This is a genomic window from Lagierella massiliensis (assembly GCF_001407835.1).
GTDB classification, from domain to species: Bacteria; Bacillota; Clostridia; order Tissierellales; family Peptoniphilaceae; genus Mediannikoviicoccus; species Mediannikoviicoccus massiliensis.
In genome coordinates, this window is the sequence record NZ_CYUO01000005.1 from 576,715 (window position 1) to 692,057 (window position 115,343).

The window sequence follows — 115,343 nt, forward strand, 5'->3', positions numbered from 1 at the left end:
ATACTGTAACAAGTTTTCGCAAGAAGCTTTGAGGATGGGCTGTATCAACACAGCTATTTGGGATGGAGAAGATATTGTAGGATATAACACCGACTACTATGGCTGCATGGAGATGCTCAAGGAGATTGACTTAGAGATAGAGGGAAGCATTGTTGCCATATTAGGTGATGGTTCAACATCAAAAACTGTAAGAGTTGCCCTTGAGGACTTGGGAGCAAAGGAGATTTTAAATATCTCAAGAAGAGGAGAAATTAAATTTGATGACATGGAAAAGTACAACCATGTGGAAGTTATAGTAAATGCTACCCCGGTGGGAATGTATCCTAACAATTTGGAGTCACTTTTAAATTTAAAAGACTTTCCAAAATTAAAAGCAGTTGCAGATGTTGTATATAATCCCCTTCGAACAAAACTAATTTTAGATGCCAAAAGACTTGGAATTAGAACTTCAACAGGACTTAAAATGTTGGTGTATCAAGGAATAAAGGCGAACGAACTATTCTTTGACAGAAAAATTGAACAAGAGGAAGCTAAAAAAATATATAGCTATATCTACAGAGATGTATCAAACATAGTAATAATAGGAATGCCTGGGTCTGGAAAAACATCTATTGGTCGTTCATTAGCTAAAAAAATAGATAGAGGATTTGTTGACTTAGATAGAGAGATTGAAAAGATAGATGGAATTAGCGTGCAACAAATATTTGAAAATTATGGGGAAGATGGATTTAGAGAGTTTGAAAATGCTGCGTGTATTAAATATGGAAAAGAGACTGGAATTATTATTTCAACTGGTGGAGGAGTTGTTTTAGACAAACAAAATTTCAATCCACTTAAGCAAAATGGAATAATTGTTCAAATTGATAGAAAATTAAATAAGCTTGCTACTAAGGGACGACCTTTATCAAAGGGAGGCTTTGAGAACTTGGTAAAATTACAAATCGAAAGAACTAAAAAATATCAAGACTTTGCAGACTTTAAAGTTGTAAATATTTATCACCCTGACTGCGTGGAGGATATAATAAATGAGTTTAATGAAATTACTGGTTGTTAACGGACCAAATATAAATATGCTGGGTGTAAGAGAACCAGAAGTTTATGGAGACGGAACATATATCGACCTTTGTAATCTCGTGGACAACTATTGTAGAGAAAAAAATATTGAAGTGGAGTTTTTTCAGTCAAACTACGAAGGAGAAATTGTAGACATAATTCAAAATGCCTATGGTAGCTTTGATGGAATAATAATTAATCCAGCTGCCTACACCCACACTTCAATAGCAATACTTGATTCATTAAAAGCTGTAGGCATACCTACGGTTGAAGTTCATATTTCAGATGTGAGCAAGAGGGAGGACTTTAGACAGGTTTCATATATAAGGCAGTACTGCAAAAAATCTATTATTGGATTTGGATTTAAAGGATATTTAATGGCAGTTGACTATTTAGTAGAATTAATAAAAAAATAAGGTTCACATCAAGTGAACCTTTATTTTATGGTATTTGAATAGGATTACTTTGTCTAAAGTCATCCACAAGACCATCCTTGGTCATGCGAATTTCAGATTTTAAGTCTTGACTTCCTATAGTCTTATCATCTTTCGAATATTCTATTGTGTATGAAGCTTCATAGTATTCGAATTCATCGGAAGTTTTTTCTTTTTTTAATTCATTAATATTTATGTCCTTGAGGGTTATTTCCAAACCTTCTTCGCTATGTGCATTACCTAACCATATTAATGGATTCACACCTGCAAAGTTTTGGTAGCCTGTTTCTGTCATAAGTGGTTTAAACATATCTTCTAAATACTTATCCAACTCAGTTTTTTCATTTGCATCTTCATCTACACCTTCGCCAAGAGCTTGGTGGTTTGAAGAAGAAAACACTTCGCTATTTTCTGGCTCTGGTATGTAAGCTTTTTTTATAAAGTTATCAACCTTATCCACGTTAGAACTGCCTTGACTACAGCTCACAAATAAACTCAAAGATAAAATCAGAGCCATAATAAAAATGTTTTTCTTAAAATTAGATTTCATAAAATCCTCCTTTAGATACTTATTTATATTTTAGCACAATTCAAAAAAAAAACAATACAAGGAGGCTATTAGCTCTTTGTAATAAAGTCGTTGCCACAGTTTTTGCAATGTATTTTTATTTTTCCCTTACCTCTTGGAACTTTCATTTCAGTTTTGCAATTTGGACATTTTAAATATTTATATTCTTTTAAGTTTTTCATTTTATTTTTCTTTTTGCTGAAAAAACCTAAAAATTTTCTTCTAAGCAAAAGGTAATCTTGGTTTTCTTTAGCCCTTTGAACTTTGTTTCTTGAAAATATAATAAAATTAGAATAAAACACACAGGCAAGTCCAAAAAACAGAATAAAATTCCCGAAAATATTTTGTTTAAGGAACATTGATATGATTAATAAGATCATCCCAAGAGTTGATAAAAATCTCGAAAAGTGATTTACTCCATTGCGACCCTGCATAAACTTATAAAACCAATTTTTCATTTTTACTCCTTTCATATATAATTGTATTAATGTTATTATCTCAAGTGGAAGTTAATTATTCCTTAAAATTATTTTGGGAGGCTTAGCTTAATTAAATAAAGAAAATAATTATGTAATTGAAATAGAGAAAAGTTTGACATTTAAATTGGTTTATTGTACAATATCATGGTGTTAAAAAAGACTGTCCCGGTCCTTTTTAACAATATACAAAAATCGCCAGGTGGCCAAGGGTGCGATTCATAAATGCTTGGTGGGAAAATAATCGCTATTTGACAGCGATGTCGAAATAGTCAAAATATTGTAAAGAGGAAGGAAGACAGAATGAAAAGCTATAATGTAAGAGCGAAAGACATACAAAGAAAATGGTATGTTGTTGACGCTACAGACAAAGTTCTTGGAAGACTTGCAAGTGAAGTTGCAGCTATTCTAAGAGGAAAAAATAAGCCTATATTCACTCCTAATCTTGACACCGGGGACTATGTAATAGTTATCAATGCGGACAAGGTTAGAGTAACAGGAGACAAGAACAAAAAGAAAATCTATAAGAGACATACAGGATACCCTGGTGGTTTAAGAACTACTACTTTCGAAGAACTTTTGGAAAGAAAACCAGAAAGAGCAATTGAACTTGCAGTAAAGGGTATGTTACCTAAGAACAGATTAGGTAGAGATATGTACAGAAAGCTTAGGGTTTATGCCGGAGAAGATCACGGACATGAAGCTCAACAACCTGAATCTATAGATTTAGCATAGGAGGAGAATAGATGGCTGATATACAATATTTAGGAACAGGCAGAAGAAAGACTTCTGTTGCAAGAGTAAGACTTGTTCCTGGAAATGGTAATTTTATTGTAAACAAAAAACCAATTGATGAATATTTCAATTATGAAACATTAAGGGTTATTGCAAGAGAACCTCTAACATTAACTGAAAACTTAGACTCATATGATGTTTATGTAAATGTTAAGGGTGGCGGATACACTGGTCAAGCAGGAGCAATTCGTCATGGAGTTTCAAGAGCACTTCTTAAGGTTGATGAAGAATTGAGACCAACTTTAAAGAGGGCTGGATTCTTAACAAGAGACCCAAGAAAAGTTGAACGTAAAAAATACGGTCAAAAGAAAGCTCGTAAGAGCCCACAATTCTCAAAGAGATAATATTTCAAGCCTTGGACTTATGTCTGAGGCTTTTATATTTATGCCATAGAATTTTAAAAAATATTTATAAAATGATACAATAAAATTAGTATCAAAAAAATTTGTTAATTTAGGAGATAGAATTTATTTTTTGATTTTTTATTATATTTTGGAGGATTAAATGAAAGCATTGGTTGTTGGTGCAGGAAAGCTTGGTTTCAAACTGGCTTCTGCATTGGTTGATGAAAATTGTGATGTCACAGTTGTTGATAATGATGAAAAAGTAATTGATAATATTTTAAACACTTTGGATGTACTTACCATAAATGCAAATGCTCTTGATATTGAAATTTTAGAAGAACTGGATATTTCAACATATGATGTTGTGTTGGCAACTACGACCAATGATGAGGCAAATGTAATTCTTAGTACAATTTCAAAAAAACTTGGTGCAAAATATGCCATTGCAAGAGTTCGTGATCCTGAGTACAGAATGCACATAGAATTTATAAGTAAGGAATTGAATATCGACAAGATAATAAATCCCGACGATGCAACTGCAAAGAATATTGAAAAATATTTATTGAAGCAATATAAACTCTACTCTGACAGTTTTGCAGACGGAAAGATAAAACTTGTAGAATTTAATATTGGCGTTGATGAAGACTTTGTAGGCAAGAAGGTAATGAATATAGAGGCGTTTAAAAATTTGCTTATAACTGCAGTATCAAGAAAAGGTGTTGCAATTGTACCAAATGGAAATACTTTGCTTTGTGAAAATGATGTAATACTACTTGGGGGCAAAGCGGAGGATATTGAAAAGTTTGATAGGGATCATTCTGGTGTTAAAAAGGCTAAAAGCATCAAGAAAGTGGTAATTATTGGCGCAGGCAAGACGGGGTTTTACCTTGCACAAAATCTTTTGAATGATGGAGTAGATGTAACTATTGTTGAAATAGACAGACAAAAATGCTATGAAATTAAAGAGAAGCTTCCAAGTGCTCAGATTATAAATGGAGATGGGACAGATTTAAATCTACTTGAAGAGGAAATGATTAAAACCTTTGATGCATTTGTTGCGACAACGGGAATAGATGAAGCGAATTTACTTATAGCTTTGGTCGTAAAACAATTTGGTATCTATAAATCAGTTGCCAAAGTATCAAGGACAAATTACGATTCAATACTGGATAGGCTTGAAGTTGATGCAGTATTTAACACATCATATATTGTAGCTTCTGAGATATTAAAACATCTTAGAGGCGGACATGCAATTTCAGTAAATCTTTTGTTAAATGGTCAAGTAGAAGCTACAGAACTCATCGTGGAGTCTGGAGTATTGGCTTGTGGAAAAAAATTGAAAGAACTTAATCTACCAGAAGGAATACTTATAGTGGCGGTAATAAAAAACGATAAGATTGTTATACCAAATGGGGAAACTATTTTGTCCGCTGGAGATAGAGTAGTAGTTTTTAACGCCCATAGCAAACTTTCTGATATGAAAAAATATTTTCACACCGAGAATAGGAGTAAGTCCATATTTGAGAAGATTAGATTTATAAAGTAGGTAATTCTATGAATAAAAAACTGATAGTTAAAATTTTAGGAATAATACTTTTGATAGAAGCAGCCTTTATGCTTCCATCACTTATAATTTCATTTTACATGAAAGACTCATCAAACAAGGGATTTTTAGTTGCAATGTCAATACTTATTGTTTTATTTTTAGCAACTCGCTTCATAAAGATTAAAGACTATACCCTTGCACCACTTGATGGACTTTTTATTGTTGGATTTTCTTGGATATTGGTTTCAATATTTGGAGCCATACCTTTATATATAAATACAGAACTTGATTTTATTTCTTCATTTTTTGAAATAGTTTCAGGTTTTACTACAACAGGGGCATCGGTTATAGGAAATATAGAATCTTATCCAAAGTCTGTTGTGTTTTGGAGAAGCATAACTCACTGGATAGGTGGAATGGGAATATTGGTTTTCACTGTTTCAATACTTCCACGCCTTGGAGTAGGTGGTTTCCAAATATATAAGGCTGAGTCTCCCGGACCTGTTGCTGGAAAGATACAGTCCACAACTGCTCGTTCAGGAAAAATACTTTATAGAATATATTTACTTATAACACTTATAATATTTTTGGCTCTCATAGCGACAAAGATGTCTGTTTTTGATGCGGCAATTCATACATTTGGAGTAACTGGTACAGGAGGTTTTTCTTCTCACAACGACTCTTTAACAAGGTATGGAACTCCAACTATAGTGGTGTTAAGTATTGCTATGTTTATCTGTGCAACTAATTTCAATGTATATTTTTTGATTTACAAAAGAAAGTTCAAAGAGATATTAAACAATGACGAACTTAAAATGTGGTTTTTATTTATAGGCATAGCAGTTTTAAGTATTGCAATATGTCTATTTAATAATGGATATGGAAGTTTTTCTCTCTCACTTAGAGACTCAGCTCTTCAGGTAACATCCGTATCATCAACATCGGGATTTGCCAATACTGATTTTGATCTATGGCCAAGTTTTGCAAAGACACTTCTCTTCTTGCTTTACTTTATGGGAGGTTGTGCTGGATCAACAGCAGGTGGGCTAAAAGTTGTTAGAATAACGGTGCTATATAAGCTCGTTAAAAGAGAGATAAAAAAGACAATTCACCCTAAGGCAGTAGTTCCTATTCGACTTAATGGAAAGAATTTAAGTGAACAGGTAGTACTTGGAATTTGTGCTTTTACTGCAGTTTATTTTTTTGTGTTTTGCATTTCAACTGCCATAATAACATTAGACGGACACGACATTAGAACAAGTATGTCAGCTGTTGCAACATTTCTATCGAATGTAGGTCCTGGATTTTCTAAAGTTGGACCAACGAAAAATTTTGCATTTTTTAGCAGTGGGTATAAACTTTACTTTAGTTTTTTAATGCTTTTAGGTAGACTCGAATTTTTTACTTTAATAGCACTTATCTCGCCAAGTAATCCAAAAAAAGAATTGATTAAAATATAAAAAATTGATTAGAATTAAGAAATAAAACAGTAAATCACATGGGTTTTCTGTTTTATTTTTTTGAATGAGTTAAAAAGAAAAAAGAATGAGATGGGGCTAACATCTCATTCTTTTAGAAAGGGTATGTGTTGAAGTAACACTTGTACATGATTTGATATTAATAGGATTGTTTTAATATCTATTACAGTATACAATATTATTTTAAAAATTGCAACATTATTTAAAAATTTTTTGTGTTTGTGTGATAAAATTATATTATCATCGTTTGACAGGAGAGTTAGAATGAAAATTACAGTTATAGGCTGTGGGAGATGGGGTTCTTGCATAGCTTGGTATTTAGATAAAATTGGAAAAGATGTAACCTTATATGGAAGAGAGACTTCGAAGAATTTTCAAAGATTTTTACAGACAAGAGAAAATGAATTTTTAAAACTTCCAGAGAGTTTAAAACTTTCTTCAAACATTGAAGAGGTTTTAAAATCAGAAGTAATTGTTATATCTGTTGGAGCTCAAAACTTTAGAAATCTACTAAAAGAGTTAAATGACTTACAATTAAAAGACAAGAATATTGTGCTTTGTATGAAGGGAATTGAAATAGAGAGCAAAAAGAGATTGTCAGAAGTGGCAAAGGAAGAAATTGACTCTTCAAACAAAGTGGCTGTATGGATTGGACCTGGTCATGTGCAAGAATTTTATAGAGGAGTTCCAAACTGTATGGTGATAGACAGTGAAGATGAGGAACTAAAAAAATATTTAGTTGAAGAATTTTCATCACCTCTAATAAGATTTTATTATGGAACTGACTTGATTGGAAATGAAATTGGAGCGGCACTTAAAAATGTGATTGGAATTGCCGCAGGAGCATTGGATGGCCTCGATTTAAGTTCTTTAAAGGGAGCTTTGATGAGCAGAGGGACAAGAGAAGTGTCAAGGCTTATTGAATCCATGGGAGGTAATCCATTTTCTGCATATGGGCTATGTCATCTTGGAGACTATGAAGCTACGGTGTTCTCTGAATATTCAAATAATAGAAAATTTGGTGAAAGCTTAGCAAGAGGTGAAGAATTTTCAAAACTTGCAGAAGGATATTATACTGTGAAAGCAGTTATGGATTTAAAAGAAGAGTATGATGTAGATATGCCAATAAGTACAGCGGTTTATAATATATGCTACGAGAACAAGAGCGCAGAAAAAGAAATAGAAAATCTATTTTTGAGATCACTAAAAGATGAATTTATAAAGGGAGAGTTGAATGAACAATAAATTTATACCGATAATACTTGGTACTGATATAAATGCCTATGGAGTTGCAAGGTCATTTCATGAAGCATATAAAGTTAAGTCTATAGCGCTTGGAATGAAGCATCTGCCATTTACAGCAAATTCAGACATTGTGGAAGTTAAAACTTTTGAAAATTTTGATACAAATGAAGTTTTTAAAAGAGAGATGGAAAAATTTGGAAGGGAGATGGAAGGTAACACTTTACTTTTAATTTCCTGTTCAGATGGATACACTTCCCTTTTAACTGAAAATTCAGAAATGTTAAAGAAATATTTTAAGTTTAATTACATCTCTAAAGACTTGCAGAAAAAACTTGAAAACAAAAAGGATTTTTATGAAATTTGTGAAGAGTATAATTTAAATTATCCCAATACTTATATTATAGATAAAGAAAAAAAAGATTCTTTTAAGATTCCATTTGACTATCCAGTTGCGGTAAAGGCGAATGACAGCATTGAATTTTTACATTTGAAATTTCCAGGAAAGAAAAAAGCGTATAAGGCAAATGATTTAAACGAATTGAATCAGATTATCCAAGACGTATATATGGCTGGCTATACAGGAGAGATGATAGTTCAAGATTTTATTCCAGGAGACCACTCAACTATGGGAGTCTTAAATGCCTATGTTAATAGCAATGGAGAAGTTAAGATGATGTGCTTTGGCAAATGTCTGCTTGATGAGTGTTTGCCAGAAGGTATAGGTAATTACAATGCCCTTGTAACAGAAGATAATGAAGAGCTTTATAAAATGGTGAAGAACTTTTTAGAAAAGATAAACTATAGAGGCTTTGCAAACTTTGACTTCAAATATGATAGAAGAGACGGAAAATATAAAGTCTTTGAAATAAATATAAGACAAGGTAGATCAAGTTATTACATGACTGCAGGTGGTTGTAATTTTGTAACATTTTTAGTTGATGATTTAATTGATAATGCAAACAAACCACTCTATAAACATGTAAATGAAGGGCTATGGTTATATGTAGATCCATTTGTATTAAAGAATTACTGTAACAAAAAAGACCTTCCAAGAGTTAAGGAACTTTTGAAGAAGGGATTTGGCTTTACAATGTGGTATAAAGAAGATAAAAACTTTAAGAGATTTTTAAATTATTGGAGAAGGCGTCTTGCAACAATAAAATATTATCCTAAGTTTCAACCTGAGAGAGAAGAAATATAAGTCTGAAATCTCAGGCTTTTTAGTATTGGATTTAAAAAATCAATTAGGACTAATTTATTCAGAATGTTAATTAAGGAGAATAAAATTTTAAGATTAAAAAATAATTGGAGGTAAGCCATGTGGTTAATTCTTGGAATAGGAGCAATAATTTTTGCATTATTAAATGTAATTTTTGCAATCAAAAATAAAAGTTCAAAATGGTATAGATTTTGTAGTTTATCATTAACAGCTTTAACAGTTTGTGCATTTTATTCAGAAGCAGCTTCGCGTGTTGTCAAAGAAGACTGGGCTGGTCTGATGGATACAATGCCTACTTTAAAAAAAGCCTTATGGGTTTTGGTGATACTATCTATTGCGATTAATTCCATCTCTCTATTTAAAGGAAATGATTAGATAGATGAAGAATAAGTTTAAGAAAATTAAAGTGAATAAAATTAAAAGAAGGCAAGATAGAACACTCTATCCTGCCTTTATTTTTTGTTTTACTGATCACCTAACACATTAACTGAATTCATTAATGGCGCATCTACAGGAATTGTTACTTCTGAAGGCCAAATTCCATAGTCAGCAGTAAAACTAATTGCAATGTGTTTGTTATCATATGAAGTTAGATTATCAGGAAGTCCAACTGTCTTCCCTTAATTTGTTGTTCCAATTAAATTTCTAAACTCTCCATCTATAATATTCGTTAAGTTTTCGATTTTCTTTCTATCTGCTATGTCGGTAAAGTCTATTTTGAAAGAATTATCTTCAGTCATACTATCTACTAAACCTTCCCAAATAACTTCTGATTGAAGTTCTAAATTATCATTTTCAATTGATGTTGTGATTTTTTCTTTTGTTGCGACGCCTGTTCCTGCTGAGATACTTGTATATAATAATGCATCACGATTTTCGCTTTGCGTTATGTCTGCTCTAAAGCCTCCTGCGCTTGCAACACCAATGGTATAAATTTCATCAGTTGTAATCTCTTTTGTAAAATCGTCATTTGGAGAGAAAATTTTAATATTAGCTAATTCATAGTCTGTGTTTTGAGCAACTAAAAGTTGAGGAATATCTGAAGAATTTGTATTTACTAACTCATAAGAATAGGTTACTTTTCCTTCTTCACCATATTCAGTAAAGGTATATGAATCTATATTATCTAAAACCTTGTTGTATAAGTCTGCAATCTTTTTGTTGTTTTCGCTTGGATCAATTTGTTTTTCTTCTGTGGCTTCTGTAGTTTCTTTTTGTATTGCAACGGAAACTTCACTTGAGATTTTATTTGCTTTTTCTGTGCAAGATGTAAAAGTCAAAAACATACACAGAGTAATAGGGATTATTTTTACTAATTTTTTATTCATTTTTTCTCCTTTTAAGTTAATGATAATATTATGTATTATTATATGAATTTTATCTTATCTTACTTATTTTTACAATGGAATTAGGGCATATAATTGTGTAAATTTAACTAATAATACATTTAGCGTTGCAAATGGTGTAGAATTAAAGAAAAGGTACTTTAACCATGAAAAGAATTATTTGAAGTCAGATGTTAGACTAAAAAGTCTGGAGGAAGATATGTACGATCAAAATCATTTTATTTGGGAAAAATTTTATACTGAGTTTGCTTTAAAGCTATTGGAGTACAAAGACAAAAGAAGTGAACTTATTGAAAAGGTAAAGGCGATTTACGATATTACCGATATTAATATGCCAAAACTTGAAGAAAATTATAATCTTGTTGATATTGATCCTTTTACTGTATTCGGCCTTTTTAACAAAGGGATTACAGAAGAGAATCGTAGAAAGATATTAAAAGTAATAAAAAAACTATTTGATATTAAGACAGAAGTTCCAACATCTTTTAGTGGCTTGCCAGTTCTAAATCTTTTAAATTCTAATTATTATAGATTTATTGATGAACGTGGAGAAAATGATATTGATGATTTATGGGGACTTTTTGAATCTGCCTTTGTATATAATAATTCAAATACTTCAGAAAATAGAGAAATATTTTCGAAATATTTTGACTTGGCGATTAATAAAAAAAGTAATGGGACTAGTAAAATCACCATGGGATTATTTTGGATCTTACCAAATACTTTTTTAAACTTGGATAGTCGTAATAAATGGTATATTTATGAATCGGGAAAAATACCAGAAAATGTTGTAAAAAAACTTCCAAAGCTTAAAGGCAAGATTTCTGCTAAAGAGTACTTTGGAGTTTTAGACAATTTAAAAGATTATATAGACAGTGAAGAAAGTGACCTAAAAGATTTTAAAGACCTTTCCTATAGTGCATGGAACTATTCAGAGGAAGTTAATCAGCAAAAAAAGGAACAAGAAAAGTACAAAACTTCAAAAGCATCTTTCCTTAGATGGTTTGCTCCACTAATTAAAGCTCTTCGTGATTTAGGAGGTTCTGCCACTCCACCTGAAGCAAGAGAAAAAATAATTGAAAATGAAAAATTGTCGGAAGAGGAACTTAGTGTTACAAGAGGCAAAAATAAAGTTAATAAATTTGAAAATGAAGTTGCTTTTGCTCGTAGTTATCTTGCAAGCGCAGGATACATTGATAAAAGTGTTTACGGAGTATGGACTTTAACTGATGTAGGGATGTCCGTTAATATGACGGATGAATTGGCTTCAGAGATTTACAGGGAGGTTTTATTAACCAATCAAAACAAGTCTGTTAATGAATCATCTGCTTTTGCGGATGAAGACGTTCATACTATTAGGTACTGGATATATTCTCCAGGAGAAAATGCATGCATGTGGGATGAATTTTATAATGCCGGAATTATGGCAATTGGTTGGGGAGAAATTGGTAACCTAAAAGCTTTTGACAGCAAGGATGAAATGAAAGATAAGATGAAGGAAGTTTTTGATGAGAATCTTTCTTTTAAAAACTCTGCCCATGCTGCATGGCAATTTGCAAATGAAATGAAAATTGGAGATATAGTCTTTGTAAAAAAAGGCATGAACAAGATCATTGGTCGTGGTGTTGTTATGTCAGATTATGAATTTGACAGTTATAGAGAAGACTCTTTTAAAAATATTCGCCAAGTGGATTGGACCCATAATGGAGAGTGGGAATATCCTGGACAAGCCGCAATGAAAACTCTTACTGATATTACTCCATATACTGAATACGTTGAAAAATTAACCACATTATTTGACGAAGACTCTGAAGAGGTTGAAGAAATTGGAAAAGTGTATCCAGTTTATACAAAGGATGATTTTTTATCTGAAGTTTATATGGCTGAGGAAGATTATGAAAGATTGAAGGGAGTACTTCGTGTAAAGAAAAATATTGTCTTACAGGGAGCTCCAGGAGTTGGGAAGACTTTTGTTGCAAGAAGATTAGCCTTTTCTATGATGGGTGTTAAAGATATAGAAAGGGTTATGATGCTTCAGTTCCATCAAAGTTATTCCTATGAAGATTTCATTATGGGATTTAGGCCTTCGGAAAAAGGTTTTGAACTTAGAAGAGGAGCATTCTATAATTTCTGTAAAAAATCAGAAGTGGATGAAGACAATGATTATTTCTTTATAATTGATGAAATCAACAGAGGAAATTTAAGTAAAATATTTGGTGAGCTTTTTATGCTTATTGAAAATGACAAGAGAGGTCTCTCTTTACAACTATTGTACTCTGATGAAAAATTTTCTGTACCAAAGAATCTTTATATCATTGGTATGATGAACACAGCGGACAGAAGTTTAGCAATGCTTGACTATGCGCTTAGAAGAAGATTTGCCTTTTTCAATATTAAACCAGGTTTTAGAACTGATGGGTTTATAAAATATAAAAATAGTTTGGAAAACGAAAAGTTCGAAAGGCTAATCTCTTGTATTGAAAGTTTGAACGAAGTCATTTTAAACGATGAATCATTAGGAGAGGGTTTTTGTATAGGGCATAGCTATTTTTGTAACTTATCTCAATCTGCCATAGATGATGGAATGCTTTATGGGATTGTTGAGTATGAACTGATTCCACTTTTGAATGAGTATTGGTTTGATGAACCAGCAAAATTAAATGATTGGATTAACAATTTAAGGAGCGCTATTAAGTGATACCAATTAAAAATATTTACTATATGCTGTCCTATGCATTTAAAGTTCTTAATCAGCAAGGATATAAGCGAATAGCCACTGAAGAATTTGATAATACTGCAGAACTTATGGCGTCTATATTAGAAAAGGGTATTGCTGTTCAGTTGAAAAGAGGACTAATAAGGGAGTATATTCCACAAGGGGATGAATTATCTTCAATAAGAGGAAAAATTGATATTACGAAATCTATAAAGACACAGAGTATGCAAAGGAAGAAACTAGTATGTTCATTTGATGATTTTTCTGAAGATAATATAAAGAATCAAATTATTAAATCAACTGTTGAGCTTCTTTTGAAGTCAGATATATCAAAAAGCAGAAAAAAAGAGTTGCGAAAATTGATGATGTACTTTTCAAATGTAAAAGTTATTGATTTAGATAGGGTTAATTGGAACCAACAATATAATCGTAACAATCAGACCTACCAGATGTTGATTTCAATATGTTACTTGGTAGTAAAGGGACTGCTTCAGACCAATACTAATGGAACGAAAAAAATAATGGACTTTCTTGATGAGCAGAGAATGAGCCGACTATATGAAAAATTTATTTTGGAATATTATAAAAAACATTATCCAAAAATTTCCGTTAGTTCATCACAGATACCATGGTCATTGGACGATGGAGTTGGAGATATGCTTCCAGTAATGCAAAGCGATATACATCTTCAAATGGGAAACACAGTATTAATTATTGATGCTAAATACTATGCAAGTACAACACAGTCGCAGTTTAATAAAAACACAATACATTCTAGTAACTTATACCAGATATTTACTTATGTAAAAAATCGTGAATATCAATTTGGAGATATAAATAACAAAGTGTCTGGAATGCTTTTATATGCAAAAACCGATGAGGTAATTCAACCTAACAATGTGTATCAGATGCATGGAAATAGAATAAGTGTTAAAACTTTAGACTTAAATAAGCCTTTCGAAAAGATAGCAAGTCAAATGGATGATATAGTGTGCAGTCATTTTGGTAAATTAGGTAAAGTAAGCTCTATATAAATGAAAAAATGAATTGAACTGAAATTTTTAAAATAGTTTAAAAAAAGGAAAAAAATATCAACAAAGTGTTGACTTATGACTGATGGTCCCTTATAATATTAAAGGTCAATGTAATAGGTTGACAGTCAAGAGGTTATAAATGGAAAAATTAGTTGAAGTAGGAATATTATTTGACTACTATGGTAGCCTTCTTTCTGAAAGGCAGAGGTCTATGGTAGACAAATATTATAACGAAGATCTATCTTTAAATGAAATTGGTGACCTATATGGTATTTCAAAGCAAGCTGTTTCTGAAAATATAAAAAGGGCAGAGAAGAGACTCTACTCTTTTGAAGATAAGCTTCATCTCAAAAAGAGATCAGATAACACAACAAAGTTTCTTGAGTTTATAAAAAAAGAGTTAAAAAATTCTAAATCTTTTGAAACTAAAGAAACGGATGCTTTATTAAAAAAGATAGATGATTTCATGAAGGAGGATATGGGAGAGCTATGATATTTGAAAATTTATCGGATAAGTTACAAAACGCCCTGTCCGCACTTACAGGTAAGGGAAAGATTTCTGAAAAAGACTTAGACTTAGCTTTGAGAGAAGTAAAACTTGCCCTGTTGGAAGCAGATGTTAACTTTAAAGTAGTAAAAGACTTTATAAAGACTGTAAAGGAAAGAGCTCTTGGAGCAGAAGTTATGGAATCACTAACTCCAGGACAACAGGTTATTAAGATAGTTAATGAAGAGCTTACAGCATTGATGGGTGAAGAAGAATCTAAGATAAATTTCTCTTCTAAACCGCCTACTGTTATTATGTTATGTGGACTTCAAGGAGCTGGTAAGACTACCCATGGAGGTAAGCTTGCATTACACTTTAAGAAAAAAGGTAAGAGACCTCTTCTTGTTGCGTGTGATGTTTACAGACCTGCAGCTATTAAACAACTTCAAGTAGTAGGAAACTCTGTAGAGGTTCCTGTGTTTTCCATGGGAGATAAAATAAGTCCTGTGGAAATTGCAAAAAAAGGTGTTGAAGAAGCAAAGGCAAATGGAAACGACCTTGTTATTATAGATACCGCTGGACGTCTTCATATTGACAACGAGCTTATGCAAGAACTTCAAGATATAAAGATTGAAATAAGTCCTGAAGAGATTTTACTTGTTGTAGACTCAATGACTGGACAAGATGCGGTAAATGTAGCTAAGACATTTAATGATAGACTTGATATAACGGGAATTATACTTACAAAACTTGACGGTGATGCAAGAGGTGGAGCTGCTCTATCCATTAGAAGAGTTGCTGAAAAGCCTATAAAGTTTATAGGTGTAGGCGAAAAACTTGATCAATTGGAACCTTTCTATCCTTCAAGGATGGCTTCAAGAATTCTTGGGATGGGAGATGTATTATCTCTTATAGAAAAGGCGGAAGCAGCCATTGACGAAAAGAAAGCAAAGGAACTTGAGCAAAAAATTCGTTCTTCTAAATACTCTTTTAATGACTTTTTGGATCAACTGGAACAGATTAGAAGTATGGGACCTTTGGAAGATCTATTAGGAATGATTCCAGGAGTTAATTCTAAAGCCCTAAAGGGTCTGTCACTTGATGGAAAGGAAATAGGCAAGGTTGAAGCTATGATTAAGTCTATGACCTTGGAGGAAAGAGAGAATCCCGAAATTATTGATTCTTCAAGAAGAAAGAGAATTGCTAAGGGATCTGGGGTTACGGTTTCTGAATTGAATAAATTATTAAAACAATTTAAAGAAACTAGAAAGATGATGAAACAATTTGGAAATATGAGCAAAGGTATGAAAAAGAGAGGTAAATTCAAAATGCCTTTCTTTAGATAAAATTGGAGGTATTTAAATGGCAGTAAAAATAAGATTAAAGAGAATGGGTTCAAAAAAGAATCCTTTTTACAGAATTGTAGTGGCAGATATCAGATCACCAAGAGATGGTAAGTTTATCGAAGAAATAGGTTATTACAATCCATTAACTGAACCAAAAATTGTTAAAGTAGATGCAGAAAAAGTTAATAAATGGATTAAGAATGGTGCAAAACCAACTGACACAGTTCACAGACTATTCAAAGAAAATGGTGTATACGAAGAAAAAGCACAAGAAAATGAAAAAGTAGAAGAAGTGAAAAAAGAAGAAAAAGAAGAAAAAGAAGAAGAATCTTCACAAGAGGTAACTGAGTAATCCTTTAGGGGGTATTATGTTAGAATTAGTTGAACTAATTACTAAGGAGCTGGTTACTAAACCTGAAGAGGTTGTTGTTACCAGCAGACAAGAAGGAAACACCTTTGTAATTGAGATAAGAGCTGACAAGGATGATCTTGGAAGAATTATAGGAAAAGAAGGGCGTATAGCCAAGGCTATAAGAACAGTAGTAAAGGCTTCTGCTATCAAAGATGGTATAAAGGTAGCGGTTGACATTCTTCAATAAAAATGGAATTTATAAAAGTTGGATATATAACTAATACTCATGGCATTAAAGGCGATATAAAAGTTTATCCATTAACCGATTTTCCAGAAAGGTTTAAAGAAAACATAGATTTTTATATTGATGAAAAGATAAAAGTAAATATTAACAAGGTAAGATATTATAGAGGGTTGGTGTATATAAGTCTTAAAGGTTACGATAATATAAATCAAGTTTTACGATTTAAAGATAAGTATATCTATGTTAAAAAAGATGATTTGATTGAGTTACCTAAGGACACATATTTTATCCACGACTTAGAGGGAATGGATGTTATTGACAAAGGTAAATTAGTTGGACAAGTTAAAGAAGTATTATTTAACTCAACCAATGATATTTACAGATGTGTTTCAAAAGACGGTAAAGAATTTATGATTCCTGCGGTAAAGGTCTTCGTTAAAGAAGTAGATGTGGAAAATAAAAAACTCTATGTAGAATTAATTGAAGGAATGTTGGAATGAAATTTAATATACTCACACTCTTCCCAGGATTTTTCAACTTGCTTGATGACTATGGAGTTATCGGAAGGGCAATCGAAAAAAAAGTTATTGAAATTAACAAGATAAATATTAGAGACTTCTCTACAGACAAGCATAAAAGAGTAGATGATGAGCTATATGGTGGTGGTGCAGGTATGTTAATGACACCTCAACCCCTTTATGACAGTATTAAATCTGTTAAGAAGGAAGGCGTTCCAGTGATATATCTTTCTCCACAAGGACGTGTGCTAAATCAAAAACTATGTAATGAATTGTCAAAGCTTGATGAAATGACATTATTATGTGGCCATTACGAGGGAATCGACTCTCGTATAACCGATGAATTTGTCGATATGGAAATATCCATAGGAGATTATTGTCTGTCAGGTGGAGAAATAGGAGCTCTTGTACTTATCGATTCTGTTTCAAGACTTGTTAAGGGAGTTTTGGGAAATGAAGAAAGTCCGATCACGGACTCTCATTATAACTTTTTATTACAACATAATATTTACACAAGGCCAAGAGAATTTATGGGTTATAAAGTGCCAGAGGTTTTATTTAGTGGAAATCATAAACTTATTGAAGAGTGGAAAGAAGAGTCGGCCTTAGAAAACACTAAGAAGAAAAGACCAGATATATATAAAATTTATTTAGAAAAACATGGTCCTAATAAGGGATTTTAGGAGGATAGAATGGATATAATTAAACAAATAGAAGATGAACAATTAAGAAAAGAAAATTTCGATTTTCGTGTTGGAGATACCGTAGTTCTTGATTATAGAATAAGAGAAGGTGGAAAAGAAAGACTTCAAAAATTTGAAGGAACAGTTATTAAGATTCAAGGAAGTGGACTTAGAAGAACATTTACTGTAAGAAGAGTTGCTTATGGTACAGGAATTGAGAGAACTTTCTATGTTCATTCACCAAGAATTGAATCTTTAAAAGTAACAAGAAGAGGTAGAGCAAGAAGAGCAAGATTATACTACTTAAGAGATAGAGTAGGTAAGGCTGCAAAGGTAAAAGAAAAGAAAAACTAATTTCAAGCACTCACTTTTGAGTGCTTGCTTAAGTTAAGGAGGACTACATGACGAACTTAAATATTAACTGGTACCCAGGCCATATGAAAAAGACCATGGACAATATAAAATCTTCCTTAAAACTTGTGGATGTTGTCTTAGAAATAGTTGATGCGAGGATTCCTATAGCTTCAAGAAATCCGTTACTTGATGAAGTAGTTGGAGATAAACCAAGGGTTGTTTTATTAAACAAAATGGACTTGGGCGATGAAAATAAAAATAAAGAATGGCTATATTATTTTAAAAGTAAGGGATATGAGGCACTGTTAATAGATTCAGTAAAAGGAACTAACTTAAATAAGATAGAGAACATTTCAAGACAGTTATTAACGGAAAAATTTAAAAAACTTGAAGAGAAGAACTTGGATTTAAAAAGAGTTAGAGCTATGATAGTTGGAATACCAAATGTAGGTAAGTCGACTTTAATTAATAGGATTGCAAAGAGAAAGTCTGCAAAAGTTGGAAACAGACCTGGTGTTACAAGACAAAATCAATGGATAAAAACTGGAAAAGATTTTGAACTCTTAGATACGCCTGGAGTTTTGTGGCCAAAGTTTGAAAGTGAAGAAATTGGATTAGATCTTGCCTTCACGGGGGCTATTAAAGACGAGATAATGGATGTTGAAACACTTGCCTTTAAACTAATTGAAAAGCTAAACCACATCGATAAAGATATAATTGAAAATAGGTACAAAATAGAGACTACAGGACTTTCGACCCTTGAAATCATGGAATTAATAGGTAAAAAGAGAGGCTGCTTAATTAAAGGTGGAGACTTCGACTATGAAAAGATTTCAAATATAGTACTTGATGAGTTTAGAAAGGGTGTCTTAGGAAGGATAACTCTTGAAGGACCAGATGATTATAATGGATAATGATATACTAAAAAAATATTCGGGTAAATTAATCTGCGGAGTAGACGAAGTAGGAAGAGGGCCATTAGCTGGTCCTGTTGTAGCCTGTGCAGTTATTATGGGAAACGAAAAAATAGATGGAGTTAAAGACTCAAAACAACTTTCTGCAAAGAAGAGGGAAGCTCTTAATAAGGAGATTATCGAAAAGGCGAAGGCAATAGGCATTGGAGTAGTAGACGAAAAGGTCATTGATGAAATAAATATAAAACAAGCAACAAGACTTGCCATGAGGATTGCTGTTGCAGATTTAAAAGATAAATCTGGAAATATTGTTAGACCAGATGTTGTCATGATTGATGCAGAGAACATAGATATGGATATAGAACAGGTTTCAATAATAAAGGGCGATGAACTCATTTATGAAATATCATGTGCATCAATTGTGGCAAAGGTTTTAAGAGATTCCTATTTTATTGAGCTTGATGAAAAATACCCTGGATATGATTTTTTAAATAATAAAGGATATGGAACGAAGAAACATAGAGAAGCTCTACTTGAAATGGGACCAACTCCAATTCATAGAAAAACTTTTTTAAAGAAGATTCTTGGAGGAAAAAGTGACAACTAAAGACATTGGTAATAGAGGTGAGACCATAGCAAAAGAATATCTGGAAAAAAAGGGATATAATTTTGTTGAAAGAAACTACTCATGGGGTCTTGGTGAAATTGATTTGATTATGCAGGTAGAAGATTTTTTAGTTTTTGTAGAAGTCAAGCTTAGAAAAAATGATGACTATGGAAGACCCAGAGACTTTGTAACGTTAAGTAAGCAAGATAAAATAATAAAAACTGCACAAAATTATATTGAATCAAATGAATTATATAATTATCAGCCGAGATTTGATGTGGTTGAAATATTAACGGAAGATAATTATATTGAACATATTGAAAATGCATTTCCATAAGGGGGAATTATGTTTAAAGTAGGAATTTTAACAATATCAGATAAAGCCTCTAAGAATGAAAGAGTAGACGAAAGTGGGAAAGTAATAAAAGAAATTGTAGAAAGTGTCGGCTATGACGTAAACTACTACAATATTATTCCTGATGAAATAGAAGACATAAAGGCTGAGTTGATAAAATGTTCTGATGAACTAAAATGTGATTTGCTTTTAACTACTGGAGGAACCGGGTTTTCAAAAAGGGATGTAACACCTGAAGCAACTCTTCAAGTTATGACGAGAAACGCCTTTGGCATAAGTGAAGCTATAAGAGCCTATTCAATGACAATAACAAAAAGAGCTATGCTTTCAAGAGCTGTTTCTGTGATTAGAAATGATACACTTATTATAAACTTACCAGGAAGTCCAAAGGCAGTTAAAGAGTCACTTGAATATATAATTAATGAACTTGATCACGGTCTAAAAATACTAAAAGGTTTAGACTCAGAATGTGCAAGAAAATAATAATTTATATTTAATTGTACCTATTCTGTTAAGGTGTTATAATAATAATAGAATTTAAAAACGGGAGGAATATTTATGATTTCAGCTGGAGATTTTAGAAAGGGAACAACTTTTGAAATGGACGGTGACGTTTGGCAAATAGTTGACTTTCAACACGTAAAACCGGGTAAAGGGGCAGCATTTGTTAGAGCGAAGATTAGATCCGTCATGACCGGCGCTAACAAAGATACGACTTTTAACCCGTCAGAAAAATTCCAGGAAGCCAGAATTGAAACAAAAGAAATGCAATATCTATACAATGACGGCAACCTATACTATTTTATGGATTCAGAAACATATGAACAAATTCCTATTGAAAAGAGTGCGGTGGAAGATGCAATGCAATACATTAAAGAAAATGACAATGCAACCATCAAATTCTATCAAGGGAAACCTTTTAACGTTGCACCACCTAACTTTGTAGAATTAGTTGTAACAGAAACTGAACCTGGAGTTAGAGGGGATACCGCAACAGGAGCAAACAAACCTGCAACTGTTGAAACCGGTGCGACTGTACAAGTGCCTTTATTCATCAACGAAGGTGATGTTATAAAGATAGATACAAGAAGCAACGAGTACTTATCAAGAGTATAGGGAGGTAGAATATGAGAGATCTATATGAAAATATTGCTTACTTAAGAGGACTTGCTGAAGGAATTTCAGTAGAAGAGGAATCTAAAGAGGGAAAATTATTAGTTGGTATTATCGATGTTTTAGAAGACTTAACTGCTGAAGTTGAGGATTTATGTTATGACTTCGATGATGTGGAAGAGTATTTAACCTTCCTGGATGATGATTTAACTGACGTTGAAGAAATTGTTTTTGATTTTGATGAAGATGATTTCGATTTTGATGACGACTTTGATTATGAAGAATTTTTAGAAGACGAAGATTTGGAATACGAAGACGAAGAAGACGAAGAATAATATTAAATTAAAATCTCCCGAGAAAGCGGGAGATTTTAATTTAATGATATAAGGCTAAAAATAGCAGTTTTAATTGACACGGCATATAAATTATGGTAAAGTATTTGGGTATGGATATTCCATAAATCTAACATGGAGGTGTGGTTATGAGAGATTCTGTAATTTTGGAATGTACTGAATGCAAAAACAGAAACTATACAACTTCAAAGAACAAGAAAAATACTACTGATAGAATTGAACTTAAAAAGTATTGTAAATTCTGTAAGAAACATACTCCGCATAAGGAAACAAGATAAGTCAGTATTGGAGGGTTTAAATGGCTCAAAAAAATATGGGTAAAAAGACATTTACAAAGGGTGTAATGGCTGAATGGAAAAAAATTATATGGCCAACACCAAAGGAAGTTTTAAACTATGCAATTGTAGTGGTTCTTATATCACTTGCAGTGGCGCTTATAGTTTTCGGTCTTGACTCACTTTTCCATTTTCTATTTAGTTTGTTTATTAAGTAGTTGAATACGAAAGGGGAGACTGGAAATGACCGATGAAAACAGAACCTTTAGCGAGAGGGAAAAAGACGCTAAATGGTATGTTGTACACACTTATTCAGGACATGAAAACAAAGTAAAGGTAAATATTGAAAAGATGGTTGAAAACAGAGGATATATTGATGATATCTTTCAGGTAATAGTACCTACGGAAGAATATATATCCAAAGTTGGCGGCGTTTCAAAGACAAAAGAGAGAAAACTCTTCCCAGGATATGTTTTTGTTAAGATGATAATCAATGATGTTTCTTGGTATTTAGTTAGAAATACAAGAGGTGTTACGGGATTTGTAGGCCCAGGTTCAAAGCCTGTACCTTTAACTAAAAATGAAATGAGAGCTTTCGGCGTCGGATCTGCTCCAGTAGTGGATATAGATGTTGAAGTAGGAGATAGTATAAGAATTATTTCCGATGCATTTGAAGGTGTTATTGGTACTGTTGAAGAAGTAAATAAGGAAAAGAAAAAGGTCAAAGCCTTGGTTTCTATATTTGGCAGAGACACTTCAGTAGAAGTTAACTTTTCCGATATTGAAAAAATTTAATTTGAATATTATGATTTAATCGTTTTTATATATTCCAGTGGGAGGGAAATACCCGCCAAAACCACATTAGTTAATTTAGGAGGACTAAAATGGCAAAAAAAGTACAAGCAATTGTTAAATTACAAATTCCAGCCGGTAAAGCAACTCCGGCACCACCAGTAGGTACTGCACTTGGACCTCATGGTGTTAATATAATGCAGTTTACTAAAGAGTTTAATGCTAAAACTCAAGATCAAATGGGAATGATTATTCCAGTTGTTTTGACTGTATACCAAGACAGATCATTCACTTTTATTACAAAGACTCCACCAGTTCCAGTTTTAATAAAGAAGGAATTAGGATTAAATAAGGCATCAGGAGTGCCAAATAAGGATAAGGTTGGGACTTTGACAAAAGAACAACTTGCTAAGATAGCTGAGATAAAAAAACCTGATATCAATGCTGCATCATTAGAAGCTGCAATGAGTATGGTTGCAGGAACAGCAAGAAGTATGGGTATCACCGTAGAAGAATAGTGGGAGAAAAAATTCGTTAATACCACAAGGAGGTTTATTATGGCAAAAAGAGGTAAAAGATATCAAGAAGTATCTAAATTAGTAGATAAGACTAAAATATATGATGCTTCAGAAGGAATAGAATTATTATTAGATACTGCAAAGGCAAAATTTGATGAAACTGTTGAGCTTCACGTTAAGCTTGGTGTTGACTCAAGACATGCAGATCAACAAGTTAGAGGAGCGATTGTTCTTCCTCATGGTACAGGTAAAGAAGTTAAGGTTTTAGTTTTTGCAAAGGGAGCTAAGGCTGAAGAAGCTGAAGCAGCTGGAGCAGATTATGTTGGTGGAGATGAACTTGCTGACAAGATTAAAAACGAAAACTGGTTAGACTTTGATGTTGCTGTTGCAACACCTGATATGATGGGAGTTGTAGGTAAGATTGGTAGAATCCTTGGACCTAAGGGACTTATGCCAAACCCTAAATCAGGAACAGTTACATTTGATGTAGAAGCTGCTATAAAAGATATTAAAGCAGGTAAGGTTGAGTATAGAACAGAAAAAGCTAATATTGTTCATACACCTATTGGAAAAGTATCTTTTGGTAAAGAAAAGATAGAAGACAACTTAGACGCTTTAATGGATGCTATTATAAAGGCTAAGCCAGCTTCATCAAAAGGTAAATACCTAAGATCTGTATCTATTTCATCTACAATGGGACCTGGAATTTTCCTAAATCCAGCTAACTTTATTAACAAGAGCAAATAGATGATGAAACCCTTAATATTTGATTGTAAAAGTTAATTTAATTAACTATATCGAATATTGAGGGTTTTTAATATTGAATTAAAATTGGAGATAGGTATGTTTATTACATTTGAAGGTCCTGATGGATGTGGAAAGTCAACGATATTGGAAGAAGTTTATAAAAATTTAATGAATTTAGATGTTCCTGTTATCAAGACAAGAGAGCCTGGAGGGACAAGAATTTCTGAAAAACTTCGTAATATTATCTTAGATGAAGATAATAAAGAACTTACAGCTGTCACTGAAAGTTTACTCATGGCGGCTTCCAGAAGTCAGCATGTGGAGGAGCTAATTATACCTGCTATTAACGAGAAAAAAATAGTTTTATGTGATAGATTTGTAATTTCCAGCCTTGTATATCAAGGATACGCCAGGGATTTAGGAATAGATAAAATTCTTAAACTCAATGAGTTTGCAACTTTGGGCATTAAACCTGATATGATTTTATTTTTTGACGTTTCAGAAAAAAACCTTTTAGATAGAAGAAAAAAAAGAAACACATCAGATAGATTAGAAAAAGAAAAAGTTGACTTTCACAAAAGGGTTTATAAAGGGTATAATTATATTAAGGAGAAATTTCAAGAAGATGACAATTTTCATATAGTCGATGCAAATAAGGGAATTTCAGAAATTACATCATATTGTATTTCAATTATTTTAGATAATTATAGGAGGAAAAAATGAAACTTATAGTGGCAATTGTGCAAGATCAAGATCTTTATTTACTTAGAGAGGACTTAGCAAAAAAAGATTTCAGAATGACAAAATTATCTTCTTCAGGTGGTTTCTTAAAGATAGGAAACTCAACTCTTTTAATTGGTGTGGAAGATGAACGACTTGAAGAATGCTTACAAATCATAGAGGAAGATTGCAAATCAAGACAGGCGGACTCCTCATTACTAAATATTTCAGCTCCTGTAGATTCATATATACCATATCCAGTGGAAGTAACTATAGGTGGAGCAACAGTATTTGTGTTAGATGTTGATAAGTATCATAGATTTTAGGTGATTTAATGAAACTCATGATTGCAATTGTAGAAGATGACATTGCCCATGATATTATAAAAATGTTAGCAATAAACAAAGTAAGATGTACAGAACTGCCATCTACAGGTGGACTTCTTAGAAAGGGGAACACCACTTTGATGATAGGTTATGACGAAGAGATTGAAGATGAAATTTTAAATATTATGGAAGATATGAGTAAGAACAGACTCAGAGATCCAGATGATGATTCTTCTTACAACATAAATGTATTTGTTTTAAATTTAGAAGACATGGAAAGAGTTTAGCCTTGTTAAATAGAGTATTAAATGCACAAATTCAAAATAAGAATTTAAGTCATGCTTATATTTTTCAATCTTATGATGAAGAGTTGTTACAAAAAAACACTCTGGAATTTATTAAGGAGATTTTTAAAGACAAATCTAAAGATAAATTTTTAGAAGACTATTATAATCCAGATTTGTTAAAGATAAAGCCAGAAAGAAATTTTATTAAAATAGCATCTATTAGGGATGCGATTAAGTTTTCAAGCACTGCACCTACAGTAAAAGATCATAAGATTATTTTAATACAGGAAGCTCATAAGTTTAATAAAGAATCAGCAAATGCGCTACTTAAAGTGTTGGAAGAACCACCGAGTTATGTTATTTTTATTCTTCAAACAAATAATGAAATGGCAATAATAGAAACGCTATATTCAAGATGTCAAATTATAAATTTCTTTTTTGACGAAGTTGAAAAGATAGATTCATGGAAAGAAATAAATAACATATTAATTAGGTGTTTTAAAAGAGATTTATTAGTAATGTTTGATGAAAAGGAATATCTAAATACTTTAAAGACTGAGACTGACAGATTTTATAACTATATGTATAGCTTTTTCTATGATTTATATTTGCATGAAGTGGGTAATGGACAAAATGTAAATTTAATAATTCCAAATAATATTTCTATATACAAGAAAGTTTCTAACTTTAGCAAGGAAAATATATACTTGATTCTTAATAAAATTGTAGAAATTTGGGATAATTTAAAAATTAATGCTAATTTTCAGCTTTCATATGAGAAGCTTTTATTATATATAATGGAGGAACAAGATGGTTAAGGTCGTTGGCATACGATTTAAAAAAGCCGGAAAAGTTTATTATTTCGACCCTAACGGTTATGAAATAAAACTAAACGATCCGGTTATTGTAGAAACAGCAAGAGGAATAGAATATGGTCATTGTGTAATTGAAACAAAAGAAGTTACTAATGATGAAATAATTTCAGATTTGAAGCCAGTTTTAAGATTAGCAGATGAAACCGATAAATATATTAATAGAGAAAATCTAAAAAAAGTTAAAGATGCTATGGACATTTGCAAAGAAAAAATTAAGGAGCATAATCTTGATATGAAACTTGTAGATTGTGAATATACTTTTGACAACAACAAGGTTATTTTCTATTTTACATCTGATGATAGAGTTGACTTTAGGGAACTTGTAAGAGATTTGGCAGCCATATTTAGAATGAGGATTGAACTTAGACAAATTGGAGTTAGGGATCATGCTAAGATTGTATCTGGGCTTGCAACTTGTGGGCAGGAGTGTTGTTGTGCAAGATTTTTGTCAGAATTTGCTCCGGTATCTATAAAAATGGCTAAAGATCAAAATATATCTCTTAATCCTTCAAAAATATCTGGGATGTGTGGGAGACTAATGTGTTGTTTAAGATATGAACAAGAAGGCTATGAAGAAAAACTTAAGAGAATGCCGAAAATTGGTTACCATGTAAATACAAATCTTGGATCAGGTGAAGTTATTGATACCAATACTCTTACAGAGTTTGTAAAAGTTAAGATAAAAATTGATGAAGAGACTGAGGAGATACTACCATTTCATGTTGATGAAATAGAATTTAATAAATCAAATTCGCATTATAAAAAGATTGAGGAAAATTCTTGATTTTATCATAAATGTATGTAATAATAATGATAAAGATATTACAAAGGGGGTAATACAATGGCACATTTTATAACTGACGCTTGCATAGCATGTGGTTCATGTCAACCTGAATGTCCTGTAGATTGTATTTCTGAAGGAGACATTTACGTAATTGACGCTGATGAATGTACTGATTGTGGAGCTTGCGCTGACGTTTGTCCTACAGGCGCTATTGAAGCTAAATAGTTTGGTACATAAAGTATATTAAGAGAGGAGCCTAAAGGCTCCTTTTTAATATTTAAAGTGAGTTATTAATCAAAATAAAAAAGTTTTATTGGGGGGAATATGGGAAAAGATAATGTTTTGTTAATTAATGATTGGCCAGGATATAGTAGGGTTGCCCTTTCATCTATGAATCCTATTATGTACTATATGGGTTATTCTGTTTTAAGTCTACCAACTATGGTTATTTCAAACACTTTGGACTATGGAAAGTTTTCAATACTTGATACTACCGGATACATGGAAAACTCATTAAGAGTTTGGGATGAGCTTGGATTTAATATCTCTGCAATGGGCATAGGCTACACTACAAACTATAAACAGATTGAAATCTGTGAAGAGGTTATTAAAAAACAAAACAATCCATATGTTATGGTTGATCCTATTATGGGGGACAATGGTTCTTTATATAATGGTATAGAAAAGGACAGAATTGCAATTATGAGAGAGTTAATTTCCCTTGCGGACCTTTCAATACCAAATATTACAGAAAGCTATCTTCTCCTTGATGAAAAATTTAATTGTATCGATGTTGATAGTGATGTGAAACTGAAAGAACTTATTAATGGCATTAGAGATATAGGGTCGAAGTCTGTTATAATCACATCTGTTTGCGACAACGATAAAAATTATTTTATTGCAGGCTATGACGAAAAAAATAACGAATACTTTAAAGTTCCATATAAAAAAATTGATGTAAATTATCCAGGAACAGGGGATATTTTTTCAGCGATTATATTGTCTTACACATTAAAGGGTTACTCTTTAAATGACTCTTCTATTATTGCAAGAGACTTTATATATCATGCCATTGTTGAATCTGAAAAGAGGGACTACATCGATAGGACAGAAGGAATAAGTATTGAAAAATATTTGCATATTTTAAAAAATGATTAAGGAAGCTTGGCTTTCTTTTTTTTATGTATTTTTATATTATAATGTAATAGGGTGATTAAATGCTTACGAAAAATTATATTCCAGGAACAAATTTAGATATATATTCTGACAAATCAAAATTTTCATTTGGCATTGATGCCATATTAATTTCATCTTTTTGTAAATTCAAAAAAACAGATATTATTTTGGAAATAGGATCAGGAACAGGGATAATTTCTTTAAGAGTTCAAGCTATTTATAAACCCTCAAAGATATATGCAGTTGAAATTCAAGAAGATAATTTTGAAATATTGAAGAAAAATATTGAAGAGAATAAACTTTTAAACTCCATACAAGCAGTACATAGGGATATTAATGACTGTTATGAAATTATTAAAGATAACAGTCTTGATGGAATTTTAACAAATCCACCCTACTTTAAATATGGTTGTGGCATAGATAACAAAAGTGAAAATCATTTGATATCCAGATACGAAAAGTGTTTAAAGCTTGAAGATATCTTTAGATTTTCAAAGGATAAATTAAAAGAAAAAGGAAAACTCTATATGATAAATAAGCCGGAAAGACTTGTTGATATGATGCACTTGGGAAGAAAATATGAAATAGAACCAAAGCGAATGATTCCAGTCATGTCGAGAGAAAATGAAAAGCCAAGGTTTATATTAATGGAGTTTATAAAGAAGGCCGGGGAGTTTTTTACTTATGAGAAGCCTCTTGTTATATATGATGGTGAAGGATATAGAAAGGAAATATTAGAGATTTATGATGGAAAGCAAGTTATATGTGATACCAACACCAATAGGTAATCTAAAAGATATAACCTTAAGAGCTTTAGAAGTGTTAAAAGCTTCAGATATAATCTATTGTGAAGACAGTAGGAATACAATAAAACTTTTAAATCATTTTGAAATAGAAGGAAATCTCGTTTCATATCATGAACATAATGAGAAAAGCAGGGTTTGCGAAATTGTAGAAAATTTACGAAGTGGTAAAGTTCTATCTTTGGTTTCTGATGCGGGTATGCCAGGCATATCAGACCCTGGACATGTTATTATAAAAGAACTTATTAAAGAAAACCTTCCCTTCGAAGTGCTTCCAGGGCCAAGCGCTACTGTTACAGCTCTTGTTCTTTCAGGGCTTCCAAATGACAGCTTCAGCTTTTTAGGATTTTTTCCAAGAAAAAAAGGTGAAAGAGATTTATTTTTGAAAAATCTTGAAGATAGAGAGGAGACATCTATTATATACGAGTCCGTTCATAGAATTTTAGAATGTCTTGAAGTATTATCAGATACTTTTCCAGATAGAAAAGTTGCTGTTATTCGTGAAATGACAAAGGTTTATGAAGAAATTACTCGTGGAACTTTAAAGGAAGTCTATGAAAAATATTGTAATAAGGACAATATTAAGGGAGAATTTGTAATAGTCTTGGAGGGCTCGTCAGAAAAAGAATCTTACGACATTACAGAACTTTTAAAAATAGAAATTGGAAAGGGACTAAGCAAGAAGATGGCTGTAAAAGAGGTTTCTAAGAAGTATAACCTGAGAAAGAATGAAGTGTATCAAGCAAGTTTGGAATTAGAGGAATAGCATGGAAGATAAAATTATATCTAAACTAAAGACACTAAATGAAGAGTTGAATAGGAAATATTTTCTATTGGACTCTTTTACTGTATTTGAAAAAAAGAAAATATTAAAAAATTTTGGTTCCTTTAAAAAAACTGATACTATGACTAAGGAAAAGCTTGAAGAACTTAAAAAAGCTGGAGGAGTTTATGCGGTTGATGGTTCAACAAATAGATATGGAGGAGCTTTTCCACATTACATTCAAATCTTTAGGGGACTTGCAATTAAGGATATTAAAGATGCCAAAGAAGCGGTAGAGGTTTACTGTCCACTGCTTGAAGATATAGATATATATGAAGAGAATAAAACTTTGGATAAACTCTTGGCAGATGTTGAACTTGAAGCTGCTATTGAAGCAATAGAGGATAATCCATCTGTAATAATGATGGATGGATCACTAATAAGATATAGAATATTAAGTGAAGATAAATGGGAAGAATTAAAGAAAAAGGCAATAGAAAAAAATATTTTTATTGTTGGAATAATTGAGGATATAAAGACAAATATAGTTTATGAGAATATAAAAGATGATTATAATACAGATTTCTTCTATGATAGAGAATTTTTGTTCAACTGTCTTGATTATAAAGAGGCTTTTGTTCCTAATGAAAGAGAGTCTGGAAAGGATAGTTATAAAATAAGATCGTCATTTTTGAGATCATCCTTTGATCCAACGGTAATTGCTGTTGATATGGTAGAAGAACAGTTTTCAAAGATAGAAGATGTATTGAGTCTTGTTCTTTCCCTTACGGATAAGAAAAGTAGAGGAATACCATATATACTTGATATAGTGGATATGAAAGCAAGAGTAACCAATAAAAAAATGAAGTATCTATCTGAAAGTTATATCACAAAGAATAGATTTGAATTATTATTTCATAGCCAAAGAGATAAGAGGAGCATGTAATGGATATAAAGATAATTGGAATGACGGACCAACAGGAAGCATATGTTGGTTCAAATGATAGAAAATTTAGAATTAATGAATTTTTAATAATTGAAGACCCATTAGAGGATATACTTGGAGAAGTTGTAGAAGTCCACACCTATAATCGCTATATTACTATGCCTAAAGAGGGAGAAATGTTAAATCAAGAACTGATTGAAAATCTTGTTTCCCTTGGTTTCAATCTTGAAGAAGATACAATTTACCTTGGCAAGATAAGGCTTTTAGAAGAAAATAACTACCCAATAGAGACAGGATCATCTTGTAGGGTACCATTTTTTGAAGAAGTAAAAAAATATTTTATGACAGAGACATTAAATAAAACTTTGAATATTGGTGTGATAAGAAATACTGATGATATTTTTAAAACCTGTCCTTTTGAATATAAAAAATTATGCTTAACTTTAGAAGATGGAGAGTTTAAAGAACAAAGAGAACTGCCATATCTATTGAATTTATATGGTATGCATCAATATCCGCACATAGGTATTTTTGGTGGCTCTGGCTCGGGTAAGTCATATGGACTTAGGGTTCTAATAGAAGAGCTAATGCAAAAAAATGTTCCAGGAATAATTTTAGACCCTCATTATGAAATGGATTTTACATTAAGGTCTAAAGACGGATATGGTCCCGACTATAGTGCAAACTTTTCAAAGTTTGTCATTGGAGATAACACGGGAATAAGATTTACAGATATAAATACAAGGCAGTTAAAAGCGTTAATTGGGACATCATCAAAACTTACTGAAGGGATGGAGTCTGTTATAGAAAATCTCCACAAGCCAAATGATTCTCTTCAAAGTTTTTCGAATCGATTGCAGCGTTTAATTGACGGACAAAAGATTGGAAACTCTCAAAAAATTTTAGAAATGATTAACTTTGCCGAAGGTGAAGAGAGAAAGAACTTAGAAGAGATGTTAAAAGTATATAATACATTCAATGACAAATGTCCGCCAAGTTCTGTTTTTGGGGTGAGTTGGAGATTTAATAGACTATTAAAGCTAAAGATTTTCGAACATGACTCAAAACTTGTATATGACTGCATTAAAATGGGAAAGATCGCAGTTATACAAGGTTCTGTAAAGATAATTCAAGTGTACTCCACGTATATAATTAATAGCCTATACGATCTTAGAAGGGATTATAAAGATAGCATTATAAATGAAAAAAGTATAGATTACTTTCCACCATTTTTTATAATCACCGACGAGGCACACAACTTTGCACCACAGAGTTTTGATGGAAATGGAGATTTGAGTTCAAAGTACGTCTTGAGAGAAATAGCCCAAGAGGGTAGAAAATACGGAGTATTTTTAGTATTGGCTACTCAAAGACCATCACTGTTAGATAATACCATTACTGCGCAGTTAAATACAAAGTTTATATACAGAACAACAAGGTCAACAGATATTCAAACTATAAAAGAAGAAACTGATCTTTCTATAGAACAAACAAATAGACTTCCATACCTAAAGACAGGAGATGTATTTTTATCAGAGTCTGCCATAGGAAGAACTATGTATGTGAGAGTCAGAGCTTCCCACACACTTACTCCCCATGGAGAAAATCCTTTTGATGAGCTTTATAATAGACAAGAACAATCCATTTCTGATATGATAGATATGATTAAAGATTTTTTACCTGTTAATGAATTAAATTTGATGTCTGTATGTAAAGACATACAAGAAAACAAAGGTAAGGTTTACACAGTAGATCAACTTAAAAATATTTTAGAAGATTTAACTGACAAAGGGTATCTTATCAAAGAAAGGGGACTTTTGGTTAAATATATTCTGAATGAAGAAAATTAATAGAGATTTAAATTTTAACAATTTGAAAAAATAATATTTTGGGAGAGTAATATGAAAAGAATAATTTCATTTATAATGGCAATTACTATTTTTTTAACAACAATAACTGTAACTGTAAGCAAGGGAAATAATAAGACAATTTCAGATTCACTTTTAAATAAGATTGAAAGTGAAAAAGAACTTGATGTATTAATTACTTTTGAAGACGAAAAAAATAATGAAACTAAAGTTGATCTTTCAGGTTCTAAATCAAACCAAGTTAGCCAAAGAAAAGCTTATATTAAAGAGTTAAAGGAAAATGCAAGCCTATCTCAAAAGAAAGCTTTTGAAATTATTGAAGAAAATAGCGATAGAGTTAAAGAGGTAGAATCTTTTTATATTACTAATTCTATAAGACTTAAAGGTGATACTTCTTTAATAAAAGAAGTTATAAAGTTAGATAATATTGTAGAAGTTGTTGAAAATGGAAATGTAGAACTTAAAGACTTTGACAAGGAAAATCAAAACCATGTATCAGGCGACAAAAATTGGGATTTAAAAAATACCAATGTTTTAGATGTTAGAGATAAGTATAAACTTTTTGGTACAGATATAGTAATAGGTTTTTTGGATAGTGGAGTGGATTTAGAAGGTTCCATGTATAAAAATGATGAGATTTATGATAACTGGAGAGGTCATACAGAAGGTATATCCACATCATGGTATGATGTTTTTGGGGAATCTGAAAAACCAATATCTTCTGGTTCTGGGCATGGGACTGCAGTTGTATCATTAGCTGTAGGTAAAAATATAGGTGTTGCCCCTAAAGCGAAATGGATATCAGCGAGAGCATTTAAGGGTAAGACAACAAATAATAGCAATATCTTGAAAGCAGCGCAATGGTTTTTAGCTCCTGGTGGAAGAGCAGAACTTGCTCCAAATATAATCAATAACTCATGGGGGAAAAATACTTTAGAAAAGTGGTTTGATCCAATGATTGACGCTTGGATAAACGCAGGTATTATACCTATTTTTGCATCTGGTAACAAGGAACAAAATAACAAACTTGGAACAATAGACTATCCAGCTTCAAACTTAAAGACAATTTCCGTTGGGGCTGTGGACAGAAATAATAACTTAGCATATTTTTCAAAACGTGGTCCATCACCACTTGATGATTCAAGATCAATAATAAAGCCTGAACTTGTAGCTCCTGGGGTTGATGTATATGCATCAGATTCAGAGAACACCTACTCATTGTGGAAGGGAACTTCCCTTGCAACACCAAATGTAACAGGTATAATGGCTCTAATATTGGAAGCTAATAGAAATATAGACAATGCTCAAATGAAAAATATTTTAACTTTAACAGCAAAGCCACTTACAGATAGTAAATTCCAAACCAGTCCTAACATGGGTTACGGGTATGGACTTGTGGATGCACTCAAAGCTGTAGAGTTGTCATTGAAATACAATAAGTTTTCAGGAGAACAAAGGATAAGTGGGAAAAATAGATCTGAGACTTCATTAGAAATTGCAAATAAATTTTATGATACATCAGAATATGTTTATGTAACTAATCAAAATTCATTTTCAGATGGTCTTAGTATGGGATCTTTAACTAAATTTGAAAATGGACCACTATTGTTAATACCTGATCATAACTTAAGTGTAAATACTAAAGTTACTTTAAACAAACTTCAACCTAAGAAGATTATCATCATAGGCGGAGTATCAACAATTGGTAAATCTCTTGAAGAAGAATTAAAATCATATGCTGAAGTAGAAAGGGTTTCAGGTAAAAATAGAATAGAAACGTCACTGGAGATAGCAAGAAGAACCGATATTTCAAATAAGAAAGAGGTCTTTTTGGTAAATGGATATATTGAAGCGGACTCTATAAATATAGTGTCTGTATCATCAAGAGATGGAATACCTGTAATCTTTACAGCTAAAGATTCCATAAGCTCTTCAACAAAGAATATGTTGAAGTCATATGGCATAGAAAAAGTAACAATTGTTGGAGGAGATTCCACAGTATCTTTATCAGTAGAAAATGAATTAAATTCAATTGGGATAAAAGAAGTAAAGAGAATTAGTGGAACTGACAGATTTTTAACTGGAACTAAGGTTAACGAAAACTATTATGAAGAATATAATCCAATATTTTTTGCAAATGGATATAATGTAGCAGATGCACTTGCAATAGGACCTGTGCTTGGAAAATTATCTGCACCGCTGCAAATTGTTCCTCAAGATTATTTAACCGATGGAGTAATCTCATTCTACAGTAAAAAGAATATTACCGATTTTTATATACTTGGTGGAACAAGTTCTGTTACAGTAAAAAACTTATACAATATTTTTGATATGATAACCAGTTTGGAGTAGGAAATGACAAAAGAAATTTTAGGAAATGAACAATTTCACATAAAACTAAAAAAAGGGGATGTGGGAAGATATGTACTTCTTCCCGGAGACCCTAAAAGAGCAAAGTTAATATCAAACTATTTTGACAATCCAGTAGAAGTTTCATACAACAGAGAATATGCAATCTATAATGGATATTTAGATGAAGAACTTGTCACAGTATGCTCTACTGGAATAGGTGGACCATCTACAGCAATTGCGGTGGAAGAACTTGCAAATATTGGAGCAGACACTTTTATAAGAGTTGGAACCTGTGGGGGAATGGACTTAGATGTAGAGTCTGGAGATTTGGTTATTGCGACAGGTTCTATAAGAATGGACGGTACTTCAAGGGAGTATGCACCAATAGAATTTCCAGCTATATCAAACTTTGAAGTTTGTAGTTCAATAATAGAAGCGGCGAAGAATTTAAAATTAAAACACCATGTTGGAGTTGTTCAAAGTAAGGATTCATTTTATGGACAACATAGTCCAGAGACAAAACCAGTTTACTTTGAACTTGAAAATAAATGGAATGCATGGTTAAGACTTGGCTCTTTAGCTTCCGAAATGGAATCATCAACGCTTTTTACAGTGGCATCTTATAGAAAAGTTAAAGCAGGAGCACTCTTTCTATGTATAAACAACCAAGAAAGACAAAAACAAGGTATGACAAATGAACTTTTTGAAGATATTGACAGAGTAATAAAAGCATCTATCGAAGCGCTAAAGATTCAAATTAGAAAAGATAAGTGTGATTAAGTCACACTTTTTTTATATAATATTAAAATGAAAAGCACAGAATAAAAGCTCAATTAATATGAATTTTGTAAGAAATTTGTAATAATTTAAAATTTAATTTTATGTTAATATAATTAGAGGTGAAATATGAAAAAAGGTTTTAAATTTGTCTTTATGACAATATTGGTCATTGCTTTAATGTTAGGCTCATTCTTTTTAGGAAATAAGATTGCAATAACTTCTGGCGACAAAATTATTTTAAATAAAAATGATTTTAACATATACTCTAAGACCGATCAAATGAAGGCAGTGATAGACAAGTACTTTCTATTTGACATAGATGAAAGAAAACTTGAAGATGAAGTTTACAAAGGGCTTTTTAAAGGACTTAACGATCCATATTCCGAGTATTTAACCAAAGAGGAGTTTAGTTCTTTTAAAGAATCTACATCAGGGGAATACAAAGGTGTAGGAATTTTTATAACCGTGACGGAGGACAATCTAATAAAAGTTGTGTCCCCAATTAAAGACTCTCCAGCTTTTAAAGCAGGTATAAAGCCTGATGATATTATCTATTCTATAAATGGAGAAGCATATCCAGGAGATAAACTTAATGAAGCGACGGCAATAATGAAAGGAAAAGATGGAGATGATGTAAAGCTTGTAATAAAAAGAAAAAACGCAAGTGGTGCATATGATAGTATCGACGTGGATATAAAAATTGAGAAGATTAAACTTTTAACAGTTGAATCTAAAGTTATAGATGACTTGGGTTATTTACACATATCACAATTTGGAGAGCATACTTTTGAGGAATTTACAGAAAATTATGAAAAGTTAAAGGATCAAAATGTAAAGGGAATTATTTTAGACCTTAGAAATAATCCAGGAGGACTTAAAGATAGTTGTGTTAAGATAGCAGATTATCTACTTCCAGAAGGACCTATAGTAAAGACTGTCGATAAAAATAAAAAAGAGGAAGTCGATATGTCAGATGCGAAGGAAGAGAATATACCTATGGTTGTTCTGACAAACGGAGGTTCCGCATCTGCTTCAGAGATATTGACAGGAGCCATTAAAGATTATGAAAAAGCTACTATAGTTGGAGAAAATACTTATGGAAAGGGTATTGTTCAAACAATTGCTCCAGCAAAGAGCTTTGGAATTAATGATGAAGGGGCAATAAAACTTACTGTTCAAGAGTATTTCACTCCAAAGGATAAAAAAATTCATAAAATTGGTGTTAAGCCAGATGTAGAAGTCAAATTGCCAGATGATGTAATAAATTTTGGGCCTGATTTCATAGACACAGATACTCAATTGAAAAAAGCTATTGAAATATTACAAAAAGATTAGGAGATGATTAGTTGAATAAACTAAAAGGAATAATAATTGGATTGTCAATCGTACTTTTAGCTTTAGTTGTTGGAATATTTATTAAAGAGCAAAAATCTTTTTCAAAAAGAGATGCAGAGATTAAAAAGGTAGCTATTGAAAAAAAACAATCCAAGAAAGAAAAGGCAACTGAAAATAAAAAACCTTCTGAAACTGTACCAACAGAACCTAAGGTAAAAGATCCATATAAGGATGCTATATACGACGCGGGAGAAGTTAGCGACATAATAAGAAAACAAAAAGAGTATACTGGAGAAAAAGTTGTTTTTTTAACCTTTGATGATGGACCAGATACTTCATCTTCACTGAGAATTTTGCAAATACTAAATGATAACAAAGTTCCTGGTACATTTTTCCTACAAGGTCAGTATATAAATGACAACACAAAAGATATAGTTAAGAAGATGTACGATGATGGTCATACTGTGGCGGCACATAGCTATGGACATGACTATAGTTATCTATATCCAGGAAGAGTAGGGAACAAAGATAATATTATTTCAGATTTTGATAAAATAGATCAAGTGGCAAAAAAATATTTAGGTAATGACTTTAATTTTGGGACATGGAGATATCCAGGTGGACATATGTCATGGAACAATTTAGAAGAAGCAGATGCAGCTTTGAAGGCAAAAGGCGTTGAGTGGGTGGATTGGAACAATATGACAGGTGATGCAGAACCTAAGTCAAGAAGACCTTCCACAGCAGAAGGAATGTTCACTATGGTTAAGCAGTTAACAGAGGGTTCAACAACCAATATGCAAGTAATACTTATGCATGACAATGCTTCAAAAGAGCTTACTATACAGGCACTTCCTCAAATAATAGCCTACTATAAAGACTTGGGTTACAAGTTTGGAAAATTTAAATAAAATAAATAGCTAATACTAAACCAGCAATTGTATTTATTTTCAATTGTTGGTTTTTGTTTTTTAGTAAAAAAATTTCCACAAGAATAATTTGTTAAAACTTTTTTATGTGAATATTTACTCATTACACATGGCTATATGTTAGGACATGTGTAAATATTATTCAAAGGTAGTGCATAGTTGCAACAACTATATATAGTGCTGTCTACATTTAGTGGTTGCTATATATGGACATATCTTATAGAATTATAGCAGGTGATTAAAATGAAAGTAAAAAAGAGAGATGGAAATTTAGTTGAGTTTGATAAAAATAAAATAGTTGTTGCGATTGAAAAGGCAATGAATTCAAGTACAGGAGTTTTTGAAGAAGGACTTGCAGAAAAAATAGCTTCTGAAATAGAAGATTTTGCAAAGACCACTGGAAGAACTATGTCTATTTTTGATATTGAAGACCAAGTTTATTATAAACTTCTTCAAAATAACAATCCTGCTACTGCAAGATCTTATGAAAACTATAAAGCAGTTCAAACTTATAAAAGAGAGAGAAATACTACAGACGACAGTATTATAGGGTTACTTGAAACTGAAAATGATGAGTTGATGAAGGAGAATTCAAACAAGAATGCATACATCGCTTCAACTCAAAGAGATTTAATTGCTGGGGAAGTTTCTAAAGATATAGCAAGAAGAAAGATTATCCCTGTAGAACTAATTCAAGCCCATGATGAAGGTGCAATACATATTCACGATATGGATTATATTGTGCAACCTATGTTTAACTGTTGTTTAGTCAACATGAAGGATATGCTTGACAATGGAACTGTGGTTAATGGCAAGATGATTGAATCTCCAAAGTCATTTCAAGTTGCATGTAATGTAATGACCCAAATTATTGCACAGATTGCTTCAAATCAATATGGTGGTCAAAGTATTGACATCAAGTGTTTAGGAAAGTATTTAAGAAGATCTTATGAAAAGAATTTAAATCTTGCGCTTAGTGTTATGAAGGACCTTACTTTAGCTGAAAAAATGGCTGAAGAGATGACTCAAAAGGACTTAGAGTCAGGTATTCAAACTATTCAATATCAAATAAATACCCTAATGACAAGTAATGGACAAGCTCCATTCGTTACACTATTTATGCATATTGAAGACGGTAGCGAATATGAAGAAGAAGTTGCAAGAATAATTGAGGAAATTTTAAAACAAAGAATTGAAGGTATAAAAAACGAAGTTGGTGTATATGTAACACCAGCATTCCCTAAATTGATATATGTATTGGATGAAAATAACATCCATAAGGACAGTAAGTACTACTACTTAACAGCACTTTCTATAAGATGTACTGCAAAGAGAATGTACCCTGATTACATCTCAGCTAAGAAGATGAGAGAAAACTATGAAGGAAATGTATTTTCACCAATGGGATGTAGAGCATTCCTTTCTCCGTGGAAAGATGATAAGGGAAATTACAAATTTGACGGAAGATTCAACATGGGTGTTGTTACAATAAATCTTCCACAAATTGGTATACTTGCTGAAGGTAGTGAAGAAAAATTCTTCCATATCTTAGAAAAGAGACTTGAACTTTGTAAAAAAGTCTGCATGTTAAGATATGAATTGTTACAAAGAGCAAATTCCGATTCAAGTCCAATCCACTGGCAACATGGTGCCATAGCAAGACTTGGAAAACATGAATCTATTCAGGAACTATTAATTAATGGTTATGCAACTGTAACCCTTGGCTATATTGGAATTTACGAAGCTACTTTATTAACTAAGGGAGTAAGCCATACTGACCCTAAGGGAACAGAGTTTGCTTTAAAAGTTATGAAGAAGTTAAATGAAAAGGTAAATGAGTGGAAAAAAGAAACAGGCCTGGGCTTTGCGCTTTATGGCACACCTGCAGAGTCTCTTACTCATAGATTCAATTCCATTGATAGAAAGAGATTTGGAGTTATAAAGGACGTTACAGATAAGGGATACTATATAAACTCATTCCATGTTGATGTTAGAGAAAAAATTGATGTGTTCTCAAAGTTTGAGTTTGAAGCACAATTCCAAGATCTATCAAGAGGAGGATGTATCTCATACGCTGAAATTCCAAATATGTCACACAACTTAGAAGCTCTTGAAACTATGGTTTCATATATTTATGATCACATTCAATATGCAGAGTTTAATACAAAATCTGACTACTGCCAAGTTTGTGGATATGACGGAGAAATAGTTCTTGATGAAAATAATAACTGGACCTGCCCACAATGTCATAACCAAGACACTTCAAAGATGAATGTAACAAGAAGAACTTGTGGTTACCTTGGAGAAAATTTCTGGAACGAGGGAAGGACTAAGGAAATAAAAGAAAGGGTTCTTCACATCTAATGAGATTTGCTCAGATTAGAGATTATGATGTGGCAAATGGGCCAGGTATAAGGACTACAATATTTGTAACAGGATGCACCATTGGATGCAAAAATTGTTTTAACCCTGAGTATCAAGACTTTGAGTTTGGAAATGTGTGGACAGATGAAGTTACGGAAAAAATTTTGAAAAATCTTTCTAAAGAAGAAGTTGAAGGTCTTACTATACTTGGAGGAGAACCGTTTGACAATGCACATGAGCTTTGTGAAAAGGTAGAATATATAAGAGCTAACACCGATAAAAACATTTGGATTTTTTCTGGATACGTCTATGAAAAACTAATTAAAGATATGGACTCTAAAAAGATTTTAGAAAACTGTGATGTATTGGTTGATGGTCCATTTGTTGAAGATTTAAAAGATTTGAAATTAAAATTTAGGGGTTCTTCAAACCAAAGAATAATCGACTTAAAAAAAACTTTGAAATTGAATGAAGTTATAGAGATTAAAATTTAGAGATGGTTTTCCATCTCTCAGACTGTTGACAAAGTGGGTGCATTTGCACCTGCTTTTTTAATTAAGGAATTTAGTCTGTTGAGTTCGCTTGCGAACGAAATAATAAACTCCCCGCCGCTATGCGGGTAGGCGTTGTTAGGTTAAACCAAAAAAATCACCAAGTATTATAGTAGAGTTGTTCAGACCTAATATAATAAGAGGTGATTTTGTGCCAAATAAAACTAATTCATTATCTCACACAAAATGGATGTGCAAGTATCACATAGTCTTCACCCCAAAGTATAGACGAAAAGTGATATTTAATCAATATAGAGAAAGTCTCATAGAAATATTCAAATTACTTTGCAAATACAAAGGAGTAGAAATAATAGAAGGGCATATGATGCCGGACCATGTACACATGTTAGTAAGTATTCCACCTAAAATATCAGTATCAAGTTTTATGGGATATTTAAAAGGAAAAAGTGCCTTGATGATGTTTGACAGACATGCGAATTTAAAATACAAATTTGGCAATCGTCATTTTTGGGCAGAAGGATATTATGTGAGCACAGTGGGATTGAATGAAAAGACAATAGCAAAATATATAAGAGAGCAAGAGCAACACGATATAGCACTTGATAAATTGAGTGTAAAAGAATATACAGATCCATTTGGGAAATAGAAATTAAAAATCCCTTTCAGGGATAGGCTAAAGTGGCAAAAACAGTTAGGTTTGAACAGAGTGAAAACCAGCGCCTTGAGACGCTGGTTGGTATCACTCGGGCTTATAGCCCTTGAACAAACCACCCGTTTTACGGTGGTCATGATTTTACAATTTCGTCTATGCAATAAAATTGAAACAAGTGAAACAGTTACATTTCATAATGAGGCTATGGATGGGAAAAATAATATGAGTAGTTGTTGAGTTTGAAAAACTATGAAAAATTATATATAATAGTTCTTGTAAATATGTGATTGATTGGTGTGATAACTTAAAAATACAAGATAAAAGAAAAAATTGCTATTTATATTTGGAAAAATAATGGTTTCACATATTTATAGATAGCAACTTGGTACAATTGAAACCATAAGTGAGGCTATGAAAAGATATACTTCTTGATAAAAACAAGTAAGAAAATGTGTATAATAGGACAAATATGTTTGATTTTTGAATTTATAGTTTTGTGGTTTGTATGTAGTTTGGTATTAGAAACTTATTTTAATGTTGTTGTAGATCAAATTCTTTGAAGGAAGGGTGGAGTTACATGATCAGATATATCTATCGTCGAATATTATATTCAATACCATTAATTGTCATGGTGATGGTGTTTTCTTTTTTTGTGATTCATATCATGCCGGGTGATCCAGTAAGGACGATGTTAGGTGACAGAGCTACGATAGAGCAAATTCAAAGGGTAGAAGAACGTTTGAATCTTGATAAACCAGTAATAGAACAGTTTGTAATTTGGCTCAAAGGTGTTGTTCATTTGGATTTTGGAGAATCCCTTAGGTTGACAGAACCTGTTTTAGATATTATTTTAAAAAGTATTGAACCGACTTTTTTACTGGCAATAATTGGTACAATCATTAGCATACTTTTGGGAATTCCATTAGGGGTACTATCTGCTATAAAAAAAGGGAAGTTTACAGAAAAAGGATTGTATATTTTGTCTTTGATATCAATATCAATTCCAGCATTCTGGATTGCAATTATTATGATACAGGTATTTGCTGTGAAACTACATATCTTTCCAGTGGCAGGATATAACAACATTGCAAGTTCAGGCTTGAAAAAGGCGTTATCAGATTTGAGGCTTCCAGGAATCATCTTAGGTATTATGTATAGTGGACAGATTGGACGAATGACAAAGAGTACAATGTTGGAGATTTTAGAACAAGATTACTTGAGAACAGCTAGAGCCGCGGGGATTAAAGAATATATTGTAGTGTATTATTATGCATTAAAAAATGCATTAGCGTCAGTTGCAGTAGTAATTGGATTTTGTTTTGCAGGCCTATTAGCAGGAGCTGTAGTTATTGAGCAAATTTTTAATATTCCAGGAATTGGGAGTTTGGCAATTACCTCTATTCTAAATAGAGATTATCCATTAATCCAAGGAATATTACTATTTATATCTATGGTATTTATCGTAGTAAATATGTTAACAGATGTGTTATGTGCGATATTAGATCCAAAAGTAAGGTACGAAAATGAGTAAAATTTTGAAAATCAGAAAAAATTTCAATTCATATTTTGTTTTGGGAATCATATTGATGTGTATACCTATTATTGTAAGTATTGTTGGAGGTTTCAAAGTTCAGCATGATCCATTAGTGACTGATCCGCTAATTCGTTTACAAGCACCAGGAGCGGAACATTTGATGGGTACGGATGATGTAGGGCGAGATGTATTTGCACGAGTTATTATAGGAATTCGCGTTTCATTATTTATAGGTTTATTAGTTGCCATAATTAGTGGAATTGTAGGAGTCATGGCTGGAGTAATAGCAGCATATTATCCAAAGACATCAAAGTTTATTATGAGATTTGTAGATGGGATTATGGCATTTCCAACAATTATTCTTGCAATTACGTTAGCAGGAATTTTAGGTGCAGGTACAAAAAATATTGTAATTGCGTTATCCATTTCCTACTTTCCAGCTATTGCACGTGTTTCAAGGAATGTCACTTTACAGGTATTAGGTAAAGAGTATGTAAAATCAGCAATTGTACTTGGTAAGACAGATTCATATATAATCATGAAATATATATTGCCAAATATTGCATCGCAGGTATTGGTCCAGATTACGTATACTTTTGCAATGGCAATTTTACATGAGTCAATATTAAGTTTCCTTGGAGTAGGCATTAAAGTACCCACACCTAGTTTGGGAGGCATGGTTAATGATGGACGTAATTATATTAGCACAGGTCCTTGGATAATTACTTTTCCTGGATTAATTATTGCATGGATTGTTCTTGCATTAAATATGCTTGGAGATGGTATGCAGGATATTCTTAATCCAAGACGTAAAAACAGAGGTTAGTTATGGAATGTTTATTAAAACTGGAAAATGTATCAATAGAGGCAGAGAGTAATACTAAAAACTTGAGAATTACTGATAATGTATCGGTTTTAGTCAATAAAGGACAAACAGTAGGAATTATAGGTGAATCAGGATGTGGTAAAAGCATTACGGCTTTAAGCATACTTGGCTTAACAAATTCAAATATTAAAGTTAGAGAAGGAAATATTTTTTTTGGAGACGTATGTTTAAATAAGCTTCCACCAAAAGAATTGAGAAGCATTTGCGGAAAGAAAATTGGAATGGTTTTTCAGGAACCTAGCACTGCATTAAATCCAGTATTTACAATAGAACAGCAATTGTCAGCTCCGATGAAGAATAATTTGCATATGTCAAAAGAAGAGATTAAGGCCAGATGTCTGGAACTTTTGAAAGATGTAGGTATCAAAGAACCAGAGAGAGTATTAAAGTGTTACCCACATCAGTTATCTGGTGGGATGTGCCAGAGAGTTGTCATTGCGTTGTCTATTTCCTGTAATCCACAATTACTGATAGCTGATGAACCAACAACTGCGTTAGATGTGACAATCCAATTACAGATACTCCATATTATTAAAAGGCTTGTTCGTGAAAATAATATGTCATTATTAATCATTTCTCACGATATGGGAGTTATTTCCATGCTTTCTGAGCGAATTTGCGTAATGTATGGAGGAGAGATTCTGGAAGAAGATTCGCGAGAAAATATTATGAATAGTCCAATGCATCCGTATAGCAAAATGTTAATTACTGCAGCGAAAGAATTAAATGATGGATGTAAAGAGTTATCAATTTTATCTGGTAATGTTCCAAGACCAGAAGATGAAATTAAAGGCTGTAAATTTGCACAAAGATGCGAATTTTGTCATGATAGATGTTTACAGGAAAGACCACCATTAATAAAAAAAGAATGTGGTGAAGGCTATGTGAAGTGTTGGAATTATGTAAAGGATTAAACGTAAGATGTTAGATAATCAAATTATTTTAAAAACAGAACATTTGAATAAGGAGTTTGTTTCCAAAAAGCAAAGAACTAAAGCTGTAAATAATCTTTCTTTTCAATTACGAAGAGGAGAAACTTACGGACTAGTTGGTGAATCAGGCTGTGGGAAAACAACAACTGGAAGATTAATCATTAAATTGCTACAGGCAGATTCGGGGAAGATATTTTTTAATAACATAGATATATCTGACATGTCTACAAAAGAGTTTCGTAAAATGCGTTCTTCTATACAAATGATTTTTCAGGATCCTTTTGCATCATTGAATCCACGAATGAAAATAAGAAAGCTATTAGAAGAAGCGGTTGCTTCACGTAAGCATATAGAAGAAAAAGTAGAAGATATTATTGAAGAATTAATTATAAGTGTAGGACTTGATGTGAAAGACCTAGACAAATATCCACATGAATTTTCCGGAGGACAAAGACAGAGAATTGTTATTGCAAGAGCGATTGCTACACAACCAGAATTGATTATTTGTGACGAGCCAGTGTCTGCACTTGATTTACTTGTACAAGGACAAATATTAAAATTATTAAAAGATTTACAGAAGAAATATAATTTTACATATATTTTTATTTCTCATAATTTATCTGTAGTTCGCTATATGAGTGATAGAATTGCTGTTATGTGTATGGGTAAGATTGTAGAAGAAGGAACTACAGAAGAAATATTTGCCAATCCTTCGCATATATATACCAAATTATTGTTGGAGTCGATTCCAACTATTAATGAGGGAAATGAAGGAAGGGAATATGAGAAATCTTATTATGATAATAAGTATAATGAGGCAATAGAAAATGTGCGTCTCAAATCTGATAAACGTATATATTTGTCTGAAACACATTATACACTACAGAATATTTAACATAAACAATTATTTTAGGAGGAAAAAGAATGAGCAAAATTAAAAGACTTATTTCCATTATGCTTGTAGCAGTTATGGTTCTTAGCACCCTTGCAGGATGTGGAAGTAAAAAAGGAACTAAAGGTGGAAAAGAAGCTTCTCAAGAAACATCTGCGGGCGATAAGTTTGGTGGAGAAATCACAATTGCTTTAGCAAATGCTCCATCAAGTCTTGACCAAGATCAGGGAACTACTTGGGAAACAACAGCAGTAACAAACCATATTTATGAAGGATTATTTGAATTTGATGCAAGTGGAGAACCAAAACCTTACCTTGCAGAATCTTATGAAACAGATGATACAGGATTAGTGTATACAATTAAACTTCGTAAAGGTGTCTTATTCTCTGACGGGGAAGAAATGGTAGCTGAAGACGTTAAAGCGTCTATTGAAAGATGGCTTTTAGTAAATGCTGCTGGTATTTCAATCGCGGATAAAGTTAAAAGTGTTGAAATTGTAAACGATTATGAAGTTGTAATTACATTAAATGAAGTATATGCTCCATTTATTAGTACAATTGCATCTCCTGTATCTAGTCAGAAGCTTGTAGTTAGAAAGAAAGAAATTGTAGATCAGTTTGGTACTGATGTAATTACAAAACATATTGGTACAGGGCCATATATAGTTGAAGAACTTGCGTTAGATCAGAAAGTTGTATTAGCAAGAAATGAAAACTATACTCCAGCAGAAGGAGAACTTTCTGGCCTTGCAGGTGAAAGAACAGCATATCTTGACAGAATCATTATCGAATTCGTACCTGAAGAAAGTGTACGTATCGCAGGGCTTGAAAGTGGATTATATGCATTTGCAGATGAAATATCTACGGATAGATATGAAGAAATTGAAAACTATAAAGGCGTTTCACCAGTTACCTGTGCAAATGGTACAATTAATGTAATTGCTTTTAACTGTGGGATAGCTCCATTTGATAGTAAATTACTTAGACAAGCAGTTGCTTATTCAGTAGATAACGAAGCATTAGCAAAAGCACAGGTTGGAGATGAAGCATTCTGGTATGTACAGGATGGTTCTTGGTTCACTAAAGGAAGTATTTGGTATGATGCTACTGCAGGCGAAGGAATTTACAACGCAAAAGATGTTGAAAAAGCAAAAGAACTTGTGGCAGAATCTGGATATAATGGGGAAAAAATAGTAATCATGTCTGACAAAGGAGACCTTTATACAAGTAATGGTGCATTAGTACTTCAGGATCAGTTGAAGGCTATAGGAATCAATTCAGAAGTTGAATTATATGATACAGCTACTTTCCAGGATTACAGATCTGCAGGAAAATGGAATATAGTATTATCTAGATGGAGTGATATGAATCCAGATCCACAGGTCTTTGAACCTTGGACAGGAACAAATGGATGGATAACAGCTTGGGATGATGAAGAATCTGCAGAAATGGATGCTATTTTTGAAAAAATGTCTATAGAGATAGATCAAGACGCAAGATACGAACTTGTAAAAGAGTTTTATGCTAAATTTTGGGATTGTTGTCCATACCTTAAGAGCTTCAATGATATCAGACTTCATGCGATTAGTGATAATTTACAGGGATTCCAGGCATATGGACAGTCTTACTTTTGGAGTACATGGCTTGCTGATAAAAAATAGGAGTTTTTATGAAAGACAATAATGTGATTCGGATAACGTTGGCACTTGCTCTTAAACATCATATTATGTGTGGAATTACTAGATTTTAAGGAATGTTATGATGAAAGAGATGTAGCAAAAGCAGAAAAACCAGGTTCCTTTTTTGCTCATGTGAGAAATGTCATTGATGGGGATTATTATAAGATAAAAGAAATTGCGATTATGCGAGAGAGGCCATATGGATAGAAAAACTTGGTATGACTATGATATAAGGAAAAAGCTTTGAATATTCTGGTTTGTGTAAGTCAACAATAATTACAAAAGATATTGGAAAAACAATGAAACATAACGACAAGATATCTATGGAATTAAGGTGGGACCTTTAGTAGAAACTGACAGTGTAAATATTGTAATTATTGCCGAATTTGCAGAAGTAATTATGAGAGTAATGCAGACCTATGCATATCAATATGGCTCACGATAGAATCTTTCATTTTACGAAAACTAGGCGATGTGTTCGAAAATGGTTTCAAAGATATACAATAATATTGGTAAAAATATTTATTTAATTTGTAAAGGTACAAGAATTATGGACTTTTTGATAAATATGAGTTGTCTATATATATCTAAATTCATATGTATGATTCTATGGAGATATGATTGTAATGATAATTAACCTGGTAAATGTTCAAAGTTAAACAAAGAATTGCAAAATCGGTGAAAATAAATTTCATTGACTTAGCTATTTAGTTAGATAATAAAATAATTACGGGACTGGCTTGAAAAAGTATGCTAAAATGGCAAATGAATTCCGTAAAAAGATGAATGGAGAAATAATACTACACTCACGCAAGGCTCTGATAACTAGAGCCTTGATTTTTGTAGTGACAAATCGTAATAAATTGGAGAAAAAAATGAAAGATAGTAATGTTAATAAAATAATAAAAATTTTAGACCTTCAACGAGAAATTATCGGAGTAAAGTTTCTTTACTATAAAGAAGAATATGACCAGATAGATGTTGAAGAATATGGTTTGAAAACAACATATTGCAACATGTTAAAACGAGCTATGGATGGAATGATGTTTAAGTTAACAGAGAAAAACTTTTTTTGCGATTATGGTGCATATGCGACAGGAATTAAAAAGGCAGATATTAGTATTGCAAGAGGAAGTAGTTATGGTGCTTGTGGCTTATATGAAAGTAATGCAATTTCAAGAAGTATAACAGAAGAAATGTGCTACCTTCAGCATGATGCTTATGGATTATTAATAGGACCATTACAAAAAATGGGAGATGCAGATATTGCGATTATTGTCACAGATGCAGCAAATGTTATGAGAATATTGCAAGGATATGCTTACAAATATGGAATGCCTAAAAATATAAGAACTTTAGGAAATCAGGCGGCTTGTTCTGATTTGACTTCCAAACCATACTTTAAAAATGATTTGAACGTTTCTTTAATGTGTGAAGGTGCTCGTAAATACATGAAATGTTCTAGAGGAGAATTAGGCGTTGGAATGCCGATTCATCAGTTTGATGCTGTTGTAGAAGGAATTATTATGACCGTAAATCCAGTTGCAAGTGCAAAAGAAAAAGATGCTCTTTTAAAGCGTTTAGATAATGACGATGAATTAGGTATTAAAATCGATAAAACCTTAAATTACGGAAAAAAATTAGATGAATACGATGATTTTGTAAAAAAAATAAACAAAAACATTGGAAATTAGAAAATATGATTATTGTCTGATGTGACACTTGAATAGCGTTATATATGAAATTGTATGGGGAGCACTATGATTGTTATTAAGGTTATTCCTTTTATATAAACACCACAAGAATTGAGATGGATATGGTTTATATTAGGATATATAACCATATGGGTCCCTTACACTAAAAACGATGAAGCTTGATACTTACGAGTAGAACATTCCTGTTTAAATTGTAGATTATAGGGAGTCACACCATACTTTCTTTCGGAACAAAAGAAACTGTTGGGGGTATGTATAAATGATATGTACCCTCTTTACTGGACAATCCAGTAATGAGGGTATTTTTATGAAATATAGTTATGAATTCAAAAAAGAGTGCGTAGAGTCGTACAGAGAAGGTAAATGGCCTGATACACCTGAAGGAGTTGAAGAAAAAAACTTTCATGATTCGATTAGAAAGTGGTTTAGGTTAGAAGAAGTTCATGGACCAGAAATTTTAAAACATGGAAATAATATCAATTGGACACCTGATGAGAAATTAGAAATTGTATCTAAAGTGATAGCTGGAAAATCAATAAAGTCTACTGCAATAGAAAACGGAATTAATGAGGGACAACTTTATTCATGGGTTAACAATTACAAAATTTATGGATATAATGGTCTTGTAAATAAGAAGAAAGGTCGTAAATCTAAAAATACAACCATGAAAAAGACAAATATCCATAAACCAAAAGAACTTAATGAATCTGAAAGAGAAGAGTTAATAAGACTTAGAGCAGAAAATGAATATATAAAGGCAGAAAACGAAATAATAAAAAAAGAGATCGCCTTGAGAGAAAAACGTTACGCTGCGCAACTCAAGGCGAAAAAGCAGCGATTGTCAAACAACTCAAAGACAAAGGATACAAACTAAAATATCTTTTAATAGCTATTGATTTGCCAAGGTCAACATACTATTTTGAAATGAAAAAAGTTGATGTTGTTAGTATTAGGAATAAGCATATAGAAAATAAGATATCTGAGATATTCACCTATCATAAAGGAAGATACGGTGTCAGAAGAGTATATAGAGAATTATTGAATCAAGGATATACAATAAATCATAAAAGAGTTCAAAGGATAATGCATGAACTAAAACTATTTGGAAAAAGACCTAAAGAAAAATATCACTCATATAAGGGAAAAACAGGTAAAGTAGCTGATAATATAATAAATAGAGATTTCAATGCAGATAGACCTCTACAAAAATGGACCACTGATGTATCTCAATTTAACTTCTCATGGGGTAAATGCTACATTTCTCCAATACTTGATATGTATACCAACGAGATTATCTCTTACGATTTATCCTTAAGTCCTAATTTAAAACAAATATCTAATATGTTAACAAAAGCATTTAGCAAATTTCCAAAACTAAATGACTTGATACTTCATTCAGATCAAGGTTGGCAATACCAACATAATTATTACGTAAATGAACTTAAAAAACATGGCATAAAACAATCAATGTCAAGGAAAGGCAATTGTTATGATAACTCAATAATGGAAACATTTTTTGGTAGGTTAAAAAATGAAGTTTTTTATGGTTATGAAAAGAGCTATAGTTCTTTTGAAGAATTTTCAAAAACAATTGAGGAATATATATATTATTACAATAACGAAAGAATTCAATCAAAAACAAAATGGATGCCACCTATAAAATATAGGTTAGCATCCTCTTGCAAATAATTAATTTAATAATGTGTCCAGTTTTATGGGTACACATCAAAACATACCAACCTCAACAGTTTTTTTAATGACGAATTGTCAAATCAAATGCAACACCTATGATAAGAGACCAAAAAGTTCTTCTATAGGTGTATTATATTTTATACATTTTCTGGGTCTATTGTTCATTAAATTTAAGTTATGATTTAAATCATCTATATCTACTTCTGATAAATCCATACCCTTAGGATAAAACTCTCTTAAAAGTCCATTACTATTTTCATTTGTACCTTTTTGCCAAGCACAGTAGGGATCACAAAAATATGTTTTGCATCCTAACTCTTTTTCTATTTTCTCGAATCCTGAAAATTCTTTACCTCTATCAAAGGTTATTGTTTTTACTAATTCTTTTGGAAAATCTTTTAGTGCATCGATTATTGCTGGGGTTACATTTTCTGACTTTATATTTTCAACCAGGATTGCTATGTAATATCTAGATTTTCTTTCTGCTAAAGTTACAAAACAATATTTACTTTTTCTTTTATGATCTAATCTTCCGGATTCCACTGTATCTGCTTCCCAGTGACATAGCTCTTGCCTTTTGTATATTTCTTTAGGTTTTTTCTTTATAGTTCTTCCTTTATCGTTGAATTTTCCTCTTTTTTCTGCTGGTCTTTTAAATTTTACTTTTCGTCTCAAATTTTTCATGCTGGTTTTTGGTAGTTTTTTTGAGTGTATTAACCTGTATATGGTTGATGTTGATGGTACTTGATGAATCACATTTGTAATTCTATTTGATATTTGTTCAGGTGACCAATGTTCATTGATCTTTATAGTTAAATAATCAATAACATCTTTAGAAAATTTACTTTTCCTATGGCAATCTTTCCTTCTATCAAGATATTTTTCGTTTGCCTTTATTGGGAAGTACTTTATATAACTTTCTCTACTAACTTTTATTTTAGAAGAATTTCTTTTTAATTCTCGAGATATTGTACTAGGTGATCTTTGAATTGCTTTTGCAATTTCTCTCATACTCATTCCTAAATTTAAAAATTGATAAATACAAGATCTCTCTTCTATGGTAAGATGGTTATAGCTCATAGTTAGTCGCTCCTTTTAATATGTTTTGTTTGGTCACTTACATATTAATACAGCTGATTAGCTATGAGTTTTTTTTATGTTGCACTTGTTATGATAAATCATTTGTAAAATTTGAAAAAAATATGCAAACTTGTTTACAAAAATAAAAATAGATGGTATTATTAATGTATCATAATGCTAATACACTAAGGAGGGTTATTTATGAAAAGAGACGAAATTTATAAAAAGATGGGATTTTGGAATAACTTTTATTTGGTTATTTCAGTAATATCAGCACTAATTGGGATTAAGAATGTTATAGATACCTTTATTACAAAGTCCTATGTAAAACAATTAGAACAACTTAGAGACTTGGGTATTAATCCTGAAGACTTTGAACCAACAATATTTGATAAAGTAATACTTGTTTTAACAGTAGTCATAGGTATTTTTTGTGTAGTAGTAGCTTTTAAAAATAGAAATAGAATTATTGACAAGGTAAAGGTTGATATACTTCCATATGCACTTACTTTAATTTTATCAGCATATGGTTTTATAAATGGAATTACCTCATCTTTAGGTAAGACTGGTGCAACCTCAAACATGAACGAAGAGATTACAAAGTCTATGGAAAATGTACCTAAGAGTGCAATAGCTGCAGGAATTGGTATAGTAGTTGTAATAGCTGTTATTGTACTTTTAATAGAACTACTTCCTTCAATTAGAATGCTTGTATTAAATTCTAAGTTAAAGAAATTACCTGAGGAAGAGGAAGTATATGAGTAAAAAAAATAAAATAATTATATCGGTAGTGGCTGTAGTTTTACTTACAGCTACTCTTTTAAGCATTTTTTTACCTAAAAAGAAATCAAAAGCTGAATATATGTTACATACTGTAAGTGGAAAAGACCCTATTACCTTTACTGGAAACTCAGTTCCTGTTGAAACAGAAAATATTTTTTATGATCCTTCAAAGGGAAAGATTATAGAGTACTATGTGAAGGACAAGGATGAGGTAGAGGTTGGAACAAATCTTTTTAAGTATGAAACACCAGGAGTTAAAGAGCAAATCGACGAACTTCAAAGACAATATAACTCTATGAAAAATTCTTTAGGATTTGCAAATAGTGACCTTTCAAAGGCAAACAGCGATTACACAGAGGCAAAGAAAAATCTTTCGAACCTTCAAGCTAAGTTAGATAATTTAAACAAGTCATTAAATCCTGAAAACCAAGAAGAGTATGCTAAGACACAAATGGATATTGAACAGACTAAAGCTGCTGTTGAAGGTGCAAAACAGGAAGTTAAGGCATACGAAGCACAAATTTCCCCTTCGAAAAGAGCTGTTTCTGAAGCTAAGTCACAACTGGATGGAGTAAGTGAACAAATACAAAACTTAAAGAACAAACAATATGTAACTGAAAAAGCAAACATCAAGGGAAGAGTTTATTTGGACAAGAGCAAGGCGGAACAAAGCCAAGGCATGACGGATCCTCTTATTAAAATAGTTTCAAAGGAAACTAAAATTGTATCTAAAGTTTCAGAATTTGACTATGACAAAATCCATGTTGATGATAAGGTGGATTTAAAAGTCATATCTACAGGGGAAACCCAAAAGGGTAGAGTTTCGTACCTTTCAAATATGCCTAAAGAAGATGCTGCAATTCCAGGTGCAAGTGGAGATAATAGTATGTCTGAATTTGAATTCAACGTTATTCCAGACGGTTTTATACAATATGGATTTTCTGTAAACATTGAAATTACAGAAGATGGATTATATTTACCAGAGTCTTCAGTTGAAGAGAAGGATGGTAAAACCTATGTCTATATGTATGAAGATGGAAAGGCAAAAAGAGTTGAAGTCACTTTAATGAAGGAAGACGGTGCATATAAAGTGCTTAAGGGTTTAAAACTTGGAGATAGTATTATTGAAGATGTTAGTGGTATTTCAGACGGTGACGAGATTGATGTAAAGATTAGTGCTAAGGAAGACACTAAAGATAGAAAAGAAAATAAGAAAGAAAATAAAATGGAAACCCAAAACACTGACGAAAAATCTAAAAATGGCAATGTAAATGTTGAAGTTAAAGACAGTACAGATTCAACTGAAAAAAATATAGATAGCAAAAATATAGAAAAGGACAATTACCAAGATGATTCAAGTCAAAAAGGTTAATAAAGTTTATATCACTGGGGAAGAAAAACTTCATGTACTTAAGGATGTGAGCTTTAACATTGAAAAAGGTGAATTTGTAGGTATAATGGGTGAGTCTGGTTCCGGTAAGTCCACACTAATGAATATAATTGGTTTTATAGATGGCAAGTTTACTGGAAGCTATATATTTAATGGACAGTCTGTGAAAAACTTAGATGACGATGAGATGTCAAAACTCAGAAACAAAGCTGTTGGTTTTGTTTTTCAAAACTTTAATCTAATTGAAAATTACACTGTAAGAGAAAATGTGGAATTGCCTCTACTATATGCGGGCAAGAGTCCAAAGGATATAAAAAGTTCAGTTGAAAATGCTCTTGATTCCGTTGGTATATTGGACAAGATAGACAAGTATCCAAATCAACTTTCTGGTGGGCAAAAGCAAAGGGTTGCAATAGCAAGAGCGGTGGCTCACAAACCAGACTTTTTATTGGCAGACGAACCTACAGGAGCTTTAGACTCGGTAACTTCAATCGAAATAATGGATATTTTCAAAAAGCTTAATAGGGATAACAATACAACGGTGGTTATGGTAACCCATGACAGAAGTTTAAAGAGTTATTGTTCTAAGGTTTTATTTATGAAGGATGGAGACTTAAAGGAAAGGACTGATGTGTAGTGAAGTTTTCTGTATTATTTTATGATGCACTAAATGCCTTGAAGAGAAATAAAAAAAGGTCCATCCTTACAATGCTTGGAATAATAATCGGTATAGGAGCAGTTATAACAATAATTTCCATAGGCAATGGCTTTCAAAATTATGTTATGGAAAACTTGACAGACGAAGGTGATGAAAGTGTATCCATTGCAATATCCTTTGTACCTAAAAATCAGAATATGTATGAAGATCCAAATGTTGTTTTTTTCAGCACTCAGGATATATCTGAAATAAAAAGTATTGATGGAGTAAAGGACGTAAAGTTTTCTAATGAGGGAAATGAATCTGCATCTCAAAACTTAGAAGTTGTAACAAGAAATGGTAAAGTTTCATCAATGGTAGAAACTGTAAAAAGTACCAATAAGGAAATTATTGAAGGGCGGAATTTAAACTCTTTAGATAATGATTTGAAACAAAGAGTTGCTGTTTTAAGTGAAGAAAAAGCTGACGAAATTTTAAAAGATTATAACGAGAAATTAGGTTCATCAATAACTATTAATGGGCTTGGTTATAAGGTGGTTGGAATTTATAAAAAGGAAGAGTTCACTATGGGAATTAATGTGGGTTTTTCAGATATTTCCATCCCAAAGAAAACCTATGAAAGTTTTGAACCTGAAGAAAAAAATTCTCCAGGAATTCAAGTGTTTTTAGAATCTGGAGTAAGTGTAAAGGATACTGCAAAAAAAGTTGTGGATAAATTAAAGACCACAGGTTCCATGAAGGACTTAGGAACTTATAATTATTTTGATATTTCCGAGATGCTTGAAGGTATATCAAAGGTATTAAATCAAATAACTATATTCATTGCCCTCATAGGAGGAATATCTTTATTCATTGCAGGAATTGGAATGATGAATATGATGTTTATTTCAGTTTCTGAAAGAACGAAAGAAATTGGAATAAGAAGAGCAATAGGTGCAACAAAGGGTAATATTACAATGCAATTTTTACTTGAAGGGGTAGTAGTTACAGTTATCGGAGGAATCTTTGGATACCTTTTTGGACTATTAATGGCAATGGTAATTTCGGCATTTCTTCCATTTAAAGCGGCGGTGGATGTTGGACCAATAGTAGTGGCGCTTTTAATATCCCTTGTAATAGGTATTGTGTTCTCATATGCGCCTGCGAAGTCCGCGGCAAATAAAAATGTTATTGAAATACTTTCATAAAACAAACCCAAGTAAACATTTAGTTTTCTTGGGTTAATTCTATTATTTTTTCATTTTTAAAATTTAAACTTGCTCCTGTATATACTAAAGCTCTGCCATTTAGATTATTTAAAATATAATCTGTGGCGAGCTTTTTATTATTAAAATCAAGACCCATTAAAGGCTCATCTAAGTAAATAATCTCACTATTGCTTAAAATACTTCTTATAAGGGATATACGTGTCCTTTGTCCTGTGGACATGGTCTTTACTAAGTTATTTTTTAAGGTCAACAAATCAAAATATTCCATTGCTTTTTCTATTTCAGAATAACTGGCTCGTGAAACCAATTTTATCTCTTTGATTGCACTAATCCTACCTAAAAATACTTTTTCTGGAAAGGAAATGGAAGATGATTTGAAAGTATTTGTAATTTCGCCTTTAAAGTCAGTATCAAGTCCTGCTAATATTCTAAGTAAAGTGCTTTTTCCGATTCCTGATTGTCCTGTAATAGATAAAATATCTCCCTTTTCAATTTGTAGTGAAATATCTTTTAAAATAACTTTATCATCAAATGATTTTTCTTTTAAATTTAAATTAATCATATTCACACCACTTTCTAAGAAGAATTTTAAAAACTTCCTCTATTATATATGAGAATAGAACTATAATTAGAGTAACTGAGAGTAAATCCACCATCTCAAAAGAGATTTTTGAAAGGTATAGCATATTACCAAGTCCCTTTGAACCTCCTGCAATAACTTCTGCAGTAACTGCAGCTTTTAGTGCAATTCCAACACATACAACCATAGAAAAGAGTATCCTATTAATGACTATAGGTAGTTCAATATATCTGAACTTTGTCCAAAAATTTAGATTATATACCCACGAAAGTTCGATTTTTTCTTGAAGTATATTGTCAAGTCCATTTAAGATATTGGCATAGACAATTGGTGTGATTATGAGTATTACTACTATGGATGATAGACTTTGGCTGTTGCTAAAAAATAAAATAATCAAGACCAAAGATACTACTGGAGTAGACTTCAATATGGACATAAGGGGTGAGAAAAAATCTCTTAAATTAAACTTGTAAGATAGCATTGAGAACAGTGTACCAAGTATTACAGAAATTAAAATTGCTATAAAAACTCTGTATAGTGAAGACAAAAGGGGAGAGAGTATCTCCCCAGTTTTAAAGAGTTCAACTGTTCTTACAAATACCTGCCAAATTGATGGAAGAATTATAGGATTATTAATAATATAATAGGATAGAGTCCAAATTATTATTAAAAAAACATATCCTAAAATTTTTTTAAAGTTATTCATCGTTTACTCCATATTGGGAAGTTTTCCACCGATTAGTTCAGGATTAAGCTCCAAAATATTTTCTAAAAAAGCTTTTAGATCATCTTTATAATTGTTCACGTATCCTAAAAATTCAATTGAAGGAATTGCTTTTATTGCAATAGGAGCCTTTACAATACCAAGTTCTTCAATGGTTTTTCCGTAGTTTAGATTTGTGCTTGAAAGCGGACTATTTACAAGTTCAACAATTTTATTTTGATAGTCTTTAACAAAAGCGTCCATTTCATCTTTTTTACTTTCATATATATCAGTTTTTGCAACAATAACAGATGTAATTATATTTGGAAGTTCTTTTTCTTTCCAACTTTCTCTTAAGTCGATTGCCTTTACAAGATTTTCGTTTTTGGTAAGAATTGCTGTAGCAAAGGGTTCAGGTAAAAGTGCCACAGAGTTTTCATCTTTTAAAAGCATTGGTACAGCTTCTGTAGGGTCTTTAACGAAATTTAAGTTTACTTCATCTAAAATTCCATAAGACGCTAAAAGATTTTTTATTATAACTTCAGGGACAGCTCCTTTTCCAGTTAAAGCAATTGTTTTTCCACTAAGCTCTTCAATAGAATTTATTTCATGTTGACCTACTAAACTAAGAGCCATTCCAACATTAGCTGATAAAAGTTTTAAATTACCATCTTTATTTTGAAGTTTTGCATACAGGTTTGAAGGTATTAAAAATATATCAGCTTCATCTTTTTGTATAGCTGTCATTTGCTCTTCAATACTTCCTTTGATTGAAATATTATAACCATCCTTCTTTAAAGGTGCTAAGGACATGCCAGTAGGTCCTTTCATGGAAGAAATAACCAAATCTTTTGAATTAGCTTGTTCCGCGATATTTTCAGTTTGAGTGATAAAATCTGTTTCCTTTTTATTTTTATTATTTGCTTCTTTACTTGCACATGAAGTTAGTACCAGTGTAAGTAATAATAAAATACTAATTATTTTCTTCTTCATTGAAATCTCCTTTTGAAATTTTATTGACATAATAAATCATAGCATAAAAATATGTTTTTGTGATTATTTTAATATATTTCAACCTTAAGGATTAAAAAAGTTGAAAATATTTTCCTCAGGATGAATTTTCTTTGATAATATGTTAAACTATTATGGAAAATATAAATAGGGGGAAAAAATGGCCTTTTGCTTAGAAAAAGATAGAGACAAATTTGATAATTTTGTTCAGTTTATTGAAGACCATAAGGATGAGCCAGGCGCTGTAATGCCAGTGCTACAAGAAGCACAAAGAGTGTTTGGATATATTCCAGAGCCTATAGTTGATCTTATGGCATTGAAGCTTAATAAACATTCAAGCGAAATCTATGGGGTAGCTACATTCTATTCACAATTTACCTTTGAACCTAAGGGTAAACACGAAATATGTGTGTGTTTAGGTACTGCTTGCTATGTTAAAGGAGCTGATAGACTGCTTGAAGATTTCTGTGATGCTCTTGAAGTAAAACCAGGACAGACCACAGATGATGGAGAGTTTTCAGTAATTGAAACAAGATGTGTTGGAGAATGTGGCATAGCACCAGTAGTAACAGTAGATGGAGAAAATATAGGACGTGTAAAGCCTGATATGATCCATAAGATTATATATGATGCTAAAGGAGGCGACAGTGAATAAAGAACAACTTTTAAATATAAAAGAAAAAACTTATCCACTGCTTTTAGATAGACTTAAATCAGAAGGATATATTATAGATGGAGAAAACATTTGCCCAAAAGGGAAATTTTACGAAAGTCAAACAAGGATAGTTTTAAGAAACTGTGATGTAATAAACCCTGAATCTATTGAAGAGTATATAGCAAGGGATGGTTATTTAGCACTTGAGAAATCCCTACATAGTGTTTCTCGACAAGAAGTAATAGACATAATTAAAGATTCAGGTCTTAGAGGTAGAGGAGGGGCAGGTTTCCCAACTGGTATAAAATGGGAGTCCGCTTTTGTTCAAGAAGCAGATCAAAAATATGTTATTTGTAATGCTGATGAGGGAGACCCAGGTGCGTTCATGGATAGATCTGTGTTAGAAAAAGATCCACATGCAGTTCTTGAGGGCATGGCAATATGTGGTAGAGCAATAGGAGCGTCAAAGGGATTTATCTACGTTAGAGCTGAGTATCCAAAAGCTGTAAAAAGTCTTATGAATGCAATAGAAGAAGCTGAAAAGTTAAATCTTTTAGGTGACAACATAATGGGTACAGACTTCTCTTTTAGCATAAGTTTAAGACTTGGTGCAGGAGCCTTTGTATGTGGTGAGGGGACTGCACTTATGGAATCTATAGAAGGCAAGAGAGGAATGCCGAGAAACAAGGAATTTAGAACTACTACAAGAGGACTTTGGGGTAAGCCAACAGTAATAAATAATGTTGAAACATTTGCAAATATCGCACAGATTTTAAATAAAGGCAGCGACTGGTTTAAGTCAATTGGGACTGAGAAATCAACAGGTACAAAAGTATTTGCCCTTGTTGGAAAGATAAATAACTCTGGGCTTGTTGAAGTACCAATGGGAACAACTATAAGAGAAATAGTTTATGAAATTGGTGAGGGTATACAAGATGGAAAGAAAGCAAAAGCTGTTCAAACTGGTGGACCTTCAGGAGGTTGTATACCTACAAGACTTTTTGATACTGGCTGTGATTTTGAATCACTAAAAGCGATAGGTTCTATAATGGGTTCAGGCGGTATGGTTGTTATGGACGAAGATGACTGTATGGTTGATGTTTCAAGATTCTTCTTGGAGTTTTCTGTAGATGAGTCATGCGGAAAATGTACACCATGTAGAATAGGAAACAAGAGACTTCTTGAAATGCTTGATGATATAACTAAGGGAAGAGCAACAGAAGAAACTATAAAAAAACTTGAAGAATTATCAGAGATAGTTGCCGCAACAAGTCTTTGTGGTCTTGGTCAATCAAGTCCAAATCCAATACTTTCAACATTAAAGTACTTCCCAGAAGAGTACTATGCTCATGTGGGCGAAAACAAAACATGTCCTGCAAAGAAATGTAAAGGAGTTTTAAAGTATATTATTACTGAAAAATGTATTGGATGTACAAAATGTGCAAGAAACTGTCCTGTTAGCTGTATTTCAGGAGAAGTTAGAAAACAACATGTCATTGATCAGGATAAATGTATTAAATGTGGTCAATGTAAGGATGCGTGTCCAGTTGGAACTATTATTTTAGCTTAGGAGGGAAAATGGTAAATATTAGAATAAATGGAGTAGAAATGGCGGTTGAAAAAAACACTACCATATTAGAGGCTGCAAACACCATTGGTATAAAAATACCTACACTTTGCCATTTGAATCTTCATGATATAAAATTTGTAAATAAACTTGCAAGCTGTAGGGTTTGTATGGTGGAGGACTTACGGAATGGTAAGCTTCTTCCAGCATGTGCAACTCCAGTTAAAGAGGGAATGGATATTAACACTGACAGTGTTAAAGCTGTTAAGGCGAGAAGGGCAATTGTAGAGCTTTTACTTTCAGATCACCCTAATAGCTGTTTAACATGTGCTAAAAATTTAGATTGTCAATTACAGGCAATAGCAAGGGACTTAAACGTAAGAGACATTCCTTACAAGGGAGAAAAAAGAGAACTTCCAATAGATGACAGCTCCTTATCATTAGTTAGAGATGCTAACAAATGTATCCTATGTAGAAGATGCGAAACAATGTGTAATGAAGTTCAAACAGTTGGAGCCCTGGCAGAAGTAGGAAGAGGATTTGACACATACGTTGGAAGTACATTTGAAAGATCAATGTATGAAACCACTTGTACTTTCTGTGGGCAATGTCTATCAGTATGTCCTACTGGAGCACTAACAGAGGTTTCAAATGTAGATAAAGTATGGGACTTACTTCACTCTGACAAGGTGGTTGTAGTTCAAACTGCACCAGCAGTTAGAGTTGCCCTTGGAGAATCCTTTGGTTTAGAACCAGGAACCGTTGTTACAGGTAAAATGGTAAATGCTCTTAGAAGACTTGGATTTAAAAAGGTGTTTGACACAAACTTTGCAGCAGACCTTACAATAATGGAAGAGTCAAATGAGTTTGTTGAAAGATTAAAAGGAAATGGAAAACTTCCTATACTAACATCATGTTGCCCTGGTTGGGTAAACTTTATGGAACAACAATTTAGCGACATGATTGATATCCCAAGTACTTGCAAGAGTCCTCATGAGATGTTTGGAGCAGTTGCAAAGTCATATCTATGTGAGAAGATGGGTATAGAACCTAAAGACTTGGTTGTAGTTTCTGTTATGCCATGTATTGCAAAGAAGTTTGAAGCTGCAAGGCCAGAACTTGAATCAGAAGGAATCTCAGATGTAGATGTGGTTATTACAACAAGAGAGCTTGCTTCAATGATTAAAGAAGCTGGAATAAATTTCCTTGAGCTTGAAGAAGAAGACTTTGATGATCCACTGGGAGAATCAACTGGAGCAGGAGCAATCTTTGGAGCAACAGGAGGAGTTATAGAAGCTACTGTAAGAACTGCATATGAAAAAATTACAGGAGAAGAACTTGGAAATCTTGAATTCACAGACCTTAGAGGTCTTACTGGAATAAAAGAAACTCAAGTTGAAATAGATGGAAAAACTATTAGAATAGCAGTTGCAAATGGTCTTGGCAACACAAGGAGATTACTTGAAAAGGTAAAAAGTGGCGAAGAAGAATTTCATGCCATAGAAGTAATGGCTTGTCCAGGAGGCTGCATAGGTGGAGGAGGACAGCCATATCACCATGGTGACCTTTCCATACTTAGAAGAAGAGCAGAGGGAATTTACTCAATAGATAAAAATAAGAAAAAGAGGAAATCCCATGAGAACGAAAAAGTACAAAAACTTTATGATGAGTTCTTTGGTGGAGTTGCAAGCCCACTTGCACATGAATTACTGCATACTTCATATGAAAAAAGACCTAAATTATAATTACAAGAGGGATAAGTGCAATGCTTATCTCTTTTTTAATTACGTTTATTTTGAAAAAACACATCAAGATGTTATAATTTTAGTATTACGATTAGTGATAGAAGGTGAAATATGAGAAAAATATGGGGAAAGTTCATCTTAGGACTTGCAGATGTGCTTGACTTTCTAATAGGTGGATTAATAAAAATTCTTCAGGCTATTGTGGATGTTATATCTGGACTTGGAAAGAGCGTGCTTGGCATATTGGCAGTTTTAGCTTGTTCTGGATTTGTATTCTTTTTACCAATTTTGATTATCTATCTTCCAGCTTTTTTATTGGTGTTTATATTTTTTATAGTAATACCATTACTTGGAAGAAAATTTATTAGTTACTTAGAATTTTTACATTATTCTGCAGTTGAGTACTTAAGAAACTATGGAGATTACTTAATTAACAATAGAGAAAATTATAAAAGTTATCAAGAGTTTAAAAAGGCTTACAGAGATAAAAAAGAGGAAGAAGAGAGAAAGAGAAAAGAACAAGAGAGAGCTCAAAATGAATTTTGGGAAGAAGTATTTAGAAACTTCTCTCAAGGATCAGGAACATATTATAGGACATATAGAACTGGTCAACAAAGCTCAAGCGGTTATGGTGGATACTATCAAAATCAAAGCCAAAACTATTCCAACCCTCTTGAAGATTTCAAAAAGAAATATGAAAATAGTTGTGCTATTTTAGAGGTGCCTGTTAACACAAATGCATATGAAGTGAAGACAGCCTATAGAAAAATGGCCAAGAAGTATCATCCGGATATTAATAAAAGTGAGTCTGCAACAGAGATGTTTCAAAAGGTAAACGAAGCCTATGAATTTCTAACTGAAGAGAATATAAAAAGATACAATCAATATACAAACTAATATTGTAATTTGAAAAGACATGACTGTAAAGTGATGTCTTTTTTATATGATAATTAAACTTTACAACAATAAATAATTATTAATAAAAGGTGAGTAGGGAAAAAATAAACCTCTAATTTTAGCTAATCAGAAAAATACATTAAATTGTGATAATGAATAATAATTTATTTTATCATGAAAAAAATGTTAAAAAAACGAAACAATTAAGAAATTTTTTTGAAAAAGAAAACGATTTGAATTTAACATATTCATTCTCAAGGTATATTATTAATTATGAGGAGGTAAGGGATGAATGAATTTATAGAAAAAATTGTCGAACTTGATGAAATGACTTCATCTCTAAAGGAAGAGTATAGGTTAAAGGAACAAGAACTCAGACAAGGTTTTAATCAATCAAAAACTAAGTTTGAAAAAGAACTTGAAGAGAAGTTTGATGATAGAGTTCGTACATTTGAAAAGCAAGCAAAAAGTGATTATAATTCTAAGGAAAAAGAGATTAAAAGCAATTTAGATAAGAAGCTGAACCTTATTATGGAAAGATATAGCTTAGAAAAACCAGGGATAATAGATTATTTAACGAAAATGGTTTTGGAAGGTGATTTCAAAGATGGCAGGGGCTAAAGACTTTTCTGCTGTTAACACCAAAATATCGGGGATGGGTAAAAATTTATTTAATACTTCTGATTATAATTATATTATGAGTTTGTCACAAAAGGATATATTAAACTTTCTAATGGAGAAAGAATTTATTAAAGCCACAGATTTTCAAGATTTGGATTATCTATCTGTTCACCTGAAGAGGATTCTAATTGAAAAAATGGAGGCTTTAAGTAATTTTATGGCAAAGGACTATAAAATTCTTATGGACTTAATTATTGACAGATATAAAATAGATGATGTTAAGAAAGCTATAAGAAATATTTACAATGGAAACACTGGTTTTAATAAAGAAAATTTTGTTATTGAAGAAGATTTTTATAATTCTGTTAATTCAGGTGTGAATATTTCTGATTTTATAAAAACGTTAAGTAAAGAAAGATATTATGATTATATAAGAAATTATAGTGATAAGGTCGGCAGTGAAATTCTATTTTACTTGGAGATGTCACTTGATAGATTTCATTATTCAGATATCTATAAATATTGTGAAAAGCTTGATAGAAAGAGTAAAAAAAAGGCAAAAGAACTCTTTGGAACGATAATAGATTTAAAGAATGTCACTTGGATATACAGAGCAAAGAAATACTATGATGTAGATGATACCTTAATATATAATTATAGTATTTTTAGAGGGTTGAAGTTTGGTATTGATGATCTGTTAAAAATGTCAAAGATGGACTTTGATTCTTTTATGAATTTTATTAAAAATACCGAGTATAGTGTAAAATTTTTTGGTGACGGAGACAAGGATATAGACATGAGTCTTACAAATGATATATTTTTATACTCAAAATTTAAGGATTATTTTAAGAGTATGGAATTTAACATGGGTAAGGTTTTGGGATATATCTTGATTTATGAATTTCAAATCAAAGATATTATGGTGATAATGCAGGGAAAAGAAATGAAGATGAATAAAGAAAGTATAAAAGATTACTTGATTTGTTATGAAGAAAGGAGGTTTTAATGAAATCTCAAAGAATGTACATGATGAATTTAATTGGACAGATTGAAGATATGGAAAATATCTTAAGTGATATTGTGGATTCAAAAACTACAGAAATAATAGATACATCTGAACTAATTGAAAATAGTCAATTTATGTTTCCAATAAGTAGTGAAAATGTAAGTATGGCTATTGATTCTAATTACATCAAGAAATATCATGGTGATTTAAATGTAAATGAAGAGAGAGAAAAACTTGAAAACTTTTCAAATCATTTAAATATAGATTTAAAAAAGAATAAATTTTCAAAAAACTTTACTTCACCAATTTCACAATTAGATTTTGAAAATCTAAATAGTGAAATGGAAAACATTGATGATATTAGAGAAAAATTACAGGAAAAAAACAGGGACATGGATATTTTTAATATGTTTGGGAATATAAATGTTTCCATGTCAAAACTGTTGAAACTTGAGAATTTCAATTTTAAATTTGGAATATTGTCAAAGGAAGACAGGCTTAGGATAAAGAAAAATTACGAAAATATATTTGCGGCAATTTTTCATATGGGGACTTTAAAAGAAGGGGAAGTTTATTTTATTATCTATCCTGGTGATATGGAGGTAGATATAAGTAGAGTTTTAAGATCTCTAAATTTCCATGAAATAAAAATACCTGAGGGATTTGAGAAAAAACCTTCTGAGATAACTGAAAGGTTGACTCAGGAGATAAAGGAACTTGAAGAGAAATTAGAAAAAAGTAAAAAATTTATTGATGAATATAAGAAGGATAATGAAGAGGGCATAGCTCAAATTCTAAAGGATAAATATAATAAGTTAAATCTTGAAGATACAAAGACTTCCTTGGCAGTTTCAAGTAGATATTTCTATTTGGCTGGGTGGATTTCAAAAGAGGACAGCACAAAGATTTATAATGCCTTAACTGATAAGTATAAGGTTGATATAACTTTTCACGAAGTTGAAGACTATGACATAAAACCACCTACAAAGTTAAAGAACAACAGCGTTTTTAAACCCTTTGAACTGCTTGTAAAGATGTATGGGGTTCCTAACTATGAAGAGATTGATCCTACACCTTTCTTTGCAATAACCTATATGCTATTGTTTGGTTCAATGTTTGGAGATGTTGGGCAAGGACTTTTCTTTGCAATAGCTGGAATATTAGTTGGAAAGTTTATAAATAAGGATTTTGGTGGACTTGTTACAAGACTTGGAGTGAGTTCAACAATCTTTGGATTTTTATATGGGTCTGTCTTTGGGCTTGAAACTGTGATACAGCCGATTTTATTCAATCCATATGAAAATATTAATACCATTCTTATAATGGCAATAGCACTTGGAGTAATCTTACTAATAATGAGTTACTCTTTGGGAGTTACAAATTATATAAGGACAAAAAACTTTGAAGAACTTTACTTTGGAGAAAAAGGAATTGCAGGATTTTTACTATATATATCAATTTTAGGAATTGCAAGCACAAAACTATTTGATTTGAATAGTATAATATTTGATATCTTTTTGATAATAGCCATATTATGTATTTTATCAATGATTTTCAAAAAGGTTTTATATCAAAAGTTTGTATTAAAGCAAAAGACTGCTTTACCAAATGGATATTTTATAGAATCCAGTTTTTCAATTGTTGAAACTATAATTTCAATATTTTCAGGAACAATTTCCTTTATAAGAGTTGGAGCTTTTGCAATAAACCATGTTGGTCTATTCTTAGCTTTTTCAACAATTGGGAATATGATTGGTACAAAGACAGGATCAATCGTAATGATAATTATAGGAAATATAGTAATACTTGGACTTGAAGGTTTAATAGTATTTATTCAATCACTAAGACTTGAATATTACGAAATGTTTAGCAAATACTACATTGGAGACGGAAGAGAATTTATTCCGGACAAAAATATATTTTAGGGGGAAAAAATGAAATTAATTTTAGGATTATCAATAATCGTGGTCTTAACCACAATCGCATCAGGATTTTATTTAAAAAACAATAATAGAGACAACTCAAAGAGAAAGTTAAAGAGAACTTTAGGCGTTAATTTGTTAAGCTTTATTCCATTAATACTTATGGCACTTATCATAATTTCACCAAATTCATCTTTAGCAGCAACCTCAGCAGAAAACTCAGCTAATGGACTTGGAATGTTGGCGGCAGCTCTTTCAACAGGAATGGCAACAATAGGTACAGGTTATGCAGTTGGGGTTGTAGGTTCTGCAGCACTTGGTGCGGTTTCTGAAGATGATACACTTCTTGGAAAAACACTTATCTATGTTGGTCTTGCAGAAGGTATCGCAATCTACGGCCTTGTAATTTCCATCATGATTCTTGGAAGATTATAATGTATTCCTACCTTATATCAAATGACGAAAGCATTGTTCAAGGATTAAAACTTTCAGGAATTAGGGGGACATTCAGTAAGGACAGAGAAAAATTAATAAGTATTTTTAAAAAGACTTTGAAAGATGAAAAAATTGGAACTGTTATCTTAACTGAAGATGTATCTGAAATCGTGCATGATTTGCTTATTGAACATAGGAAGAAGCGTAAAGCAAAACCTTTGATTGTTATAATCCCAGGACAAGGCGGATTAAAAGATAAGGATTTTATATTAAAATCTGTTAAAGAGTCCTTAGGCGTAAAGATTGATTAGGTGATAATATGATTTTACTTGAAAATAAATATGAGTTATTTAAAAAAGTAACTTACGACAAAAAGAAAGAAGAACTGGAAGAACATTATCAAAAACTCTATTCAAAATTACAAGAAGACTTTGATAATTTTAAAGAGGAAAAAGAGAATCTATTTGATTTACAAGTGGCTAAAAAAGAAAGAGACATCACTAAAGAAATAAATGAAAAAATTCAGATTCAAGAAAACAAGAGTAGGGAAGAGATTCTTAAATTTAGAGAGAGAATGATTGAAGATATCAATAAAGATATTTTAGAAAAGTACAAATCCTATGTTTCAGATGAAAGTTATGCTGTAAGTTTAAAAGAGAATGTTATGCCATTTTACAACAATCCAGATTTTGTAATAGGATTAACTTCAAATGATGCAAAGAGACTTTCTCTTGATGAATCGAAGATTAAAATTTTAAAAGATGATGTTATAGGTGGATATACTTTAGAAAACATAAGAGAAAACAGCATTGAAGATAATACAATTAGTGAATTTGTAAAGAACAATAGAAAGACTATTGGTTTTATCATTCAAGATTTCATAAACAAAGTGGGAGGTAAGGTAGATGGAGAATAATGCAATTGTAACATCTATAAACGGACCAGTTATAAATGCAAATAACATGTCAAACTTCCAAGCAAAAGAGATGGTTTTAGTAGGTCCAAAAAAGTTGATAGGAGAAGTAATCTCCCTTGACGATGATGAGGGAACCATACAGGTTTATGAAGATACACAAGGTCTAAGTGCTGGGGACGAAGTTGTTCATACCAATATGCCACTTTCAGTTAAGTTAGGTCCAGGGCTTATAGGAAATATGTTTGACGGAATTGAAAGGCCCTTAAAGGTTATTGAAGAAAAATATGGAGAGTTTATACCAGAGGGAATTGGCCTTATGTCCCTTGATGAAGAAAAACTTTGGGATGTGGATGTCATTGTTAAAGAAGGTGATCTAATCTCCCAAGGAGAAGTTGTTGCAACCATTAAAGAAACCGAAGCAATAACCCATAAAATTTTAGTTCCATACGGAGTTAAGGGAAGAGTTGTAGATGTAAAGCCATCTGGAAAATACAATATAAACGAAGTTATTTTAAAGATTGAAGACGAAAGTGGAGAGCTTCATGAAGTAAAGTTATACCAAGAGTGGCCAATAAAATTTCCAAGACCAATTAAAGAAAGACTTGAAGTTTCAAAATTACTAAAAACAGGACAAAGAATTTTAGACGTGTTCTTTCCAGTGGCAAAGGGAGGTACAGTTGCAATTCCAGGAGGATTTGGTACAGGAAAGACCATGACACAACATCAATTCGCAAGGTATTGTGATGCGGATATAATTGTTTATATCGGCTGTGGTGAAAGAGGAAATGAAATGACGGAAGTTTTGGAAGACTTTCCAAAGCTTATAGACCCAAACACAGGCAGACCTCTTATGGAGAGAACTGTTTTAATAGCAAATACCTCAAACATGCCAGTAGCTGCAAGGGAAGCTTCAATTTATACTGGAATCACAATTGCAGAATACTTTAGAGACATGGGCTATGATGTTGCAATAATGGCAGACTCAACTTCAAGATGGGCAGAAGCCCTTAGAGAGATTTCAGGTAGACTTGAAGAAATGCCGGCAGAAGAAGGTTTCCCTCCATATTTGCCATCAAGAATTGCTGGATTTTACGAAAGAGCAGGATATGTAAAGACACTGGGAAATGAGTTAGGATCTGTAACCATAATCGGTGCAGTTTCGCCTCAAGGAGGAGATTTTTCAGAACCTGTTACTGAGAATACAAAGAGATATGTAAATGTATTTTTAGGACTTGATAAAGAGCTTGCCTATGCAAGACATTACCCTGCCATTAACTGGTTGACTTCGTATTCAAAATACAGTGACGAACTCAAAGAGGATTATGTTGAGTTAATTGGAAAAGATGTGGTCACTTTGAAAAATAAAATGATGAAGATATTATTTGAAGAAGATAAGCTTCAAGAGATTGTAATGCTTATAGGTGAAGATGTTCTACCAGATGACCAAAGGCTTACTCTATTTGTTGCTAAGATGATAAAAGTAGGATTTTTACAACAAAATGCCTTTAATAAAATAGATTCCTATGTACCTTTGTTGAAACAGTACAAGATGCTTGAAGTAATAAAAGAATTTTACGACCTTGGTCTTGAAGCTGTAAAGAAGAACATTCCTATAAATGAAATTACATCTTCGACAGTTTATACAAAGATAGTTGGAATGAAGTACAACATCGAAAACGACAAGCTTGAAAAGATAGATGAATTGAAAGAAGAAATAGAACAGTTTTTTGAAAATCTGGAAAGCAGATACAACGAAGGAGGCTTAGATGATTAAAAAATACATTAAAGCTTCAAAGATAAAGAGTTCATTAATTAAAATAGAAAATGTTAAGAATATGTTTTATGGCGAACTTGTAAAGGTTGAGTTTGAAGATAAGACTTACCTTGGACAGGTTTTAGCCATAAGAGGAGAAACGGCTCAAATTCAAGTATTTGGTGACTTAACAGGAATGTCTTCAAACAACACAGAAGTTTCCTTTACAACAAAACCATTTGAACTTCCACTATCAAAGGATATACTTGGCAGAAAGTTTAATGGAATAGGCGAGCCGATAGATGGTCTTGGAGACATCTACTCTAAAAAGTTATATAACATCAATGGTAGACCTATGAACCCGGTGGCAAGAGTATACCCAAGAAACTTTATTCAAACTGGAATTTCCACAATAGATTGTTTGACAACACTTATAAGGGGACAAAAACTTCCAATATTTTCTGAAAACGGTCTTGATCACAACAAGCTTGCCTCACAAATCATAAGACAGGCAAAGGTAGTTAGTGGCGATGATAACGAAGATGAAGATTTTTGTATAGTGTTTGCAGCTATAGGTGTAAAGCACGACGAAGGAATTTATTTTGAAAATGAATTTAGAAACTCTGGAGTAATTGGAAATGTAGTAATGTTTTTAAATTATGCAGACGATCCAATTATGGAAAGACTTATTGTACCAAAGTGTGCACTTACAGCGGCAGAGTACCTTGCTTTTGAAGAAAACAAACATGTTCTTGTGCTTATGACAGACATCACTTCATATGGAGAGGCACTTAGAGAAGTATCTTCACTTAGAGAAGAAGTACCAAGTAGAAAGGGATACCCTGGTTACATGTATTCAGACCTTGCCAGTCTATATGAAAGGGCGGGCATGTTGAAAGGCCATAAGGGTTCACTTACTCTCATTCCAATTCTTACAATGCCAAATGGGGACATAACTCATCCAATCCCTGATTTAACAGGTTATATTACAGAGGGACAAATAGCATTGGACCCACAACTTACTTTTAAAGATGTATATCCACCAATAAATGTACTTCCTTCACTATCAAGACTTATGAAGGACGGTATTGGTGAAGGCTATACAAGAGAAGATCATCAAGATGTTGCAAACCAACTCTTTGCATCTTATTCAAAAGTCCAAGAAGTAAGAGACCTTGCTCAAATACTTGGGGAGGATGACTTACAAGATTCTGACAAAAAGATTTTAAAATTTGGAGAAGAGTTTGAAGAGAGATTTGTTAAGCAAGATCCATATGAAAACAGAAGTATTATAGAAACTTTGGACCTTGCATGGGAGCTTATGAAAATTTTACCCGATGACCAACTTGATAGACTTGATCCAAAATTAAAAGAAAAGTATCTAAAAAGGTGATATAAATGGCTAAAAACAACATGGCATATACCAAGGGCAACTTAATTAAATTAAAAAAGTCCCTAAACTTTGCCAAAAAAGGATACAATCTTTTAGACAGAAAGAGAGTGGTCTTAATAAAGGAAATGATGACCTTAGTCGATGAAGCGAAGGAAGTTCAAAAAAATATTGAAGAGCAATTCTCAAAAGCTTACGAACTTTTAAATCAAGTTAATCTTGTACTCGGCAAAGAAAACTTGGATAATATCATTGACGCCATATCTTTAGAAAAAGATTACGACATCTTGTATAAGTCTGTAATGGGGGCAACAGTTCCAAAGATAATACTTGATAAAGACGATAAAAAAACTCCACTAAGCTTTGGTATTCATGACACTTACGCAGGCTTTGATAGACTTTTAATAGAATTTAAAAAGCTTAGAATATTAATTTATAAACTTACTGAAATTGAAAATGCAGTATACAACTTAGCTAATGAAATAAATAAGACACAAAAAAGAGCCAACGCACTGGACAAGATTCAAATACCAAAACTACAAAAGAATATAAAAAAACTTGAAGAGATATTGGAAGAAAAAGATATAGAAGAGTTCTTCCGATTAAAAAAAGTTAAATCTAAAAAATAAGAGAAACCTTCATAAAAAGAGGGTTTCTTTTTTATTAGAAGTGAGATGTTAGAGGTGAGAATTGAGTTGTGAAATGATAAAAATTTTTTAGAAATTAGTATTGAACCTTGTTATTTGATATAATTTATTTTGGAGGAAGTCATGAATCAATTATTTTTAAATCTAATCGAAAAATTTGGAAGTTTCGGAGTTTTTTTACTAATCTTTATTGAAAATATTTTTCCACCAATTCCATCAGAAGCGGTTTTAGGAATAGGAGGGTTTTTTATATCCGCAACTAAGCTAACTTTTATTTCAGTATTATTTGCAGCTACATTAGGTTCTGTTTCAGGAGCTGTTGTACTTTACTATATTGGAAAATATATAAACAGTCCCAAGGTTCGAAATGTATTTATTGGGAAAGATAAAATTCTAAGAGTTGACCAAGACTCACTTGGAAAGATAAAAAGAATTTACACTAAGTATCAAAAGATCTCTGTGTTTTTTTTCAGAATGGTTCCTGTTTTTAGATCAATAATTTCAATACCTGCAGGAATGTTCAATATGAACTTGATTGAATTTGTAATTTTAACTACCTTAGGTTCAACAATCTGGAATGCTTTGATTATTTTTGCTGGTATGAAACTTGGAGAAAATTGGAAGGATATAGAAGTGTTCATTAAAGATTATACTTTGATTATTTTAGGAATAGTTGTGATTTTTTTGATAGTTTATTTTGTAAAAAAGAAAAATAAAAAAAATAATCATTGAACCTGAATTAAAGTACGAAGGAAGAAACAAAAAATCTATAAATATATAAAATTTTAAAAAATATTGATATTTCGCCAAGAATAATACTGTTTCACTTTAAAACTATATAACTTATAGAACAATGAAAAATAAAGTAATTTTATGATGTCAAGTTTTAAATAGACATATATATTTGCTTATTCATTAATTAGTGTTTTATATAGTTGAAATGGGCAAAACTTGTGTTATAATAATCATTGAGTTCTACAGAACACTGAATTTCTTTATTTTGAAAATGTTTTTCTTTAATCAAAATTTAAATCGTTTTCTCAAAAAAGTATAGATGTTCTGTATAATTTAAATTCTTATTTATATTCTTAAGGAGGAATAATACTATGAATGGAAAGAAAAAAGCTCTTTCAATCGTACTTGCAGGTATGATGTTACTTACAACTGCATGTGGCGGAGGAGCTAACAACAACGCTACTGGTTCAGATGGAAAGCCTGTAGCAGGAGGAAATGGTGGAGATCAATATTACAACTCCCTATTAGACAGTGAACCAACTACATTGGACGCTCAAAAGGGTTCTGACGTATATGGTAATAAAATTATTAACAACATAACTGAACCATTACTAAGAATGGCTGAAAAAGAAAACGGATCAAATGAAGTTGTTCCAGCAGCAGCTGAAAGCTACGAAGTTTCAGAAGACGGTTTAACATATACTTTCAAACTTAGAGAAGGTATGAAATGGGAAGACGGAGAAGCTCTTACAGCAAAGGATTTTGAATATGGAATCAAGAGAGCAGCAAATCCTGACACAGGTTCTGAATCAGCATTCTTACTTGCACCTATCAAAAACTTTGGTGAAGTTAACTCAGGAAAAGCTCCTGTAGATGAACTTGGTGTAAAAGCTGTTGATGACATGACTTTAGAAGTTACTTTAGGTTCTCCTGCATCATACTTTATAACTTTAGTTCCATTTAGAGTAATGCTACCATGTAGACAAGACTTAATTGAAAAGTATGGAGAAAAATATGGAGCAGAACCAGATACAGTTCTTTCATGTGGACCTTTCAAATTAACTGAATGGACTCACAACTCAAGATTAACTCTTGAAAAGAACGAAGACTACTGGGATAAAGAAAACGTTCATGTACAAACTGTAAACCTACCTATCATGACAGATACAAACACTATCATGAACTCATTCTCAGTAGGAGAAGTTGACGCAGTTAGAACTAACATTCCTGAATGGGTAGAAAAGTTTAAAGACATTGAAAATGTTAAGAGTAAACCTGTTAGCGTCCCTGCAGTTGACTATCTATCAGTTAACCACACTGACCCAATACTAAAGAATGAAAAGGTAAGACAAGCTATTAACCTTACAATAGATAGAGAAGGTCTTTCAAAATTACTTGCTGAAGGATTTACTCCTCCAGCAAAGGGATGGACACCAAACGGAATCCAATTAGATGGTAAAGAATTTAGAGATGAAATCGGCGACTCATTTGAAGGATTAAGATCAGCTAATCCAGACGCAAAGGCTCTTTTAATTGAAGGTTTAAAAGAATTAGGACTTGGAGAAGATCCATCTCAAGTTAAATTAACTCTTATCTATGTAAACAACCCAAGAGTTAAGATGATTAACGAATTTATTCAACAAAACCTAAATAACCAATTAGGTATTAACGTTGAACTTGAAACAATGGAATGGCCAATCCTTAATGGTAGAATCCAAAAAGGTGATTACCAATTAGGATACCTTGCATGGACAGCAGACTACAATGACCCATCAGCAATGCTTTCATTATTCAAGACAAACGCAGGCTCTGTTAACACTGGATGGGCAAGTGCAGATTATGATAAGTTAGTTGACGATGCAGCTGTTGAAACAGATTCAGCTAAGGCAACTGAATTATATAAACAAGCAGACAAGATGCTTGTAGACCAATCAGTAATTATTCCACTAATCGGTGTTAGTACAAACTCATACTACTACGATTTTGTAAAGGGAGTAACATTCTCTGATTTCACAAGCACTGGCTTTAAAACAATTGATACTTCAGCTAGACCATAGTTGAAGAAAAATAAATTTCAGGTGGCGAAAGCCACCTGATTTAGGAGGTTAAGATGTTAAAGTATATAGGAAAAAGATTTTTATACATGGTAATAACATTATTTATAATTACCACTGTAACATTCTTTTTAATGCATAACATTCAAGGGGACCCACTATCAGCAATGGGTAAGACATTACCACCACAAACCATAGAAAACTATAAAAAGAAATATGGTCTTGATAAACCGGTTCACGAACAATATGCAATTTTCTTAAAAAATGTATTTACAAAGGGAGACTTAGGTTCATCAATCAAATACCCTGGTAGAGAAGTATCAAAAGTAATAAAGGAGACAGCTCCAGTATCAGGTAGAATTGGTGGACAAGCTATGATTGTTGGACTTGTTATTGGTATAGTTCTTGGTATTATAGCAGCGTTAAACAGGGGTAGATGGCCGGACTACATAGTAAGCGTAATTGCTATCTTAGGAGTAACTATCCCGGTATTTATAATGGGTTCACTACTTCAGCTTTACTTTGCAGTAAAATTGAAATGGTTCCCAACATCCGGCTTTAGACCTGGCATGTTTAAATATACTGTTTTACCATCTCTTGCAATGTGCTTTGGTTCAATAGCAACATATGCAAGATATATGAGAAGTAATGTACTTGAAGTATTAAACGAAGACTATATTCTTACAGCGGAAGCTAAAGGTGTTTCAAGATTTAATATCATACGTAAACACGTTTTAAGAAATGCGATACTACCTGTTATTACAATAATAGGACCACAAATCGTAGGTATTTTTACAGGATCTTTCATTATTGAAAGCATGTTCGGTATTCCGGGACTTGGATTTTATTTTGTAAATGCAATTCAAACTCGTGATTATCCGATGATTATCGGTACAACTGTGTTCTATGCTGCATTATTCTTAGTAGCACAACTATTAGTTGATATTCTATATACCGTTGCCGACCCAAGAATTAGAGTAGATAATTAGGAGACAAATATGGAAAGTATAGATAAAAGTAAATTTAAAAGAGTGCCTAAGGACCAAGGGGATGCAGAATTTATTGCAAGACCTGTTGTAACCTATTGGTCTGATGCATGGAGAAGATTTAAACAAAATAAAACAGCCATGCTTGCATTTATAATATTGATATTTTTAACAATAATGGTAATTATCGGACCTATGATTTCTAAATATAACTTCAAAGATATTGTAGGAGCACCTAATACCAGTCCAGGATCTGAGTTTTGGTTTGGTACAGACGAAATAGGTAGAGATGTGTTCACAAGACTTTGGAAAGGTGGAAGAATTTCTATCTTTATAGGTATTTGCGGAGCGTTCATTGGTACTATTATAGGTTCAATCTATGGTGCAGTTTCTGCATATTTTGGAGGCAGAGTAGATAATATAATGATGAGAATCGTAGAAATTCTTTTCTCATTACCATATCTTCTTGTTGTTATCATAGTAAGACTTGCCATGGACTCACAAGGTATTCACACACTTATTATTGCCATGACCATAACAGGATGGTGTGGACTTGCAAGACTTGTTAGAGGACAAATTCTATCATTAAAACAACAAGACTTTATATTAGCTGCAGACGTACTTGGTGTATCAAATAAAAATATAATCATGAGACATTTAATCCCTAACACATTAAATGTTATCTTAGTTTCAATTTCATTTGATATCCCAGGATATATATTCAGTGAAGCGTTTTTAAGTTATTTAGGACTTGGAGTTGCACCTCCAGAAACTTCTTGGGGAGCTATGGCATCATCTGCCCAACAAAAATTCCAGTTCTATCCTTATCAATTGTTCTTCCCTGCACTAACAATAGCATTGACAATGCTTTCATTTACACTATTAGGTGACGGTCTAAGAGACGCACTGGATCCAAACCTTAGAAAGTAGGTAATTATGACAGAAAATAATACAAACATTGATAATAAAGAAAAAAATATGGAAGAAATTCTTGAACAAGAGTCACCAGAATCAACTGATGCTGTTGCAGGAATGGCTTATGAAACAGAAGATGAATTACAAGAAACTATAAATAAAGAACAAAGAAATCTCGATGAAAGAAGAAAGATAATCGACGTCAAAGACCTATATGTTTCATTTAACACATATGCTGGTGAGGTTAAGGCTGTAAGAGGAGTAAGCTTTGATATACACGAAGGGGAAACTCTTGCCATAGTAGGTGAATCAGGTTCTGGAAAGACAGTTGTTTCAAAAGCGATACTTCAGATCCTTCCTAAACAATCAGCAGTTATAAAAGAAGGAGCTTCTATCAAGTATTTGGATGAAGAAGTATTAAAGATGTCTAAAAAGAGAATCAAAGAATATCAAGGTTCAGATGTAGCTATGATCTTCCAAGACCCTATGACTTCATTAAACCCAACAATGAGAATAGGAAAGCAAATAGCTGAGTCTTTAAAACTTCACACCAAACTTTCGGGAGACGAAATCAAAAAGGAAACTATTAGACTTTTGAAGCTTGTTAACATTCCTAACCCTGAAGAAAGAGTTAAACAATATCCTCATGAACTTTCAGGTGGGATGAGACAAAGAGTTATGATAGCTATAGCCCTTGCATGTAATCCAAAGGTAATCTTAGCAGACGAACCTACTACAGCGCTTGATGTAACAATTCAAGCACAAATTCTTGATTTGTTGAGAGTACTAAAGGAAAAGAACAACACAGCAACAGTGCTTGTAACTCATGACTTGGGAGTTGTAGCTGACTTTGCTGACAGAATACAAGTTATGTATGCTGGAGAGATTATGGAAACAGGTACTGTAAGTGAAATCTTCGGTAATGCAAGACATCCATACACTTGGGCATTGTTGTTATCAGTTCCAAGATTGGACTCTAAGGACAAAGAGACTCTTTATGCTTTAGGCGGAACACCACCAGACTTATTACTTGATATACCTGGTTGTCCATTTGCACCAAGATGTGATTATGCAATGGAAATTTGTAAAGAACAAAAACCACCTGTATATGAGTTTTCAGAAACTCATTGCAGTAAGTGCTGGTTACATCATGAATTGGCTCCTGAAGTAGAAAGACCATACTAGAGGTGAACGATGAATACAGAACAAATGAATGAAAATAAAGATAGAGAAGTTCTTATTGAGTTAAAAAATCTGGATAAGTTTTTCCCTATTGGTAATAAAAAAACAGTTAAAGCAGTTGAAGACGTAACTTTAAATATTTATAAAGGTGAAACCCTTGGTATAGTAGGTGAGTCAGGATGTGGAAAGACAACTTGTGGTAGAACTGTAATTAAGGTATATGATCCTACAGATGGACAAATATTATATAGCGGTAAAGATATTACAAAATTTACTGCAAAGGAAGAAAGAGAATTTAAGAAGAAAGCTCAAATGATCTTCCAAGACCCTTATGCTTCACTTGACCCTAAGATGACCGTTGGAGATATTATAGGTGAAGGAATTAGAGTCCATTTTAAAAATCTTAAAGAAGATGAAGTTCAAGAAAGAGTTACAGACTTACTAAAAACTGTAGGACTAAACTCTGAGCACGGTGCGAGATTTCCTCATGAATTATCAGGGGGACAAAGACAAAGAATTGGTATTGCAAGAGCATTAGCAGTTGAACCAGAATTTATTGTCTGCGACGAACCTATATCAGCTCTTGACGTTAGTATTCAAGCTCAAGTTGTTAACCTTTTAATTGAATTACAAAAAGAAAAACACTTAACTTACATGTTCATTTCACATGACTTGTCAATGGTTAAGCATATATCAGATAGAATCGGTGTAATGTATCTTGGCTCAATGGTTGAAATTTCACCTAAGGAAGATTTATATTACGCACCACTTCATCCATACACAAAGGCACTTATATCAGCTATTCCTATCCCAGACCCATCTGTTGAGTCAAAGGATAGAATTAAGCTTGAAGGGGAAATTCCTTCTCCGATAAATGCACCAAAGGGATGTAAGTTTAATACAAGATGTAGATATTGTATGGATATTTGTAAAGAAAATAGACCTGAGCTAAAGGAACTAAGAAAAAATCACTTCGTAGCTTGCCATTTATATAATAATGGATTAGAAGAAGGAATAAAAAAACTTTCAGAAAAATAATTTAGGCAAATTAAATAGAAGTTTTAAAAACTGTTGAGGACATATAATCTTCAACAGTTTTTAATTTCATAAATTTGTAGCTAAACATTTTTTAAGTGAAGAGCACATTGAAATATGTTGTTTTTACAAAAAGTTATCCATTGAGTAACTTGTTCAGAAAAAATTAAATAAAATTACTTGGGCAACAAAAAACAAATCTTTTAGGAAAATGCTTTTCTTTTATTTTGAATGTGGTATAATTTAATTAAGTGATTAGTTTGTTTTTGTTTAATAACGATTGCTTCTGTTAATTAGTCGTTTAAAACAAACGATTTCAGAACTGTTCACTACATATTATTCATAGGAGGAATTATAATGAAAAGTAAGAAAAAATTTCTGGCTTTAGTACTTGCATGTTCAATGTTATTTATCACTGCATGTAAGGGTGGAGACACAGGAAGCACTGATGGAAACGCTAACTCAACAGATGGAAAAGTGTCAGACAACGGAGGTTCAACAGAAGGATTGTATTACAATTCACTTCTTGATTCAGAACCTAACACACTTGATGCACAAAAGGGATCTGACATGTATGGAAACAAAATCATAAATAATATTAATGAACCGTTACTTAGAATGGGAGAAAAAGAAGATGGTACAAATGAAATACTACCTGCAGCTGCAGAAAAGTATGAAGTTTCTGATGACGGTTTAGTATATACTTTCCACTTAAGAGAAGGATTAAAATGGGAAGATGGAGAACCTTTAACAGCTAAGGATTATGAATATGGTATTAAACGTGCTGTAGACCCTGCAACAGGTTCAGAATCTGCATTCTTATTGGATCCTATAAAGAACTTTGCTAAACTTAATGGAGCAAAGGGTGAAGTAAATATGGACGAACTTGGAGTTAAAGCTATAGATGATATGACTCTTGAAGTTACTTTGGAAAATCCTGCAACTTATTTCCCAACTCTTGTACCTTTTAGAGTAATGTTACCTTGTAGACAAGATTTAGTAGAAAAATATTCTGATAAATATGGTGCAGAAGCTGATACAGTATTATCCTGTGGACCTTACAAAGTTTCAGAATGGACTCACAACTCAAGAGTTACTTTAGTTAAGAACGAAGACTACTGGGATAAGGACAATGTAAAAGTTGAAACTGTAAATCTTCCAATCATGACAGATACAAACACTGTTATGAACTCTTTTGCAGTTGGTGAAGTTGACGCAGTTAGAACAGTATTACCAGAATGGGTTGGCAAGTTCAAAGGAATGGACGAAGTTAAGAACAAAGAAGTTGCTGTGCCTTCAGTAGGTTACTTAACAATCAACCACCAAGATGAATTTTTAAAGAATGATAAAATACGTTTAGCTATTTCACTTGCAATAGACAAAGAAGGCTTAGCTGATTTAATATCTAAGGGAATTCAAAAACCAGCTCTTGGTTGGGTACCAGTAGGTATGGAACTTGACGGAACTGAATTTAGAAAAGATGCTGGTGACACATACGCTAAATTAAGAGAAGAAAATAAGGACTTAAAGGCACTATTTGTAGAAGGTCTTAAAGAACTTGGAAAAGACGAAGACCCTGCAAAGGCTGACATCACATTAATCTACACAAATGCACCTATCGTTAAACAAATTTGTGAATTTATACAACAATCAGTTAACTCAACTTTAGGAACAGACATTAAGCTTGAAACAATGGAATGGCCAATTCTTTCAGGTAGAGTACAAAAAGGTGATTACCAATTAGCTTATCTTGCATGGACAGCTGACTACAATGATCCATCTGCAATGCTTTCTCTATTTATGTCAACTGCAAATGCAGTTAACACTTACTGGACAAGCGACAAGTATGATGAATTAGTTAGAAATGCTATTAAGGCAAAAGACTCTAAAGAAGCTTTAAAGAACTATGAAGAAGCTGAACAAATTCTTTCAGATGAAACAGTTATAATCCCATTAACTCATGGTGGAACAATCCAATTCTACTATGACTTTGTTAAAGGTATTACATTTAACGAATTTACTACAACAGGATTTAAGACAATTGATACATCTGCAAGAAAGTAAACTTAACAATATTAAACTCTAAGAGTTTATAAATAAGAAAGTTAATGGATTTGAGATTCATGAAAATTGAGTTTCAAATCCATTTTCTTTTAAATCTTACAATATTCTTACGATTGCAAATTCCATGCTTTTATATACATTAACTGTGTTATTATATAAATAGTGGGGAGGAAGTATGACTAAATTAAAAGACTTTTACAAGAAATATAAAAATTACATAAGGACTTTTTTGGTCCTATTCATCATAATTTTAACTACTATAATAATTCGTAAAGAGATTAAGGGAATAAATGTAGAAGAGATAAAAGAATTAATTAGAGGAACGGATTCAAGGGCAAAAATCTTTTTTGTAGTCTTCGGGCTTGTGACATTTTCTTTTGCTACTATCTACGATTTTTTACTTGCAAAGTATTATAAGATGGAAATACCCTTTAGAGAAGTGTTCAAAATTGGTTGGATATCTCAGTCTTTTAATAACTTTATAGGTTTTGGTGGAGTTGCAGGTTTAACCATTAGAGAGTTGATGTATGACAAATATAAAGTTGATAAGAAAGTGGTCAACAGAATTTTATTTATAGTCATCTTTTCAGATATGATTGGACTTTTTTCCTTAGGACTTCCATCAGCAATAGGTCTTATAAGAAGGGAAGAGTATAAACTTGTTCCTCTTCTTATAATCATGTTTTTAATGGTGATTGGTTTTATATTTATAGATAAGCTTCCAATAGATAAATACATTAAAGATGAAGGATCGATATTTATAAGGGCACAAAGAAAACTAAGAGTATATATATCATTACAATCTACATTTGAGTGGTTCTTAGCTGCACTTTTCTTTGCATTTACAATAAGATATTATGAAAGTGATATTTCTATATTGACAGCATGTACAGTTTATGTAATTGCTACAATTGTTGGAATTATTTCTCTAATTCCAGGGGGACTTGGCTCTTTTGAAGCCTGTTGTGTATTTGTTTTTAATATGATGGGTTATAGTACTCCAAAGATAGTGTTGTCACTTTTAATTTGTAGAATTTGTTATACTATAATACCTTGGATTTTGGGATTGATGTTACTTATATTTTCAACAAGAGGAGAAACAAATCAGGCAAGTATACAAAAACAAAATGCTATCAGTACTGTGTTATCCTATTCTGTACTTGCTACAGGAGGACTAATTGTAGCATCTATGGCAGTTCCTCAGCTTTTTATTAAGTTTAAGTTTATATCGAAACTATTCCCAAACTATTTGATGATTCTAAACAAGAGATTTACTCTTATATGTGGACTTTCTCTTATGGCTTTGTCCACAGGAATTAAAAACAGGGTTAAGGTTGCTCATAGAATAGTAATTGTGCTTTTAATAATGATTTCCATACTTTATTATAAGATGGATAAGGGATATTTAGAAACTGCTATCTGTTTGGTTTTAATAGCCGGATTATATATCAACAGAGAATACTTTGATGGTCTTTCAGAAATGATTTCCATAAGAAAGTTTGTTAAAGCTTCCATTTTAATTTTTTCTGTATTTATTATAGGAATAATAATCCATAATGTTAAAAATCATGTTAACTTCTTCTATGGAATGGAAAAATTTAGCTTCTATTTTATAAAGAACAATCTAATACATGTATTGTTCCCACCGATTATTGCGATTTCAATTTGTTCAATAATACTTGGAGTTGAGAGAAAATATATGGAATTTGAAAAAGTTACTTTAGATGATGTAAATGAATTTGAAGACTTTTTCAAAGATCATTCCTATGTTTCAAATACCCACTCATTCTACTTAAGAGATAAGAATATGTTTATCAATAGTAAGAAGACAGTTATGTTTCTCTATAGACCTTATAAGGACAAGATATTTGTGTTAGGAGACCCGGCAGGTGAAGAAGAAGACTTTGATGAGGCATTGGATGAACTGGTATATATGGCTTCAAGAAACAAGATGGATGTAGTTTTTTTCCAGATAACAGGCAAATATTTGGAAAATTTTATAGACCAAGGCTTTTCTTTACTAAAGATGGGGGAAGATGCACAGGTCAATCTTGAAAAATTTTCAATGGCAGGAAAGAAGTTTAAAATTCTTAGAAGAACATTAAACTCTATGGAAACTCTAAATCTTAGATTTAAAGTTGTAGAACCTCCATTTACAGATGAATTTTTAGAAAAATTAAAAGATATTTCTGATGAGTGGTTAGGCAAGAGAAGGGAGATGCAGTTTTCGATAGGATTTTTTGATAAAACATACCTACAAAAGGCACCAATCTTTATAATCGAAGACGATGAAAAAATATATGCCTTCGCAAATATGTTTCCGATTAAAGGAACTGATACTCTTTCAATAGACCTTATGAGACAGGTTAAAGATGGACCTGATGGTCTTATGGATATGATGTTTTTAAATATAATAAATTGGGCGAATGAAAATGGTTATAAGAAATTTGACTTAGGAGTAGCACCACTATCTAATGTAGGTAATAAATTATATTCAAAAAGTAAGGAAAAGACTGTAAAACTTGCTTACAAATATGGGAACAAGATATATGGTTTCCAAGGACTTAGGAAATTTAAAGATAAATTTACTCCAGAATGGTCTTCTGTGTTTCTTGCATACAAAGACGATTTTCAACTTCCAGACACACTTATAAAGATGGTTAATGTTTCCTATGGATTTGGAAATGAAAAAGAGACAAGTTATTTTGAAGAATTTAGTAGAGAATTAAAGGAAAGTGAAGAGATATGATTATAAAAATACCTTTTAGAGAAAATACTAAAGATATTAAAAGAAATTTAGAAACTGTTTTAAAAGAATTGGAAGAGAGTAAAGACATAGATTTTTTATTTTTCAATGAAGGATTTTTGCAGGGAAATGAAAGTTTGAGTTTTAAATACAAAGACGATGTTGAAGTTTCAAGATTTCAAAATGGAGCTGAAATTGCAAGTATAAAAGATGCTTTAAAGGGAAAAAATATTTCAATTGGACTGGGCTATTATGAAAATTATAAAGGAGGACTTTATAATTCCTTCATAGTTTTAGGAAAAAATGGTAATAATATTTTAAATTATAGGACCAATTCTAAAAATTGGAAACCTACAGATGCCTGTGCCGACTATCGTGAAGGAGAAAAACTTTATAGTTTTAGAGGAAAAGATAGTGAAGTTGGTGTTGTGAGTTATTTTGATTTGTTGGACGAAGCAAACTTATCTAGACTTGTAAATATGGACGCAGAAGTTGATTTATTTTTCTGTACGGGAATTTTAAGTATAGAGGAGTTTGAGCAGAGAAAAAGTGAATTTTTAAAAATTTCTGAAATATTTGATAAACCTATTTTACTTTATCTAAGGGACAAGACAGATGGTTTGGTTTTAATATTAAAACATGGAAAAGTTATTAAAAAAGATGAACTTAAAATAGATGAAGATTATATTTTTACTATGTAATTATTAGAAGCTGAGAACTCGGCTTCTTTTTTTATTTTAATAACATTTAATTATAGTTATTCTTTCATTATTGTACAAATTTATATGTTATAATATTAAGAAGAAAGGATAAGGTATGAATTTATTAATAATTACTTTAGTTTTAATACTGGCTCTTGTAGCCCATAGATTTTCAGATAAGTTTGGACTACCATCACTACTTCTATTTATTCTACTTGGAATGTCCTTTAATCTTTTAGGATATAATTTTTCAAATTATGAATTGTCAGATAAAATTGCAAAGGTATCTCTGATGATTATTATGTTTTATGGTGGATTTGGTACAAACTGGAATATGGCAAAACCTGTTTCAAAGCCAGCCATAGTGCTTTCAAGTCTTGGAGTTGTAGTTACTGCACTTCTAACTGGAGCATTTTGTTATTTTGTTCTTAAATTTGATTTCTATGAAGCTATGTTACTTGGTTCAGTGGTTGGTTCTACAGATTTTGCATCTGTATCTTCAATACTTGTTTCAAAAAATTTGAATTTAAAATATAATACTGCACCTCTGTTGGAACTTGAAAGTGGTTCCAATGACCCTGCAGCATATACTATGACTATGGTATTTATAGCTCTTATTGCAGGTAACGACATTTCAGTTCCCCTAATGGTGCTTAAGCAAGTTATTTTTGGGATAGTTTTAGGATTTATAATGGGACGTGTTACCATGAGGATTATAAATCTTGGAAGACTTCAAGATGATGGGCTATTAGTTGTACTTTTTGCTGCCATAGTTTTTGGAAGTTTCAGTTTAGCAGAAATCCTTGGAGGTAATGGCTACTTAGCACTCTACATTCTTGGAATTTATATAGGAAATAAACAGTTTGTTGGGAAAAGAGATATTGTATTTTTCTTTGATGGTCTTTCCTCTCTTGTTCAAATTGGACTTTTCTTCTTACTTGGATTTTTATCTGACATAGGAAAATTAATAGGGGTGTTGCCAACAGCTTTTATAATCATGTTGGCAATGGCAATTTTAATAAGACCAATAACTGTGTTTGGATTAATGTTACCTTTTAAATTGGACAAAAAACAGCTTGGTGTTATATCACTTGCAGGACTTAGAGGAGCTGCAGCAATTGCCTTTGCAATACTTGTGGTAAACTCAGGAGTGAATTTATCTATAGATATATTTCACATAGTCTTTGGTATATGTTTATTCTCATCATTTATTCAAGGTTCCTTAATGCCAATAGTAACAAAAAAATTAGACATGCTTGAGCCAAATGACACGATTTTAAAGACATTTAACTATTACCAAGACAAGTCAGATATTGGATTTATCCAAACAAGAATTCCTCCAGGAAATAAGTGGATTGGAAAACAAATAAAGGAATTAACACATACATTTAATATTATTGTCGCAAAGATTGAACGAGAAGGAAAAACGGTAGTAGCAAAGGGCAATACTGTGATTAAAGAAAATGATATAGTAGTTCTTGGAGGGGAAACCCACTTCGATAGGTCTGGGCATAACCTTGTTGAAATAACTTTATCAAAGGAACATAAATGGGCAAATAAACAGGTCTCACAAATTCCAATGGGTGATAAAGAGCTTATAATTATGCTTCAAAGAGAAGATGGCGAAATAATTGTACCTCAGGGAAACACAATGCTATATCCAGGAGATATGGTAATAATAATAAAAGAATAAGAGGCAGTGCCGTGTATTATACGGTTGCCTCTTTTTTTATCCATATAATTCTTTATATCTGTCTTCAGTTGACCTTAAATATTTTTCTACTGAATATACATTTCCATTTTTAGAAAAAATTTCTTTTAATGCAGTGTCAAGCTTATCATGTGGAATAAAATATGAGTCATTACGCTTTTCATAATCTAAATTCACATTGGTCTTTAATAAATAATTTTCTACTGCAAAAGAATTTAGATTCTCCCTTAAAATTTTTCCGTTTACTAAAAATAATATTTCATCCGTTGTCTTGTCTACTTCTGAAAGGGTGTGGGATGAAAGTATGACCATCTTTCCCCTTGACTTAAGATAATGTAAATACTCTCTAAGTAGTATTATTGAAGATGGATCAAGTCCTGTAACAGGTTCGTCCATAACGTAAATATCGTAGTCACCTATAAAAAAGTATGTGAGCAACATCTTTTGTCTCATACCCAAGGAATAGGTGGAGACTTTTTTCTTCATAAAGTCAGATACTCCAAAAATTTCTATTGCCTCTTTAAAGTCACTGTCACTTACATTCATAAGACTTTTTGCAAGTTCAAGGTGGTCAAGGCCAGTTAAATTATCATAGAGCATATTTAAATTTCTCGCATAGGATAGTTTTTTAAAAATATTAAAGTCAGAAGGATCCATATTACATATTTTAACTTCACCAGAATCTCTCTTTACAAAATTCGCCATTATATCCATTAAAGTAGTCTTACCAGTTCCATTTGGTCCTACTAATGCATATATATCAGGTTTATGAAGTTCTAAGTTTAAATCGTTTAAGACTATTTTTTCACCGTATCTCTTATTTAGATTCTTTATTTCAATCATAAGCTCCTCCTGTTAAAAATAGATTCTCCAATAATAAAAAACAATACGCTTTCAATTACCATAACAATACTTCCATTTAGAAAATTAATTGAACTTACATTATTTATAAAGCTCATTCCTCCAGATGCAAATAGCATTGGGTCAAAGTAGGTAAATGGATTTATTAATGCAAACTTTCCTAAAAAGCCTTTACTTGCAATAAATATACTTGTAATTGCAAGCACGATGCTAATTACATTTGAACTCTTATACCCTGTGGCAGAAACCATAAATATAAAACTTGTCATTGTTAATGAAAACAAAAGACTTGATAGGATTACTTTAGGAATCATACTAACTGCAGATACATTTGTTCCTATAAATATTTTGCTACCTTTAACAGATGAGTAATTTATAACTGGATATAGTGGTTCACCAAAACCTCCTTTAACAAATCCCAATATAAAAAGTAAAGCGTATATCAAAAGTATCATGATGAAACTTATAGTAATTGAGGTTATAAACTTTGAAATATATATTTTTCTTTTTGAAGCCCCGGAAGTAAATAAAAGTGCAGGCTTATTTTTCTTAAAGTCATCACATATCCTTAAAGAGATTATTGAAGTGATAATTAGTAGAGAAAGTGCAATAAAGCCAATTCTATTTGCTTTAATAAACTCTCCTACAAAACCTCTTGACTCAAAATTGCCATAGTGCATATTGGTCAAATATAGACCAAGAGGATCCTTTTGGGCGTATAGATTTGCCATTTCTCCATTGGTTCCAAATTCATCATCTGGTTTTAATTTGTTTTCTAAAAAATATCTTATCCTGTCGATATTGTAATTATCAAATGCTTCAGTGTTGCTGTCATTTCCAAGTTGAACGGTATCCCCTTCAGTATAATACTCTAAATAATTTTCAAGGTACTTAGAAGGATTTTTATCTTTCTCTAAATAACTTTCCTTTAAATTATTTAAAAGTTCCAATGTCTTTTTTGGATTGTTTAGCATCTGATCTTCCGGAATATCTTTAAATTCTTCCATAATATACTCTTGTGAGTTTATTAAAAGTTCTAAATTTGTTAAGGATTTTTCCTTTAATTTCTCAGAACTTTTAGAAAAGGAAAATGAAATCATTACACATGAAAGAATTATAAATAGCCCTATAAATTTTAATATTTGACTTCTCTTGAGCTTTACAATTTCAAAAGACCTTAAACCCTTTATATTTTCGGAAGGGAAGTAGCGACTTCTATTAAACTTTGGTTCTCTGTTAAATCTAAATAGATAGTTTAAATAGAAGAAAAATATTGTTAACGCAACAAGAAGCACTATGTTTGTAATTCTTGAAAGTATTCTTATAGAGTCAAAGGAGAAGTAAAACTCTAAACTTAAAAATCTTCGATTCAAGAATATAATTAAAAATGCTATAAAAAATGTGATGCAAAAAGAAAAACCAAAGTTTAAAAACTTTCTTGCAAACTTATATATCAAATACATCACTAAAAAGCATAGGGTAGTTGTAAGTAGAAGCTGTAAAAAAATCAAAATATATGAGTTATGATATATTCCCCAATTGACATCTGGATTTGTCATGCTAAAGAAGTTTCCCTTTATTACGTTGTAGGTTAGAAGCTCTCTAAAACTTCCAAAGGGAGTCTTTCTATAAATTGAGATAATGGCACATCCAAGAGCTGAAGAAAGTATCATAATAGATGGAATAAAGACCACCATTAAGCTCTCCATTAAATTCTCTTTAGGAAATTTATAAGATGCATCATCCACCTTAAAGTCAAGCTGTTTAAGTTCTGTTACAAAAATTGCAACGAAGAGTATTAAGAGCAAGAATAGGGGACTAAAGATAAATTCCCAGGATCTTTCAAACAGACTTAAAAAAGTCTCTCTGGTTGGATGAATGTCTATATTATGTTCTTTATGGTAGTTATACACATTCATAAAGTCTACTACTTCTCCATTTTCATCTGAAAAAGTTGCAATTGAATATGGATTATTTAACTTTTGTAAAAGAGATTTTTCAACCTCCTTAAGTTCTACAAATAGGGAGTAGGCTTGGTCCATTTCGCTGTAATAGTTTTCTTCTTCATTTGCGAATACATATCCATAGGCAATGTTTAGATGATCTAAAAACTCATCAGATTTTTTTGTATAAATACCTAATTCTTTTTTTAAATCAGAATCAGTTGCTTCTTCGTATCTAATTTTGTAATCAAAAAAATTATAGGGTAATCTTTCAATGCTTTGTGCTAAAAATTTTTCTGATTTTATAGCATATCCTTTTTGGTTTAATAGATATCCAACGGATAAAATAGCAAAGAAGACACAGATGTATATCCAGATTTTATTTTTGTAAATTTTTTTAAAACTAAACATTATTCCTCCAAAGTTAATTAATACTTTACCTTAATTAATATTATACTACAAAATTCGATAGAATAATGAATTTAAATATTTTAAAATAAAAAAAGAAATGAAAAACTGCTACAAATCAATGTCTGTAGCAGTTCTATAAAAATTTTTATTTTAGAATTCGTCATAGAAGATTCTATCTTCTGGAACTTTCTTTTCGCATAGTGATTTAACAATACCTTCAATCATCTTAGGACTACCGCATAGATAAGCAGTGTAAGTTGTATCTTCATTTACATATTTATCTATGGAGTTATTTACCCTTCCGGTGTCGCCTTCCCAGTTGTCTTCAGGAGTTGTCCTTGATAGGGTAGGCATAAATTTAAAGTCATATAAATCTTCTTCAAATTGTTTCATTTCATCTACTAAGAATAAATCTTCAGGTGTTCTTGCACCGAAGTAGAATCTTGCTTTCTTTTTAATGTCGTTGTCTCTCATGTGGTTTAGAATTGATCTTATTGGTGCAAATCCAGTACCTGCTGCTATAAGAAGAATTTCTTCACTGTCATCGTCATGATAGTAGAAGTCACCATAAGGTCCATTAATTAGAACCTTGTCACCAACATTAAGAACTTTGTGAACATATGTTGAACAAATACCCATTGTATATCCAATTAAAAATTCTACGTGTTTTGTGTCTTTAATTGAAGATGCAACGGAGTATGCTCTAAATACTTCTTCGTCACAACCGTCAAAGTCATCTCCGCCTGAATAGGCTTCTGTTTTTATTTGCATAAATTGACCTGGTTTAAAGTTTATTGTTTCGCCTTCTGGTAGTTCAAATCTAAGTTTGACAATTTTGTCAGTCATAGGAATTTTTTCTACCAAGGTCATTTCGTATTCTTTTACGTTAAACAACTCTTCAGGTATTTGAATATGCATATCTGATTTAACTTTAACTTGGCATGAAAGTCTAACGTTGTCACCTAACTCTTCTGGTGAAAGCCAAGGTTTTTCTGTTGCAAGCACAGGGCCTGCACCGTCCATAACCTTAACCTTACAATATCCACATGATCCTTTACCACCACATGCTGATGGGATAAATATTTTTTGTGAAACAAGAGAAGATAGAAGTGAATCTCCACCTTCAACAACATATTCTTTTTCATCATTAATAGTGATTTTAACTTCGCCATAATCTGCAATATATTTATCAGCCAGAGTAAGTAGTATTGCAATTACTCCTGAAATTGCAGTTACAACCAATGTTGAAATAATTATTTTATCCATAATATCACCTATGAGATTGAAACTATTCCTGAGAAGCCAATAAATGCAAGAGCCATTATCCCCGTAATGATAAGGGTGATAGGAGCTCCTCTAAGTCCTTCAGGAATTGAGTTTTCATTTACTCTTGTTCTAATACCAGCCATTGAAATTATCGCAAGTGCCCAACCAAGTCCAGAACCAAGTCCAAAGAATAGAGATTGTAGGAAGTTGTATTCTCTGATTACCATAAATAGTGAAACTCCAAGGATTGCACAGTTTACGGTTATAAGTGGTAGGAAAATTCCAAGGGCGTAGTAAAGATTTTCAACGTATTTTTCAAGAATCATTTCAAGTAATTGAACGAATGCTGCGATTACCATGATAAATACTATAAATCTCAAGTACTCTAAGCCAAAATATTCTAACAGTTGATAAACAAAATAGTTTAACACTGTGGTAACTGTCAATACAAATGTAACAGCTACTCCTAATCCTGTTGCTGTCTCAACTTCTTTACTTACTGCTATGAATGAACACATTCCTAAGAAGTTTGAGAATATCATATTTGAAGTAAAGATTGAGGCAAAGAATATTACTAATGGATTAATGGTCATTATTTTTTCACCTCGTTTTTCTTATTTACTAAGTTATAAACTATCCACATAATGATAGGTAGTACGAAGAATGCTCCTGGAGGCATTACCATAAGTGTCCATGGTACAAAGCCTTCTGGCATTATTCTAAAGCCAAATATTGAACCAAATCCAAGAAGTTCTCTAAATATTGAAACAGCAAGCAGAACAAAAGTATATCCAATACCTGCTGCAAAACCGTCTACAAGAGACATTACTGGTGGATTTGAAATTGCGTAGGCTTCAGCTCTACCCATTATGATACAGTTTGTAATAATCAAACCGACATATGGTCCAAGTGTCTTACTCATTGAAGGCATGTAGGCCTTAAGGAATATGTCAACAATTATTACGAAGAATGAGATTATAAATACTTGCACAACCATTCTAATATGTTTTGGAGTAATATCCTTTAACAATGATATAAAGAAAGAGGATAGTGCTGTAGTAAATGTTAGAGCAAGTCCCATTATAAGTGAGTTTAAAGCTAAGTTTGTTACAGCTAAAGTAGAGCAAATACCGATTACTTGTATAAGAACAGGATTATCGGTTATGATACCTGTTTTAAGTATCTTTTTATACTTTTTCATTAGTTAGCCCCTCCTTCTTTTTCAATAAATGTTTTTAAGTCGTCATTTATCATATCAGTGACAAAGGTTGAAGTTTGAGTAGCACCAGCAATGGCATCTATATTTCCACCGTTAGCAGGTTTGTTGATAACATATTTACCATCAGTTGGAGTTGAAATGTCAATTCCTCTATATTGTTCCTTATATGGAGCTTCTGAAATTCTACCACCAAGTCCTGGAGTTTCTTCTTGTTTAATAAACTCGATACCAGTTGTTTCAGTAAAATCTTTGTTTACTCCAATATAACCTGTGATAGTACCCCAAAGGCCAGGACCTTCTATTGGAACTGCATAGGCTTCAACTTCGTCGCCCTTTTTATAAACATAATACTTAGTATCCTCATAGTCTTTTTCTTCAACATTTTCATTGAACACCTTATCAATCTCTTCAGGATTTTCTGAATCTACAGGAATATCAAAAACGTAGAGAATTTTGCTTTTTAATTCAATTTCCGAATTGAATTCTATTTTTGGAGTGGTCAACTTGTTTATAAATGCTAAGATAAAAACAAGTACCGCTGATAGAATTAGCATAAAGACAATAGGATAAGCTATAGATTTCTTTTTCATTAGTTTGTCTCCTTTGCTAATTTATTCTTTTTTGCTTTGTTTCTCTTTCTTACTACATAGTCCATGATAGGTGCAAAAATATTACCTATTAGAACAGCAAACATCATACCTTCTGAGAATAGGGCAAAACCTCTTATGATTACACAAACAATCCCTATAATAAATCCGTAAATAAACTTTGCAGGTTTTGTCTTAGGAGCAGATATTGGGTCTGTTGCCATGAACACAGCACCAAGTAAGAATCCTCCTGATAAAATTTGAAAAATAGGATTAGGTATGGATTCAATCTTCATAAAGTTAAAGATTAAAGTCATAACAGTAAGTCCAAGTGCAGATGATAACATTATTTCCCAAGAAGCTACTTTCTTATAGATTAAGTATGCGGCTCCTAAGAGTATTAAAAGTTTTGAAGTTTCACCAATAGCACCAGGAATTCTACCTAAAAATAGATCAAGGTAGTTTGTCATCTCTCCTGCATTTCTAAATGCAAGCATTGGAGTAGCGGTTGTAACTTGGTCTATTAGTGGATTAACCCACTTGTTAAGAGAACCAATTCCACCTACAACTGCTTCGTTCCAATTAATTGTCAGTGGTTGAGGGAAGTTAACGTAAACAAAAACTCTTCCAACTAAAGCTGGATTGAATACGTTTTTACCAAATCCACCAAACACTGCTTTACCAAAAAATATTGCAAATGCAATTCCTACTGCAGACATCCAAAAAGGAATGGATACCGGCAATGTCATTGTGTAGAGAACAGAGGATATGATTGCAGCTTCAGAGATTTTCTTCCTATTATAGATTTTGCTTTCAGATAAAAATTCAACTAAGCAAGCTATAATTATATTGAAAACCGTTAAAGCAAGAACTCTCCAACCAAATAAATATATTGAAAATAATAAAATTGGAAGAAGAGCAATTAAAACTGTTCTCATCATTTTTTGTTTCATAAAATATTTTTCATATAATGAAACCATTAAATCACCCCCGTCATTTTAATTATAACACTTTTAGTGATTGAAATTCATATTAATTTGTTTTTATTACAAAAATACTCGGATATTTATTTAAAATACATAAAAAAATTTGGTGTATAATAATATTAGATGAGAGAATGGAGGAGTTTATGGGACATATTAAAGTAGAAATATTTATTCCCGAAGTATCGGTTTCAGATTTTATAAATAAGATTAATGATTTGGGAGTTCTTAAAGAAGATAACTACGATTATTGTTTTAGTGAAACCAAAGTAATTGGAAACTTTAGACCCCTTGAAGGAGCAAACCCAACAATAGGGGAAGTTAAGAAAAGAGAAGTTGTAAATGAAAGTAAGTTAGAGTTTCGAATAGATGAAAAAGATTTACAAAGAGTACATAGATGTATCTTAGAAAATCATCCCTATGAAGTTCCTGTTATAAATTACATTAATTTGTTGGAGGTTTAGAATGAATAGAAATGATTTACAAAAAGATGAAAAATTTTTAGCCTCGTTAAATGATTTTTTATTATATCTTGAATCAATTTTTCACATTAAAACCAACGAGGGACAGTTTGTGTTTTTAAATTCTACTAAGATTGACCAAGATGGATCGGATTTTTTAAATTCAATTGGAGTTTTATGTGATGACTTTTATAAGGGATACGAATGTTATTTTAATGATAACTTTTTAGAAGAATTTCCAGAGGCGAAAGAAAATTTTCGACAAATTAAGATTTATAAACTGCAAGAGCCAAAGTTATTGTGGAAAAAAGAATTTGATGTAAATTTTGATGAATATAAAAATAATTTAGTATCAGAAGTTTTAAAGGAATGTGAAAAGATTTTACATTCACAAGATTTAAAAATGAAAGAGACTAAACTATTATTTACAATAGAAGACTTTGAAATAGAGATGGATTTTGAAAATTTTTGTGATGAAAGTTCTTTTTTAGAGGAGTTTTCCGAACAACTAAAAAATATGGCTTTTAATTTTTATGAAGGTGATGAAAATAAAAAAATAAACTTTTTAACGTCTATTTATGACTATAGGGGATGTAGAGCGGGAATTTATAGAAATGGAGTAAAGAGATGGATTACTTCGACAAATGATTTGCCATATTTTAAAGTTGAAAGTATTATAAATGAAGATAACAATATAATAGTTTATATCTATACAAATCTTCATTACTCTCTAATAGAATCATTTGTTGACTTGCTTAATGCAAATAAAATAAAACACCATAAATTTTTGAAGGATGAACATATAAAAATAGTGTTAAAAAATGAAAATGGAGAATTTAATCTTAATTGATTAAAAAAGAGTCGAGGCTTATAACCACGGCTCTTTAATTTTATTCTGTTCTTATTGCGTCAATTGCAGATATTTTTGTTGCTCTTATTGCAGGGAGAAGCCCTGATAAAAGTCCTATAACAGCAGAAAATATTGCTGAAACAAGCATTAGCCAAATAGGGATGTAGGAACTAAATCCACCTCCCATATCATCTCCAGTAAATAGATATTTGTTGAGGACATATGAAACCAAAAGGGATAACAAAACTCCAAGGACTCCTCCTATAAGACCTACCAGTGTTGATTCTAATAAAAAGATATCTCTAATATTTTTTATTGAAGCTCCAACAACTTTCATAATTCCAATCTCTTTTGTTCTTTCATAAATTGACATTATCATAGTGTTTGCAATTCCAATAGCGGCAACTAATAACGCCACTGCACCGATAGCTCCAAAAACAAGTTGTATAGTTCTAACTTGCTGTTGCATACTCTCATTAAATTCAAGATTGGACTGTGTCATATATCCCATTTCAGTTAGCTCTTCTTGAAGTGGTTTAACATCTTCTAAAGTATTAGCTTTTAAAATTACATATGAATAGGGGATATCTCTTTCGGATATTTTTTTAGGAGAATCTTCCGACATATTAAGTTCTCTTTCCGCCATATATAATTTTTTTGCTGTTTTATAATTCATCAGAATTTCTGGATCATACATATTTGCACCACTTGTTTTACCAACAGGTTTAAATTTAAAATCCATATATGTTTTTTTACCAGTTTCCATCTCTGATTGAACATCTTTCCATCCGATTCTAATAATCGGTTTTTCTTTCATTATATCTATATTATCTATGGGCTCTCCGGTTTTGTTATTGTAGATGTGGATATTTGAAAAAATATATTCGTCATCAGAGTTTTGACTTATATTTTTACCCTCAGTAACGGTATATCCAAATTCTTCCATCTTGTTAACATCAACACCTTTTATCATGGCATAAGCGTCATAATTTTTAATTAGAATGTTTGCAGAATTTATCTCAATTACTGGAAGAACGTCTTTGACACCATCCATAGCCCCAAATGATTTAACTTTTGCATCATTGAGTACCTTTGAATTTTTTTTATCGGTATCTGGGCCATAGGGGTCGTTACTTCTAACTGTAATATTTGTAAGACCTCCCATGCTTTCAATCATTTCTTCGTTGTTTTTTTGCATACCGAGCCCAAAGCTTATCATCAAGATAATAAAAGATGTACCTATTAAAATGGAAAGTAATGTCAGGATAGTTCTTAGTTTTCTTCTGGATAGATTTCTTAAGCTAAAAACTAATAGATCATTTAATTTCATAGTTGTAAATCTGAGCCTTTCTTTTTCTTATCTCTTTTTTTCTTAACAATAATTGTAGTTATAATTGCTATTATAAATAGGCCTCCTAAAATAAATGGAAGTGCACCCATAGATCCAGTGCCTTGGTCCATTTCTTCATCAGGAACAGTTGTACCTTCATCCATTTGTTGAGCTTCTACAGAAAAGTCTTTTTCTTCTGTGTGGGTTTCTCCAGTAGAATCTTCATATGTTACAATAAGTTTTCCCTTCACTGTACCAGATTCGGTTGGGATAATTGTTGAAGAGAAGTGGTCTGATGCACCAGGAGCAAAGTTACCTACAAAATAATTTCCTCCATTATCAAGTGAAAAACCATCACCTTGAACAGATATCATAAAGTTTGTTAAAGTGTCTTTTCCTGTGTTGAAAAAGTCCATGTCAACTGTTGCAGGTTCACCAGCCATACCTGGATTTGTAGTAATTTCTCCAAAGGACACCTTTGCCTGTTGAACAACTGGAATACCAATAATTTCATTTGCAGTAAATTCGTTTCCATTTTTATCTTCATATTCAAAATTTGCAGTTATAACATAGTTTTGTGCTTGAGCATTTGGTACAACTGACATTTTAATTGACTTTGATGCAGTCTTACCAGGAGCAATACTACTTATATAAAAAGTATTTGAACTTCCAACAGGAATGAATACAGAACCACCGACATTTTGTCCATTTGCACCTGATCCACCAGTTTCATTATTTAAAGAAATTTTTATATTCCTCACTGAGTAGGTTGCATTCGTATTATAAAAACTCATGTTCAAAGTGAACTCTTTACCAGCCTCTACCATTTTAGGTTGAAGAGAGTAGTTGTCTATTATAAGTTTAGGTTTGTTTTTAACTGAAGGATTTGAAGTTTCACCGCCTCCGTCAGAACCTATATTTGAATTTGAATTACTTGTGTCATTTGTCTTTGGGTTTTCTATTACCATATTATCTTCTCCATTTGTATTAGTATTTTGATTTGAATTGTCTTTTCCGTTGTTTGTGTTGCATGTATCATTAGAATTTGTTTTGCCATTTGTGCCAGTTTTTTCTTCTTTAAAATCTATTTCTTTAAATCCAAGTTCTGTTTTAAGTTCAAGATTGTCTTTGATTTTACTTCCAAAAACTTCTATCTTGTATGAATCTTTATCAAGCTTTTCCAAGGCTTTAAGATTAAACACTATAACACCGTTTCCCTTGTCGTCAGCTTTCTCAACTTTTGAACTTAAAACTTTGAAGTTGTCGTTTGGAACCATTGTAAATATATAAGTACTTAAAATATCGTAGTTTATGTTTTCTGGATAGATTAGAATTGAAAATTCTGTATCTTTTTCAATATTCTTTGGTTTCTTTTCATTTTCTTTAAATACTTGCTCAATCTTATAGTCCTTGATTTTAATTTCATCAGCATCTTTTACGGCGCCATCTGCGGCAAAAGATAGACTTGACATGGCTAAAATGCTTATAAGAAGCAAGATAGACAACAATTTTTCTCTCATACAGTCCTCCTAAATCTCTCTAATAATTTTTCCATCTTTCATTTCTATTACCTTGTCTGCATATGAAGTAAGTTCTTCATTATGGGTCACTATAATCATAGTCTGTTTATTTTTATGAATCATATCTGTGATTAAATCCATAATGTCCTTTGATGTATTGGTGTCCAAGTTTCCAGTAGGTTCGTCAGCGAAGATTATTTTAGGATTATTTGCAAATGCCCTTGCTATTGAAACCCTTTGTTGTTGTCCACCAGAAAGTTCTTTAGGCTTGTGATAGACTCTGTCTTCAAGACCAACCTTCTTCAAAATATCAAAGGCAATTTTATCTCTTTCTTCTTTTGAAACGCCTTTAAAGGCAAGTCCAAGACTTACATTTTCTAAAGCAGAAAGGATTGGTAGAAGATTATAAGATTGAAATACAAAACCTAAGTTTAGCTGTCTGAATATGGTTAAATCCTTTTCACTAAACTTTGTAATGTCGTGGCCACCAATTAGAATTTCGCCCTTATCAACTTTTTCAAGTCCCGCAATTGAGTTTAGTAGGGTGGACTTACCAGACCCAGACTTACCAAGAATACATAGTATCTGCCCTTCGTCTAAGGAAAGTGACAATCCATTTATAGCTTTGACTACCGTATCGCCCATGTGGTAGTATTTATAAATATTTTTTATTTCTATAAGGTTTTCCAATTTTTCACATCCTTACTTTACTGTATAAAACAATTTTATCATATAATTGATTTAAAAAATATTACAAAAATCTTACAATTTTTTTCAGAATTTTAATTTTGTGTTTTGTGAGTGGGTATGAAATAATATATAGTAAATGAAAAGGAGCTTCGATATGGAAAAAGTGATACTTTATACAAGACAACATGAAAACTCTTTTTATGAATTAGAAAACAAAGGGGTTATAACAAATAAGGAAATATATGTGAAACTACACATGGGAGACATTGCTCCATTTTTTATGGAGCGTTATAGAATTTTTGTTAAAATGGCACAGGAGATAGTCCCACGTCCAAAGGGGATTGAATATCCAATATGGTGTTCTATAAGTAAGAGAAACTGCTTAAAACCTGTGGAAAAGGAACTGGTATATGAAATAGAAGTGCCTAAGGATGAAATAATTTATTTTGATGGTTGTAAATGGGATTATGTTTTAAATAATCTTTACATACCAAAAGATGAAGCGGATGCAAATGAATATAAGAAAGAGATTGAAAGGCTTGGCGTCAAAGATGAATTTAATTTTATTGACGGAAAGTACAAGGGAATGTATCCTAAAATAGAAAAAAAGATTAGAGACTCTTGGATTAGAATATTTGATATAGATAATTGGTCTGACTTTATTGTTCAAGCGAATATATGGCAAATAAAAAAAGAGTGGGTACTTCGAATTATAAAACCAGGAGAAAGCATATAGGGGTGATTAATTGTTTAAAGAATTTAAGTGGTTCATTAAATCATATAAGAAAAATCTTATTATAGGAGTTATATTTCTCTTATTAAGTGATATTGTAGGAATTTTTCCTCCCTACATAATAGGAGATTTGACAGATAAGGTTTTTGAAAATTCAATTGACTTAGATAGATTTATAAAACTTATAGCTATCCTTATTGGAGTAATAATAATAAAGTATTTTTTTGCAATGGGCTGGTCCTTTTTTATTCACAGAGGCGGAAATGAAATTGAACTTCGACTAAGAAGTATGTTAATGAGTAAGTTTTTAGATCAGTCCATGGAATTTTTTGACGAAAACTCAACTGGTTCACTAATGGGAAAATCTACTAATGATATAAATTCAGTTAGTGGGATGATAGGTTTTGGAACTTTGGCGATGTTTGATGCAACAGCATATCCATTTTTTATAATACTTGTAATGATATTTTCAGTAAGTTTGAAACTTACACTTGCAACAATTATTCCAATTCCATTACTTGCAGTTCTTGTAAAACTACTGGGGGATAAAATTTATAAAAAATGGGACAAAGCCCAGGCTGCTTTCGACAAGTTAAATAGTTTTGTACTTGAAGATGTGGTGGGAATTAGAATAATAAATGTGTTTAATCTACAAAATGTTAGAAGGCGCATGTTCAAGGTTAGAGGAGAAGAGCTTAAAGAAAAAAATCTCGAAGTTGCAAAATACAATGCGTTATTTAGACCAATCGACTTGACAATCACAGCTATATCTTTTGGGATAGCTATATTTTATGGTGCAGTTTTAATATATCGAGGAGAAATAACCATAGGAAAATTGGTTTCATTTACCTTCTACTTGAATATGTTAATTTGGCCTATGTTTGCCCTGGGAAATTTTATAAATATAAAGAATCAGGCAACTGCATCAATGAATCGTATTCAAAAAGTTCTTGACTATGAAGAAGATATTGTAGATAGGAAAGACGCTATAACTCATATTGAAAAACCAGATATTGAGTTTAAAGACTTTTCTTTTAAGTATCCAGACTCAGATTATATTTTAAAAGATATTAATTTAAAAATTCCATATGGGTCATCCCTTGGAATACTTGGTAAGACTGGATCGGGCAAGAGTACATTATTAAAACAACTACTAAAGTACTACAAAACCGATTTTTCTAAGATTTTAGTAAATGATAAATATCTTGATGACTACACCACATATGCAATTAGGGACAAGCTGTCCTATGTTCCTCAAAAACATATGATATTTTCAAAGACCATAGAAGAAAATATTAAACTTTCAAAGCCTGACGCAACAGATGAAGAGCTTAATAAGGCAATAGAAATGGCGGATTTTAAAAAGGATTTAGAAAATCTTCCAATGGGACTTCAAACTCTATGTGGTGAGAGGGGAGTTTCCCTTTCAGGTGGACAAAAACAGAGAATTGGAATTGCAAGGGCCTTTTTAAAAGATCCAGATATATTGCTACTTGATGACTGCATGTCAGCTGTAGATGGAAAGACGGAAAGAAATATAATCAACAATATAAATAGCAGAAATCATCAAGGCACAATAATTCTTGCCTGCCATAGAATAAGCCAGGTTATGAATATGGATCATATAATTGTGCTTGAAGATGGAAAAATAGTTGAGGAGGGTAGCCACCAAGAGTTGATGGAACTTGATGGTTGGTATGCAACCCAATTTGTTAGACAGATGGCAGGAGGTAGATATAGTGAAGAATAAAACTTCTGCAAGCAAAAGACTTATAAATTATGCCAAAATGGAATCTAAGAACCTGACAGGTGGAATAATTTGTACCTTTATAAGAACGGCTTTAGAAATAGTTGGACCTTTAATCATAGGACATCTTTTAAATAACTATATAAAAAAAGGAATGACTAAGGAAGATTTCAAAAGTATTGGACTATTTTTGATTTTATACTTACTGGTGTATATAGTTGCTGGATTATTTTCAAGAAGTACCGTATTATTTTTTGAAAGAGCGTCAAATGGAATTACTCTACATGTTCAAAAAGATATTTTTAATCATGTTCAGTCACTGCCAATATCATATTTTGATTCACTACCAGCAGGTTCTATAGTTTCAAGAATTACAAATGACACCAATAAACTTAAAGTAATGTTTCAAAATGCATTGGGGGATATGACTACATCTGGTATTATGGTGATTACCATGTTTATTGTGTTACTTGTAAACCATACCAGGGTCGCACTTGAACTGTTGATACTTTTACCAATAGTTATTTTAATATTTTATGACTTGAGAAGAAAGTATAGAAAGTATACAACTGAAATCAGAAGACTTACGTCAACTATAAATGCAGACATAAATGAAAATATTCAAAACATGGAAATCATTCAGGCATATAACAAAGAAGACTTGATAAAAAAAGAGTTTGATGAAATAAACCAGTCAATTTGGGATAATGAATTTGAAATGACGAAAGTTAGATCCTATGGTGGATATAGAGCCATGGATATTGTATCTTATTTTGCTTCAGCAATAGTTCTAATTTATTTTGGTGTAGGAAGAATTACTGGAAAGTATCAAGTTGATGTTGGATCTCTTTATATAGTATTGAACTATGTAAACAAGATGATGAGTTCACTTACAACAATAGTTACATGGTTTGGAGAACTTGAACAGTCATATGCTTCAGCAAAACATGTTTTTGATTTATTTGAACTGGAACCAGAACCAGAACTTCCTGAAAAGCTAAACAATATTGAAGGAGAAGTTCAGTTCGAAGATGTTTACTTTGCATACGATGAAGAATATGTGCTAAAAGACATAAACTTTAGAGTACCATATAAGACTTCAGCAGCTTTTGTTGGTTCAACAGGAAGTGGCAAGTCCACAATATTAAATTTGATATTAAACTTCTATAGTCCACAAGAGGGAATAGTTTCCATTGATGGCCAGGATATAAAAAATGTAAATAAATTATCTCTAAGAGAAAAAATGGCAGTAGTGCTACAAGATTCATTTTTGTTTGAAGCGAGCATCAGAGATAATATAAAACTTGATGACAACTTCAGTGATAAGGAGATAAAGGAAGCCCTTAGAGCTGTTGGTGGAGATAGGATTATCAGTAGGGGAATCGACACCATGATAAAGGAAGGTGCAAAGAACTTAAGCCAGGGAGAACAACAGCTGGTTTCATTTGCAAGGGCCTATATTAGAGAACCAAAACTTTTAATCCTTGACGAAGCCACTTCAAATATTGACACTGAAACTGAAAGCATTATTCAAAAGGGAATTGAAAAGCTTAAGGAAAATAGAACAACACTTATTGTTGCCCATAGGCTTTCCACAATTAAAGATGTGGACATGATATATGTACTTTCAAAGGGTAAAATTATTGAAAAAGGAAATCACGAAGAGCTTATGAATTTAAGTGGATTTTATAGATCTATGTATGAAGAGCAAATGGAAGATAAAGATGAAGTTTAAATTTAAAAAAGCCGGGGTCACCGGCTTTTACTATTTTTTATTCATCACATTTTTTATAAAGTTTCCATAGGGCGGATATCTCAATGACATATCTGGACTAAACTTATTTGAAAGTACGGAAGTCTTATGGGAAAAGGCCTTAAAGCCTTCAAAACCGTGATACCTTCCGATGCCTGACTCTTTAACTCCACCAAATGGAAGTCTGGAGTTTGCCAAGTGTGTCATTGTGTCATTTATTGCCATTCCTCCAAAGTTGAAATTGTTCATAACATAGTCGACATCTGTTTTTTTATCTGTAAATAGATAAAATGCAAGAGGGTTTGGATGAGCATTTACTATATTATTTACATCAACCCAAGTGTCGCATTCAATTATTGGCAAGAACGGTCCAAATATTTCTTCCTTCATAAATGGAGAATTTATATCAGTTACAAAAAAATGTGGATTTATTTTTCTATTTTCAAAGTCAAAGTTATCTTCGCTATAAATTCCCTCAGTAATGGATAGTGATTTAAGTCTTTCCATAGAAGTTTCATCAATCATTTTAGGATAATTTTCATTTAGTATAGGACTATTTCCATAAAAATCATTTATAGATTCTTCAAGTAAAGTTTTTAATTCTTCACCAAGACCTATATCAACTAAAGCATAGTCTGGAGCAACGCAGGTTTGTCCGCTATTCATAGTCTTACCCCAAGCAATTCTCTTAGCAGTTACCTCAAGGTTATTACCTTTCTTAACTACACAGGGACTCTTTCCACCAAGCTCAAGCACATAGGGAATCATCTTTTCAGCTGCAATTATTCCCATATTTTTTCCAACTTTTGTAGAGCCTGTAAAAAATAACATGTCAATGTCCTCATGTATAAATCTATTTTTATCATCTTCATAAATACCGTAGTAGACTACATAATCAGGAATGGAGTTTCGAATTATTGAATAGATTATTTCCGAAGTGTTTACAGTTTTTGAGGAAGTTTTTAAAATAACTTTATTTCCCGCAGCTATGGCAGATATCAAAGGAACCATTGAAAGCAAGAATGGATAGTTCCATGGGGATGCTATACCAACGGTGCCATAGGGTCTGTAAACATAGTAGGAATTTGCAGGGTAAAGTGTAAGCGGAGTTTTCACTTTATGCTTTTTTGCCCAGTGGGGAAGATTGTCTATCGCCATGTTAAGTTCTTCAATTACCTGGCTATATTCTGTTAGTAGACCTTCAGCTTCAGACTTACCAAGATCTCTCTTTAAAGCAAGAAGTACAGCCTCTTTATGAGCTACAACAGAAGCCTTTAAATCTTTTAATATTTTTATTCTCTCATTAATATTCATAATTTAACCTCACATAACAATACTTGCGATAATTGGAGTAACATATGCTTCAACAAAACCTGCTACTAATAATAGAGGAATAACTACAAAGAAAAACATCTTTGACAAGTTGATAAAAAAAGTCTTTCCAGTTGTTGTAGGTTTTTTATTCATCTTATCCATCAAGTACTTACAAACGGAAACACCAAGAGCAAATGAGAGTACAATAGCAGGTATTTCAAAAATTCCATGGGGAACTACACTTAAAATAAATGCTAAATAACCTGTCATGCCCATTTTTGCAACTATCATTCCGAGAGCAGCTCCAATAACTGCACCGTTTATGATAAGCGAGAAATATGGTAAGAATAGATATGGTATAAGCCCTAATAAAATCATTACTAAACAAGCTGTAATATTATTTTTTATAAGACCAAAAGCAGAAACCTTTCCATCAAGAATAATATTATCCCCAACACTTTCCATAAATTTCTCAATAACTTTCATTGCTACATCTGAGTTCAATAAAAAGAAGATAGATGAAAGAAAAAATACTAATAGCATAACCAAAAAACCGGTTTTAAAATGATTTTTTACATGATAATTATAAAATTCTTTTAAATTCATATTAACCTCCTGGTTATATATACCTATTTTATTCAAATTGTAAACAGTATAAGAAAAAATGTAGAGAAGATGTGAAATTTATTATAAAATGGAAAATAAAAAAGCCCTGCAAAAGCAGGACTCAATTAATAAAATTATTCTAAATCTTCTTTTAAAATTTTACCCTTTTCATTTTGAGTAAATTTAGTAACTTTTTGAACAAAAGGAATTCCATTTTCCTTGTTACATTCAATCATATGGAAAACTTGATCTGTTTTTCCATTTGCTTTATAGTTTTTCTTTAAAATCTTCATGATTGAATAAGGTGTTTCTGGTTCTTTTACAGTTACAATACCTTTACCTGTTGCAACAGCTTTTTGCATTAATTCTTCAAAGTCAATTCCTGGAATACTTGGAATTAAGAAGAAATCACATTCTTTTTCTAAGTCTTCTTCTTTCTTAACTTGAACAGCATTGAACTCTCCCTTAGCAATAGCCATACATGATGCCATGAAAGGTCTAACGCCTGCTGAACGGTGTCCAGAAATCATTAAAACTTCCTTATTTTCAATAGCATTTAGCATGTATTCGCCTTCTTTTTCAGTACAGAATTCTTGATCTACGAATTTTTGCATCATTTTATTCATGTTTATACACTCCTTATATGTTCATACTAGTCGACTATACGCCGCATATATATATAATACTACAAATCAGAAGAAAATCAAAGTTTAGTCAAATTTTATTCGAAAAAATTATAGATAATAAAAGACAGCTTCAATTTCTTTGATGTCTTTTCCTTTCAAAATTAAAGTATTACTTGAAACTTGAGTTGCGATGGAAATATTTGAAGCCTTTAAACATTCGCTTGCCTTTTTATATTCCACTTTTAACTCATATGGTTTTATTACAGGTTCAATTTTTGCAATTTTAGAAGAAGCTTCTAAAGTGGCTTCATAAATTTCTTTTTGAACTCTCTTTGGAGTCTTTGTTAAAATTGATTCTCCAAAGCCTTCATAAGAGTAAACTGTTTTTATAGTATTGTCTATCTTATTTACTTCATCACAAATTCCCTTGTCACCTGAAAGTAAAATAGTTCTTACTCCATGGTGAAGAGCTACAGAACTATTAAAAAGAAATTCAGAACATAGATTTCCGTTTAATTCAATTCTCTGGAACTTAGCTCCATTAAATGAATGGGCAAGGGGAGTTGTATCAGTGCTTGCTGCATTATGATATCCTATAAAGAAAATTCCATCATAACTTTCATCAATACCTTGAACCATTGAATGAGGATTGTGACTCCAGCCTCTTATTATTTTACAATTTTCAGGAAATACATTTATGTCTAAATTGTTTCCAAGATAGTGGGCGTCCTTTATTACTATTTTACAGTCTGGATAATTTTCGTTCAATGCCCTTACACATGCAAATACTTCATTTGTCATAATCTTTTTTTGCTCTTGATATTCAATGGAGTTTCCCATTGTGTACTCCCAATTCAAACAACCTGCGGTACCTTCAATATCTGAAGAAATATAAAATTTCATTATCCACCTCCAACTATATTGTAAAACTAAATTGTTTTGCAATCAATGATAGAATTTTAAACTATTTAACCTATTAATAAGATTTTTAAAAAGACTTGAACAGGTTTTTAATTTAAAAATATTTAACATTAAAAAACATTGTTAAAAAAATCCTATTGATTAACATAATGCAAAATGTTATAATACATTTTATAGATAAGTTAGATATGGAGGAAAAATAATGAGTAACAAACCCCGTGTGTCTTTGGCGGTAGTAAAAAGATTACCCAAATATTATAGATATTTAGGTTTAATTTCAGATAGAGGAATAATTAGGGTTTCATCACAGGAGTTAAGTAGAATAACAGGTCTTACTGCTTCTCAAATCAGACAGGACTTAAATCATTTTGGTGGTTTTGGACAACAAGGATATGGATATAATGTTGAAGAACTTAAAAATGAAATTGAAAAAATTATAGGAATTGACAAGTCCTACAATGCAATTGTGTTGGGGATGGGTAATATAGGTCAGGCAATTTATAAATATCCTGGTTTTAGTGAAAACTCAGGTTTTAATATAGTTGGATTATTTGATGTTGATAAGAATTTAGTAGGAAAGACAATACTTGGAAATAAAATCCAACATATAGATAAACTTAAAACTTTTCTAAAAGAACAAAAGGTCGATATTGCAGTTCTATCAACTCCGACAGAAGTAGCTCAAGAGCTATGTGATATTTTGGTTGAAGGTAATGTTAAGGGAATATGGAACTTTGCATCCTTAGACCTAAAGCTACCAAAGTCTGTTGTTTTAGAAAATGTTCATTTAGATGAAAGTCTATTCACTTTGACATATTACTTGAATAACTTAGAAGACTATCCTGGAACTAAGAATGAAAAGTAGACTTTGTCTACTTTTTTTAAATTGAGGTAAATTATGATATTACTTGATGCTAACAATATTACAAAATCATATGTTACCAAAGATGTCCTGACAGGTGTAAGTTTTAACATTCAGGAGAGAGACAAAATTGGTCTTGTTGGAAACAATGGATGTGGTAAAACTACTTTGTTGAAAATTTTAATTGGTGAAATTTCAAAAGACGGAGGAGACATATATCATAAAAAAGATTTATCTATAGGTTATTTAGAACAAATGACTACATTAGATCTTGAATGTTCAATTTATGAAGAATGTCTTAAAGTTTTTGAAGATATAATAAAGCTTGAAGATGAAATTAGACAAATGGAGCAAAAAATCTCCACTGTGAAAAACCCAAATACTTTGGAAGATTTGCTTTTAAAATATCAAAATATGCAAGACTCCTTTAATGACATGGATGGATATGAATACGATTCGCGGATAAGAGGTATGCTTAAAGGTCTTGGGTTTAGCGAAGAAGAGTTTGATAAGAGTATTAATAAATTATCTGGAGGACAAAAATCTCGTATTCAAATAGCAAAGTTACTGCTATCAAAGCCAGATATATTATTTTTAGATGAACCTACAAACCATCTTGATTTAAATGCCATTGACTTTTTACAAAACTTTTTAAAAGATTTCCAAGGTTCAGTCCTTGTAGTATCACACGACAGATACTTTTTGGACAAAATTTGCAATAGAATTTTTCTTATGGAAGGTGGGAAAATTTTTGCTTACAGTGGAAATTATTCACAGTTTTCTGTGAAAAGGAAAAAAGATTTTGAAGTTATGATGGCAAGTTATGAGAATCAGCAAAAGGAAATCAAGAGACAAGAAGAGATAATTGAAAGATTTTCTAACTATGGTTCAAGTAGGTATATAAAACAGTCTCAATCAAGAAGAAAACTCTTAGATAAGATGAAATTAATTGAAAAACCAAAAGAGTTCATAGGTGGTTTTTCATTAAAATTAACGCCGAGTATTATAAGTGGTAGAGATGTCCTAATGGTTGAAAACGTAGCAAAGTCCTTTGGAAGCCACAAATTATTTGAAAATGTCGACTTTACGGTTTTCAAAGGGGAAAAGGTAGGAATAATTGGACCTAATGGAGTTGGAAAAACCACTCTTTTTAAAATGATTATGGGACATGAGTCAATAACATCGGGACAAATAACTACTGGTAGTCAAGTAAAGACAGGTTACTTTGACCAAGAGCAAAAGGATTTGGATTATGACAATACGGTTCTTGATGAGATTTGGAACGAATATCCAAAACTCACACACTATGAAATAAGATCTTATTTAGCAAAATTTTTATTTGTTGGTGATGATATTTTCAAAATGGTTGAAAATTTAAGTGGTGGAGAACGTTCAAGGTTAGAATTATTAAAATTAATGCTATCTTCAAGTAATTTTCTTTTGATGGATGAGCCTACAAATCACTTGGATATAGATTCCAAGGAAATATTAGAATCTGCCTTGAATGATTATGAAGGAACCGCACTTATTATATCTCACGACAGATATTTTTTAAATCAAGTTGTAGATAAAATAATAGTTCTAACTGAAAAAGGCACTAAGATTTATTTGGGCAATTATGATTATTATATAGAAAAACTTGAAGAGGGAAATACAAATCAGAATAATCAAACAATAAATAAGACTCAGGAACTAAAGGACAGAAAAAAACAAAAACAACTTGAAAATGAACTAAGAAAAGCAAAGAAAAATATAAAGAAGCTTGAAGTTGATATTGGAAAATTAGATGAGGAGATTTCAAATCTTCATAATCTTTTGACAAAGGAAGAAGTATACAATGACTATGTAAAATCTCAAGAGATTGTGGATGATATAAAGTCAAAAGAAGATTTGAAGGAAGAACTTTTCTTACAGTGGTCAGAACTAATAGAATCATTAGAATAAAATTACTCTTATCCGCATATATGGATAAGAGTAATTTTTAAATTATTATTTATTTTTTTCGCGGTAACTTTTTCTTGCTTTTTCTAAAGCATCTAAGGCTGCATCTACATTATACCATCCACCAATTTCAACTTCTTTATTTTCAAGTCTTTTATATTCTTTAAAAAAATGTTCAAATTCTCTTTCAGTATGACTGCTCAAGTGCCCAAGGGAATAAACTTCATCATATCTTGGGTCGTTGACAGGAACTGCTATTAGCTTTTCATCATTTCCCTTATCATCAGCCATTTTAAACATTCCTATAATTCTTGATTCAATCAAACATCCAGGGAAGGTTGGATTTTTCATAAGAACTAAGATATCTAAAGGATCTCCGTCTTCAGCTAATGTTTCAGGTACAAAGCCATAGTCTGCTGGATAGAACATTGGAGAAAATAAACATCTATCAAGTTTAAAACATTTTTTTTCTTCATCAAACTCATATTTGTTGCTACTTCCTCTCGGAATTTCAATAATAGCTTCTACTACATTTTTGTCTAAACTACTCATTTTTGCCTCCTAAGATTTCCGTTATTAACAAAGAGTATTATATTATATATTTTAATTTTATGCTATGATAAGAGATGGAGGAACTATGGATATTTTAGAATATGGGAAAGAACAGTTGATTGAAAGAGATTTAAATCTCTTGGTTTTAAAAGAGGATAAAGAAATAGTTTTTCAATCTAACAAGATGGGAATATTACCCATGTATGAATTTTATAGGTTAAATTTTGAAGAAGAAGTTTATGTAATTGATAAATTTATTGGATTGGGTGCTTCAAGACTTTTATTAAATTCAAAGTCAAAATTAATGGGGTTATTTACATTTGTTATATCTAAAGATGCAAAAGAACTTCTAAAGGATAATAATATTGAAGTTGTTAAGGAAAGAGAAGTAGAAAAAATTCTTAATAAAGATAAAACTGATTTTTGTCCTATTGAAAAATTGTCAATGGAAAATGAAAAATTTGACGTTTTTCTTGAGAAGCTTGAAGAATTTATTGGTAAGATGAAGCAAAAGTAGGTGTGATATGAAACTTGATATGTTTAGATTTATTGATTCTGCTGTTGAGTATGTAAATTTAAAGAAAGATTTTATTAATCAGGTGGCAGAAGAATGCGATAGATTCTTTACTGAGATTCTTTGTGATAACGATTTTTTCTTAAATTTGAACTATAGAATAAAATCTGACAATAGTATTAAAGAAAAATTACTTAGGATATCTGACTTCAACAATATGAGTCACCCCAGGGATGTTTTTAATACTTTAAGTGATATTTTAGGACTTCGTATTGAGTGTAGGTTTATTTCTGAAGAAGAGGAAATATTCTTAAAAATAAAAGATATTTTTTCTGACACAGAGGATGGAGTATATTATAGATCACCACAAAATGAATATATTTATTTAAATTTAAAAGATCCTCAACCACAGTATCAAAAGAATGGTTTTGAAATTTTTAAAATTGATGGTAAATATATTGATGGAGAAGAAGAACTATACTTCGAACTCCAAATAAAGTCTATGGTAAATGTGTTTTGGGGAGAGATAGATCATAGAATTTTATATAAAAATTTTAATTATATGATTACAGAAGATTTCATAAGAAATTTAATGTATTCAATTAAGAACAATTTGGAAATGGTTGACAGTCAACTTAACACAATATATCAAAGACTTAAAGATCTTGAAGAGTTTAATGAGGAGAACACTTTAAATCAACTTAAATCATTTCTTTGTAAAGCATTACATGACACCTATGTTCTTAAGATGCAAAAAGAGACAGGTGTTTTGATTGACTTAAGATCTATTTCAAATATTGTAATTGATTTTTTACTTATGGAAAGAAGTGAAGATGGAAGTAGTGTATCAATTAATAGTAGAGTAATAGATATTCTTCATCGCATAAATCAACTTAATAGAAAAAAGATGGTGTTTGGAGAAAATCTTAAATTTGACCAATTAGAATATAGAAATAAACTAAATAGAAAAGTTGGAGATTCTTTAAGAAATCATGTTAATGTAGACTTCCGATGGAATATTCTAATGATGATTATATTTGATTTGGAAGGAAAAAAGAGTCCTGAAATCTATAATTCATTTGTAAACTATCTTGTGCACTGTGTAAGTGGTGTTGTTGATGAAGTTTTTGAAGAGGTAAATCTAAATAAGAGAAAAAAACAGGAACTAAAATATATTATACTAACAGAGATTTTAAACTTTTATTGTGAAAATCTGGATATTAATTATTTTACAAAAGAAGGACAACGAAAGCTTTCATTAGTTTTAAATGAATATTTAGAAAACCTTCCAGCAAACTTATACACAAAAGATTTTAAACCAAATGCAATTATAGGACTATTAAAAGTATCTCAAAGTAGGGGTGTAATGTAGTGAAAGTTGGAATTGATATTTGCAGTATAAAAAGAATTGAAGATATTCTGAATGAAAAATTTATAAATAAAATTCTAACTGAAGATGAAATAACTCAATTTAATTCCAAGGGACAAATGAAACCAACTTATATTGCAGGAAGATTTGCTGCTAAAGAAGCTCTATCAAAGGCTATAGGAACTGGTATTGGAAAAGTCGGATTCAAAGATATAGAAGTGTTGAACTATGATTCAGGAGAACCTTTTATTAAACTGTCAGGAAATGGAGAAAGATTATGGTTCGAAAAGTTTAAAGAAGAACCGGTAGTTTCAATTTCTCATGAAAATGATTATGCAGTAGCTATAGTAATTGGAAATTGTAAAGAAGAGAACTTTAATATAAATCCGCCTTTTAGTCTCAAAGAGAGAGATCGCAAAGGTCATAAGGGAAGTTTTGGGAAAGTTGGTATAATAGCTGGCTCTAAGGGAATGGTAGGTTCTGTATACTTATCTTCTATGGCAGCTCTACGTAGCGGTTCAGGTCTTGTATATACTGGAGTATGTGAAGAAATATATGAAATAATGCAGATAAAGTGCATAGAAAATATAATAAAAATGATTGACTTTGAAGACTTCAACTCCTTAAATAACTTTTATGACAATTTAGATGCTTTAGGTGTAGGGCCTGGTCTTAGAAATGTTATGAACTTAAAAACATTGGAACATATTTTAAAAACTTTTTTTAAACCAATTGTTATAGATGCAGATGGACTAAATACAATTTCTGAAGACCTATCGATTTTAAGTCAAAACAAAAATTTGATACTAACTCCCCACGAAGGCGAATTTTCAAGACTTTTAAATGTACCTTTATCACAAATAAGCTCAAACAGGGAATTTCTTGCAAAGTCATTTGCTAAACAACATTCAGTTATTTTAGTTTTAAAGGGTTCAAACACGATTGTTACTGATGGAAATGAAATTTATGTCAACAAGAGTGGTACAAGTGGACTTGCAACTGCTGGGTCAGGAGATGTACTTACAGGAATTATAACTTCGCTACTTGGACAAGGTTATGAAAAACTTCAAGCAGCATGCCTTGGAGTTTATATTCATGGACTCTGTGGAAATTTTTTAGAACAAAAATTTGGAACTGATGGTATAATAGCTGGTGACATACTAAATGAAATACCAATGGTAATTAAAGCGTTAAGGGAGACTTAGATGGAAAAATATCAAAATTATTTAAAAATAGATTTAAACAAATTGGTCTATAATTTTAAAAAACTACAAGAAATTGCAAAACCAGCAAAAATAGCTGGAGTTGTAAAGGCAAATGCATATGGATTGGGGTCCATAACTATAGCAAGAGAAATTGAAAAAGAAGGGGCAGACTATCTATGCGTTGCTAACATGGCGGAAGCTATGGAACTTAGAAAACCTGGAATTTATTTACCTATCCTCGTACTTGGATACATAAAGGACGATATGTTTAGAGATGTAATTCAAAATAGAATTGATATAACTGCCTATGACTATAACCAATGTTATAAACTCAACGAAGCAGCTAAGTCTTTAAATGCAGTTGTAGATGTACATATTAAAATTGATACTGGTATGGGAAGACTTGGATTTTTAATAGATGAAAAAAACATTGACGAATCTATTAGAGAAATAAAAAAGATAAATTCACTTTCAAATGTGAGAATAAAAGGGATATATTCACATCTATCAGATGCTGATGGCGAAGATTTTTCATATACACAGATGCAATACCAAAAATTTATGGAATTTATAATGTTCTTAGACCAAGAAGGTATAACTATACCGCTAAAACACATAGCTAATGATGCAGGAGCAATACTTCAAGGATACTATTTAGACATGATAAGATGCGGTATTGGTCTTTATGGATATTATGGCTCAAATGTTGTTAAGGAATGTAATGTTGTAGATTTAAAACCAGTTGTTTCTTTTTACACTTCAGTAGCTTCTGTAAAAACATTTCAACCTGGAGAATGCATTGGTTACAACAGAACTTATAAAACTGATAAAGTTACAAAGGTAGCTGCGGTAACCTTGGGTTATGCAGATGGATATCCTACAGAACTTAATAACAAGGGATATATGATTGTAAACGGGAAAAGAGCAAAGGTCATTGGAAAGGTGTGCATGGATCAGACAATGTTAGATGTGACCCATATAGATGATGTGAAAATCGGAGATGAGGTTTTAGTTTTTGGAGAAAAGGATAAAGATGTGATACCTTTAGAAGATTTGGCAAAGTTAGCAAATACTATAACCTATGATATTTTATGTAGAATATCTTTGAGAATTCCAAGAGTGTATTATAGAGATGGGAAAGTAGTTAAAATTGTTGATTACTTAGAGAAGATGAAAATTGACTTATAGATTTAATTTTGTATATAATTAAATGAATATGATAGACAAGAGGTTTATAGATGAAAATTAAAAGAGGAGATATATTCTTCGCTGACCTCAGTCCTGTAGTCGGTTCAGAGCAAGGTGGCGTTAGGCCGGTAGTGGTAGTTCAAAATGACATAGGAAATAAATATAGCCCTACCATTATAATCGCCGCCATAACATCTCAATTACATAAAGCAAAATTACCGACACATATAGGAATAGCAGCAGATGAATATGGATTGCCAAAAAATTCAGTGGTACTATTAGAACAACTGAGGACCATTGATAAAAAAAGATTAAGAGAAAAGATAGGTTCATTCGATAATACTTTCATGAACAAGTTAGATGATGCGTTAAAAATATCTGTAGGATTAAGATAGGGAGCAATTAAATTTTATTTATTGCTCTTTTTCATTGTCAAAATTGTTTTGCTCAATAAAGAGTAAAAGGAGATAAAAGCTACAAAGTTTTGGATTTTTAAAAATAATTCGTGAAATTTTTATAATACATGATATAATCATTTCATGAAGAAATTTTTTACGAAAAAAAACATGAAGAAATTTTTAATTGTAACCTTAGGGTCAGCTTTGGTAGCACTGGGAGTCTATTTATTTATAATGGACTACAATATTCCGATGGGGGGCGTAAGTGGATTTGCAATTGCTTTACAGTATGTATTTCCAAAGCTACAAGTAGGTTACGTGATGACTGGATTAAACATTATACTTTTCATACTGTCATTTATTTTTTTGGGAAAAGAATATGTGGGTTACACCATATATTCAGCAATGTTTATTTCTAATGCGATTACATTTTTAGAAAACTTTGTACCTTTATCAGAACCGCTAACATCAAATGTTCTTTTGAGTATAATTGTTGGTGTTGTTATATCTGGAGGTGGTATGGCCATTGTAATATCTCAAAACTGTACAACAGGTGGTACAGATATTTTAGCAAGTATAATAAACAAATACACACATATGGAGATAAGCAAGGCTTTACTTATTTGTGATGGTCTTGTAGTACTCTTTGGTTTCTTTGCTATTGGGACTGAACAAGGGCTTTACGCTGCTTTGGCGGTAGTTTTAAATTCGCTATCAATTGACTACTTTATAACTGGATTTAGCACCAGGATAAGTATGTATATAATTTCAAACAAACCTGAAGAAATTAATAACTATATAATTAAGAACGTTACAAGAGGAACTACAATTTATAGTGCAAAGGGAGGATATTCACAAGCACCTAAAGAAATAGTTCAAACTGTTGTTACAAGAAGACAGTATTTTCAAATTAAAAATCATGTAAGTCAAATTGATCCTAAAGCATTTGTCACTATGAATATAGTAAATGAAGTTGTTGGTGAAGGCTTTACTTATGAAGCTCAAAAAAATTAGGAGGTAAAATGAGTTCATATAATCTTTTTGATATTTTAGGACCTATCATGATAGGTCCTTCAAGTTCTCATACAGCGGGAGCTTGTAGAATTTCTAAAACTGCAAGAATAGTTGCAGGTGGTGGATTTAATAAAATTAATTTTATATTACACGGTTCATTTGCAGAGACATATATGGGTCATGGTACAGACAGAGCTCTTCTTGCTGGTGCCATGATGATGGATCCAGATGATGAAAGGATTAGAGATTCTTTTAAAATTGCAAAGAAAGTGGGACTTGAGTATCATTTTGAAAAAGCGGATCTTGGTGATGTGCATCCAAATACTGTGAAAATTGAAATGACCTATCCTGATGGAAAAGTAACTACTATAACAGGTTCTTCAATTGGAGGAGGAAATATTAGAATTATTGAAATGAATGGTATTCCTCTTAACTTTACAAGTAAATATCCATTACTTATAGTAAGGTATGTGGATAAGAAGGGAATTATAGCTTTTATATCTTCACATTTAGCAGAAAATGACTACAATATCGAAAGTCTTCAAACTACTAAAGAGGTTGATGAAGTAACTCTTGTAGTTGAACTTGATAAGGATTTAGATGAAGGTACCGTTGAAGAAATTAGAAAAAATGAAAGTATTACTTTCGTTAAGCATTTACAGAAAGGGT

118 protein-coding genes (2 of these 118 only partly in view) are annotated in these 115,343 nt (G+C 31.8%); 96 read left to right on the forward strand and 22 right to left on the reverse strand.

Annotated elements, in window-relative coordinates; genetic code table 11:
- Together BN2746_RS06310 and aroQ are read left to right on the forward strand one after the other, a co-directional pair.
- Positions 1-1,054 carry the 3' portion of a shikimate kinase gene (locus BN2746_RS06310; protein WP_055078937.1) on the forward strand. 191 nt of this gene lie to the left of the window's left edge, so only the last 1,054 of its 1,245 coding nucleotides appear in the window; the start codon falls outside the window, past its left edge; the stop codon is at positions 1,052-1,054.
- Positions 1,035-1,469: a type II 3-dehydroquinate dehydratase gene (gene aroQ / locus BN2746_RS06315; protein ID WP_055079425.1), complete on the forward strand. Its 435-nt coding sequence runs from the start codon at positions 1,035-1,037 to the stop codon at positions 1,467-1,469. The genes BN2746_RS06310 and aroQ overlap by 20 nt, the downstream gene beginning before the upstream one ends.
- 25 nt (positions 1,470-1,494) lie before the next feature.
- On the opposite strand, the gene BN2746_RS06320 is transcribed toward aroQ, so the two are convergent.
- Together BN2746_RS06320 and BN2746_RS06325 are read right to left on the reverse strand one after the other, a co-directional pair.
- Positions 1,495-2,037 carry a hypothetical protein gene (locus tag BN2746_RS06320; protein ID WP_055078938.1) on the reverse strand — a complete coding sequence of 181 codons (543 nt, stop codon included), beginning with the start codon at positions 2,035-2,037 and terminating at the stop codon, positions 1,495-1,497.
- 68 nt (positions 2,038-2,105) lie between these two features.
- Positions 2,106-2,513: an FYVE zinc finger domain-containing protein gene (locus BN2746_RS06325; protein ID WP_055078939.1), complete on the reverse strand. Its 408-nt coding sequence runs from the start codon at positions 2,511-2,513 to the stop codon at positions 2,106-2,108.
- 321 nt (positions 2,514-2,834) lie between these two features.
- On the opposite strand from BN2746_RS06325, the gene rplM reads away from it, so the two are divergent.
- From rplM to BN2746_RS06360, 7 genes are all read left to right on the forward strand, one after another.
- Entirely contained in the window at positions 2,835-3,266 is a 432-nt protein-coding gene (gene rplM / locus BN2746_RS06330; RefSeq protein ID WP_055078940.1) for a 50S ribosomal protein L13, read from the forward strand.
- Between the two features lie 11 nt (positions 3,267-3,277).
- On the forward strand, positions 3,278-3,670 hold the full coding sequence (rpsI, locus tag BN2746_RS06335; RefSeq protein WP_055078941.1) for a 30S ribosomal protein S9: 393 nt from the start codon (positions 3,278-3,280) through the stop codon (positions 3,668-3,670).
- 160 nt (positions 3,671-3,830) lie between these two features.
- The gene (gene trkA / locus BN2746_RS06340; protein WP_055078942.1) at positions 3,831-5,216 is read left to right on the forward strand and encodes a Trk system potassium transporter TrkA; all 1,386 of its coding nucleotides are present in this window, start codon (positions 3,831-3,833) and stop codon (positions 5,214-5,216) included.
- An 8-nt stretch (positions 5,217-5,224) separates the two neighbouring features.
- Positions 5,225-6,676, forward strand: coding sequence for a TrkH family potassium uptake protein (locus BN2746_RS06345; RefSeq protein WP_055078943.1), 1,452 nt, complete (start codon positions 5,225-5,227; stop codon positions 6,674-6,676).
- A 282-nt stretch (positions 6,677-6,958) separates the two neighbouring features.
- Positions 6,959-7,939, forward strand: a complete 981-nt coding sequence (locus tag BN2746_RS06350) for an NAD(P)H-dependent glycerol-3-phosphate dehydrogenase (protein ID WP_055078944.1) — start codon at positions 6,959-6,961, stop codon at positions 7,937-7,939.
- Positions 7,929-9,140, forward strand: a complete 1,212-nt coding sequence (locus BN2746_RS06355; RefSeq protein WP_055078945.1) for a carboxylate--amine ligase — start codon at positions 7,929-7,931, stop codon at positions 9,138-9,140. Before BN2746_RS06350 ends, BN2746_RS06355 begins: the two co-directional genes overlap by 11 nt.
- Before the next feature lie 117 nt (positions 9,141-9,257).
- Positions 9,258-9,533 (forward strand): hypothetical protein, encoded by a 276-nt coding sequence (locus tag BN2746_RS06360; RefSeq protein ID WP_055078946.1) that lies wholly within the window; start codon positions 9,258-9,260, stop codon positions 9,531-9,533.
- 245 nt (positions 9,534-9,778) lie between these two features.
- On the opposite strand, the gene BN2746_RS06365 is transcribed toward BN2746_RS06360, so the two are convergent.
- Positions 9,779-10,486 (reverse strand): hypothetical protein, encoded by a 708-nt coding sequence (locus tag BN2746_RS06365; protein WP_055078947.1) that lies wholly within the window; start codon positions 10,484-10,486, stop codon positions 9,779-9,781.
- A gap of 217 nt (positions 10,487-10,703) precedes the next feature.
- Between BN2746_RS06365 and BN2746_RS06370 the strand changes: the two genes are divergently transcribed.
- The 46 genes from BN2746_RS06370 (at position 10,704) to BN2746_RS06590 (ending at position 50,711) form a co-directional block, all read left to right on the forward strand.
- Positions 10,704-13,202 (forward strand): AAA family ATPase, encoded by a 2,499-nt coding sequence (locus BN2746_RS06370; RefSeq protein ID WP_055078948.1) that lies wholly within the window; start codon positions 10,704-10,706, stop codon positions 13,200-13,202.
- Entirely contained in the window at positions 13,199-14,254 is a 1,056-nt protein-coding gene (gene mcrC, locus BN2746_RS06375; RefSeq protein ID WP_055078949.1) for a 5-methylcytosine-specific restriction endonuclease system specificity protein McrC, read from the forward strand. The genes BN2746_RS06370 and mcrC overlap by 4 nt, the downstream gene beginning before the upstream one ends.
- A 139-nt stretch (positions 14,255-14,393) precedes the next feature.
- Positions 14,394-14,747: a YlxM family DNA-binding protein gene (gene ylxM / locus BN2746_RS06380; protein ID WP_055078950.1), complete on the forward strand. Its 354-nt coding sequence runs from the start codon at positions 14,394-14,396 to the stop codon at positions 14,745-14,747.
- A complete protein-coding gene (ffh, locus tag BN2746_RS06385; RefSeq protein WP_055078951.1) occupies positions 14,744-16,087 on the forward strand; it encodes a signal recognition particle protein in 1,344 nt (447 codons plus the stop codon). The genes ylxM and ffh overlap by 4 nt, the downstream gene beginning before the upstream one ends.
- 16 nt (positions 16,088-16,103) lie before the next feature.
- Positions 16,104-16,439 (forward strand): 30S ribosomal protein S16, encoded by a 336-nt coding sequence (gene rpsP / locus BN2746_RS06390; protein WP_055078952.1) that lies wholly within the window; start codon positions 16,104-16,106, stop codon positions 16,437-16,439.
- 16 nt (positions 16,440-16,455) lie between these two features.
- Positions 16,456-16,686 carry a KH domain-containing protein gene (locus BN2746_RS06395; RefSeq protein WP_055078953.1) on the forward strand — a complete coding sequence of 77 codons (231 nt, stop codon included), beginning with the start codon at positions 16,456-16,458 and terminating at the stop codon, positions 16,684-16,686.
- A 2-nt stretch (positions 16,687-16,688) separates the two neighbouring features.
- Entirely contained in the window at positions 16,689-17,183 is a 495-nt protein-coding gene (gene rimM, locus BN2746_RS06400; protein WP_055078954.1) for a ribosome maturation factor RimM, read from the forward strand.
- On the forward strand, positions 17,180-17,884 hold the full coding sequence (trmD, locus tag BN2746_RS06405; protein ID WP_055078955.1) for a tRNA (guanosine(37)-N1)-methyltransferase TrmD: 705 nt from the start codon (positions 17,180-17,182) through the stop codon (positions 17,882-17,884). The genes rimM and trmD overlap by 4 nt, the downstream gene beginning before the upstream one ends.
- Before the next feature lie 9 nt (positions 17,885-17,893).
- Complete coding sequence (gene rplS / locus BN2746_RS06410; protein WP_055078956.1) at positions 17,894-18,238, forward strand: 50S ribosomal protein L19; 345 nt, start codon at positions 17,894-17,896, stop codon at positions 18,236-18,238.
- A 47-nt stretch (positions 18,239-18,285) separates the two neighbouring features.
- Complete coding sequence (gene ylqF / locus BN2746_RS06415) at positions 18,286-19,152, forward strand: ribosome biogenesis GTPase YlqF (RefSeq protein ID WP_055078957.1); 867 nt, start codon at positions 18,286-18,288, stop codon at positions 19,150-19,152.
- Positions 19,136-19,759: a ribonuclease HII gene (locus BN2746_RS06420; RefSeq protein WP_055078958.1), complete on the forward strand. Its 624-nt coding sequence runs from the start codon at positions 19,136-19,138 to the stop codon at positions 19,757-19,759. The genes ylqF and BN2746_RS06420 overlap by 17 nt, the downstream gene beginning before the upstream one ends.
- On the forward strand, positions 19,749-20,096 hold the full coding sequence (locus tag BN2746_RS06425; RefSeq protein ID WP_055078959.1) for a YraN family protein: 348 nt from the start codon (positions 19,749-19,751) through the stop codon (positions 20,094-20,096). Before BN2746_RS06420 ends, BN2746_RS06425 begins: the two co-directional genes overlap by 11 nt.
- Before the next feature lie 9 nt (positions 20,097-20,105).
- Positions 20,106-20,597: a MogA/MoaB family molybdenum cofactor biosynthesis protein gene (locus tag BN2746_RS06430; protein ID WP_055078960.1), complete on the forward strand. Its 492-nt coding sequence runs from the start codon at positions 20,106-20,108 to the stop codon at positions 20,595-20,597.
- A gap of 75 nt (positions 20,598-20,672) precedes the next feature.
- On the forward strand, positions 20,673-21,230 hold the full coding sequence (gene efp, locus BN2746_RS06435) for an elongation factor P (protein WP_055078961.1): 558 nt from the start codon (positions 20,673-20,675) through the stop codon (positions 21,228-21,230).
- A gap of 11 nt (positions 21,231-21,241) precedes the next feature.
- Entirely contained in the window at positions 21,242-21,562 is a 321-nt protein-coding gene (locus BN2746_RS06440; RefSeq protein WP_055078962.1) for a CD1247 N-terminal domain-containing protein, read from the forward strand.
- A gap of 146 nt (positions 21,563-21,708) precedes the next feature.
- Positions 21,709-21,858 (forward strand): 50S ribosomal protein L33, encoded by a 150-nt coding sequence (gene rpmG / locus BN2746_RS06445; RefSeq protein ID WP_055078963.1) that lies wholly within the window; start codon positions 21,709-21,711, stop codon positions 21,856-21,858.
- A 20-nt stretch (positions 21,859-21,878) separates the two neighbouring features.
- Positions 21,879-22,073, forward strand: a complete 195-nt coding sequence (gene secE / locus BN2746_RS06450) for a preprotein translocase subunit SecE (protein WP_055078964.1) — start codon at positions 21,879-21,881, stop codon at positions 22,071-22,073.
- A 25-nt stretch (positions 22,074-22,098) separates the two neighbouring features.
- Positions 22,099-22,650: a transcription termination/antitermination protein NusG gene (gene nusG, locus BN2746_RS06455; RefSeq protein WP_055078965.1), complete on the forward strand. Its 552-nt coding sequence runs from the start codon at positions 22,099-22,101 to the stop codon at positions 22,648-22,650.
- 89 nt (positions 22,651-22,739) lie between these two features.
- Entirely contained in the window at positions 22,740-23,165 is a 426-nt protein-coding gene (rplK, locus tag BN2746_RS06460) for a 50S ribosomal protein L11 (protein WP_055078966.1), read from the forward strand.
- 39 nt (positions 23,166-23,204) lie between these two features.
- Complete coding sequence (gene rplA, locus BN2746_RS06465; protein WP_055078967.1) at positions 23,205-23,912, forward strand: 50S ribosomal protein L1; 708 nt, start codon at positions 23,205-23,207, stop codon at positions 23,910-23,912.
- Positions 23,913-24,008: 96 nt separating this feature from the next.
- Positions 24,009-24,635, forward strand: a complete 627-nt coding sequence (gene tmk / locus BN2746_RS06470; RefSeq protein WP_055078968.1) for a dTMP kinase — start codon at positions 24,009-24,011, stop codon at positions 24,633-24,635.
- Positions 24,632-24,958 carry a cyclic-di-AMP receptor gene (locus tag BN2746_RS06475; RefSeq protein WP_055078969.1) on the forward strand — a complete coding sequence of 109 codons (327 nt, stop codon included), beginning with the start codon at positions 24,632-24,634 and terminating at the stop codon, positions 24,956-24,958. The genes tmk and BN2746_RS06475 overlap by 4 nt, the downstream gene beginning before the upstream one ends.
- 8 nt (positions 24,959-24,966) lie before the next feature.
- Positions 24,967-25,245 (forward strand): cyclic-di-AMP receptor, encoded by a 279-nt coding sequence (locus tag BN2746_RS06480; RefSeq protein ID WP_055078970.1) that lies wholly within the window; start codon positions 24,967-24,969, stop codon positions 25,243-25,245.
- Positions 25,246-25,247: 2 nt separating this feature from the next.
- Positions 25,248-26,063, forward strand: coding sequence for an AAA family ATPase (locus tag BN2746_RS06485; RefSeq protein WP_055078971.1), 816 nt, complete (start codon positions 25,248-25,250; stop codon positions 26,061-26,063).
- Entirely contained in the window at positions 26,056-26,904 is an 849-nt protein-coding gene (locus tag BN2746_RS06490; RefSeq protein ID WP_055078972.1) for a PSP1 domain-containing protein, read from the forward strand. Before BN2746_RS06485 ends, BN2746_RS06490 begins: the two co-directional genes overlap by 8 nt.
- A 57-nt stretch (positions 26,905-26,961) precedes the next feature.
- Positions 26,962-27,129 (forward strand): DUF362 domain-containing protein, encoded by a 168-nt coding sequence (locus BN2746_RS08905; RefSeq protein ID WP_077064938.1) that lies wholly within the window; start codon positions 26,962-26,964, stop codon positions 27,127-27,129.
- A gap of 99 nt (positions 27,130-27,228) precedes the next feature.
- Positions 27,229-28,062 (forward strand): bifunctional hydroxymethylpyrimidine kinase/phosphomethylpyrimidine kinase, encoded by an 834-nt coding sequence (locus BN2746_RS06495; RefSeq protein WP_055078973.1) that lies wholly within the window; start codon positions 27,229-27,231, stop codon positions 28,060-28,062.
- Positions 28,063-28,121: 59 nt separating this feature from the next.
- Positions 28,122-28,868, forward strand: a complete 747-nt coding sequence (locus BN2746_RS06500) for a tRNA1(Val) (adenine(37)-N6)-methyltransferase (RefSeq protein WP_055078974.1) — start codon at positions 28,122-28,124, stop codon at positions 28,866-28,868.
- Entirely contained in the window at positions 28,828-29,649 is an 822-nt protein-coding gene (gene rsmI / locus BN2746_RS06505; RefSeq protein WP_055078975.1) for a 16S rRNA (cytidine(1402)-2'-O)-methyltransferase, read from the forward strand. Before BN2746_RS06500 ends, rsmI begins: the two co-directional genes overlap by 41 nt.
- Position 29,650: 1 nt before the next feature.
- Positions 29,651-30,592, forward strand: coding sequence for a DNA double-strand break repair nuclease NurA (locus BN2746_RS06510; protein WP_055078976.1), 942 nt, complete (start codon positions 29,651-29,653; stop codon positions 30,590-30,592).
- Complete coding sequence (locus BN2746_RS06515) at positions 30,592-32,442, forward strand: ATP-binding protein (RefSeq protein ID WP_055078977.1); 1,851 nt, start codon at positions 30,592-30,594, stop codon at positions 32,440-32,442. The genes BN2746_RS06510 and BN2746_RS06515 overlap by 1 nt, the downstream gene beginning before the upstream one ends.
- A gap of 51 nt (positions 32,443-32,493) precedes the next feature.
- On the forward strand, positions 32,494-34,812 hold the full coding sequence (locus BN2746_RS06520) for a S8 family serine peptidase (protein ID WP_055078978.1): 2,319 nt from the start codon (positions 32,494-32,496) through the stop codon (positions 34,810-34,812).
- 3 nt (positions 34,813-34,815) lie between these two features.
- The gene (gene udp / locus BN2746_RS06525) at positions 34,816-35,592 is read left to right on the forward strand and encodes a uridine phosphorylase (protein ID WP_055078979.1); all 777 of its coding nucleotides are present in this window, start codon (positions 34,816-34,818) and stop codon (positions 35,590-35,592) included.
- Positions 35,593-35,718: 126 nt separating this feature from the next.
- Complete coding sequence (locus BN2746_RS06530) at positions 35,719-36,927, forward strand: S41 family peptidase (protein ID WP_055078980.1); 1,209 nt, start codon at positions 35,719-35,721, stop codon at positions 36,925-36,927.
- 11 nt (positions 36,928-36,938) lie between these two features.
- Positions 36,939-37,838: a polysaccharide deacetylase family protein gene (locus tag BN2746_RS06535; RefSeq protein WP_055078981.1), complete on the forward strand. Its 900-nt coding sequence runs from the start codon at positions 36,939-36,941 to the stop codon at positions 37,836-37,838.
- A 261-nt stretch (positions 37,839-38,099) separates the two neighbouring features.
- Complete coding sequence (gene nrdD / locus BN2746_RS06540) at positions 38,100-40,220, forward strand: anaerobic ribonucleoside-triphosphate reductase (RefSeq protein WP_055078982.1); 2,121 nt, start codon at positions 38,100-38,102, stop codon at positions 40,218-40,220.
- A complete protein-coding gene (gene nrdG / locus BN2746_RS06545; protein ID WP_055078983.1) occupies positions 40,220-40,714 on the forward strand; it encodes an anaerobic ribonucleoside-triphosphate reductase activating protein in 495 nt (164 codons plus the stop codon). The genes nrdD and nrdG overlap by 1 nt, the downstream gene beginning before the upstream one ends.
- A 208-nt stretch (positions 40,715-40,922) precedes the next feature.
- Positions 40,923-41,378 carry an IS200/IS605 family transposase gene (tnpA, locus tag BN2746_RS06550; protein WP_055078984.1) on the forward strand — a complete coding sequence of 152 codons (456 nt, stop codon included), beginning with the start codon at positions 40,923-40,925 and terminating at the stop codon, positions 41,376-41,378.
- 583 nt (positions 41,379-41,961) lie between these two features.
- Positions 41,962-42,915: an ABC transporter permease gene (locus BN2746_RS06555; RefSeq protein WP_055078985.1), complete on the forward strand. Its 954-nt coding sequence runs from the start codon at positions 41,962-41,964 to the stop codon at positions 42,913-42,915.
- A 55-nt stretch (positions 42,916-42,970) separates the two neighbouring features.
- Positions 42,971-43,744, forward strand: coding sequence for an ABC transporter permease (locus BN2746_RS06560; RefSeq protein WP_197273094.1), 774 nt, complete (start codon positions 42,971-42,973; stop codon positions 43,742-43,744).
- A gap of 2 nt (positions 43,745-43,746) precedes the next feature.
- A complete protein-coding gene (locus BN2746_RS06565; protein ID WP_055078987.1) occupies positions 43,747-44,718 on the forward strand; it encodes an ABC transporter ATP-binding protein in 972 nt (323 codons plus the stop codon).
- A 7-nt stretch (positions 44,719-44,725) separates the two neighbouring features.
- Positions 44,726-45,631: an ATP-binding cassette domain-containing protein gene (locus tag BN2746_RS06570; protein ID WP_055078988.1), complete on the forward strand. Its 906-nt coding sequence runs from the start codon at positions 44,726-44,728 to the stop codon at positions 45,629-45,631.
- Positions 45,632-45,660: 29 nt separating this feature from the next.
- Complete coding sequence (locus BN2746_RS06575; RefSeq protein WP_055078989.1) at positions 45,661-47,289, forward strand: ABC transporter substrate-binding protein; 1,629 nt, start codon at positions 45,661-45,663, stop codon at positions 47,287-47,289.
- 893 nt (positions 47,290-48,182) lie between these two features.
- Positions 48,183-49,001 (forward strand): DUF169 domain-containing protein, encoded by an 819-nt coding sequence (locus tag BN2746_RS06580; RefSeq protein WP_055078990.1) that lies wholly within the window; start codon positions 48,183-48,185, stop codon positions 48,999-49,001.
- A 328-nt stretch (positions 49,002-49,329) separates the two neighbouring features.
- The gene (locus BN2746_RS06585; protein WP_055078991.1) at positions 49,330-49,896 is read left to right on the forward strand and encodes a helix-turn-helix domain-containing protein; all 567 of its coding nucleotides are present in this window, start codon (positions 49,330-49,332) and stop codon (positions 49,894-49,896) included.
- A complete protein-coding gene (locus BN2746_RS06590) occupies positions 49,860-50,711 on the forward strand; it encodes an IS3 family transposase (RefSeq protein WP_231718348.1) in 852 nt (283 codons plus the stop codon). The genes BN2746_RS06585 and BN2746_RS06590 overlap by 37 nt, the downstream gene beginning before the upstream one ends.
- A 96-nt stretch (positions 50,712-50,807) precedes the next feature.
- Here the strand turns inward: BN2746_RS06590 and BN2746_RS06595 are convergent, their stop codons facing one another.
- Complete coding sequence (locus tag BN2746_RS06595) at positions 50,808-51,794, reverse strand: IS30 family transposase (protein ID WP_055078993.1); 987 nt, start codon at positions 51,792-51,794, stop codon at positions 50,808-50,810.
- A 201-nt stretch (positions 51,795-51,995) separates the two neighbouring features.
- Between BN2746_RS06595 and BN2746_RS06600 the strand changes: the two genes are divergently transcribed.
- From BN2746_RS06600 to BN2746_RS06615, 4 genes are read left to right on the forward strand one after another with little or no spacing between them, the layout of a single operon-like run.
- Entirely contained in the window at positions 51,996-52,559 is a 564-nt protein-coding gene (locus BN2746_RS06600; RefSeq protein WP_055078994.1) for a hypothetical protein, read from the forward strand.
- Positions 52,552-53,949 carry an efflux RND transporter periplasmic adaptor subunit gene (locus tag BN2746_RS06605; protein WP_055078995.1) on the forward strand — a complete coding sequence of 466 codons (1,398 nt, stop codon included), beginning with the start codon at positions 52,552-52,554 and terminating at the stop codon, positions 53,947-53,949. The genes BN2746_RS06600 and BN2746_RS06605 overlap by 8 nt, the downstream gene beginning before the upstream one ends.
- Complete coding sequence (locus BN2746_RS06610) at positions 53,927-54,604, forward strand: ABC transporter ATP-binding protein (RefSeq protein ID WP_055078996.1); 678 nt, start codon at positions 53,927-53,929, stop codon at positions 54,602-54,604. Before BN2746_RS06605 ends, BN2746_RS06610 begins: the two co-directional genes overlap by 23 nt.
- Entirely contained in the window at positions 54,604-55,812 is a 1,209-nt protein-coding gene (locus BN2746_RS06615; protein WP_055078997.1) for an ABC transporter permease, read from the forward strand. The genes BN2746_RS06610 and BN2746_RS06615 overlap by 1 nt, the downstream gene beginning before the upstream one ends.
- Positions 55,813-55,831: 19 nt before the next feature.
- On the opposite strand, the gene BN2746_RS06620 is transcribed toward BN2746_RS06615, so the two are convergent.
- From BN2746_RS06620 to BN2746_RS06630, 3 genes are read right to left on the reverse strand one after another with little or no spacing between them, the layout of a single operon-like run.
- Positions 55,832-56,395: an ABC transporter ATP-binding protein gene (locus tag BN2746_RS06620; RefSeq protein ID WP_055078998.1), complete on the reverse strand. Its 564-nt coding sequence runs from the start codon at positions 56,393-56,395 to the stop codon at positions 55,832-55,834.
- Complete coding sequence (locus BN2746_RS06625; RefSeq protein WP_055078999.1) at positions 56,388-57,119, reverse strand: ABC transporter permease; 732 nt, start codon at positions 57,117-57,119, stop codon at positions 56,388-56,390. The genes BN2746_RS06620 and BN2746_RS06625 overlap by 8 nt, the downstream gene beginning before the upstream one ends.
- Before the next feature lie 3 nt (positions 57,120-57,122).
- Positions 57,123-58,109, reverse strand: a complete 987-nt coding sequence (locus tag BN2746_RS06630; RefSeq protein WP_055079000.1) for an ABC transporter substrate-binding protein — start codon at positions 58,107-58,109, stop codon at positions 57,123-57,125.
- A 178-nt stretch (positions 58,110-58,287) separates the two neighbouring features.
- On the opposite strand from BN2746_RS06630, the gene BN2746_RS06635 reads away from it, so the two are divergent.
- From BN2746_RS06635 to BN2746_RS06745, 23 genes are all read left to right on the forward strand, one after another.
- On the forward strand, positions 58,288-58,782 hold the full coding sequence (locus BN2746_RS06635) for an NADH-quinone oxidoreductase subunit NuoE family protein (RefSeq protein ID WP_055079001.1): 495 nt from the start codon (positions 58,288-58,290) through the stop codon (positions 58,780-58,782).
- On the forward strand, positions 58,775-60,352 hold the full coding sequence (locus BN2746_RS06640; RefSeq protein ID WP_055079002.1) for an NADH-ubiquinone oxidoreductase-F iron-sulfur binding region domain-containing protein: 1,578 nt from the start codon (positions 58,775-58,777) through the stop codon (positions 60,350-60,352). Before BN2746_RS06635 ends, BN2746_RS06640 begins: the two co-directional genes overlap by 8 nt.
- An 8-nt stretch (positions 60,353-60,360) precedes the next feature.
- The gene (locus BN2746_RS06645; RefSeq protein WP_055079003.1) at positions 60,361-62,094 is read left to right on the forward strand and encodes an NADH-dependent [FeFe] hydrogenase, group A6; all 1,734 of its coding nucleotides are present in this window, start codon (positions 60,361-60,363) and stop codon (positions 62,092-62,094) included.
- A 111-nt stretch (positions 62,095-62,205) separates the two neighbouring features.
- The gene (locus BN2746_RS06650; RefSeq protein WP_055079004.1) at positions 62,206-62,991 is read left to right on the forward strand and encodes a DnaJ domain-containing protein; all 786 of its coding nucleotides are present in this window, start codon (positions 62,206-62,208) and stop codon (positions 62,989-62,991) included.
- A gap of 288 nt (positions 62,992-63,279) precedes the next feature.
- On the forward strand, positions 63,280-63,612 hold the full coding sequence (locus BN2746_RS06655) for a hypothetical protein (RefSeq protein ID WP_055079005.1): 333 nt from the start codon (positions 63,280-63,282) through the stop codon (positions 63,610-63,612).
- Positions 63,599-64,618, forward strand: coding sequence for a V-type ATPase subunit (locus BN2746_RS06660; protein WP_055079006.1), 1,020 nt, complete (start codon positions 63,599-63,601; stop codon positions 64,616-64,618). Before BN2746_RS06655 ends, BN2746_RS06660 begins: the two co-directional genes overlap by 14 nt.
- Complete coding sequence (locus BN2746_RS06665; RefSeq protein WP_055079007.1) at positions 64,618-66,543, forward strand: V-type ATP synthase subunit I; 1,926 nt, start codon at positions 64,618-64,620, stop codon at positions 66,541-66,543. Before BN2746_RS06660 ends, BN2746_RS06665 begins: the two co-directional genes overlap by 1 nt.
- Before the next feature lie 9 nt (positions 66,544-66,552).
- On the forward strand, positions 66,553-66,975 hold the full coding sequence (locus BN2746_RS06670) for an ATP synthase subunit C (RefSeq protein WP_055079008.1): 423 nt from the start codon (positions 66,553-66,555) through the stop codon (positions 66,973-66,975).
- Positions 66,975-67,286 (forward strand): V-type ATP synthase subunit F, encoded by a 312-nt coding sequence (locus BN2746_RS06675; RefSeq protein ID WP_055079009.1) that lies wholly within the window; start codon positions 66,975-66,977, stop codon positions 67,284-67,286. Before BN2746_RS06670 ends, BN2746_RS06675 begins: the two co-directional genes overlap by 1 nt.
- 8 nt (positions 67,287-67,294) lie before the next feature.
- On the forward strand, positions 67,295-67,891 hold the full coding sequence (locus BN2746_RS06680; RefSeq protein WP_055079010.1) for a hypothetical protein: 597 nt from the start codon (positions 67,295-67,297) through the stop codon (positions 67,889-67,891).
- Positions 67,881-69,665, forward strand: coding sequence for a V-type ATP synthase subunit A (locus tag BN2746_RS06685; RefSeq protein ID WP_055079011.1), 1,785 nt, complete (start codon positions 67,881-67,883; stop codon positions 69,663-69,665). Before BN2746_RS06680 ends, BN2746_RS06685 begins: the two co-directional genes overlap by 11 nt.
- Positions 69,658-71,037 (forward strand): V-type ATP synthase subunit B, encoded by a 1,380-nt coding sequence (locus BN2746_RS06690; RefSeq protein ID WP_055079012.1) that lies wholly within the window; start codon positions 69,658-69,660, stop codon positions 71,035-71,037. Before BN2746_RS06685 ends, BN2746_RS06690 begins: the two co-directional genes overlap by 8 nt.
- Positions 71,038-71,042: 5 nt before the next feature.
- A complete protein-coding gene (locus BN2746_RS06695; RefSeq protein ID WP_055079013.1) occupies positions 71,043-71,663 on the forward strand; it encodes a V-type ATP synthase subunit D in 621 nt (206 codons plus the stop codon).
- A 141-nt stretch (positions 71,664-71,804) separates the two neighbouring features.
- On the forward strand, positions 71,805-72,413 hold the full coding sequence (locus BN2746_RS06700) for a DedA family protein (protein WP_055079014.1): 609 nt from the start codon (positions 71,805-71,807) through the stop codon (positions 72,411-72,413).
- 374 nt (positions 72,414-72,787) lie between these two features.
- Positions 72,788-74,473: a peptide ABC transporter substrate-binding protein gene (locus BN2746_RS06705; protein WP_055079015.1), complete on the forward strand. Its 1,686-nt coding sequence runs from the start codon at positions 72,788-72,790 to the stop codon at positions 74,471-74,473.
- Between the two features lie 53 nt (positions 74,474-74,526).
- The gene (locus tag BN2746_RS06710) at positions 74,527-75,459 is read left to right on the forward strand and encodes an ABC transporter permease (RefSeq protein ID WP_055079016.1); all 933 of its coding nucleotides are present in this window, start codon (positions 74,527-74,529) and stop codon (positions 75,457-75,459) included.
- Positions 75,460-75,468: 9 nt separating this feature from the next.
- Complete coding sequence (locus BN2746_RS06715; RefSeq protein ID WP_055079017.1) at positions 75,469-76,386, forward strand: ABC transporter permease; 918 nt, start codon at positions 75,469-75,471, stop codon at positions 76,384-76,386.
- A gap of 6 nt (positions 76,387-76,392) precedes the next feature.
- Complete coding sequence (locus BN2746_RS06720) at positions 76,393-77,556, forward strand: ABC transporter ATP-binding protein (protein WP_082420227.1); 1,164 nt, start codon at positions 76,393-76,395, stop codon at positions 77,554-77,556.
- Between the two features lie 24 nt (positions 77,557-77,580).
- On the forward strand, positions 77,581-78,591 hold the full coding sequence (locus BN2746_RS06725; RefSeq protein WP_077064964.1) for an ABC transporter ATP-binding protein: 1,011 nt from the start codon (positions 77,581-77,583) through the stop codon (positions 78,589-78,591).
- 354 nt (positions 78,592-78,945) lie between these two features.
- Positions 78,946-80,652, forward strand: coding sequence for a peptide ABC transporter substrate-binding protein (locus BN2746_RS06730; protein WP_055079019.1), 1,707 nt, complete (start codon positions 78,946-78,948; stop codon positions 80,650-80,652).
- 175 nt (positions 80,653-80,827) lie between these two features.
- Positions 80,828-83,401 carry a bifunctional lysylphosphatidylglycerol flippase/synthetase MprF gene (mprF, locus tag BN2746_RS06735; protein WP_055079020.1) on the forward strand — a complete coding sequence of 858 codons (2,574 nt, stop codon included), beginning with the start codon at positions 80,828-80,830 and terminating at the stop codon, positions 83,399-83,401.
- Positions 83,398-84,099 carry a nitrilase-related carbon-nitrogen hydrolase gene (locus tag BN2746_RS06740; protein WP_055079021.1) on the forward strand — a complete coding sequence of 234 codons (702 nt, stop codon included), beginning with the start codon at positions 83,398-83,400 and terminating at the stop codon, positions 84,097-84,099. The genes mprF and BN2746_RS06740 overlap by 4 nt, the downstream gene beginning before the upstream one ends.
- Before the next feature lie 115 nt (positions 84,100-84,214).
- On the forward strand, positions 84,215-85,792 hold the full coding sequence (locus BN2746_RS06745) for a potassium/proton antiporter (RefSeq protein WP_055079022.1): 1,578 nt from the start codon (positions 84,215-84,217) through the stop codon (positions 85,790-85,792).
- Between the two features lie 36 nt (positions 85,793-85,828).
- Here the strand turns inward: BN2746_RS06745 and BN2746_RS06750 are convergent, their stop codons facing one another.
- The 7 genes from BN2746_RS06750 to BN2746_RS06780 form a co-directional block, all read right to left on the reverse strand.
- Positions 85,829-86,653: an ABC transporter ATP-binding protein gene (locus BN2746_RS06750; protein WP_055079023.1), complete on the reverse strand. Its 825-nt coding sequence runs from the start codon at positions 86,651-86,653 to the stop codon at positions 85,829-85,831.
- Entirely contained in the window at positions 86,650-89,025 is a 2,376-nt protein-coding gene (locus BN2746_RS06755) for an ABC transporter permease (protein WP_055079024.1), read from the reverse strand. Before BN2746_RS06755 ends, BN2746_RS06750 begins: the two co-directional genes overlap by 4 nt.
- A 150-nt stretch (positions 89,026-89,175) precedes the next feature.
- A complete protein-coding gene (locus BN2746_RS06760) occupies positions 89,176-90,291 on the reverse strand; it encodes an NADH:ubiquinone reductase (Na(+)-transporting) subunit F (protein ID WP_055079025.1) in 1,116 nt (371 codons plus the stop codon).
- 8 nt (positions 90,292-90,299) lie between these two features.
- Entirely contained in the window at positions 90,300-90,884 is a 585-nt protein-coding gene (locus BN2746_RS06765) for an NADH:ubiquinone reductase (Na(+)-transporting) subunit E (protein WP_055079026.1), read from the reverse strand.
- Entirely contained in the window at positions 90,884-91,492 is a 609-nt protein-coding gene (rsxE, locus tag BN2746_RS06770) for an electron transport complex subunit RsxE (protein ID WP_055079027.1), read from the reverse strand. Before rsxE ends, BN2746_RS06765 begins: the two co-directional genes overlap by 1 nt.
- Positions 91,492-92,100 (reverse strand): FMN-binding protein, encoded by a 609-nt coding sequence (locus BN2746_RS06775; RefSeq protein ID WP_055079028.1) that lies wholly within the window; start codon positions 92,098-92,100, stop codon positions 91,492-91,494. The genes rsxE and BN2746_RS06775 overlap by 1 nt, the downstream gene beginning before the upstream one ends.
- Positions 92,100-93,077, reverse strand: a complete 978-nt coding sequence (locus tag BN2746_RS06780) for an RnfABCDGE type electron transport complex subunit D (RefSeq protein WP_055079029.1) — start codon at positions 93,075-93,077, stop codon at positions 92,100-92,102. Before BN2746_RS06780 ends, BN2746_RS06775 begins: the two co-directional genes overlap by 1 nt.
- A 149-nt stretch (positions 93,078-93,226) precedes the next feature.
- Here BN2746_RS06780 and BN2746_RS06785 point away from each other — a divergent pair, with 149 nt between their 5' ends.
- Positions 93,227-93,544, forward strand: a complete 318-nt coding sequence (locus BN2746_RS06785) for a hypothetical protein (RefSeq protein WP_055079030.1) — start codon at positions 93,227-93,229, stop codon at positions 93,542-93,544.
- A gap of 1 nt (position 93,545) precedes the next feature.
- Positions 93,546-94,391: a hypothetical protein gene (locus tag BN2746_RS06790; protein WP_055079031.1), complete on the forward strand. Its 846-nt coding sequence runs from the start codon at positions 93,546-93,548 to the stop codon at positions 94,389-94,391.
- 40 nt (positions 94,392-94,431) lie between these two features.
- Here BN2746_RS06790 and BN2746_RS06795 read toward each other — a convergent pair whose 3' ends face one another.
- Genes BN2746_RS06795 through BN2746_RS06805 form a run of 3 tightly spaced genes read right to left on the reverse strand, consistent with a single transcriptional unit; the run spans position 94,432 to position 97,931 of the window.
- A complete protein-coding gene (locus tag BN2746_RS06795; protein ID WP_055079032.1) occupies positions 94,432-95,721 on the reverse strand; it encodes an ABC transporter permease in 1,290 nt (429 codons plus the stop codon).
- Positions 95,718-97,241 (reverse strand): COG1361 S-layer family protein, encoded by a 1,524-nt coding sequence (locus BN2746_RS08955; protein WP_055079033.1) that lies wholly within the window; start codon positions 97,239-97,241, stop codon positions 95,718-95,720. The genes BN2746_RS06795 and BN2746_RS08955 overlap by 4 nt, the downstream gene beginning before the upstream one ends.
- Positions 97,242-97,250: 9 nt before the next feature.
- Positions 97,251-97,931, reverse strand: coding sequence for an ABC transporter ATP-binding protein (locus tag BN2746_RS06805; protein WP_231718335.1), 681 nt, complete (start codon positions 97,929-97,931; stop codon positions 97,251-97,253).
- Between the two features lie 154 nt (positions 97,932-98,085).
- Between BN2746_RS06805 and BN2746_RS06810 the strand changes: the two genes are divergently transcribed.
- The 3 genes from BN2746_RS06810 to BN2746_RS06820 are packed head-to-tail and all read left to right on the forward strand — an operon-like array spanning position 98,086 to position 102,146.
- Complete coding sequence (locus BN2746_RS06810; RefSeq protein ID WP_055079034.1) at positions 98,086-98,667, forward strand: DUF3841 domain-containing protein; 582 nt, start codon at positions 98,086-98,088, stop codon at positions 98,665-98,667.
- A 10-nt stretch (positions 98,668-98,677) separates the two neighbouring features.
- Entirely contained in the window at positions 98,678-100,414 is a 1,737-nt protein-coding gene (locus BN2746_RS06815) for an ABC transporter ATP-binding protein (RefSeq protein ID WP_055079035.1), read from the forward strand.
- Positions 100,404-102,146: an ABC transporter ATP-binding protein gene (locus tag BN2746_RS06820; protein ID WP_055079036.1), complete on the forward strand. Its 1,743-nt coding sequence runs from the start codon at positions 100,404-100,406 to the stop codon at positions 102,144-102,146. The genes BN2746_RS06815 and BN2746_RS06820 overlap by 11 nt, the downstream gene beginning before the upstream one ends.
- Before the next feature lie 30 nt (positions 102,147-102,176).
- Here the strand turns inward: BN2746_RS06820 and BN2746_RS06825 are convergent, their stop codons facing one another.
- The 4 genes from BN2746_RS06825 to BN2746_RS06840 form a co-directional block, all read right to left on the reverse strand.
- Positions 102,177-103,478: an aldehyde dehydrogenase family protein gene (locus BN2746_RS06825; RefSeq protein WP_055079037.1), complete on the reverse strand. Its 1,302-nt coding sequence runs from the start codon at positions 103,476-103,478 to the stop codon at positions 102,177-102,179.
- 9 nt (positions 103,479-103,487) lie between these two features.
- Positions 103,488-104,084, reverse strand: coding sequence for a stage II sporulation protein M (locus BN2746_RS06830; RefSeq protein WP_055079038.1), 597 nt, complete (start codon positions 104,082-104,084; stop codon positions 103,488-103,490).
- A 134-nt stretch (positions 104,085-104,218) separates the two neighbouring features.
- Entirely contained in the window at positions 104,219-104,710 is a 492-nt protein-coding gene (locus BN2746_RS06835; protein WP_055079039.1) for a hypothetical protein, read from the reverse strand.
- Positions 104,711-104,818: 108 nt separating this feature from the next.
- Complete coding sequence (locus BN2746_RS06840; protein ID WP_055079040.1) at positions 104,819-105,613, reverse strand: M55 family metallopeptidase; 795 nt, start codon at positions 105,611-105,613, stop codon at positions 104,819-104,821.
- A 220-nt stretch (positions 105,614-105,833) separates the two neighbouring features.
- Here BN2746_RS06840 and BN2746_RS06845 point away from each other — a divergent pair, with 220 nt between their 5' ends.
- Together BN2746_RS06845 and BN2746_RS06850 are read left to right on the forward strand one after the other, a co-directional pair.
- Positions 105,834-106,496 (forward strand): redox-sensing transcriptional repressor Rex, encoded by a 663-nt coding sequence (locus tag BN2746_RS06845; protein WP_055079041.1) that lies wholly within the window; start codon positions 105,834-105,836, stop codon positions 106,494-106,496.
- 33 nt (positions 106,497-106,529) lie between these two features.
- The gene (locus tag BN2746_RS06850; RefSeq protein ID WP_055079042.1) at positions 106,530-108,437 is read left to right on the forward strand and encodes an ABC-F family ATP-binding cassette domain-containing protein; all 1,908 of its coding nucleotides are present in this window, start codon (positions 106,530-106,532) and stop codon (positions 108,435-108,437) included.
- Positions 108,438-108,482: 45 nt separating this feature from the next.
- Here the strand turns inward: BN2746_RS06850 and BN2746_RS06855 are convergent, their stop codons facing one another.
- Entirely contained in the window at positions 108,483-108,986 is a 504-nt protein-coding gene (locus BN2746_RS06855; RefSeq protein WP_055079043.1) for an inorganic diphosphatase, read from the reverse strand.
- Between the two features lie 85 nt (positions 108,987-109,071).
- Between BN2746_RS06855 and BN2746_RS06860 the strand changes: the two genes are divergently transcribed.
- The 7 genes from BN2746_RS06860 to sdaAB form a co-directional block, all read left to right on the forward strand.
- Entirely contained in the window at positions 109,072-109,503 is a 432-nt protein-coding gene (locus tag BN2746_RS06860) for a DUF1893 domain-containing protein (protein ID WP_055079044.1), read from the forward strand.
- 7 nt (positions 109,504-109,510) lie between these two features.
- Complete coding sequence (locus BN2746_RS06865) at positions 109,511-110,872, forward strand: nucleotidyltransferase family protein (RefSeq protein ID WP_055079045.1); 1,362 nt, start codon at positions 109,511-109,513, stop codon at positions 110,870-110,872.
- Complete coding sequence (locus BN2746_RS09100; protein WP_055079046.1) at positions 110,872-112,074, forward strand: NAD(P)H-hydrate dehydratase; 1,203 nt, start codon at positions 110,872-110,874, stop codon at positions 112,072-112,074. Before BN2746_RS06865 ends, BN2746_RS09100 begins: the two co-directional genes overlap by 1 nt.
- Positions 112,075-113,262, forward strand: coding sequence for an alanine racemase (gene alr / locus BN2746_RS06875; protein WP_055079047.1), 1,188 nt, complete (start codon positions 112,075-112,077; stop codon positions 113,260-113,262).
- 50 nt (positions 113,263-113,312) lie between these two features.
- On the forward strand, positions 113,313-113,657 hold the full coding sequence (locus tag BN2746_RS06880) for a type II toxin-antitoxin system PemK/MazF family toxin (protein ID WP_055079048.1): 345 nt from the start codon (positions 113,313-113,315) through the stop codon (positions 113,655-113,657).
- A 171-nt stretch (positions 113,658-113,828) separates the two neighbouring features.
- The gene (locus BN2746_RS06885; protein WP_187364074.1) at positions 113,829-114,674 is read left to right on the forward strand and encodes a YitT family protein; all 846 of its coding nucleotides are present in this window, start codon (positions 113,829-113,831) and stop codon (positions 114,672-114,674) included.
- 8 nt (positions 114,675-114,682) lie between these two features.
- Positions 114,683-115,343: the 5' portion of an L-serine ammonia-lyase, iron-sulfur-dependent subunit beta gene (sdaAB, locus tag BN2746_RS06890; protein WP_055079050.1), read on the forward strand. 5 nt of this gene lie beyond the right edge of the window; the window shows 661 of its 666 coding nt (coding positions 1-661); its start codon is at positions 114,683-114,685; its stop codon lies off the right edge, out of view.

Coding starts and splice junctions, on each gene's coding strand:
- rpsI (WP_055078941.1), top strand. CDS start 3,278: ATGGCTGATATACAATATTTAGGAACAGGCAGAAGAAAGACTTCTGTT.
- BN2746_RS06530 (WP_055078980.1), top strand. CDS start 35,719: ATGAAAAAAGGTTTTAAATTTGTCTTTATGACAATATTGGTCATTGCT.
- BN2746_RS06345 (WP_055078943.1), top strand. CDS start 5,225: ATGAATAAAAAACTGATAGTTAAAATTTTAGGAATAATACTTTTGATA.
- BN2746_RS06790 (WP_055079031.1), top strand. CDS start 93,546: ATGAATAGAAATGATTTACAAAAAGATGAAAAATTTTTAGCCTCGTTA.
- BN2746_RS06835 (WP_055079039.1), bottom strand. CDS start 104,710: ATGAATAAAATGATGCAAAAATTCGTAGATCAAGAATTCTGTACTGAA.
- BN2746_RS06500 (WP_055078974.1), top strand. CDS start 28,122: ATGCTTACGAAAAATTATATTCCAGGAACAAATTTAGATATATATTCT.
- BN2746_RS06625 (WP_055078999.1), bottom strand. CDS start 57,119: ATGAATAACTTTAAAAAAATTTTAGGATATGTTTTTTTAATAATAATT.
- BN2746_RS06660 (WP_055079006.1), top strand. CDS start 63,599: ATGGCAGGGGCTAAAGACTTTTCTGCTGTTAACACCAAAATATCGGGG.
- BN2746_RS06705 (WP_055079015.1), top strand. CDS start 72,788: ATGAATGGAAAGAAAAAAGCTCTTTCAATCGTACTTGCAGGTATGATG.
- BN2746_RS06765 (WP_055079026.1), bottom strand. CDS start 90,884: ATGACCATTAATCCATTAGTAATATTCTTTGCCTCAATCTTTACTTCA.
- BN2746_RS06760 (WP_055079025.1), bottom strand. CDS start 90,291: ATGGATAAAATAATTATTTCAACATTGGTTGTAACTGCAATTTCAGGA.
- BN2746_RS06635 (WP_055079001.1), top strand. CDS start 58,288: ATGGCCTTTTGCTTAGAAAAAGATAGAGACAAATTTGATAATTTTGTT.
- trkA (WP_055078942.1), top strand. CDS start 3,831: ATGAAAGCATTGGTTGTTGGTGCAGGAAAGCTTGGTTTCAAACTGGCT.
- BN2746_RS06700 (WP_055079014.1), top strand. CDS start 71,805: ATGAATCAATTATTTTTAAATCTAATCGAAAAATTTGGAAGTTTCGGA.
- BN2746_RS06715 (WP_055079017.1), top strand. CDS start 75,469: ATGGAAAGTATAGATAAAAGTAAATTTAAAAGAGTGCCTAAGGACCAA.
- BN2746_RS06360 (WP_055078946.1), top strand. CDS start 9,258: ATGTGGTTAATTCTTGGAATAGGAGCAATAATTTTTGCATTATTAAAT.
- BN2746_RS06480 (WP_055078970.1), top strand. CDS start 24,967: ATGAAACTCATGATTGCAATTGTAGAAGATGACATTGCCCATGATATT.
- BN2746_RS06680 (WP_055079010.1), top strand. CDS start 67,295: ATGATTTTACTTGAAAATAAATATGAGTTATTTAAAAAAGTAACTTAC.
- BN2746_RS06695 (WP_055079013.1), top strand. CDS start 71,043: ATGGCTAAAAACAACATGGCATATACCAAGGGCAACTTAATTAAATTA.
- BN2746_RS06795 (WP_055079032.1), bottom strand. CDS start 95,721: ATGAAATTAAATGATCTATTAGTTTTTAGCTTAAGAAATCTATCCAGA.
- BN2746_RS06750 (WP_055079023.1), bottom strand. CDS start 86,653: ATGATTGAAATAAAGAATCTAAATAAGAGATACGGTGAAAAAATAGTC.
- BN2746_RS06775 (WP_055079028.1), bottom strand. CDS start 92,100: ATGAAAAAGAAATCTATAGCTTATCCTATTGTCTTTATGCTAATTCTA.
- BN2746_RS06600 (WP_055078994.1), top strand. CDS start 51,996: ATGAAAAGAGACGAAATTTATAAAAAGATGGGATTTTGGAATAACTTT.
- BN2746_RS06785 (WP_055079030.1), top strand. CDS start 93,227: ATGGGACATATTAAAGTAGAAATATTTATTCCCGAAGTATCGGTTTCA.
- BN2746_RS06825 (WP_055079037.1), bottom strand. CDS start 103,478: ATGAATATTAATGAGAGAATAAAAATATTAAAAGATTTAAAGGCTTCT.
- BN2746_RS06865 (WP_055079045.1), top strand. CDS start 109,511: ATGAAACTTGATATGTTTAGATTTATTGATTCTGCTGTTGAGTATGTA.
- BN2746_RS06610 (WP_055078996.1), top strand. CDS start 53,927: ATGATTCAAGTCAAAAAGGTTAATAAAGTTTATATCACTGGGGAAGAA.
- BN2746_RS06885 (WP_187364074.1), top strand. CDS start 113,829: ATGAAGAAATTTTTAATTGTAACCTTAGGGTCAGCTTTGGTAGCACTG.
- BN2746_RS06880 (WP_055079048.1), top strand. CDS start 113,313: ATGAAAATTAAAAGAGGAGATATATTCTTCGCTGACCTCAGTCCTGTA.
- BN2746_RS06325 (WP_055078939.1), bottom strand. CDS start 2,513: ATGAAAAATTGGTTTTATAAGTTTATGCAGGGTCGCAATGGAGTAAAT.
- udp (WP_055078979.1), top strand. CDS start 34,816: ATGACAAAAGAAATTTTAGGAAATGAACAATTTCACATAAAACTAAAA.
- BN2746_RS06495 (WP_055078973.1), top strand. CDS start 27,229: ATGGGAAAAGATAATGTTTTGTTAATTAATGATTGGCCAGGATATAGT.
- BN2746_RS06670 (WP_055079008.1), top strand. CDS start 66,553: ATGAAATTAATTTTAGGATTATCAATAATCGTGGTCTTAACCACAATC.
- BN2746_RS06755 (WP_055079024.1), bottom strand. CDS start 89,025: ATGTTTAGTTTTAAAAAAATTTACAAAAATAAAATCTGGATATACATC.
- BN2746_RS06675 (WP_055079009.1), top strand. CDS start 66,975: ATGTATTCCTACCTTATATCAAATGACGAAAGCATTGTTCAAGGATTA.
- nrdG (WP_055078983.1), top strand. CDS start 40,220: ATGAGATTTGCTCAGATTAGAGATTATGATGTGGCAAATGGGCCAGGT.
- rplS (WP_055078956.1), top strand. CDS start 17,894: ATGGATATAATTAAACAAATAGAAGATGAACAATTAAGAAAAGAAAAT.
- ffh (WP_055078951.1), top strand. CDS start 14,744: ATGATATTTGAAAATTTATCGGATAAGTTACAAAACGCCCTGTCCGCA.
- BN2746_RS06745 (WP_055079022.1), top strand. CDS start 84,215: ATGAATTTATTAATAATTACTTTAGTTTTAATACTGGCTCTTGTAGCC.
- BN2746_RS06630 (WP_055079000.1), bottom strand. CDS start 58,109: ATGAAGAAGAAAATAATTAGTATTTTATTATTACTTACACTGGTACTA.
- BN2746_RS06620 (WP_055078998.1), bottom strand. CDS start 56,395: ATGATTAATTTAAATTTAAAAGAAAAATCATTTGATGATAAAGTTATT.
- ylqF (WP_055078957.1), top strand. CDS start 18,286: ATGACGAACTTAAATATTAACTGGTACCCAGGCCATATGAAAAAGACC.
- BN2746_RS06855 (WP_055079043.1), bottom strand. CDS start 108,986: ATGAGTAGTTTAGACAAAAATGTAGTAGAAGCTATTATTGAAATTCCG.
- aroQ (WP_055079425.1), top strand. CDS start 1,035: ATGAAATTACTGGTTGTTAACGGACCAAATATAAATATGCTGGGTGTA.
- BN2746_RS06845 (WP_055079041.1), top strand. CDS start 105,834: ATGAGTAACAAACCCCGTGTGTCTTTGGCGGTAGTAAAAAGATTACCC.
- rpmG (WP_055078963.1), top strand. CDS start 21,709: ATGAGAGATTCTGTAATTTTGGAATGTACTGAATGCAAAAACAGAAAC.
- BN2746_RS06740 (WP_055079021.1), top strand. CDS start 83,398: ATGATTATAAAAATACCTTTTAGAGAAAATACTAAAGATATTAAAAGA.
- BN2746_RS06585 (WP_055078991.1), top strand. CDS start 49,330: ATGAAATATAGTTATGAATTCAAAAAAGAGTGCGTAGAGTCGTACAGA.
- BN2746_RS06395 (WP_055078953.1), top strand. CDS start 16,456: ATGTTAGAATTAGTTGAACTAATTACTAAGGAGCTGGTTACTAAACCT.
- rplM (WP_055078940.1), top strand. CDS start 2,835: ATGAAAAGCTATAATGTAAGAGCGAAAGACATACAAAGAAAATGGTAT.
- rimM (WP_055078954.1), top strand. CDS start 16,689: ATGGAATTTATAAAAGTTGGATATATAACTAATACTCATGGCATTAAA.
- BN2746_RS06810 (WP_055079034.1), top strand. CDS start 98,086: ATGGAAAAAGTGATACTTTATACAAGACAACATGAAAACTCTTTTTAT.
- BN2746_RS08905 (WP_077064938.1), top strand. CDS start 26,962: ATGGCACATTTTATAACTGACGCTTGCATAGCATGTGGTTCATGTCAA.
- BN2746_RS06475 (WP_055078969.1), top strand. CDS start 24,632: ATGAAACTTATAGTGGCAATTGTGCAAGATCAAGATCTTTATTTACTT.
- BN2746_RS06355 (WP_055078945.1), top strand. CDS start 7,929: ATGAACAATAAATTTATACCGATAATACTTGGTACTGATATAAATGCC.
- BN2746_RS06430 (WP_055078960.1), top strand. CDS start 20,106: ATGTTTAAAGTAGGAATTTTAACAATATCAGATAAAGCCTCTAAGAAT.
- BN2746_RS06725 (WP_077064964.1), top strand. CDS start 77,581: ATGAATGAAAATAAAGATAGAGAAGTTCTTATTGAGTTAAAAAATCTG.
- rsmI (WP_055078975.1), top strand. CDS start 28,828: ATGGAAAGCAAGTTATATGTGATACCAACACCAATAGGTAATCTAAAA.
- BN2746_RS06365 (WP_055078947.1), bottom strand. CDS start 10,486: ATGAATAAAAAATTAGTAAAAATAATCCCTATTACTCTGTGTATGTTT.
- BN2746_RS06665 (WP_055079007.1), top strand. CDS start 64,618: ATGAAATCTCAAAGAATGTACATGATGAATTTAATTGGACAGATTGAA.
- BN2746_RS06655 (WP_055079005.1), top strand. CDS start 63,280: ATGAATGAATTTATAGAAAAAATTGTCGAACTTGATGAAATGACTTCA.
- BN2746_RS06515 (WP_055078977.1), top strand. CDS start 30,592: ATGGATATAAAGATAATTGGAATGACGGACCAACAGGAAGCATATGTT.
- BN2746_RS06440 (WP_055078962.1), top strand. CDS start 21,242: ATGAGAGATCTATATGAAAATATTGCTTACTTAAGAGGACTTGCTGAA.
- BN2746_RS06780 (WP_055079029.1), bottom strand. CDS start 93,077: ATGGTTTCATTATATGAAAAATATTTTATGAAACAAAAAATGATGAGA.
- BN2746_RS08955 (WP_055079033.1), bottom strand. CDS start 97,241: ATGAGAGAAAAATTGTTGTCTATCTTGCTTCTTATAAGCATTTTAGCC.
- BN2746_RS06510 (WP_055078976.1), top strand. CDS start 29,651: ATGGAAGATAAAATTATATCTAAACTAAAGACACTAAATGAAGAGTTG.
- BN2746_RS06575 (WP_055078989.1), top strand. CDS start 45,661: ATGAGCAAAATTAAAAGACTTATTTCCATTATGCTTGTAGCAGTTATG.
- mprF (WP_055079020.1), top strand. CDS start 80,828: ATGACTAAATTAAAAGACTTTTACAAGAAATATAAAAATTACATAAGG.
- rplA (WP_055078967.1), top strand. CDS start 23,205: ATGGCAAAAAGAGGTAAAAGATATCAAGAAGTATCTAAATTAGTAGAT.
- nusG (WP_055078965.1), top strand. CDS start 22,099: ATGACCGATGAAAACAGAACCTTTAGCGAGAGGGAAAAAGACGCTAAA.
- BN2746_RS06605 (WP_055078995.1), top strand. CDS start 52,552: ATGAGTAAAAAAAATAAAATAATTATATCGGTAGTGGCTGTAGTTTTA.
- BN2746_RS06350 (WP_055078944.1), top strand. CDS start 6,959: ATGAAAATTACAGTTATAGGCTGTGGGAGATGGGGTTCTTGCATAGCT.
- BN2746_RS06580 (WP_055078990.1), top strand. CDS start 48,183: ATGAAAGATAGTAATGTTAATAAAATAATAAAAATTTTAGACCTTCAA.
- BN2746_RS06570 (WP_055078988.1), top strand. CDS start 44,726: ATGTTAGATAATCAAATTATTTTAAAAACAGAACATTTGAATAAGGAG.
- alr (WP_055079047.1), top strand. CDS start 112,075: ATGGAAAAATATCAAAATTATTTAAAAATAGATTTAAACAAATTGGTC.
- BN2746_RS06560 (WP_197273094.1), top strand. CDS start 42,971: ATGTGTATACCTATTATTGTAAGTATTGTTGGAGGTTTCAAAGTTCAG.
- BN2746_RS06520 (WP_055078978.1), top strand. CDS start 32,494: ATGAAAAGAATAATTTCATTTATAATGGCAATTACTATTTTTTTAACA.
- BN2746_RS06710 (WP_055079016.1), top strand. CDS start 74,527: ATGTTAAAGTATATAGGAAAAAGATTTTTATACATGGTAATAACATTA.
- rsxE (WP_055079027.1), bottom strand. CDS start 91,492: ATGAAAAAGTATAAAAAGATACTTAAAACAGGTATCATAACCGATAAT.
- efp (WP_055078961.1), top strand. CDS start 20,673: ATGATTTCAGCTGGAGATTTTAGAAAGGGAACAACTTTTGAAATGGAC.
- ylxM (WP_055078950.1), top strand. CDS start 14,394: ATGGAAAAATTAGTTGAAGTAGGAATATTATTTGACTACTATGGTAGC.
- BN2746_RS06490 (WP_055078972.1), top strand. CDS start 26,056: ATGGTTAAGGTCGTTGGCATACGATTTAAAAAAGCCGGAAAAGTTTAT.
- BN2746_RS06565 (WP_055078987.1), top strand. CDS start 43,747: ATGGAATGTTTATTAAAACTGGAAAATGTATCAATAGAGGCAGAGAGT.
- BN2746_RS06370 (WP_055078948.1), top strand. CDS start 10,704: ATGTACGATCAAAATCATTTTATTTGGGAAAAATTTTATACTGAGTTT.
- BN2746_RS06860 (WP_055079044.1), top strand. CDS start 109,072: ATGGATATTTTAGAATATGGGAAAGAACAGTTGATTGAAAGAGATTTA.
- BN2746_RS06420 (WP_055078958.1), top strand. CDS start 19,136: ATGATTATAATGGATAATGATATACTAAAAAAATATTCGGGTAAATTA.
- BN2746_RS06685 (WP_055079011.1), top strand. CDS start 67,881: ATGGAGAATAATGCAATTGTAACATCTATAAACGGACCAGTTATAAAT.
- BN2746_RS06850 (WP_055079042.1), top strand. CDS start 106,530: ATGATATTACTTGATGCTAACAATATTACAAAATCATATGTTACCAAA.
- BN2746_RS06555 (WP_055078985.1), top strand. CDS start 41,962: ATGATCAGATATATCTATCGTCGAATATTATATTCAATACCATTAATT.
- BN2746_RS06320 (WP_055078938.1), bottom strand. CDS start 2,037: ATGAAATCTAATTTTAAGAAAAACATTTTTATTATGGCTCTGATTTTA.
- secE (WP_055078964.1), top strand. CDS start 21,879: ATGGCTCAAAAAAATATGGGTAAAAAGACATTTACAAAGGGTGTAATG.
- BN2746_RS06690 (WP_055079012.1), top strand. CDS start 69,658: ATGATTAAAAAATACATTAAAGCTTCAAAGATAAAGAGTTCATTAATT.
- BN2746_RS06650 (WP_055079004.1), top strand. CDS start 62,206: ATGAGAAAAATATGGGGAAAGTTCATCTTAGGACTTGCAGATGTGCTT.
- rpsP (WP_055078952.1), top strand. CDS start 16,104: ATGGCAGTAAAAATAAGATTAAAGAGAATGGGTTCAAAAAAGAATCCT.
- BN2746_RS06730 (WP_055079019.1), top strand. CDS start 78,946: ATGAAAAGTAAGAAAAAATTTCTGGCTTTAGTACTTGCATGTTCAATG.
- tmk (WP_055078968.1), top strand. CDS start 24,009: ATGTTTATTACATTTGAAGGTCCTGATGGATGTGGAAAGTCAACGATA.
- trmD (WP_055078955.1), top strand. CDS start 17,180: ATGAAATTTAATATACTCACACTCTTCCCAGGATTTTTCAACTTGCTT.
- BN2746_RS06645 (WP_055079003.1), top strand. CDS start 60,361: ATGGTAAATATTAGAATAAATGGAGTAGAAATGGCGGTTGAAAAAAAC.
- BN2746_RS06720 (WP_082420227.1), top strand. CDS start 76,393: ATGACAGAAAATAATACAAACATTGATAATAAAGAAAAAAATATGGAA.
- BN2746_RS06830 (WP_055079038.1), bottom strand. CDS start 104,084: ATGAATTTAAAAGAATTTTATAATTATCATGTAAAAAATCATTTTAAA.
- BN2746_RS06840 (WP_055079040.1), bottom strand. CDS start 105,613: ATGAAATTTTATATTTCTTCAGATATTGAAGGTACCGCAGGTTGTTTG.
- BN2746_RS06595 (WP_055078993.1), bottom strand. CDS start 51,794: ATGAGCTATAACCATCTTACCATAGAAGAGAGATCTTGTATTTATCAA.
- rplK (WP_055078966.1), top strand. CDS start 22,740: ATGGCAAAAAAAGTACAAGCAATTGTTAAATTACAAATTCCAGCCGGT.
- nrdD (WP_055078982.1), top strand. CDS start 38,100: ATGAAAGTAAAAAAGAGAGATGGAAATTTAGTTGAGTTTGATAAAAAT.